The 83065-nt window shown below is 63.9% G+C and carries 87 protein-coding genes and 1 pseudogene (1 of these 88 only partly in view); 39 read left to right on the forward strand and 49 right to left on the reverse strand.

The genetic code is table 11. The annotated features are described in order from the left end of the window. Nucleotides 1-1427, forward strand: the 3' portion of a protein-coding gene (locus V8J55_RS17115) for a tryptophan halogenase family protein (RefSeq protein WP_336446789.1). 118 nt of this gene lie to the left of the window's left edge; 1427 of the gene's 1545 nt are visible here — the last part of the coding sequence; the start codon falls outside the window, past its left edge; its stop codon occupies nucleotides 1425-1427. 2 nt (nucleotides 1428-1429) lie between these two features. On the opposite strand, the gene V8J55_RS17120 is transcribed toward V8J55_RS17115, so the two are convergent. Beyond that, nucleotides 1430-2818, reverse strand: coding sequence for a cation:proton antiporter (locus V8J55_RS17120; RefSeq protein ID WP_336446894.1), 1389 nt, complete (start codon nucleotides 2816-2818; stop codon nucleotides 1430-1432). Nucleotides 2819-3067: 249 nt separating this feature from the next. On the opposite strand from V8J55_RS17120, the gene V8J55_RS17125 reads away from it, so the two are divergent. The 3 genes from V8J55_RS17125 (at nucleotide 3068) to V8J55_RS17135 (ending at nucleotide 4268) form a co-directional block, all read left to right on the forward strand. Beyond that, the gene (locus tag V8J55_RS17125; protein ID WP_336446790.1) at nucleotides 3068-3307 is read left to right on the forward strand and encodes a type II toxin-antitoxin system prevent-host-death family antitoxin; all 240 of its coding nucleotides are present in this window, start codon (nucleotides 3068-3070) and stop codon (nucleotides 3305-3307) included. After that, a complete protein-coding gene (locus V8J55_RS17130; protein ID WP_336446791.1) occupies nucleotides 3307-3801 on the forward strand; it encodes a PIN domain-containing protein in 495 nt (164 codons plus the stop codon). The genes V8J55_RS17125 and V8J55_RS17130 overlap by 1 nt, the downstream gene beginning before the upstream one ends. Nucleotides 3802-3929: 128 nt before the next feature. Further along, nucleotides 3930-4268, forward strand: coding sequence for a GFA family protein (locus tag V8J55_RS17135; protein WP_081940376.1), 339 nt, complete (start codon nucleotides 3930-3932; stop codon nucleotides 4266-4268). A gap of 275 nt (nucleotides 4269-4543) precedes the next feature. Here the strand turns inward: V8J55_RS17135 and V8J55_RS17140 are convergent, their stop codons facing one another. Both V8J55_RS17140 and V8J55_RS17145 read right to left on the reverse strand, forming a co-directional pair. Next, nucleotides 4544-4984 (reverse strand): hypothetical protein, encoded by a 441-nt coding sequence (locus V8J55_RS17140; RefSeq protein ID WP_336446792.1) that lies wholly within the window; start codon nucleotides 4982-4984, stop codon nucleotides 4544-4546. Between the two features lie 73 nt (nucleotides 4985-5057). Next, entirely contained in the window at nucleotides 5058-6464 is a 1407-nt protein-coding gene (locus tag V8J55_RS17145; protein WP_336446793.1) for a cytochrome P450, read from the reverse strand. 172 nt (nucleotides 6465-6636) lie between these two features. Between V8J55_RS17145 and V8J55_RS17150 the strand changes: the two genes are divergently transcribed. Continuing rightward, nucleotides 6637-7467, forward strand: a complete 831-nt coding sequence (locus V8J55_RS17150) for a hypothetical protein (protein ID WP_336446794.1) — start codon at nucleotides 6637-6639, stop codon at nucleotides 7465-7467. Here V8J55_RS17150 and V8J55_RS17155 read toward each other — a convergent pair. The 8 genes from V8J55_RS17155 to V8J55_RS17190 all read right to left on the reverse strand — a co-directional run bounded on the left by V8J55_RS17155 (nucleotide 7464) and on the right by V8J55_RS17190 (nucleotide 16781). After that, on the reverse strand, nucleotides 7464-8789 hold the full coding sequence (locus V8J55_RS17155) for a dicarboxylate/amino acid:cation symporter (RefSeq protein WP_336446795.1): 1326 nt from the start codon (nucleotides 8787-8789) through the stop codon (nucleotides 7464-7466). The two genes, V8J55_RS17150 and V8J55_RS17155, sit on opposite strands and share 4 nt — an antisense overlap. A 48-nt stretch (nucleotides 8790-8837) precedes the next feature. Continuing rightward, entirely contained in the window at nucleotides 8838-10190 is a 1353-nt protein-coding gene (locus tag V8J55_RS17160; RefSeq protein ID WP_137893570.1) for a dicarboxylate/amino acid:cation symporter, read from the reverse strand. 95 nt (nucleotides 10191-10285) lie between these two features. Continuing rightward, nucleotides 10286-12064, reverse strand: a complete 1779-nt coding sequence (locus tag V8J55_RS17165; protein ID WP_336446796.1) for an SLC13 family permease — start codon at nucleotides 12062-12064, stop codon at nucleotides 10286-10288. A gap of 7 nt (nucleotides 12065-12071) precedes the next feature. Continuing rightward, nucleotides 12072-13148: a chorismate synthase gene (gene aroC, locus V8J55_RS17170; RefSeq protein WP_336446797.1), complete on the reverse strand. Its 1077-nt coding sequence runs from the start codon at nucleotides 13146-13148 to the stop codon at nucleotides 12072-12074. A 4-nt stretch (nucleotides 13149-13152) separates the two neighbouring features. Continuing rightward, nucleotides 13153-13683, reverse strand: coding sequence for a GNAT family N-acetyltransferase (locus V8J55_RS17175; RefSeq protein ID WP_336446798.1), 531 nt, complete (start codon nucleotides 13681-13683; stop codon nucleotides 13153-13155). After that, on the reverse strand, nucleotides 13676-14503 hold the full coding sequence (gene fabI, locus V8J55_RS17180; protein WP_336446799.1) for an enoyl-ACP reductase FabI: 828 nt from the start codon (nucleotides 14501-14503) through the stop codon (nucleotides 13676-13678). The genes V8J55_RS17175 and fabI overlap by 8 nt, the downstream gene beginning before the upstream one ends. A gap of 274 nt (nucleotides 14504-14777) precedes the next feature. Then, the gene (locus V8J55_RS17185) at nucleotides 14778-15848 is read right to left on the reverse strand and encodes a YihY/virulence factor BrkB family protein (protein ID WP_336446800.1); all 1071 of its coding nucleotides are present in this window, start codon (nucleotides 15846-15848) and stop codon (nucleotides 14778-14780) included. Nucleotides 15849-15851: 3 nt separating this feature from the next. Then, entirely contained in the window at nucleotides 15852-16781 is a 930-nt protein-coding gene (locus V8J55_RS17190; protein WP_336446801.1) for a J domain-containing protein, read from the reverse strand. Between the two features lie 237 nt (nucleotides 16782-17018). Between V8J55_RS17190 and pdxH the strand changes: the two genes are divergently transcribed. Both pdxH and V8J55_RS17200 read left to right on the forward strand, forming a co-directional pair. After that, nucleotides 17019-17597: a pyridoxamine 5'-phosphate oxidase gene (gene pdxH / locus V8J55_RS17195; RefSeq protein ID WP_336446802.1), complete on the forward strand. Its 579-nt coding sequence runs from the start codon at nucleotides 17019-17021 to the stop codon at nucleotides 17595-17597. Beyond that, nucleotides 17594-18415, forward strand: coding sequence for a PhzF family phenazine biosynthesis protein (locus tag V8J55_RS17200; protein ID WP_037513196.1), 822 nt, complete (start codon nucleotides 17594-17596; stop codon nucleotides 18413-18415). The genes pdxH and V8J55_RS17200 overlap by 4 nt, the downstream gene beginning before the upstream one ends. Here the strand turns inward: V8J55_RS17200 and V8J55_RS17205 are convergent. Beyond that, nucleotides 18410-19567, reverse strand: a complete 1158-nt coding sequence (locus tag V8J55_RS17205; protein WP_336446803.1) for a serine hydrolase domain-containing protein — start codon at nucleotides 19565-19567, stop codon at nucleotides 18410-18412. The genes V8J55_RS17200 and V8J55_RS17205 overlap by 6 nt on opposite strands. A 139-nt stretch (nucleotides 19568-19706) precedes the next feature. Here V8J55_RS17205 and V8J55_RS17210 point away from each other — a divergent pair, with 139 nt between their 5' ends. Further along, nucleotides 19707-19997: a hypothetical protein gene (locus V8J55_RS17210; RefSeq protein WP_336446804.1), complete on the forward strand. Its 291-nt coding sequence runs from the start codon at nucleotides 19707-19709 to the stop codon at nucleotides 19995-19997. Here the strand turns inward: V8J55_RS17210 and V8J55_RS17215 are convergent. From V8J55_RS17215 to V8J55_RS17240, 6 genes are all read right to left on the reverse strand, one after another. Beyond that, a complete protein-coding gene (locus tag V8J55_RS17215; RefSeq protein ID WP_336446805.1) occupies nucleotides 19994-20239 on the reverse strand; it encodes a hypothetical protein in 246 nt (81 codons plus the stop codon). The genes V8J55_RS17210 and V8J55_RS17215 overlap by 4 nt on opposite strands. Before the next feature lie 2 nt (nucleotides 20240-20241). Next, nucleotides 20242-21018, reverse strand: coding sequence for an AraC family transcriptional regulator (locus tag V8J55_RS17220; RefSeq protein ID WP_336446806.1), 777 nt, complete (start codon nucleotides 21016-21018; stop codon nucleotides 20242-20244). A gap of 230 nt (nucleotides 21019-21248) precedes the next feature. Further along, nucleotides 21249-22172 (reverse strand): alpha/beta fold hydrolase, encoded by a 924-nt coding sequence (locus V8J55_RS17225; RefSeq protein WP_336446807.1) that lies wholly within the window; start codon nucleotides 22170-22172, stop codon nucleotides 21249-21251. Between the two features lie 272 nt (nucleotides 22173-22444). Further along, nucleotides 22445-23329 carry a pirin family protein gene (locus tag V8J55_RS17230; RefSeq protein WP_037513181.1) on the reverse strand — a complete coding sequence of 295 codons (885 nt, stop codon included), beginning with the start codon at nucleotides 23327-23329 and terminating at the stop codon, nucleotides 22445-22447. Next, entirely contained in the window at nucleotides 23329-23697 is a 369-nt protein-coding gene (locus tag V8J55_RS17235; protein WP_336446808.1) for a cupin domain-containing protein, read from the reverse strand. Before V8J55_RS17235 ends, V8J55_RS17230 begins: the two co-directional genes overlap by 1 nt. A gap of 2 nt (nucleotides 23698-23699) precedes the next feature. After that, nucleotides 23700-23978, reverse strand: coding sequence for a BolA family protein (locus tag V8J55_RS17240; protein WP_231732731.1), 279 nt, complete (start codon nucleotides 23976-23978; stop codon nucleotides 23700-23702). Nucleotides 23979-24144: 166 nt separating this feature from the next. Between V8J55_RS17240 and V8J55_RS17245 the strand changes: the two genes are divergently transcribed. The 4 genes from V8J55_RS17245 (at nucleotide 24145) to V8J55_RS17260 (ending at nucleotide 27374) form a co-directional block, all read left to right on the forward strand. After that, nucleotides 24145-24636 (forward strand): J domain-containing protein, encoded by a 492-nt coding sequence (locus V8J55_RS17245; protein WP_336446809.1) that lies wholly within the window; start codon nucleotides 24145-24147, stop codon nucleotides 24634-24636. Nucleotides 24637-24647: 11 nt separating this feature from the next. Then, nucleotides 24648-25085 (forward strand): ester cyclase, encoded by a 438-nt coding sequence (locus tag V8J55_RS17250; protein WP_336446810.1) that lies wholly within the window; start codon nucleotides 24648-24650, stop codon nucleotides 25083-25085. Nucleotides 25086-25188: 103 nt separating this feature from the next. Further along, complete coding sequence (gene cobS, locus V8J55_RS17255; protein WP_327455162.1) at nucleotides 25189-26178, forward strand: cobaltochelatase subunit CobS; 990 nt, start codon at nucleotides 25189-25191, stop codon at nucleotides 26176-26178. Then, nucleotides 26175-27374: an alpha/beta hydrolase gene (locus V8J55_RS17260; protein WP_336446811.1), complete on the forward strand. Its 1200-nt coding sequence runs from the start codon at nucleotides 26175-26177 to the stop codon at nucleotides 27372-27374. The genes cobS and V8J55_RS17260 overlap by 4 nt, the downstream gene beginning before the upstream one ends. A gap of 4 nt (nucleotides 27375-27378) precedes the next feature. Here the strand turns inward: V8J55_RS17260 and V8J55_RS17265 are convergent, their stop codons facing one another. Together V8J55_RS17265 and V8J55_RS17270 are read right to left on the reverse strand one after the other, a co-directional pair. Further along, nucleotides 27379-27510, reverse strand: a complete 132-nt coding sequence (locus V8J55_RS17265) for a hypothetical protein (RefSeq protein WP_336446812.1) — start codon at nucleotides 27508-27510, stop codon at nucleotides 27379-27381. Continuing rightward, a complete protein-coding gene (locus V8J55_RS17270) occupies nucleotides 27507-28700 on the reverse strand; it encodes an MFS transporter (protein WP_336446813.1) in 1194 nt (397 codons plus the stop codon). Before V8J55_RS17270 ends, V8J55_RS17265 begins: the two co-directional genes overlap by 4 nt. Before the next feature lie 215 nt (nucleotides 28701-28915). On the opposite strand from V8J55_RS17270, the gene cobT reads away from it, so the two are divergent. Then, entirely contained in the window at nucleotides 28916-30739 is a 1824-nt protein-coding gene (gene cobT, locus V8J55_RS17275; protein WP_336446814.1) for a cobaltochelatase subunit CobT, read from the forward strand. Here the strand turns inward: cobT and V8J55_RS17280 are convergent. After that, nucleotides 30736-31623, reverse strand: coding sequence for a LysR family transcriptional regulator (locus V8J55_RS17280; RefSeq protein ID WP_336446815.1), 888 nt, complete (start codon nucleotides 31621-31623; stop codon nucleotides 30736-30738). The genes cobT and V8J55_RS17280 overlap by 4 nt on opposite strands. A 95-nt stretch (nucleotides 31624-31718) precedes the next feature. Here V8J55_RS17280 and V8J55_RS17285 point away from each other — a divergent pair, with 95 nt between their 5' ends. Next, nucleotides 31719-32216 (forward strand): cupin domain-containing protein, encoded by a 498-nt coding sequence (locus tag V8J55_RS17285; RefSeq protein ID WP_336446816.1) that lies wholly within the window; start codon nucleotides 31719-31721, stop codon nucleotides 32214-32216. Nucleotides 32217-32249: 33 nt separating this feature from the next. Here V8J55_RS17285 and V8J55_RS17290 read toward each other — a convergent pair whose 3' ends face one another. The 3 genes from V8J55_RS17290 to V8J55_RS17300 all read right to left on the reverse strand — a co-directional run bounded on the left by V8J55_RS17290 (nucleotide 32250) and on the right by V8J55_RS17300 (nucleotide 34812). Continuing rightward, complete coding sequence (locus V8J55_RS17290; protein WP_336446817.1) at nucleotides 32250-32852, reverse strand: hypothetical protein; 603 nt, start codon at nucleotides 32850-32852, stop codon at nucleotides 32250-32252. A gap of 11 nt (nucleotides 32853-32863) precedes the next feature. Then, on the reverse strand, nucleotides 32864-33928 hold the full coding sequence (locus V8J55_RS17295; protein WP_336446818.1) for a M48 family metallopeptidase: 1065 nt from the start codon (nucleotides 33926-33928) through the stop codon (nucleotides 32864-32866). Nucleotides 33929-34059: 131 nt separating this feature from the next. Continuing rightward, a complete protein-coding gene (locus V8J55_RS17300) occupies nucleotides 34060-34812 on the reverse strand; it encodes a hypothetical protein (RefSeq protein WP_336446819.1) in 753 nt (250 codons plus the stop codon). 316 nt (nucleotides 34813-35128) lie between these two features. Here V8J55_RS17300 and V8J55_RS17305 point away from each other — a divergent pair, with 316 nt between their 5' ends. The 4 genes from V8J55_RS17305 (at nucleotide 35129) to V8J55_RS17320 (ending at nucleotide 40447) form a co-directional block, all read left to right on the forward strand. After that, complete coding sequence (locus V8J55_RS17305) at nucleotides 35129-36775, forward strand: acetolactate synthase large subunit (RefSeq protein ID WP_336446820.1); 1647 nt, start codon at nucleotides 35129-35131, stop codon at nucleotides 36773-36775. Nucleotides 36776-36934: 159 nt separating this feature from the next. After that, the gene (locus V8J55_RS17310) at nucleotides 36935-38368 is read left to right on the forward strand and encodes an aldehyde dehydrogenase family protein (protein ID WP_336446822.1); all 1434 of its coding nucleotides are present in this window, start codon (nucleotides 36935-36937) and stop codon (nucleotides 38366-38368) included. A 151-nt stretch (nucleotides 38369-38519) separates the two neighbouring features. After that, a complete protein-coding gene (locus tag V8J55_RS17315) occupies nucleotides 38520-39401 on the forward strand; it encodes a UDP-2,3-diacylglucosamine diphosphatase (protein ID WP_336446823.1) in 882 nt (293 codons plus the stop codon). Beyond that, on the forward strand, nucleotides 39398-40447 hold the full coding sequence (locus tag V8J55_RS17320; RefSeq protein WP_336446824.1) for a glycosyltransferase family 4 protein: 1050 nt from the start codon (nucleotides 39398-39400) through the stop codon (nucleotides 40445-40447). The genes V8J55_RS17315 and V8J55_RS17320 overlap by 4 nt, the downstream gene beginning before the upstream one ends. On the opposite strand, the gene V8J55_RS17325 is transcribed toward V8J55_RS17320, so the two are convergent. Continuing rightward, entirely contained in the window at nucleotides 40444-42894 is a 2451-nt protein-coding gene (locus V8J55_RS17325; protein ID WP_336446825.1) for a TonB-dependent receptor plug domain-containing protein, read from the reverse strand. The two genes, V8J55_RS17320 and V8J55_RS17325, sit on opposite strands and share 4 nt — an antisense overlap. Before the next feature lie 197 nt (nucleotides 42895-43091). On the opposite strand from V8J55_RS17325, the gene guaA reads away from it, so the two are divergent. Together guaA and V8J55_RS17335 are read left to right on the forward strand one after the other, a co-directional pair. Further along, a complete protein-coding gene (guaA, locus tag V8J55_RS17330) occupies nucleotides 43092-44678 on the forward strand; it encodes a glutamine-hydrolyzing GMP synthase (RefSeq protein ID WP_336446826.1) in 1587 nt (528 codons plus the stop codon). A 294-nt stretch (nucleotides 44679-44972) separates the two neighbouring features. Continuing rightward, nucleotides 44973-46229: a tyrosine-type recombinase/integrase gene (locus V8J55_RS17335; RefSeq protein WP_336446827.1), complete on the forward strand. Its 1257-nt coding sequence runs from the start codon at nucleotides 44973-44975 to the stop codon at nucleotides 46227-46229. Here the strand turns inward: V8J55_RS17335 and V8J55_RS17340 are convergent. From V8J55_RS17340 to V8J55_RS17350, 4 genes are all read right to left on the reverse strand, one after another. Next, complete coding sequence (locus V8J55_RS17340; RefSeq protein ID WP_336446828.1) at nucleotides 46219-46479, reverse strand: helix-turn-helix transcriptional regulator; 261 nt, start codon at nucleotides 46477-46479, stop codon at nucleotides 46219-46221. The genes V8J55_RS17335 and V8J55_RS17340 overlap by 11 nt on opposite strands. A gap of 93 nt (nucleotides 46480-46572) precedes the next feature. Beyond that, nucleotides 46573-46650 carry a DUF2274 domain-containing protein gene (locus V8J55_RS21700; protein ID WP_443030837.1) on the reverse strand — a complete coding sequence of 26 codons (78 nt, stop codon included), beginning with the start codon at nucleotides 46648-46650 and terminating at the stop codon, nucleotides 46573-46575. A 701-nt stretch (nucleotides 46651-47351) separates the two neighbouring features. Next, nucleotides 47352-47633 (reverse strand): I78 family peptidase inhibitor, encoded by a 282-nt coding sequence (locus V8J55_RS17345; protein ID WP_336446829.1) that lies wholly within the window; start codon nucleotides 47631-47633, stop codon nucleotides 47352-47354. Nucleotides 47634-47782: 149 nt separating this feature from the next. Beyond that, nucleotides 47783-48676: a LysR family transcriptional regulator gene (locus V8J55_RS17350; RefSeq protein WP_336446830.1), complete on the reverse strand. Its 894-nt coding sequence runs from the start codon at nucleotides 48674-48676 to the stop codon at nucleotides 47783-47785. Between the two features lie 99 nt (nucleotides 48677-48775). Between V8J55_RS17350 and V8J55_RS17355 the strand changes: the two genes are divergently transcribed. Next, nucleotides 48776-49249 (forward strand): SRPBCC family protein, encoded by a 474-nt coding sequence (locus tag V8J55_RS17355; RefSeq protein WP_336446831.1) that lies wholly within the window; start codon nucleotides 48776-48778, stop codon nucleotides 49247-49249. A gap of 39 nt (nucleotides 49250-49288) precedes the next feature. Continuing rightward, nucleotides 49289-50356, forward strand: a complete 1068-nt coding sequence (locus V8J55_RS17360) for an alkene reductase (protein ID WP_336446832.1) — start codon at nucleotides 49289-49291, stop codon at nucleotides 50354-50356. A 517-nt stretch (nucleotides 50357-50873) separates the two neighbouring features. On the opposite strand, the gene V8J55_RS17365 is transcribed toward V8J55_RS17360, so the two are convergent. The 5 genes from V8J55_RS17365 to V8J55_RS17385 are packed head-to-tail and all read right to left on the reverse strand — an operon-like array spanning nucleotide 50874 to nucleotide 56173. Beyond that, entirely contained in the window at nucleotides 50874-52436 is a 1563-nt protein-coding gene (locus tag V8J55_RS17365) for an acyl-CoA synthetase (RefSeq protein ID WP_336446833.1), read from the reverse strand. Further along, complete coding sequence (locus V8J55_RS17370; protein WP_336446834.1) at nucleotides 52433-53602, reverse strand: acetyl-CoA acetyltransferase; 1170 nt, start codon at nucleotides 53600-53602, stop codon at nucleotides 52433-52435. Before V8J55_RS17370 ends, V8J55_RS17365 begins: the two co-directional genes overlap by 4 nt. Beyond that, nucleotides 53599-55305, reverse strand: coding sequence for a D-lactate dehydrogenase (gene dld, locus V8J55_RS17375; RefSeq protein ID WP_336446835.1), 1707 nt, complete (start codon nucleotides 55303-55305; stop codon nucleotides 53599-53601). The genes V8J55_RS17370 and dld overlap by 4 nt, the downstream gene beginning before the upstream one ends. Beyond that, on the reverse strand, nucleotides 55296-55631 hold the full coding sequence (locus V8J55_RS17380; protein ID WP_336446836.1) for a PCC domain-containing protein: 336 nt from the start codon (nucleotides 55629-55631) through the stop codon (nucleotides 55296-55298). Before V8J55_RS17380 ends, dld begins: the two co-directional genes overlap by 10 nt. After that, nucleotides 55631-56173: a PPC domain-containing DNA-binding protein gene (locus tag V8J55_RS17385; protein ID WP_336446837.1), complete on the reverse strand. Its 543-nt coding sequence runs from the start codon at nucleotides 56171-56173 to the stop codon at nucleotides 55631-55633. The genes V8J55_RS17380 and V8J55_RS17385 overlap by 1 nt, the downstream gene beginning before the upstream one ends. 133 nt (nucleotides 56174-56306) lie before the next feature. On the opposite strand from V8J55_RS17385, the gene V8J55_RS17390 reads away from it, so the two are divergent. Beyond that, complete coding sequence (locus V8J55_RS17390) at nucleotides 56307-57092, forward strand: IclR family transcriptional regulator (RefSeq protein ID WP_336446838.1); 786 nt, start codon at nucleotides 56307-56309, stop codon at nucleotides 57090-57092. A 19-nt stretch (nucleotides 57093-57111) separates the two neighbouring features. Here V8J55_RS17390 and V8J55_RS17395 read toward each other — a convergent pair whose 3' ends face one another. Genes V8J55_RS17395 through V8J55_RS17410 form a run of 4 tightly spaced genes read right to left on the reverse strand, consistent with a single transcriptional unit; the run spans nucleotide 57112 to nucleotide 61878 of the window. Then, nucleotides 57112-57903, reverse strand: coding sequence for an SDR family NAD(P)-dependent oxidoreductase (locus V8J55_RS17395; protein WP_336446839.1), 792 nt, complete (start codon nucleotides 57901-57903; stop codon nucleotides 57112-57114). Continuing rightward, nucleotides 57896-58645, reverse strand: a complete 750-nt coding sequence (locus V8J55_RS17400) for an SDR family NAD(P)-dependent oxidoreductase (protein WP_336446840.1) — start codon at nucleotides 58643-58645, stop codon at nucleotides 57896-57898. The genes V8J55_RS17395 and V8J55_RS17400 overlap by 8 nt, the downstream gene beginning before the upstream one ends. An 8-nt stretch (nucleotides 58646-58653) precedes the next feature. After that, nucleotides 58654-59538 (reverse strand): alpha/beta fold hydrolase, encoded by an 885-nt coding sequence (locus V8J55_RS17405; RefSeq protein WP_336446841.1) that lies wholly within the window; start codon nucleotides 59536-59538, stop codon nucleotides 58654-58656. A 24-nt stretch (nucleotides 59539-59562) separates the two neighbouring features. Beyond that, nucleotides 59563-61878 carry a TonB-dependent receptor gene (locus tag V8J55_RS17410; protein WP_336446842.1) on the reverse strand — a complete coding sequence of 772 codons (2316 nt, stop codon included), beginning with the start codon at nucleotides 61876-61878 and terminating at the stop codon, nucleotides 59563-59565. A gap of 289 nt (nucleotides 61879-62167) precedes the next feature. Here V8J55_RS17410 and V8J55_RS17415 point away from each other — a divergent pair, with 289 nt between their 5' ends. Both V8J55_RS17415 and V8J55_RS17420 read left to right on the forward strand, forming a co-directional pair. Beyond that, nucleotides 62168-62635 carry a retropepsin-like aspartic protease family protein gene (locus V8J55_RS17415; protein ID WP_336446843.1) on the forward strand — a complete coding sequence of 156 codons (468 nt, stop codon included), beginning with the start codon at nucleotides 62168-62170 and terminating at the stop codon, nucleotides 62633-62635. Nucleotides 62636-62888: 253 nt separating this feature from the next. Continuing rightward, on the forward strand, nucleotides 62889-63065 hold the full coding sequence (locus V8J55_RS17420) for a hypothetical protein (RefSeq protein WP_336446844.1): 177 nt from the start codon (nucleotides 62889-62891) through the stop codon (nucleotides 63063-63065). 50 nt (nucleotides 63066-63115) lie between these two features. Here V8J55_RS17420 and V8J55_RS17425 read toward each other — a convergent pair whose 3' ends face one another. Together V8J55_RS17425 and V8J55_RS17430 are read right to left on the reverse strand one after the other, a co-directional pair. Then, nucleotides 63116-63562 carry a DUF1810 domain-containing protein gene (locus V8J55_RS17425; protein ID WP_336446845.1) on the reverse strand — a complete coding sequence of 149 codons (447 nt, stop codon included), beginning with the start codon at nucleotides 63560-63562 and terminating at the stop codon, nucleotides 63116-63118. Beyond that, nucleotides 63559-64176, reverse strand: coding sequence for an SOS response-associated peptidase (locus V8J55_RS17430; protein WP_336446846.1), 618 nt, complete (start codon nucleotides 64174-64176; stop codon nucleotides 63559-63561). The genes V8J55_RS17425 and V8J55_RS17430 overlap by 4 nt, the downstream gene beginning before the upstream one ends. Before the next feature lie 55 nt (nucleotides 64177-64231). Here V8J55_RS17430 and V8J55_RS17435 point away from each other — a divergent pair, with 55 nt between their 5' ends. Together V8J55_RS17435 and V8J55_RS17440 are read left to right on the forward strand one after the other, a co-directional pair. After that, nucleotides 64232-64744, forward strand: a complete 513-nt coding sequence (locus V8J55_RS17435) for an SOS response-associated peptidase family protein (protein WP_336446847.1) — start codon at nucleotides 64232-64234, stop codon at nucleotides 64742-64744. Further along, on the forward strand, nucleotides 64741-65322 hold the full coding sequence (locus tag V8J55_RS17440; protein WP_336446848.1) for an alpha-ketoglutarate-dependent dioxygenase AlkB: 582 nt from the start codon (nucleotides 64741-64743) through the stop codon (nucleotides 65320-65322). The genes V8J55_RS17435 and V8J55_RS17440 overlap by 4 nt, the downstream gene beginning before the upstream one ends. Nucleotides 65323-65359: 37 nt before the next feature. On the opposite strand, the gene V8J55_RS17445 is transcribed toward V8J55_RS17440, so the two are convergent. From V8J55_RS17445 to V8J55_RS17465, 5 genes are all read right to left on the reverse strand, one after another. Continuing rightward, complete coding sequence (locus V8J55_RS17445) at nucleotides 65360-65881, reverse strand: CinA family protein (RefSeq protein ID WP_336446849.1); 522 nt, start codon at nucleotides 65879-65881, stop codon at nucleotides 65360-65362. A 7-nt stretch (nucleotides 65882-65888) separates the two neighbouring features. Further along, nucleotides 65889-66383: a hemerythrin domain-containing protein gene (locus V8J55_RS17450; protein WP_336446850.1), complete on the reverse strand. Its 495-nt coding sequence runs from the start codon at nucleotides 66381-66383 to the stop codon at nucleotides 65889-65891. 136 nt (nucleotides 66384-66519) lie between these two features. After that, entirely contained in the window at nucleotides 66520-66759 is a 240-nt protein-coding gene (locus V8J55_RS17455; protein WP_336446851.1) for a hypothetical protein, read from the reverse strand. A gap of 30 nt (nucleotides 66760-66789) precedes the next feature. Continuing rightward, nucleotides 66790-67062 (reverse strand): hypothetical protein, encoded by a 273-nt coding sequence (locus V8J55_RS17460; RefSeq protein ID WP_336446852.1) that lies wholly within the window; start codon nucleotides 67060-67062, stop codon nucleotides 66790-66792. Beyond that, a complete protein-coding gene (locus tag V8J55_RS17465; RefSeq protein WP_336446853.1) occupies nucleotides 67062-67241 on the reverse strand; it encodes a DUF3606 domain-containing protein in 180 nt (59 codons plus the stop codon). Before V8J55_RS17465 ends, V8J55_RS17460 begins: the two co-directional genes overlap by 1 nt. 549 nt (nucleotides 67242-67790) lie before the next feature. Between V8J55_RS17465 and V8J55_RS17470 the strand changes: the two genes are divergently transcribed. From V8J55_RS17470 to V8J55_RS17480, 3 genes are read left to right on the forward strand one after another with little or no spacing between them, the layout of a single operon-like run. Further along, entirely contained in the window at nucleotides 67791-68180 is a 390-nt protein-coding gene (locus V8J55_RS17470) for a GNAT family N-acetyltransferase (RefSeq protein ID WP_336446895.1), read from the forward strand. Then, the gene (gene xth / locus V8J55_RS17475) at nucleotides 68177-68980 is read left to right on the forward strand and encodes an exodeoxyribonuclease III (protein ID WP_336446854.1); all 804 of its coding nucleotides are present in this window, start codon (nucleotides 68177-68179) and stop codon (nucleotides 68978-68980) included. Before V8J55_RS17470 ends, xth begins: the two co-directional genes overlap by 4 nt. Then, nucleotides 68977-69480, forward strand: a complete 504-nt coding sequence (locus V8J55_RS17480) for a cupin (RefSeq protein ID WP_336446855.1) — start codon at nucleotides 68977-68979, stop codon at nucleotides 69478-69480. Before xth ends, V8J55_RS17480 begins: the two co-directional genes overlap by 4 nt. On the opposite strand, the gene V8J55_RS17485 is transcribed toward V8J55_RS17480, so the two are convergent. The 3 genes from V8J55_RS17485 to V8J55_RS17495 all read right to left on the reverse strand — a co-directional run bounded on the left by V8J55_RS17485 (nucleotide 69412) and on the right by V8J55_RS17495 (nucleotide 72267). Next, on the reverse strand, nucleotides 69412-69687 hold the full coding sequence (locus V8J55_RS17485; protein ID WP_336446856.1) for a hypothetical protein: 276 nt from the start codon (nucleotides 69685-69687) through the stop codon (nucleotides 69412-69414). The two genes, V8J55_RS17480 and V8J55_RS17485, sit on opposite strands and share 69 nt — an antisense overlap. Nucleotides 69688-70271: 584 nt before the next feature. Next, nucleotides 70272-70883: a response regulator FixJ gene (gene fixJ, locus V8J55_RS17490; RefSeq protein ID WP_336446857.1), complete on the reverse strand. Its 612-nt coding sequence runs from the start codon at nucleotides 70881-70883 to the stop codon at nucleotides 70272-70274. Beyond that, nucleotides 70873-72267 carry a sensor histidine kinase gene (locus V8J55_RS17495; protein WP_336446858.1) on the reverse strand — a complete coding sequence of 465 codons (1395 nt, stop codon included), beginning with the start codon at nucleotides 72265-72267 and terminating at the stop codon, nucleotides 70873-70875. The genes fixJ and V8J55_RS17495 overlap by 11 nt, the downstream gene beginning before the upstream one ends. A 229-nt stretch (nucleotides 72268-72496) precedes the next feature. Here V8J55_RS17495 and V8J55_RS17500 point away from each other — a divergent pair, with 229 nt between their 5' ends. From V8J55_RS17500 to V8J55_RS17525, 6 genes are all read left to right on the forward strand, one after another. Further along, nucleotides 72497-73186 (forward strand): alternative oxidase, encoded by a 690-nt coding sequence (locus tag V8J55_RS17500; protein WP_336446859.1) that lies wholly within the window; start codon nucleotides 72497-72499, stop codon nucleotides 73184-73186. A 25-nt stretch (nucleotides 73187-73211) separates the two neighbouring features. Then, nucleotides 73212-73559, forward strand: a complete 348-nt coding sequence (locus V8J55_RS17505; protein WP_336446860.1) for a histidine kinase — start codon at nucleotides 73212-73214, stop codon at nucleotides 73557-73559. 64 nt (nucleotides 73560-73623) lie between these two features. Then, nucleotides 73624-74073 carry a globin domain-containing protein gene (locus V8J55_RS17510; RefSeq protein ID WP_336446861.1) on the forward strand — a complete coding sequence of 150 codons (450 nt, stop codon included), beginning with the start codon at nucleotides 73624-73626 and terminating at the stop codon, nucleotides 74071-74073. Between the two features lie 85 nt (nucleotides 74074-74158). Further along, the gene (locus V8J55_RS17515; RefSeq protein WP_336446862.1) at nucleotides 74159-74545 is read left to right on the forward strand and encodes a group III truncated hemoglobin; all 387 of its coding nucleotides are present in this window, start codon (nucleotides 74159-74161) and stop codon (nucleotides 74543-74545) included. Further along, nucleotides 74542-74853, forward strand: a complete 312-nt coding sequence (locus V8J55_RS17520) for a DUF1971 domain-containing protein (protein WP_336446863.1) — start codon at nucleotides 74542-74544, stop codon at nucleotides 74851-74853. The genes V8J55_RS17515 and V8J55_RS17520 overlap by 4 nt, the downstream gene beginning before the upstream one ends. A 165-nt stretch (nucleotides 74854-75018) precedes the next feature. Next, nucleotides 75019-76047 carry a LacI family DNA-binding transcriptional regulator gene (locus tag V8J55_RS17525; RefSeq protein ID WP_336446864.1) on the forward strand — a complete coding sequence of 343 codons (1029 nt, stop codon included), beginning with the start codon at nucleotides 75019-75021 and terminating at the stop codon, nucleotides 76045-76047. A gap of 118 nt (nucleotides 76048-76165) precedes the next feature. Here the strand turns inward: V8J55_RS17525 and V8J55_RS17530 are convergent, their stop codons facing one another. Beyond that, nucleotides 76166-79096, reverse strand: coding sequence for a TonB-dependent receptor (locus V8J55_RS17530; RefSeq protein WP_336446865.1), 2931 nt, complete (start codon nucleotides 79094-79096; stop codon nucleotides 76166-76168). Nucleotides 79097-79415: 319 nt separating this feature from the next. Between V8J55_RS17530 and V8J55_RS17535 the strand changes: the two genes are divergently transcribed. The 3 genes and pseudogenes from V8J55_RS17535 to V8J55_RS17545 form a co-directional block, all read left to right on the forward strand. Further along, nucleotides 79416-81956 (forward strand): glycoside hydrolase family 3 protein, encoded by a 2541-nt coding sequence (locus tag V8J55_RS17535; RefSeq protein WP_336446866.1) that lies wholly within the window; start codon nucleotides 79416-79418, stop codon nucleotides 81954-81956. A 384-nt stretch (nucleotides 81957-82340) separates the two neighbouring features. After that, nucleotides 82341-82820, forward strand: a complete 480-nt coding sequence (locus V8J55_RS17540) for an Hsp20 family protein (RefSeq protein WP_336446896.1) — start codon at nucleotides 82341-82343, stop codon at nucleotides 82818-82820. A gap of 74 nt (nucleotides 82821-82894) precedes the next feature. Then, a pseudogene (locus V8J55_RS17545) lies at nucleotides 82895-83065 on the forward strand (Hsp20/alpha crystallin family protein); the annotation flags it as partial.

Here is an 83065-nt window from a genome sequence, read left to right on the forward strand (position 1 = left end):
CGTCGGACGAGATCGGCAGCATCGGGGTCGGCGAAGGTGCCTTTCCGACGATCCGCAACACGCTGCAATTCATCGGCATCGACGAAAGCGCGTTCGTGCGCGCGACCTCGGCGACGTTCAAGCAGGGCATCCGCTTCGACGACTGGGTGCGCACGCCCGCCGAGGGCCGGTCGAGACATTATCTGCACCCGTTCGAGGCGCCCTATCATGGCGATGGGTACAGCCTCGTCTCCTATTGGCTGCTCCAGAATGAGGCGACGCGGCGGCCGTTCGCCGAGGCGATGACGATCCAGAACCGCGTCGCCGAGGCGCAGCGCGCGCCGAAGCGTCCCGGCGAGGGCGAGTTCACCGGCCCGCTGAACTATGCCTATCATTTCGACGCCGCACGGCTCGCCGAGGTGCTGTCGGCGGAGGCGCGTGCGATGGGGGTCGAGCATCTCCGCGGCACGCTGACCGGGGTCGGGCTCGATCCCGAAACCGGCGCGATCGACCATGTCGTGACGGCCGAGCATGGGACGCTGGCCGCCGACCTCTATATCGACTGTTCGGGTTTCCGCGCCGAGCTGATCGGCGGCGCGCTGCAATCGCCGTTCAAGGGTGTGCGCGACCAGCTGTTCACCGACCGCGCGCTCGCGTGCAAGCTGCCCTATGACCGCCCCGACGTTCCGATCGAAAGCTATACGATCGCGGCTGCGCACGAGGCGGGGTGGACGTGGGACATCGGGCTGGCCGGCGCGCGCGGCATCGGCTGCGTCTATTCGAGCGATCATTTGAGCGACGAGCGCGCCGCAGACATCCTCGCGGCCTATACCGGCGGGCGCAGCCATGACGTCAATGTCCGCTCGATCCCGTTCGAGGCGGGGTATCGCCCCGCGTCATGGATCAAGAATTGCGTCGCGGTGGGATTGTCGGGCGGCTTCCTCGAACCGCTCGAATCGACGGGGCTCGTGATGATCGAGACCGCGGCGGCGATGATTGCCGAGATGTTCCCGCTGGCCGGCCCGGTCGGCGCGCCCGCGCGGCGCTTCAACGAGCTGATGGCGGCGCGTTACGACAATACGATCAATTTCCTGAAGCTCCATTATTGCCTGAGCCAGCGCAAAGAAGCCTTCTGGCGCGACAATGGCGACCCGGCGTCGATCCCCGACCGTTTGCGGGAATTGCTCGAGGAATGGCGCTATCGCCCGCCGGGGCGCTTCGACTTCATCCTCGACCTCGAAAGCTTCGCCTTCTTTAATTACCAGTACATCCTCTATGGCATGGAATATCGCACCGACCTGTCGCCGGTGCGCGAGGAGTTTCCCGACACCGCCGCGGCCGAACGCATCTTTGCGCGGATCAAAAGCTTTGGCGACCGCGCCGCGAGCGAGCTGCCCGCGCACCGCGCGATGATCGACCAGATCAACGCGGGCGCGGTCACGGCCTGACCTCACGCGGGCTTGGCGGCCAGCCGTTCGGCAGGTTGCGGCTCGTCGGGGCCGTCGGTGCCGAGCTGGCCGAGTTCGCCCGTCTCGCGCGCCTTGCGGCCATAGACGAATTCGAACAGCGGTCCCGCCATCACCGTGGTGACGATCGCCATCAGCACCATCATCGAAAAGAGCGTCGGGCCGATGATGCCTTTCTGAAGCCCGATGTTGATGATGATCAGCTCCATCAGCCCGCGCGCATTCATCAGCGCGCCGATGCCGAGCGCGGTGCGATTGTCCTCGCCCGCGATCCGCGCGGCGAACCAGCACGCGCCGAACTTCGCCGCGATCGAGACGAGCAGGATGCCGAGCGCGAGCGCGAGCAAGGTCAGGCTGTTCACCGTGTCGAGCCGCGTGTTGAGCCCCGAGTAGGTGAAGAAGACCGGAACGAGCAGGATGGTGATCGGGCTGATCTTGCGCTTGATCTCTTCGGTCAGCTTGCCGCGCGGCATGCACACGCCGAGGATGAAGCCGCCGAACACCGCGTGGATGCCCGCGGCGTCCATGACGAAGGCGCAGAGCGCGAAGAGCATCAGGACGATCGACAGCATCGTGTCGCTCATCTCGCCGCGTTCCTCGACGATCCGGCCGAGCGGGACGAGCAATTTGCGCCCGATGAAGAACATGAAGAGCGCGAAGCTGAGCCCGCCGATAATCGCGATCAGCGCGACGCCGGGGCCGCCGCCGAAGGTCGCGAGCACGATCGCGAGCACGCACCACGACACCGCATCGTCGAACGCGCCGGCGGTGAGCGTGAGCGTGCCGAGCGCGGTGTTCGCGAGGCCGCGTTCGTTGATAATGCGCGCGAGCATCGGGAAAGCGGTGAGCGCGATGCACGCGCCCATGAACAAGGTCGCGCTGCCCTGGCTCAGCCCTTCGGTAAAGAGGCCGGGGACGTCGAGCAGGAAGGGCGTGATCAGCGCGGCGAACAGGAAGGGCGCGACGATGCCCGCCGCCGACACGCCCATCGCGCTCTTCGCCTTCGACTGGAAATGGTCGAGGCGGAGCGTGGTGCCGACGAGGAACATGTACAGGCCCACCCCGACCTGCGCACAAACATAGAGGATGCTCCGCGTTTCCTTGGGGAAGAGCGCCGCCTGAAATTCGGGGAAGAAGAGGCCGAACAGCGAGGGGCCGATGAGGACGCCGGCGATCATTTCGCCCACGACCTGCGGCTGCCCCAGGAATTTATTCGCCGCCCAGCCGACAGCGCGGCAGACGATCAGGATCACCGCGATCTGGAGGAAGAAGTGGATGCTGAAATCGGTCGGCGTATAGCTCGCCGCGGAATTGACCGCCGGGCCGTGCGCACCGAGCACATCGCCGACCGCGCGGAGCAGTTCATCGAACATATTGGATACCAATTTCCCTCTCCCACCGGTGGCGTCTGCGATCTGATTTACGTCGCTGTTCGCCGGTTTCCGGCATCAGGAGACATGAAAGCGGCGCAAGCGCAATGGCGAGTCCGCGATTGGGCGCGCCCGTGACTGCCGATTTCGCGGCCCTCGATCATTTTTGTTGCGGGGCGGTAACAGTGTAGTAATGTACCTACATGTGAACGATCACAATATGCCTTAATTTTGCATCGGCGAGGGATGGTGATGAAGCGCGTCACGAGCCGCGAACTCAATCAGGATGTTAGCCGTGCGAAGCGATTCGCGCTCGTCGAACCGGTGTTCGTCACCGACCGTGGACGGCCCACGCATGTCCTGATCAGCATCGACGCCTGGCGCCAGCTCAGCGGCGAGCGGGAGAATATGGTGCAGTTGCTCGCCGCCCCGCCCGGTGACATCGCGCTTGATCGCGCGCTCCTGCGCAAGGCGCTGGACGGGCGCGGCTGATGTTCCTGCTCGACGCCGAAATATTGTTCGACCTGCGCCACGCCCGCGCCGACGGCGACGGCGCAGGGTTGGCGGGATGGGCGCAGCGCACCTCGCGGCAATCGATGTTCCTGTCGGCGCTCTCGCTCGTCGAGCTGGAAAATGCGGCCGCGCTCGCGGCGAAGCAAAGCAAGGCGGCGGGCGCCGCATGGCGCGACTGGATCGACGGGCAAGTGCTGCCCGCGTTCGAGGGCCGCGTCCTGCCGGTCGATGTGACCATCGCGCGCCGCCGCGCCGCGCTGCCGCTCGAAAGCGACCGCGACGCGCTCCTCGCCGCGACCGCGCTCGAACATGGGCTGACCTTCGTCACCTATCGCGGCGCGGCGTTTCGCGGCGCGCGGCTGAAACTGCTCGACCCCAGCCGCATCGCCGCCGATGCGGGCGAGGACGGCGACTGGCGCGAAGCGACGCGCGCGCGGTCACCGTGGATCCGGAGCCTGTTTATCCGGGGGTGAGAAGGGCTAGCGTTCGCGCTGGGCGATCCAAGGGAATGGCAGTTTTCGACCGTTTTCGGTCATCGCTTTGAACTGGCGGGATTGTTAGAAGTAGGCGCTCAAGATGATTTGAGTTGGAAGGAGCGACGATGATCGAGCACCACGGCAGCTGCCATTGCGGGCGGGTTCACTTGGTACTGCGCGACGAGCCAACCGAAGTCAGCGAATGCAATTGCTCGATTTGTCGGCGTACCGCCGGACTGTGGCACTATTGCCCGCCGAAATCGGTCACGGTCGAGGGGGAAGGAGTAGCTTACCAGCAGGGTGATCGCGCACTCGACACGTGGCACTGCCAAGCCTGTGGCTGTACGACACACTGGACGCCAACTGATCCCAATTACCAGCGCATGGGAGTCAATCTCAGGATGTTCGAACCTGATTTGTGGCGCGATTTGCCGCGTCGTCTTGTTGATGGCGCGTCTTACTGAAAGGATTTGAGCCATGTCGCTCACGGTCTTGGGTGAAGGGCGCGGGTTCCGCGTCGTCTGGCTACTGGAGGAAATGGGGTTGGCTTGTCGGCTAAGACCGGTCGACCTTCACGCCGGAGCTGGGTGCCTGCAAAGAAAAGAAAGCATGGGTCGCCTCTTTGGCTGATCAATGATCTCCAAGCGCAACGCGCTCTAGCAGGCACGGCAGCTTTTCTGCTTCGTAGTGTAAAAGCGGACTGTCGGCACCCCACCCCAAAGTCGCCACTAGCTGACGCTCAGGCCGCCATCCGCACCGGCCATGGGTCGTCGTCGTTGGCGGGGGCCTTATTCGCGTCGAGCCGGATCGGACGGTTTCGCCGCGCCCGCGTACGTAGGCGTCTGAAGGGCGCCAGCATCGCCGCCATCCGGACGGCGACCCAAGCCCTCATCGACCGGATGCGCGCAAAGGTCGATAGCGCCCATGTCGCGATCATCGCGTCGACATAAGCGGTCATGTCCCATGCCAGCGCTATCGCTAGTTCGGCCGGCAGCACCGCGGCATAAGCCTGGATGGCGAACAGGCCGACGATAAGGAAGAGGATATGCTTGCGCTCGAGCCGCTCGACGAGGCGGATCGGCTCCTCCACCGTGGTGCGGTGCAGCCAGCGCGCAGCGTCGGTGTCGGGCGCGCGCAGCATCACGGTGATCAAACCCGCCAGAAACAATGCAAAAACCATGTTTGCCCCTCCCTCCCCGAAAGTCTGGAGATAGGTCGCGCCGCCGCGCAAACAAGCTGCGCGCGGAGTCAGGTTACAACGGGATAAAGCTCACCGTCAGCCCGTCCTTCGGCCGCGGGATCGGCAGCACCTGCCATTCGGGCGCATAGCCGTCGGCGACGGTGATCCGGTGCGTCGTGATGACGTGGTGGAAGAAGATTTTCGCCTGCATGTAGGCGAAGTGCAGCCCGAGGCACATATGCGCGCCGCCGCCGAACGGCACCCACGCATATTTGTGCCGCTCGCGCGCGACTTCGGGCGAAAAGCGCATCGGGTCGAACTTTGCGGGCTCGGGCCAATGCTCCTCCATCATATGCGTGAAGGCGGGGCTGACGCCGACCGAGGTGCCCGCGGGGATGCGGTAGCCGCCATATTCGAAATCCTTGAGCGCGCGGCGCGGGAAGCTCGGCACCGGGGGCACGAGGCGGAGCGCTTCCTTGAACGCCCATTCGGTCATTTCGAGCTGGCCGAGGCTGTTGTGCCCAACCCCCTCGCCCGCCGGCGCGACCGCGAGCATTTCCTCGCGCAATTTGTCCTGCCATTCGGGGTTGCGCGCGAGTTCCCAGACGAGCGTCGTGATCGAGCTGGTGATCGTGTCGTGCGCCGCCATCATCAGGAAGTTCATATGGTCGACGATCGCCTCGACCGACATATATTCGCCGTCGTCGTCGCGCGTGCGGCAGATCTGGCTGAACATGTCCTCGCCCGTGCCGTCGCGGCGTTCGGGCACCATCTTGCCGAAATAATCGACCAGATAGGCGCGCCCCTTGGCGCCGCGGCCCATCGCGGTGAACGGCAAGGGCACGCGCACGACGCCGATCGACGCCTGCACCATGTCGACGAACGCCTTGTTGACCTTGTCGGCCTCGGGACCCCAGGGAATGCCAAGGAAGCTGGTGGCGGCGAGGTCGAGCGTCAGTTCCTTGATCGCCGGATAGAATTTGAAGGTCTTGCCACTCCACTGCCCGATGCGGCCCTTGATCCCCTCGTTCAGCGAATCGGCGTAGTGGCGCATCGGTTCGGGTTTGAACGCGACCGACAGCACTTTGCGGTCGGCGCGATGCTTCTCGAAATCCATCAGCATCAGCCCGCGCGGGAAGAGCAGGTTGAGCACCGGCCCCCAGCCCTGTTCGGACGAGAAGATCTTCTCGCGGTCGAACATGACCAGCTCGTTCGCCTCGGGCCCGTGGAGCGCGACGCTGCGCCCGCCGAAGCTGTTGCTCCGATAGACGCGGCCATATTTCGCGACCATGCGGTCCGCGAAACCCGGATAATCGCGCAATTGGTCGAGCGTGGTCCCAAGCACGGGCAAACCGTCCTCGCCGGGGATATGGTCGAGCGTCGAGCCGGGGTTGCGCGGCAGCCAGTGCTGCGTGTCGGGGCCGAAGCGCTTTTCGGACCATTGGGTAGGCGCAGGCTGGATATTCGTCGGCGCGTTCATCGGTCGAATCCTCGTCCATTATCGTTGGCGCCATGGGTAACGAACTACTGACACTGATGCAAGTAAGGCGTCAGGCGGTGCCTTTCACCATTCACCGCAAATTCAACTCGACTCGCGCAATTTGCGAACCAAGGTGACGGGTCGCATCCGTTAGACCCTAAAGGACAAAGCCATGGCGAAGAGTTTGAAGCGCCCCCTCTCCATCGCGCTCGGCGCGTTCGCGACGACGATGCTCGGCGGTTGCTATTATGGCGACGTCTATGGCGCGAGCTATGCGTCGGGCGGCGATTGCTCGTCGCGCTATGGCGACGCCTATTATGATTATGACGGCTATGCCTATGACGATGGCTATGGTTACGACTGCTACGATCGCGCCGACTATGGCAGCGGTTTCGCGCAGATCGGCTTCGGCGGCGGCTGGTACGACGATTATTACTATCCCGGCTATGGCATGTGGATGTTCGACAATTACCGCAACCGCTACCCGCTGCGCGACCGCTATCTGAACTATTGGGGCGGGCGCCGCGCGTGGTGGAAGCATCATGGCGGGCGAAATGACTGGAAGCCGGGGCGCCCCGGCGGCTGGCATCGTGGCGACCGCGACGGGCGTCCGGGCGATGGCCGCCCAGGCCGGGCCGGCGGCTGGAACCGCGGCGACCGCGACCATGACGGCCCGCGCGGCACGCGGCCGGGACGCGGCGACGGCAACCCGGCGACGCCGCCCGCCGCCGGCAATTCCGGATATCCCGACCGAGCCCCCGGTCGCCCCGGCCGCCCCGGCGGCTGGAGCCGCCCCGATCGCGACCACGACGGCCCGCGCGGCACACGCCCGGGACGCGGTCCCGGTGCGGGCGCCATCCCGGGCAATCCCGGACGCCCCGACCGGCCGGCACCGATCGCGCGGCCAGCCCCTGGCCCGGCACCGGCCGTACAGACCCCGCCACCCCCGCGCGCGGCACCGCCGGCCGGGCGCACGCGCATGAACGACGAACGACCGGATTAAGCTTTCGAGCCGGCGGGCGCCGAATCCTTCACCCCCGCCGACACCACCGTCGCGGCGACAAGATCGCCGATGACGTTCAGCGTCGTGCGGCACATGTCGAGGAAGCGGTCGACCCCGAGGATCAGCCCGATGCCTTCGGGCGGCACCCCGACCGAGGCGAGGATCAGCGCGATCACGGGGAGCGACCCCGCAGGCACCCCCGCGGTGCCAATGCCGCCCAATATGCACACGAGCATCACGACGATCTGCTGCTGAAGCGTCAAGTCGATGCCGAAGAATTGCGCGAGGAAGATCACCGTCACGCCCTCGAACATCGCGGTGCCATTCTGGTTCGCGGTCGCGCCGATAGTGAGCACGAAGCGCGCGACCTTGTCGGGCAGGCGGAGCTGGTCGCGCGCGACGCGAAGCGCCGTCGGCAATGTCGCGTTCGAAGAGGCGGTCGCGAACGCCATCACGAACGCCTCCTGCGTCTGGTGGAAAAAGGCGACCGGTGATTTCCCCGCCAGCGTCTTCAGCAGGATAGGGAAGACGATGAACATCTGGAGCGCAAGCGCGAGCAGCACGACGCCGACATAGGCCGACAGGCGGATGATGAGGTCCCAGCCGAACTGCGCGGCGAGGTTGAACATGAAACAGAAGACCGCGATCGGCGCGAGCTGGATGACGAGCCCGATCAGCTTCATCACCACCTCGAACACCCCCTCGATCGCCGTCTTGAGCGCCTCGGTCTGCGGGGTGCGGACGAGCATCAGACCGATGCCGAAGAAGAGCGCGAAGAACATCACCGCGAGCACGTCATTCTGGCCCATCGCGGCGAACAGATTGTCGGGGACGATCGCGACAACCGCGTCCATCCCGGTCTTCGCCTCGCCCGCGCGGTCGGCGATGGCCTTGGCGCCCTCCGCCCCCTCGGCGATCAGCGAGCGCGCGAGCGCGGGATCGACACCCCCGCCGGGCTGGATCAGATTGACGACGGCAAGGCTGACGACGACAGCAATCGTCGACACCGCGATCGTATAGATAAGCGTGCGCACGCCGACCGATTTCAGCGCGCGCATCTCGCCCATTTCGGCGACCCCGACGATCAGCGCCGAGGCGAGCAGCGGGATGACGAGCATGAACAGCAGGCGCAGGAAGATCTGCCCCAGCGGGCCGGTCACATAGGTGGTGACCGTCCCGACCCACGCCGCGTCCGGCGCGCCATAATGGACCGCCAGTCCGATGAGGAGGCCGGCAAGGAAGCCGACGAGCATGCGCCAGCGCAGCCGCCGCGCACGGGCATCGTCGCGCTCCGCTCGGTCGATCGCCGCTGCTTCGGCCATGGCTCAGCTCCTTGCTCGCCCCGTGGGGAGCGGCCCGAAGCGCGCGGGTTACGCGTTATCGGCCGCCGGCTTGTTTTCACCCTCCGCTATGTCATCACGAAGATCGAGCCCGCGGGTTCCATGATGCGCTGTATGCGCCGGGGCATGCGGCCGTTCGAGATCGGCCGGTTCGGGCACTTCGAGCATGCCCTCCCACTTGGTGATCACGCTCGTCGCCACCGCGTTGCCGACGACATTGGTCGCGGTGCGGCCCATGTCGAGGAACTGGTCGATCGCGAAAATCAGTGCAACGCCCTCGACGGGCAGGTCGAACATCGCAAGCGTCGCGGTGATCACCACCAGGCTGGCGCGCGGCACTGCGGCGATCCCCTTCGACGACACCATCAAGGTGAGCAGGATCAGGATCTGCTGCGTGATCGAGAGCTCGATGCCATAAGCCTGCGCGATGAAGAGCGTCGCAAAGCTCGCATACATCATCGAGCCGTCGAGGTTGAAGCTGTAGCCGAGCGGCAGCACGAAGCCCGAGATGCGGCGCGGCACGCCGAACCGGTCGAGCTGTTCGAACAGCTTGGGCATCGCGGCCTCCGACGAGGCGGTCGAGAAAGCGATCAGCAGCGGCTGGCGGATATAGCGGATCAGCGAGAAGATCCGGCGGCCGAGGAAGATCGCGCCCGCGCCGAGCAGGAGAACCCACAGCACGACGAGCGAGAGGTAGAATTCGGTGACCAGCTCGGCATAAGTGCCGAGGATGCCGAGGCCATATTTCGCGACGACCCCCGCAAGCGCACCGAACACCGCGATCGGTGCGAGGCGCATCACATAGCCGGTGATCTGCAGCATCAGTTCGGCGAGCGCCTCGGCGCCGCGAACCAGCGGCTTGCCCTTGTCGCCGATGGCCGTCAGGCCAACGCCCGCGAACAGCGCAAAAACGAGAATCTGGAGGACGTTGTTGTCCGCCATCGCCTGGAAGATATTCTTCGGGAAGACATGCTCGATAAACTCGAACAGGTCGAGCTTCTTGACCTCACCCACCTCGGCGATCGAATGCGCCCCGACGGTGAGATTGAGCCCCGCGCCGGGCTCGAAGAAATTGACCATGATGAGGCCGAGGCTGATCGAAATCAGGCTCGCGAGGATGAACCAGGCGATCGCGCGGGTCCCGATGCGGCCGAGCGCCGAGCTGTCGCCCATATGCGCGATCCCCGCGACGAGCGTGCCGAGAATCAACGGCGCGACGACCAGCTTGATCAGGTTGAGGAAGATCGTCGAAAGCGTGCTGAAGCTGCGCAGCCAGTAAGTGAAGGCTTCGCTGTCGGCAGGGACATAGACCCGCACCAGATAGCCGGTGATGACCCCGAGGATCATACCGATCAGAATATAAAACGTCAGGCGATGCCCCATAAATTACTCCCTGTTCCGCCCTGGGCGGATCTTTATGCGAGCGGAGGTAACAGGGTGATGCGCCGCGGGCAATCGCTGCCGGGCCTATCGCGGCGTCAAGGCGTCCAGAAGGCGAGCGCGGCGCAGCCCGCAATACCCGTGAGGATATTGAGCGGGACGCCGATGCGCACGAAATCCATAAAGCGATAATCGCCCGCGGCATATACGAGCGTGTTTGTCTGGTAACCGACCGGGGTCGCGAAACAGGCCGATGCACCAAGCATCAGCGCGATCAGCAGCGGCTGCGGCGCGACGCCGGTCGCCTGGGCGATGCCGATCACCAGCGGCCCCATCAGCGCGGCGACCGCATTGTTGCTGAGCAGTTCGGACAGCAATAGCGCGGAGAAATAGACGATCGCGATCACCGCCCATTGGGGTGCGCCCGCCAGGATCGGGTCGAGCGCGCCGACCATCAGCGCGACCGATCCCGATTGTTCGAGCGCCGCACCGACCGCGAGCATCGCGAAGATCAGGATCAACACATCGCCGTCGATGCTGCCCCACGCCTCCGACGCGTCGATGCAGCGCGTCAGCAGCACGATGGCGACGCCGATGAAGGCGGCGATGCCGATCGACATCACGTCGGTCGCCGAGAGCAGCACCGCGCTGGCCATCACGAGGATCGCGATCCACGCGCGGCGGCGGCGGAAGGCGGTGACCGACGCCATCGCGAGCCCGATCAGATTGGGATTATCGCGCAGCTGCGCGATATTCGCCTCGTCGGCGTCGATCAGCAGGCGGTCGGCGGCGCGAATGCGGTTTTCGGACAGCGTCGGCCCCGGAAGGTGGCGAAAGCGGGTGACGCCGAGGATGCGGACGCGCTGCCGCTGGAGAAAGGGGATTTCGGCGAGCGGCCGGTCGATCGAGCGGTGGCTTGGCGAAACCGTCACCTCGACCACGGTGGATTCGCGCTCGGGGCTATCGCCGATACCGATCGCAAAGCGCCCCTCGCTGCGCAGCGTCATCAGCGCCGCGCCGTCGAGCCGCGCGACGATCCGATTGCCTGCCGCGAGCCGGTGGTGCTGGGCATCGCCGCCGGTGATCAGCCGCCCATTCGCGACGACGCCGACGATCTGCGCCGGCGCTATGCCAAGACTGGCGGCATCGAGCGCCATGTCGATGGCAGGATCGTCGTCCCGAAGGCCAAGTTCGGTGAGATACAGCTGCTCCGCCCCATCGGCCTTTTCAGCGATCCGCGGATAGTCCGACGGCAGGAAGCGCGCCATTACGAGCAGACCCACGACCCCCGCCGCCGCGACCGCGAGTCCATAAGGCGTGATGTCGAACAGACCGAAGGGTTCGAGCCCCGCCTGTTCGGCGATGCCCGACACGACGAGATTGGTCGAGGTGCCGATCAGGGTCAGGCAGCCGCCGAGCACCGCGATCACCGACAGCGGCATCAGCAATTTCTTGGGCGAGACCCCAAGCGCCTCGGCAAGCCGGAAACAGACGGGCATCATCACGACGACGAAGGGCGTGCTGTTGATGAAGCCCGAGACGAGCAGCCCGCCGCCGAACACTTCGAGCACAGCGAGGCGCGGGTGCCGTTTGGCGCGATCGACGACATAATTGCCGACCTTGTCGATCACCCCGGTGCGGATCAGCGCTCCCGAGAGGATGAACATCGCGCCGACGGTGAGCGGCGCACTGTTCGAGAAAACGCCATAGGCGCCCTTTTCGTCGAGCAGCCCGAGCGCGAGCATCGTGCCCGCGCCGGCGACCGCGACGACCGAGGGCGAGAAGCGTTCCCAGACAAAGGCCGCGAACATACCCGCGAGCACAAACAGACCGATAACCGCCTTTTGCTCCGCGATGAAAGCGGCGACGGTTTCCATCAGGCCATCAGCCGTTTTGTGCCCTGTGCAGCAGCTTGTGATCGGCGAGGACGAGCGCCATCATCGCCTCGACCACCGGCGCACCTCGGATGCCGACGCACGGATCGTGGCGGCCCTTGGTGACGATATCGGTCGCCTCGCCTGCCTTGTTCACGGTCGGAACGGGGGTCAGGATCGAGCTGGTCGGCTTGAACGCGACGCGCACGACGACGGGCTGGCCGGTCGAGATGCCGCCCGCGATGCCGCCGGCGTTGTTCGAGAGGAAATCGGGGCGGTTGCTGCCGTCGGTCGCAGGGCGCATCGGATCGGCATTTTCCTCACCGCGCAGGCGCGCCGCGTGAAAACCGGCGCCAATCTCGACGCCTTTCACCGCATTGATGCCCATCATCGCGGCGGCGAGGTCGCTGTCGAGCTTGGCGTAGATCGGCGCGCCCCAGCCGGCGGGAACGCCGCTGGCGGCGCATTCGATCACCGCGCCGAGCGAGCTGCCCGATTTGCGCGCGGCGTCCATCAGCCCCTCCCAGCGCTGCGCCGCGGCGGGGTCGGGACAGAAAAAGGGATTGCGGCCGATTTCTTCTAGGTCGAAGTTCGCGGGGTCGATCGCATCGCCGCCGATTTCGGCGACCCAGGCGTGGATCTGCACCTCGGGGATCACAAGCCGCGCGACGCCGCCCGCGGCGACGCGCGCCGCGGTTTCGCGCGCGCTCGACCGGCCGCCGCCGCGATAATCGCGGATGCCATACTTAGCGTCATACGCGTAATCGGCGTGGCCGGGGCGATACGCCTGCGCGATCTCGCCATAATCCTTCGATCGCTGGTCGACATTCTCGATCATCAGGCTGATCGGCGTGCCCGTGGTCTTGCCCTCGAAAGTGCCCGAGAGGATGCGCACCTGGTCGGGTTCCTGCCGCTGCGTCGTGTGGCGCGACTGGCCCGGGCGGCGCTTGTCGAGGAAAGGCTGGATGTCGGCTTCGGACAGCGAGAGACGCGGCGGGCAGCCGTCGACCACCGCACCGAGCGCCGGGCCGTGGCTTTCGCCCCAGGTCGTGAAGCGAAGAACGCGTCCGAAGCTGTTGAAACTCATCGCCCTATCCCATCCGGCCAAATGCGGGAGCATAATCCGCGCGTCCGCCTAGCGGCCAAGCCGCGTCCGAGTCCAGCATCATCGCCATGAAATGCGGCCCCGCAAAGGGCGACGCGAAGCGCGCGGCCAGCTCGGGCGAATAGCCAAAGCGCGGGTAATAGGATTCGTGCCCAAGGACGAAGCTGATCGCGACGCCCTGCTCGCGCAGCGCGTCGAGTCCGGCGCGGATCAGCGCATCGCCGATGCCCTGCCCTTGGCTGCCGGGTACGACCGACACGGGCGCAAGGCCCGCACCCGGAAGCGCGGCGCCGTCGGCCTCGACGTCCATCCGACTGAACAGCACATGCCCGACGATCGCGCCGCCCTGTTCGGCGACGAGCGACACCAGCGTGTCGCCGTCCGCATCGATCATCCGCACCAGTTCGGCCTCGCCCTGATGACCGAAGTCGGTCCCGGCAAAGGCAGCGCGGATAATCGTATCGACCGCATCGGCATCCGCCGCCGTCGCGGCGCGGATGCCGATTTCGTCAGACAAGCGAGATATCCGGGGCGTCTTCCTGCTTCATACCGACGGTGTGGTAACCCGCATCGACATGATGCGTTTCGCCGGTGACGCCCGATGAGAGGTCACTGAGCAGGTAAAGCGCCGAACCGCCGACATCGTCGATCGTGACGTTGCGGCGCAGCGGCGCGTTATGCTCGTTCCATTTGAGGATCAGACGGAAATCGCCGATGCCCGACGCGGCCAGCGTCTTGATCGGGCCGGCCGAAATCGCATTCACGCGCACGCCCTGCGGGCCATAATCGTTCGCGAGATATTTGACGCTGGTTTCGAGCGCCGACTTCGCAACGCCCATGACGTTGTAATGCGGGATCACCTTTTCAGCGCCATAATAGCTCAGCGTCAGCAGCGAGCCGCCGCCGTTGCCCGTTTCGGGGTCGAACGGCGTCATCATCGATGCCGCGCGCTTGGCGACCGCGGTGAAGCTGTAGACGCTGATGTTCATCGTCATCAGGAAGTCGTCGAGCGTCACATCTGCATAAAGACCGCGCAGCGCTTCCTTGTTGGTAAAGCCGATCGCATGGACGACGAAGTCGATCGTCGGCCAGCGCGACGAGAGCGTCGCGAACGCCGCGTCGAGATTGTCCATGTCGGACACGTCGCAATCGATCAGGAAATCGCAGCCGAGTTCGTCGGCGAGCGGCTTCACCCGCTTCAGCATCACGTCGCCCTGGTACGAGATCGCCAGCTCGGCGCCGTGCGCGTGCAGCGCCTTCGCGATACCCCAAGCAAGCGACTTGTCGTTCGCGAGGCCCATGATCAGCCCGCGTTTGCCCTTCATCAGACCCGTCATTTTTCTACTCCAGCCCTAGGCCCTAAATCTGTCCTTTGCGCCTTCGAGGCGCCCAAATGGCGAAGATATCGGAACAAGCGGGCTGCCGCAGGTAGTGGTTCTACCCGCAAAGCCCGCTTGTTCCGAGATCGATGCCATTTGGGCGTCCCTGCGGGATTTGACCGATTTTGTCCATTGTCGCGTCGGCAAGCTTTGGAATATTGATATATACCAGCACCTTGCCTCCTAACACTGAACAAAATCGCTTCAAACCTCGAAGGCGCAAAGGACAGATTTAGGGCCTTTCGGCTTCAATAATCACATCGTCGACGCGCCCAATAGCGTCGTGGCCCAAATCCTCAACCTCTACCAATGCGGCATTGAGTTCGGCGCCCATCACCATACCCAATCCGACGAGGTAGAAGAAGAAGAGCGCGACCATCACACCCGCGAGGCTACCGTAGGTTGCGTCATAGCTGAGCAGGCTGGCGAGCAAGGGAGGCAGCGCGAGCGTGACGCCGATCCACCACAGCGTCGTGAACAGCGCGCCCGGCCATTTGGGGAATTGTTTGCGCCGGTATTTCGACGGCGTAAGGCTATAAAAGAGCATGTAAATTGCAAGGAACAGGCCGAAGCCCGACACGCCGCGCGAGATCGCGACGACGCCGACCGACTGATATTGTTCGGGCAGCACGCGCGTCACGAACTGTTCGATCCCCACGATCAGCACCTGCATGCTGAACGACAGCAGCATCAGCACGACCGCGCCGGTGATGATGCCGATCGACAGCAGGCGATAGTGGAAAAAGCCCTTGGAAAAATGCGTGCCATAGGCGCGGCGGAGGATGTCGCGCACCGTTTCGATCAGGCTGCCGACGGTCCACAGCGCGACGAGCGCGCCGAGCCAGAGGAAAATGCCGGTACGCGCGGTCATCACTTCGCGGATCGGGCCCGACAGCGCCTTGGCGACCGTCGGCGGCATCGTCGAGAAAACCGCCTCGATCGCCGCTTCGCCGCCGACGCTGCCGCCAAAGATCGACAAGGCGGCGGCGAGCAGGATGAAGAAGGGGAAGAGCGCGATCAGCGCCAGATAAGCGAGGTTGCCCGCATGGATGAAGCCGTCGGTATAGGTGCCCACGACGACACGGCGCGCGATGCGATAGGCGCGTGTGCCCGGCCCTAATTGCTCGCGGCTGCGGTCGATGATCCCCTGCGCTCGCGCGCGCAGCTTGATGCGCTTGGCGCGTTCGGCACGCGCCTCGGGCGAATGCGGCGAATGGCCCTCGGCCAGAAATTCCTTGCCGACCTCGTCGGCGACCTCGCGCTCGAGCGCGGCGACGATCTTTTTCTCGCTGGCGTCAGCCACGCATCACACGCCGAGCTCCGCCCGCACGTCGCGCGGATCGGTCCATTCGGTGAGCAGCTTGATCAGCGCCGCATCGTCGGCGGGCAGGTCGACCATCAGCCGCACGAGCTGGTCGCCGCGGCCACCGCTTTTCTGGCTGAAGCCCTTGCCCTTGAGGCGCATCACCTTGCCCGACGACGAGCCCGCGGGGATCGACAGCATCACCGGGCCGTCGACGGTCGGCACCTTGATCTTCGCGCCCTTGACCGCCTCGTTCAGCGTCACCGGCAGGTCGAGGCGGATGTTCGCGCCCTCGCGTTCGTAAAAGGGATGATCCTTGACCGTGATCGTCACGATGCCGTCGCCGGTGCCGCCCGGCCCCGCCTGCCCCTTGCCGGCGAGCCGCATCTGCGTGCCGGTTTCGACCCCGGCGGGCAGTTTCAGGTCGATCGTCGCGCCGTCGGCGAGCGCGATGCGCTGCGGCGCCTGCGTCGCGGCATCGATGAAGCTGACCGACAGGCGATAGGCGACGTTGGCGCCCTTTTGCGGCGGTGCGCTGCGTCCGCCGAAACCCCCGAACGGCCCGCCACCCGAACCGCCGCCGCGGCCGAACAGCCCTTCGAAAATATCGCCGAAATCGGAACTCTCGTTGCCGAAGCCGCTGAAACCGCCGGGACCGGTGCGCTGATCGCCGCGGAAGCCGCCGCCGCCATAACCGAACGGCATCGCGGGGTTGCCCTCGCCGTCGATCTCGCCGCGGTCGAACTGCGCGCGCTTCGTCTTGTCCGACAAGATGTCATACGCCTTGGTGACGTCGGAGAATTTTTCCGACGCCTTCGGGTTGTCCTTGTTCTTGTCGGGGTGCAATTCCTTGGCGAGCTTGCGGTACGCGGACTTGATTTCCGCTTCGCTTGCACTCTTCGCAACGCCCAGGGTGGAATAGGGATCGGCCATATTTGCTCCTGTAGCCCGATAAGTGACTGGGCGTGAAGCCCGATTGCGCGTCGATGTGGTAATGTCCCGCACAAGGTCAAGTTCCCTCCCAACCCGCCGTCATCCCGGCGAAGGCCGGGATCTCACCGGCGCGTCAGAAGGCGGGGTCGAGATCCCGGCCTTCGCCGGGATGACGATTAATAGAGGGGCGGCGCGTTTTGCTCGACCACCACCTCGCGGCGCATTATGACCGCGCGGATGAGCGACGATCCCTTTGCCCTGTTCGACAGCTGGTTCGCCGAAGCGCGGACCAGCGAACCCAATGACGCCAATGCGATGGCGCTCGCGACGACGACGCCCGACGGGCGTCCGTCGCTGCGCATGGTCTTGCTCAAGGGGCATGGGCCGGACGGCTTTGTCTTCTATACCAATCTCGACAGCCGCAAAGGCGGCGAGCTGGCGGCGAACCCGCATGTCGCGCTGCTTTTTCACTGGAAATCGCTGCGCCGGCAGATTCGCATCGAAGGCGCGGTGACGCCCGTCGACGACAGCGTCGCCGACGCCTATTTCGCGACGCGCAGCCGCGACAGCCAGCTTGGCGCCTGGGCGAGTGACCAGTCGCGCCCGCTGGACAGCCGCGAGACGTTCGAGGCGCGCTTCGAAGAAATGCAGGCGCGGTTCGAGGGACAGGACGTGCCGCGCCCGCCGCGCTGGTCGGGCTGGCGCGTTAATCCTTCGGCGATCGAGTTCTGGCAGGATCGCGCCCACCGGCTGCACGAGCGCACCGCCTTCACCCGCACCGGCACCGGCTGGTCCACAGGATTGCTTTATCCATGAGCGCACCCCGCCGCCTGCCGATCACCCAGGTCGATGCCTTTGCCGACCGCCCCTTTACGGGCAATCCCGCCGCGGTGATGCCGCTCGAGGAATGGCTCGACGACGCGACGCTGCAGGCGATCGCGGCCGAGAATAATCTCGCCGAAACCGCCTTTCTGGTGCCCGACGAAAGCGACGAAGCCGATTATGAGCTGCGCTGGTTCACCCCGGGAGTAGAAGTTGCTTTGTGCGGCCACGCGACGCTCGCGAGCGGGCACGTCCTGCTCACCGCAGCGCAGTGGCGGAGCGACATGACGTTCCGCACGCGCAAGGCCGGCATCCTGCGCGTCGCGCGAAACGGCGAGGACGACGGTTACAAAATGGCGCTGCCCGCCTATACGCCGGCGCCGAAGGCGATGCCCGACATCGTCCGCGCGCTCGGCGGCGATCCGGTCGAAACGATGTGGCACGATGGCGGCTATGCGCTGATCGCTTACCGCGACGCGGCGAGTGTCCGCGCGCTGACCCCCGACCTGCGCGCGCTGAAAGAGGGCGGCGACATCCTCTATATCGCAACCGCGCCGGGCGCCGGCGATCCGTCGGGCGCCGACGTCGTCAGCCGCGCCTTCGCGCCCGGCGCCGGGATCGACGAGGACCCGGTGACGGGGTCGGCGCACAGCGTCCTCACCCCCTATTGGACAGTGCGGCTGGGACGCGACAGCTTCGCGGCCTATCAGGCGAGCGCACGCGGCGGGCATGTCGGCTGCCGCCTCGACGGCGACATGGTCGAACTGACCGGAACCTGCGTCACGACGCTGGTCGGGGATTTCCTGCTATAACGCTGCGGTGAGGTCGGCGAGATGCCGGCGCAGTGCGGGGAACTGATCGTCGCTGGTGACGCCGAGCCGGACGATCGTCAGCCGCTGCGACGGCGAGACGATGATATATTGCCCCTGATGCCCGATGCAGGCGAACAGGTCGTTCGGGCCGCGGTCGGGCCATAGCGCCGGGGCGACACCCGCCGGACGCCGGCGGTTGAGCCAGATATGTCCGCCATAGCCCGCGTCGTTCGCCGAGGGGGTCAGCATGAAGCGCATCCAGGTTTCGGGGAGCAAGCGCTGGCCGTTTACGACGCCATGGTTGCGCAGGAATTCACCGAACTTCGCATAGTCGCGCGCGGTCGCGTGCATGATCGACCCGCCAATCATCGTGCCCTTCGCATCATATTCGGGGGTCAGGCTGGTCATGCCGAGCGGTTCGACGAGCCGCCCGCCGATGAAGTCGCGCATCGCATCGCGCCGTGCGTCGGGGTTTTGCGACGGGGTCAGCGTGTCGGCGAGGATGTCCGACAGGATGACGCTGGTCGCCGAGCTGTAGTTGAACACCTCATCGGGCTGCGCCGCCGCGGGCTTGGCCTCGGCGAAGCCCGCCATGTCGCCCGCCCCGCCGCCGAAGAGCATCGCAACGGTATCGCCCTGCCACACCGGATCGCCATTTTCGACATGCTCGAGTCCCGAGGACATGTGGAGCAGGCTCCGCAGCGTGATCGCGCCGCGCGGATCGCCGCTGCGCTGCCACGCCTCCACCGGCGCCGGCCCGTCGAGCGACAATTGCCCGTCGGCGACGAGAAAGCCGGTGAGCACCGCGGTGATGCTTTTCGCCATCGACCAGCTGATCAGCTTCGATTCGGGGCCGAAGCCCGCGGCATAGCGTTCATAGATCGGCTCGCCGTCGCGCAGCACGAGCAGCGCGCGCGTCTGCCCAACATCGTCGGCATCGGCGAACAGCGCGTCGGCGCGCGCGCGGATCGCGGCGGGCAGCGCGGGCAGCGGCCGCGGCGTCTCGACAGCGGCGACGCCATCGAGCGACGCGCCGAATTTCGGCGCGGGCGATGCGGGTGCCATATTGCCCTGCCCCGCCGCCTGCGCCAGCGACCAGACGCCGAGCACCCCGAGGGCGGCACTTGCCAGCAGCCGTTTTTTCGTGATCATGGCTTTGGTGAATAACATTAATCCGACCGGGCCGACAACGGGCGAGACGCCGGCCCCTGTACCAGCCTCTGGGCCGCCGCCCGCTAATCCCCCGCATCCTGCGAAAAAACCGAGCCGCTCGGGCGGTTGCCTGCCCTGGGTGATCGGGCTTGCGGTGCTGCTCGCGATCTTCGCGATCTGGAAATTCCCGTCGTTCAAGGCGCAGGCCGAGCTGGGTTCGGCCTATGCCGCGCGCGTCGGCTGTTCGTGCCGCTATGTGCAGGGACGCAGCCTCGAAAGTTGCCAGAGCGATTTCGAACCCGGCATGGAGATGGTATCGCTGAGCGAAGACCCCGCGACCCGAACGGTAACGGGAAGCGTGCCGCTACTCGCCTCGCGCAGCGCGCGCTATGCGGGGGCCAGCGGCTGTTTGCTGCGGCCCGACAACTAACGCCGGAAGCGGCGCACCAATAGCGCCAGCGCCGCGGGCATGCCGAAGACGACCAGCGCGATCCCCGCCTCCTCGGCCCAGCCGTAACCGGCATGGAGCACGCCGACGAGCAGATTGCCGATCGCGACAAGCAACCACAGGATGAGGAACAGCCGCGTCGCCCACGCCGCATCCCGGATCGTCAGGCGCAGCAGGATCAGCAGGACGAGCCCGGCCAGCAGCATGATGGTCGTGTGCGACATCGCTATTCCTCCCCTTCATCCGGCAGAATATCCGACCGATGTCTGCGGCGCCACTCGCCCGGCGACATGCCGATCTTGCGGCGAAAGATCGCGCACAGATGCGCGTGGCTCGAAAAGCCGGTCGCGAAGGCGATCTCGGCGATCGTCAGCGGGCGGTTCATCAGGAACCAGCAGGCGTGGCGCAGCCGCTGGTGCAGCACATATTGTGCCGGGGTGCGGCCAGTCGCGCGCGCGAAATGGACGATCAGGCTGTTCACCGACATCCCCGCCGCGGCCGCCATGTCCTCGACCGTCAGCGACACTTCGAGCTGGGTCTGGATGAAGGCCATCAGATCGTTGATGCGCTGGGCGATGGCGGGCGATTCGGGACGCCCGGCCATGGACTGAAGCGTCTTGGCGAGGATCGTGACGAGCGGATCGGCGGCGGCGGCATCGTTCGCGAGCAAGGCCCGGACAAGCGCGGCCAGCGCAAGGTCGTGATGCGCCGCGAGCGCACGTGTATCGGGGGCGATTGTCAACCGCGCGGCGGGAATCTCGACCTCGATCGTACGAACCGCGCCGCCCTTTGCCGTGCCGCGATATGTCTGACCGGCGGGTATCAACCACATTTCGCCGGGCAACGGATCGCCAAGCGACGTCCGCTGATCGTCCAGCCATGTTTCGAGCCAATGATAGCTTCCCGCCTCGTACAGGATCAGCACATGGACATCGCGTTCGATCGTCCAGTTCGATGGGCCATCGATCCGGTCAACGATCGAGGCGACCCTGAGTCCACCCACTTCCATCGCATGAATATGGCAAGAATGGGAAAATGTGAAAGCCTGCCATATTACGCAATAATATGGTTAAATCGCCCTACCCAAAGTCCTCGGCCCTAGTCGCAGCCGAGATAAAAGAGGCGTGGGCCAGGCTAATACGCGTGCCCCAGACACGCATGAACAGACCCCCCCGACGGCGGGCGGCGCAATCGCCGCCCGCCACTTTTTCCTGAACGAAACGATGGTCTTGTTTATTTTAGGGCGAGGAATTCATCCATCGCCCGATTGACTGCATCGGGCGCCTCCCACGGCACGAAGTGGCCGCAGTCGGGCACCTGAACGATCGTCACATCGGGGACGAGCTCCTCCATCCCGTCAAGATTACATGGCGGCAACGCGACATCGTCGAGCGCCCAGATCACCAGCGTCGGGATGGTGAGTTTCGGGAAGGGTATCGCGGGCGGCTCGGCATAGGGTTCGTCCATCGCGGGCACGTTGATCGTCGAGCCGCGATACCAGTTGATCATCCCGCGGCAGGCGTCGCGATCCTCCCAGTCCTTCAGCAATCGGCCGATCTCGTCGGCGGGCTGCAACCCGCCGCTCGGCACGCGCCCGGCAAAAGCATGGGCGAGGATGCCCGCGATGCCATGTTCCTCGATGATCGTGTCGCTCGCGGGGTCGCGAAAGGTGCGGATATATTGGCTCGCCGCGCGCTGATCTTCGTTGGTCGCGAGCAGACGCTGGAAAATAGCGGGATGCGGTGCGTTGGCGATCACCGCACGGGTGACCCGCCCCGCCCACGCCGGATGGAGCCCGCCCGGCTGGCCGCCGAGCGCGACGCCCCACGCGATCGCCCCGCCCCAATCATGGCCGACGATCGTGAATTCACCGACGTCCAGCGCGTCGGCGAGCGCGAAGATATCGGCGATCAGCTTGTCGGGGGTATAGGATTCGGCGTCCTGCGGTTTCGACGAGCCGCGATAGCCGCGCTGGTCGGGCGCGATGCAGCGAAAGCGGCCCGCGAAATGCGGCAGCTGATGACGCCAGGTGCGGTGCGATTCGGGAAAGCCGTGGAGAAAGATGAGGACGGGCGCGTCGCGCGGCCCCATGTCGACGACGTCGAGCTCGACGCCGGTCGAAAGCTCCACGCGCTGTTGTTCGAAATCGCCGATCATCGACATCGCTCCTTTGGTTTCTTTTCGAAACCAATCTGGCGAGGATTGTTGCGGCTGGCAAGCTGCAACAAATGGTGGGACCGTCGGGCGAAGGAGACAGGGAAGCCCGGCATGTCCGCTATGGGGTGGAAAGCGGACGCCGCCCCTTACTCGTCATCCCCGCGAAAGCGGGGACCCAGAGCGTCCGTCGGCTGGCCCATCCCTGGGTTCCCGCTTTCGCGGGAATGACGAAGCATTAGAAGCGGGACGGCGCCTTCCGGTCGAAACCTGACCTAAGGATAGCTCACCGTCTTCGGCACTTCGGGAATCGGGATGAACTCCTCGCTGTCGCCGGGGACGAGCGGGAATTTGCGGTCCTTCCAGTCGTGCTTCGCCTGGTTGATGCGGTCGCGGCTGGAGCTTACGAAATTCCAGAAGACATGGCGCGGCGTCTTGAACGCCTCGCCGCCGAGCAGCATCACGCGCGCGTCACTTGTCGCGCGCAGCGTCATCGCCTGTCCGGGCTTGAGGATATAGAGGCTATAACGGTCGAGCGCTTCGCCATCGAGGCTCGCGTCGCCGAGCGCGACCAGTACCGCGCGCTCGTCGGCCTCGGCATCGATCGGGATCGTCGCGCCGGCGTTCATCAAGATGTCGGCATAGATCGTCGCGGCATGCTGGGTGATCGGTGAGGTCGCGCCCCACAGGCTGCCCATGATGACGCGCGCCGACACGCCATTGTCCTCGATCAGCGGCAGGTCGTCCTTTGCGACATGCTCGAACGCCGCATCGATCTCTTCCTTGCCGTCGGGCAAAGCGAGCCAGGTCTGCATTCCCGAAATCGCCGATCCGGTCGCGCGTTCGGGCGCAGGGGTGCGCTCCGAGTGGACGATGCCGCGGCCCGCGGTCATCAGGTTGCACGCGCCGGGGCGGATCGTCGCGAAGGTGCCGAGGCTGTCGCGATGGTCGATCGCGCCCTCGAACAGGTAAGTGACCGTCGCGAGGTTGATGTGCGGGTGCGGGCGCACGTCCATACCGCGGCCGATGTCGAAATGCGCCGGGCCGAACTGGTCGACGAAAATGAAGGGACCGACCATCGTCCGCGCCTTGTTCGGCAGCGTGCGGCGCACTTCAAAGGCGCCGAGGTCATGGGTCGAGGGGGTGATGATGTCGAACATCAATCGAGCCTTTCCAATGTTTTGAGCGTCTTTTCGGTTTCGACATTGCCGGTGTTGAGGGTCGTACCGGGTTCGAGCAGGACGACATGGCATTCGCCGTCCAGCGCCTCGGGACAATGTTCGACGCCGTGCGGGACGATGATGAACTCGCCGGGCTCGACGATCACGTCGCGGTCGCGAAACGCCATCTTCATCCGGCCGGCGACGACGAGGAACAATTCATCCTCGACCTCATGGTGATGCCAGTCGAACTTGCCGTCGAGCTTGACCAGCTTGACCTGAAAATCATTGATGTCGCCCGCGACGCGCGGGTTCCACGCGTCGGGAATTTTCGCGAAGGCGTCCGCTAGGTTCACCTTGTCCGGCATCATCATTCTCCCGGCGCGGTCGCCTTGATCGCGAGCGCGTGGACGCGCTGTCCCGGCAGGTCACCGAGCGCCTTGTTCACGGCGCGCTGGCGCGCGACGCGGTTCTGCCCGGCAAAGCCCGCCCATTCGATGCTCAGGCTGAAATGCGACTCACCGCTGCCGTCGTCGCCCATATGGCCGTGGTGGCTGGCACTGTCGTTGCTCAGGATGAAATTGGCGTCGGGAAAGGCTGCGCTGAGCAGACTTTCCATCTCTTGCTGTACGGGGCCTTTGCTGCTCATGGGGTTGACCATAAGCGCTTCGTCGCCAAATTATAAGACCTCCAACGCCTCTCGAAAGTCTGTTGTGCCTTCTTCTGCACGCCCTTCCCGTTTTCATGGCCGCGTCCCCCGCGAAGAGGCCTGCGCCGCGCCCGGATGCCGCGAACCCGGCGAGTTTCGCGCGCCGATGGCATGGACGCGCTCGCCCGACGGCCCGCCGCAATATCGCTGGCTGTGCCTCGACCATGTGCGCGAATTCAACGCGGGCTATAATTTCTTCGACGGCATGACCGCCGACCAGATCATGGAGGCGCAATCGCCGACCGCGGGCTGGGAGACCGAAAGCCGCACCTTCCGCCCCGCGGGCAGCGCCGACCTGCCGCCGCGCTGGGCCGATTTCAGGGACCCGATCGACGCGCTCGGCGCGCGCTTTCGCCAGCGGATGGACGAGGCGCGGCGCGAGGCGGCGAATCCCGGCCTGTCGCGCGAGGAGCATGCGGCGATGCAGTTGCTCGCGCTGCCCGCCGATGCCGACCGCGCGGCGCTGCGGCGGCGCTACAGCGAGCTGGTCCGCAAATATCATCCCGACCGCAATGGCGGCGATCGCAGTTTCGAAGCACGGCTGGGTGAGGTAGTCCGGGCGTATCAATTGCTGAGGAAGACCAAGGCTTTCGCATAGGGAGACGCACAATGACCGACCTCGACGAAGCACGGATCGAAGTGGTGCGCCGCCATATGGCGCTCGAGATCACGCACGATTGGGACGGCGTACTCGCGACCTTCGACCATCCGCGTTACGAATTGATGGGCCCCGGCACGATCTTCGACGGCGAAGCGGCGGTGCGATCCTATTTCGCGACGTCGCGCGAGCCCTTTCCCGATCAGGCGAACGAGGTCATCGCGATCGCCGCCGACGAAGGCACGAACACGGTGCTCGTCGAATTCTGGCTGACGGGCACGCATCTCGGTCCGCTGAAGCTCGGCCTGCGCACGATCGAGCCGACGGGCAAGGCGTTCCGTATCCGTATGGCGGCAAGCTTCGAATTCGCACCCGGCGGCGACAAGATCGTCTGCGAACGTCCCTATTACGACCAGTCGGCGGTGATGAAGGCGCTCGGCCTACTCTAGAATATCGCCACGAAAGGCGTTGCAAGCCGCAACCCATGGCGATACCGCGACGACGAAGCGCCGCCGCGCGGCGACTCTCCCCGTTTGCTTGCTGGACTTTGCCATGACCGATATCCCGAACAGCCTTCCCGATCACCACGGCTCGACGCTGCTTGCGGCGCCCGATACCGAGGTTGATGCGCGCGAGGTCTTCGGGGTCGATATCGACATGAAGGTGCCGGCATTCAGCGAAGCCGACGAGCGCGTCCCCGACCTCGATCCCGCCTATGTCTTCGACGGCGACACGACGCTCGCGATCCTCGCGGGCTTCAAATATAACCGCCGCGTGATGGTGCAGGGCTATCATGGCACCGGCAAGTCGACGCATATCGAACAGGTTGCGGCGCGGCTGAAATGGCCGTGCATCCGCGTCAACCTCGACGCGCATATCAGCCGTATCGATCTCGTCGGCCGCGATGCGATCGTGCTGCGCGACGGCCAACAGGTCACCGAATTCCGCGAAGGCCTGCTCCCCTGGGCGCTGCAGACGCCGACCGCGCTCGTCTTCGACGAATATGACGCCGGCCGTCCCGACGTGATGTTCGTGATCCAGCGCGTGCTCGAAACCGAGGGCAAGCTGACCCTGCTCGACCAGAATCGCGTGATCCGCCCGAACCCGCATTTTCGCCTCTTCTCGACCGCGAATACCGTCGGGCTCGGCGACACGAGCGGACTGTATCACGGGACGCAACAGATCAACCAGGGCCAGATGGACCGCTGGAACATCGTCGTCACGCTGAACTATCTGCCCGCGGCGACCGAAAGCGCGATCATCCTCGCCAAGGTGCCCGACACCGACGAGACGACCGTCGCGAATATGGTGAAGGTCGCCGACCTGACACGTCAGGGCTTCATCAACGGCGACATTTCGACCGTGATGTCGCCGCGCACGGTGATCAGCTGGGCGCAGAATACCGCGATCTTCAACAATATCGGCTTCGCCTTCCGTCTCTCCTTCCTCAACAAATGCGACGAGGCCGAACGGATGATCGTCGCCGAATATTATCAGCGCGTGTTCGGCGAGGATCTGCCCGAAAGCGTCGTCGGCAAGTGACGTCGGTGCGCCACCTGGCGGTGGCGTCCTGCGCCGCACTCGCGCTGTCGGGGTGCAGCATCGCGGCGGTCGACTATGGCAAGGTCCGGCATGCCGACTATGTCGCCGACCCGCGCTGCACCGCGCAGCCGGGCGCGGTGGTCGATGGCGAGGCCTTGCCCTATTTCTTCGCGACGAGCCGCTTGCCCGACTGCCGCACCCCCGATATCGAGCTGCTCCGCCACCGCGGCGACCATATGCGCTACGGCCGCTTCAACGCCCCGCGCGAGGTCGAGGTCGGCAAGAAGAAAAAGCTGCTCGCGCCGATCGCCTTCCAGACCTCGGCCGACTGGTGGCGCGCGCTGCAGGCCGAAACCGACCGCAAGCAGGGCCGCGTGCTGCTCTATGTTCACGGTTACCGCGAGAATTTCCCGACGACGTCGAAGGACGCGACGCAGATCGCGCGCATGACGGGCTTCGACGGCCCGATCATCGAATACAGCTGGCCGTCGCAGGGCAAGGTCCTGAGCTATGTCGTCGACGAGACGAACATGTACCACGACGTCCGCAATTTCCGGGACTTCCTGAAGTCGCTGGCCGAACAATCGTGGGTCAAGGAGATCGTGGTCGTCTCGCATTCGCTTGGCGCGCGGCTCGTCGTCCCCGCGATCTCTTATGTCGATCGCACGTCGAGCAGCGCGGACAGCAGCAATATCTCGAACGTCATCCTCGCCTCGCCCGACATCGACCGCGAGACGTTCGAGCGCGATATCGAGGAAGAGGTGCTGTCGGCACGGCGCGTCGCCAACAATCGCCGGATCACCGTCTATACGTCGCGCGCCGACAAGGCGCTTGCCGCGTCGCGCGCGATCCACGGCTATCCGCGGCTCGGCTCGCCCTATTGCTTCAACCCGTTCGAGGCGGCCGAGCTGAAGGCCAAGGGGCTGCCCGAGCGCTGCTATCCCGTGTCGCGCGCAGGCCTGACCGTGATCGACACCACCGACGTCTCACGCGGGTCGACGGGGCATAGCAATTTCCTGCGCAGCGCGGTCGTGTGCCGCGATTTCATCGACGTCGTCGCGAACAAGCGCACGCGGCCCGAGCGCGTCGCGACGATATGGGCGCATGTGTTCCGGCTGCTCCCCGACCCCGCGTTGCCGAAAGACGGCGACGACGCGATCTGTCACCGCACGCCCGAGGTCGAAGAGCCGCAGTAAGCGGCTAGAAGCCGCACATGATCGCGAAATTGGCGAGCCAGACGACCGGTCCCTCGCCGGTCCACAGCCACAGCCCGCCCGCCGCGATCAGGACGAAGAGCGCAAGCGCGATCCAGTCCTGCCGCGCGAGCTTCATGCCGGCTCCAGCCGTTTGACCGGCGCGTCGGCGATCGGCAGGTGGACGAGCCCGGCGAACAGCCCGAGCGCGATCGAGAAGCCCCACGCGATATTATAGCTGCCGGTGGCGTCGAAGATCAGCCCCGCCATCCACGCGCCGAAAAAGCTGCCGAGCTGGTGACTCAGAAACACGATGCCATAGAGCATCGAGAGGTAGCGGATGCCGAAGATGCGCCCGACGATGCCGCTGGTAAGCGGCACCGTGCCGAGCCACAGGAAGCCCATCGCGCCCGCAAAGACGAGCGCGCTCGCATGACTCAGGGGCAGGAAGAGGAAGAGCGCGATCACCGCCGAGCGCGCGGTATAGAGCGCCGACAGCACATATTTCTGGCGCATCAGGTCGCCCGCGCGGCCGAACACGTACGAACCGAGGATGTTGAACAACCCGACGAGTGCGAGCACCTGCGCACCGATCTCGATGCCGAGCCCCTTGTCGTCGAGATAGGCGGGCAGATGCGTCGCGATGAAGGCGATGTGGAAACCACAGACGAAGAAACCCGCATTGAGCAGCCAATAGCCGCGGTGAACGGCGGCCTCGCGCAGCGCTTCGCGCGCGGTCTGCTCCTCGGCCCGCAGCGTCCCGGGCGTGTCGGTACGACCCGCAACGCCGATTGCGAGCAGGCCGCACAGCGCGACGAGCCCCGCCATGATCCACAAAGTCTGGTGATAGCCGATGTCACCGAGCAGCATCGATGCCAGCGGCACGACGAGGAACTGGCCGAGCGAGCCGCCCGCGGTGACGATACCGAACGCGCTGCTGCGCTTTTCGGGGCTGACGACGCGGCCGACCGCGCCGAGCACGACGACGAAGGTCGTCGCCGACTGCGCCATGCCGATCAGCAGGCCGAAGCTGATGTGGAGCCCAATCGCGTCGGTCGCGAACGCCGCGCCGATCAGCCCGAGTGCATAGAGCAGCGCCCCGCCGAGCACGACGCGCCCCGCGCCATGCTTGTCGGCGAGCGCGCCGACGAAGGGCTGAACGAGACCGAAGAGCAGGTTCTGGAGCGCCATCGCGAGCCCGAAGTCGGATCGGCTGATCCCGATATCGACGCTCATCTGCGGCAGGAACAGGCCGAACGACTGGCGCACGCCCATCGCGAGCGTGACGATGAACGCCGCGCAGGCGATGACGACCCACGGGCGTTTCATGGGGGAGAGTGCGGGGGAGGACATAGGCCGCGGATGCTCCCCCGGCCGAGCGAGGTCAAGCGAGCATAGCTATGGCCGCGTTCATTCCCTCTTCGTCACCCCGGACTTGATCCGGGGTCCAAGGCTTCACCGGCGGAATGGACCCCGGATCAAGTCCGGGGTGACGATGAAAGGGATTTCCTTCGACACCCAAAGCTGGTTAGAGCCGACTCGAAATGTCCGCCCAATCTCCCCTCGACGATTTCAAGGCCGCGCTGTCGAGCGTCGCGCGCGCGGTGACGCGCGATGCCGAGGTCGAGGTCGGTTTCACCGCCGACGCACCCGCGCAGATCGGCAAGGCGATCAAGGTCCCGACGCCGTCGCGCACGCTGCCCGCCGATCAGGTCGCCGAGGCGCGGGGTTTTGCGGACAGCTATGCGCTGCGCATGAAGCACCATAGCGAGAAGCTGCACGCCGCGGCGCGCCCCGCCGATCCGATCGCCGCCGCCGCGTTCGATGCGATGGAGCGCGCGCGGATCGAAGCGCTCGGCGCGCGCCATATGAACGGCATGCGCAGCAACCTGTCGGCCAGCCTCGCGATGCGGATGCGCAGCGACCCGATCAGCCGCGCGCAAGGGCGCGAGGATGTGCCGATGTCGAGCGCGCTCGAGCTGATGCTGCGCGAGGCGCTGACCGGCGAGCAGGCGCCGCAGGGAACCGAGACCGGCCTGTCGCTGGTGCGCGAATGGATCACCAACGAGGCGGGCGGCGACCTCACCGCCTTGTCGATGCTGCTCGACGACCAGGCCGCCTTTGCCGAAACCGCGAAGCTCGCGCTCCGCCACCTCGACCTGATCCAGAGCGACGAGCCGCTCGAGGAAGGCGCCGAGGACGGCGGCGAGCAGGACGAAAGCGAAGCCGAGGAAAGCCAGGAAGAGCAGGAAAGCGAAGACGGCGGTGCCGGTGAAAGCCAAGTCGATGCGCGCGCCGAAATGGCGGGCGATCAGGCCGACGACGGCGACAGCGACCCAGACGCGCAAGAAATGGAAGCCGACGGCGAGCCCGAAATGGGCGGCGAAGGCGACGAGGGCATGTTGCCCGTGCGCCCCAACCGCCTGCCGAGCGACATCCCCGATTTCAACTATCTACGCTTCACCGAAAAGCATGACGAGATCATCCTCGCGACCGAGCTCTGCGACGCCGACGAACTGACGCGGCTGCGCGCCTATCTCGACCAGCAGATGACGCATCTGCAGGGCGCGGTGACCAAGCTTGCGAACCGCCTCCAGCGCCGCCTGATGGCGCAGCAGAACCGCGCGTGGGATTTCGACCAGGAGGAAGGCCAGCTCGACGCCGCGCGCCTCGCGCGCGTCATCGTCTCGCCCGGCCAGTCGCTGAGCTACAAGATCGAGCGCGATACCGACTTCCGCGACACGGTGGTGACCTTGCTGATCGACAATAGCGGATCGATGCGCGGGCGGCCGATCAGCATCGCCGCGATCAGCGCCGACATCCTCGCGCGCACGCTCGAACGCTGCGGTGTGAAGACCGAAATCCTCGGCTTCACGACGCGGACCTGGAAGGGCGGGCAGAGTCGCGAGGATTGGCTCGCCGCCGGACGCCCCGCGCATCCCGGCCGCCTCAATGATTTGCGCCACATCATCTACAAGCCCGCCGACGAGCCCTATCGCCGCGCGCGCAAGTCGCTCGGGCTGATGATGCGCGAAGGGCTGCTCAAAGAGAATATCGACGGCGAGGCGCTGACATGGGCGCACAGCCGCATCATTGGCCGCCCCGAAGAACGCAAGATATTGATGGTGATTTCGGACGGCGCGCCGGTCGACGACAGCACCTTGTCGGTGAACCACGGCGCCTATCTCGACCAGCATCTGCGCCAGGTGATCGACTGGATCGAGAACCGCTCGCCGGTCGAGCTCTGCGCGATCGGCATCGGGCACGATGTGACGCGCTATTACAGCCGCGCGGTGACGATCATGGACGCCGAGCAGCTGGGCGGCACGATGGTCGAACAGCTCGCGGGCCTGTTCGACATCGACTAGCTCGCTGCCCCGCCGGGGCCGGCGATATGACGCGTCAGGGCATCGGCCAGATGGTCAAAGACATGGTCGAAGCGACTTAGCGAACGCAGGTCGGGGTGCATGAGCAGCCACATCTCGACCTCGGGCGCGAAATCGGTGGGAAGCAGGCGCTCCAGCCCGCCCGACAGCGGCGCGTGGCAGACCCCGATCCCGCACCCCGCCCGAATCGCCGCGAGTTGCGCCATGTCGCTGTCGGACCGCAGCGCGAAGTCGTCGCGCGCGATGCGCTTCCCCGCGACGCGAAAAATATCGGTGTAAGCGAACGGGCGGTCGAACCCGATCAGCCGGTGCCCTCGCAGGTCTTCGGCCCGCTCCACCGCCCGCCGGCCGCGCATATAGGCGGGGTGCGCATAGAGGCCGAGCTCGAAGCCGCCGATCCGCGTCGCGACCAGCGCGTCCTGTCGCGGCGGTGCCATGCGCACCGCAATATCGGCGGCCCGGCGCATCACATCTTCGTCGCTGTTCGACACCGCGAGCTCGATGACGAGCCCCGGCCACCGGTCCATCATGGCGCGCACGATCGGCGGCAGAATCTCGGCCGCGGTCACTTCGCTTGCGGCGATCCGGATGCTTCCCTCCATGGCATCGCGGGCGCCCGACGCCGCCCGGGTCAGTGCCCCGGCGGCATCGGCCAGCGCCCGCGCATGCGGCATCAGCGCGAGCGCGGCGTCGGTCGGGGACAGCCCGTCGGGGGTGCGGAGGAAAAGGCTCTGGCCGAGCGCCGCTTCGAGCGTCCTGATATGACGGCCCATCGTCGGCTGGCTGATCCGCAACCGCCGGCCGGCGGCGGACAGCGACCCCGCCTCCATCACCGCGAGAAAGCTTCGGTAAAGCGACCAATCCACATCTCTGATCATTCATATATGAATGGCAGATATGGCGATTTATGCAATATCGTTGGCACCGGGGGCCGCCTAGGGCGAGCCATCAGGAGAAAATCATGCCCCCGAAATCGATCAATATCTTCACCCATGCGTGCGCCCCGCTTCCCGAACCGATCCGCGCGACCGGCCCCGCGGCCGAACGCTATGCCGTCGACGTCGCCATGGCGGGGGCGCTGCTCGGAATGGAGCGGCTCGGCTGCAACATCTTCGTTGTGCCGCCCGGCAAACGCGCCTTCCCCTTTCACAACCATCATGCGACCGAAGAGCTTTTCGTGATCCTCGAAGGCACCGGGTCGTTCCGGCAAGGGAAGGATTCCGTCCCGGTCGGGCCGGGAGACATGCTGGCCTGCCCCGCTGGCGGGGCCGACAGCGCGCACCAGATCGTCAACGACGGAACGCAGCCGCTGCGCTATCTGGCAATAAGCACCCGCCCCGAGCTCGACGTCATCGAATATCCCGACAGCGGCAAGACCCGGGTCATTGCCGGCGGCACGGGCTTCGACCTGCTGGTCGGCCGCGATGCCGCGACGCCGGGCTATTGGGACGGCGAATAGCGGTGAGGTTGTTCGACGTGGATTGAACGAGTGTCAGCTTATCTTGGCGGTTGCGACCAAAGCCCGATAATCTTCGATATTTCTGTCGAAGAAGTGAAGCTTGGGTGCATCGAAGGTCATCATGAAAAGCTTGCCATTTCGAAGCGCGGCTATTGCTTCACCCCGGCGCGTCAATTCGTCAGGGGTTACATATTCATATGTAAACTGGATTGCTGGCTCATTTAGGAACTTGGTCGGCTTCGAAGTTCCTACAGAAAAAACCGCGATGCCAAAATAGGCACGATAGGTTCCTTCGAGAAGCTCGGGGACGTCCGTCAGTAGACTATTCGATCGCAGCTTGGGCAATGGATCGTGTTTTTTGCTGCGTTCGCGCAACAACGGTTCGCCGGGAGCAATATCGGAATAGAAAGAAATATCATTGAGCCGCTCGCCATCCAGCGTCCACGTCTCGGCCTTTTTCCCCGGCCTCGCCGAAAGCTTGTTCCAGTCTCGGGGCGGCGTGATCGACAGCGTCGACTTCGCAACGGCCACGGTCTCGCCGCTCTTTATCAGATCATTTGCCGACAACACGGCAGGGGCGGTCAGGGCCGTGGCCGCTGAGATAAACAGCACGGGCTTCAACAATGATTTGAGCATTCCAAATTCTTTCATTGGGGTGCAACGAGCGAGCGGATCATGTCCGCATCGGGTGCACCGGGTTTGAGTTCCAGATAGCGGGAGAGCGAAGGGATCGCTTCGGCCTTTCGATCCATGCGCATCAGTGACAGTCCCATCCCGCGATAGGCGACGGGCAGATCGGCATTAAGTGCCAGCGCCTGACGATAGAAATCGACCGCATTGGGAAGGTCGCGCGGATTGGCCCGCAACCGATAGAGTTCGCCGCGCGCAAGCAGGAGCGGCGCCGTCCACTGTTCCGAGCCAAGGCGGGTAATCAGATATTCGGTCCCGGTGAAATCGTTGAGCTTGATCTGATCTTCGAGAAATTGATCGAGCCAGGGCGCCAGGGCCGCCTGATAGGCATTTCGCCCTTCATATTCGCCGCCCGGAACGCGGTTGGCCAAGGTGGAAAGATAATCTGCTCGCTCGAGGTTCGTGGGGTGTGACGCGAAAAAAGGCGTGCCGTCGTATCGCTTGCTCCGGGCCGCACGCCCGGTCAAAGTCGCGTCGGTCTCGTTCATCGCCGAACGCCAGACTTCCGCCGCCGCCGACGGCCGATATTGCGCGGCTGCCATATAGCCGAAACCCCGGAGATCCGCTTCTCTCTCTTGATCGCGATTGAACCGGGCGAGTGCCCCGTAAACCGAAACACGAAAATCGCCGTATGAGTGCCCGGCGCCGCTCCCATAGGTTACGGCGAGACTCCCGAGTACGGCTGTCCATGCCATGAGATCACTCGACGAGCGCCGGCGTCGAAAATCTTCGAGCGAATGCCGGAGTTCGAAATGGGCGAATTCATGACCAAGAATTGACGCAAGCTCGGCCTCGTTCCGCATACGCAGCAGCAAACCCGAGTAAATGCGCATCGTGCCGTTCGGGCTCATGCTCGCATTGAAGGCGGGCACACGCAGGATGTAGATGCGCACACCCTTACAGCGATCGTCGCCGACCGCGCGGCACAGGACCGACCGGACATAGCTGTTGAGCGCTTCGTCGCGGATGAGCACGCGCGAGTCCCGGGTGAGGCGTTCGCTTTCGTCGTCGACCATCCACATACCGCGCTCGTCGACGTTCTGCGGCTGGTAGGCGCCCGCATAGGGCGGCAGTCCGAAATCGCTTTCGGGGTTTGCGGCGGCAAGCGTCGACATGGCCGCGGCGGCGATTGCGAGCCGCATTGTCCGCCGCGTCATGCGACGGGCTCCGCTCCCACCGCGCTACCCGGAAATTCCTCAAGCAACTGGCGAATTCGCTTGTCGGCGCCTTCGGCTGTCCGAACGTCGCCGCCCATCTTTCCGTCGGCGTTCAGCCACAGCAATTCACCGGTCTTCAGATCGACTAGACCTGCATAGCCGCTGTGAACGCCCGACGAGACCCCGACGCCGCCGAGCATCGCAAAAGCCTGCAGAACTTTGCGGCCCGTGGATCCATATTGATCCTCGGTATAAATGAACAAACCATAGTCCGCATCGCTCGCGCCAGGAAGATTCGCGACTTGCGGGCCAAGCGTCCATTCGAACACGTCGTTCCGGTTATCGCGCTTTTTAGTGGGCAGCCGGTTTCCGACGAAAAACTGATAATTGATTACGGAATCCGATACGGCCGCAAAAAGCGCCATATGCTCGGCGATCAGCAAAGCTTGCTCGCCAACCGGATCGGGCGCTTCGATAACGCGGTTGCCAAGGCGATCCTGCAACTGCTTCAATGAAACGCCCATATGCTCACGGCTTTGCGCGGTCCAATCGGCGTTGGGTTCGAACATCCCGCCGGTCGATTGCGCTCCCACGCGAATTGTCGGCCGGAACAACAGGATGGTCTTGCCGCTCTTCGGCGGCAAAGTGAAACCTTGGCGAACGGCGGTGCGTTCTTGCGCCGTCGCCAAACCGGGTCCGGCGGACAAAAGCAACAATAGTGCCGCCGCAATAGTGCGCAAAAATTTCATGGCAATTCCCCCCTCGAGAGAGCAGGAAGCCCAATCGATGAAACGCGTCAAGCGGTTTTCCGGCATCGATACTATTTTTGCAATTGGCTACTTTTCGAAACCGCTCCGATTGCAAACGGCGGCCATTTTCGCGCTTGTGGGGCTTGAGGTCGCGTAGGGTGACAATGGCTTTTGCCCTCGTTACAACCGCTTCCCGGTGCAGCAGGGACTCGCGGCCTGACGACGAGAGCCACTGTATCAACATATGTGCTGAGGGGTCGCCGGCATGACTTGGGGCCGCATCGTCTTGGTGCGTGGCTGAGGGGGCGACTGACACATGAAAAAAGCATCCGACCTGTTCATCGAATGCCTGGAAGAAGAAGGCGTCGAATATATTTTCGGCGTTCCGGGCGAAGAGAATCTCGATTTCCTCGACAGCCTGTCGCGATCTAAGAAGATCAAGCTGATCCTGACCCGGCACGAACAGGGCGCGGGCTTCATGGCCGCAACTTACGGCCGTCATACCGGCAAGACCGGCGTCTGCCTCGCGACATTGGGGCCGGGCGCGACGAACTTCGTCACCGCCGCCGCTTATGCCCAGCTCGGCGGCATGCCGATGATGATGATCACCGGGCAAAAGCCGATCAAGAAATCGAAGCAGGGCCGCTTCCAGATCCTCGACGTCGTCGCGATGATGGGGCCAATCACCAAATATACGCACCAGATGGCGTCGTCGGACAATATCCCGAGCCGCGTGCGCGAAGCCTTTCGCCTTGCCGAAGAGGAAAAGCCCGGCGCGGTGCATATCGAATTGCCCGAGGATATCGCCGACGAGCATACCGACAGCCTGCCATTGAAGCGCAGCCACTCGCGGCGCCCGAACGCCGATGTGAAATCGATCCGCGAGGCGGTGAAGGCGCTCGAAAAGGCGACCTCGCCCGTGCTGGTCATCGGCGCCGGCGCGAACCGCACGATGACCGGCCGCATGTTGCTGCAATTCATCGAAAAGACCGGCATCCCCTTCCTGACCACACAGCTCGGCAAGGGCGTGATCGACGAGCGGCATCCGAAATTCCTCGGCTGCGCCGCGCTGTCATCGGGCGATTTCGTCCACCGTGCGGTCGAGGCGTCGGACTGCATCGTCAACCTCGGCCACGATGTGATCGAAAAGCCGCCCTTCTTCATGCAGCGCGGCGGCCCGACCGTCATCCATGTGTCGAGCAAGACCGCCGAGGTCGATCCGGTCTATTTCCCGAACATCGAGGTGATCGGCGATATCGCCAATGCGGTGTGGCAGATGAAGGAGGACATCGTCCCCAACGGCGGATGGAAATTCGATCATCTGCTCGCCTATCGCAAGGCCGAGGTCGACCATACGACGCCGCTGGCGAAGGACGAGCGCTTCCCGATCTTTCCGCCGCATCTGGTGCAGTCGATCCGCGACGCGATGCCCGACGACGGGATCATCTGCCTCGACAATGGCGTGTATAAGATCTGGTTCGCGCGGGGTTACACCGCGTGCAAGCCGAACACCGTGCTGCTCGACAATGCGCTCGCGACGATGGGCGCCGGCCTGCCGTCGGCGATGATGTCGGCGATGGTCTATCCGGGGCGCAAGGTCATGGCGATCTGCGGCGACGGCGGCTTTATGATGAACAGCCAGGAGATGGAGACCGCGGTGCGCCTGGGGCTCAACATCACCGTTCTGATATTGAACGACAACAGCTATGGCATGATCCGCTGGAAACAGGCGAACATGGGCTTCAAGGATTGGGGGCTGACCTATGGCAACCCCGATTTCGTCAAATATGCCGAAAGCTATGGCGCGCATGGGCACCGGGTCGAGAGCGCGGCGCATTTGAAGGAACTGCTCGCGCATACGCTGAGCACGCCCGGTGTGCATTTGATCGATTGTCCGGTCGACTATTCGGAGAATGACCAGATTTTGAACAACGACATCAAGAGGTTGTCGAAGGAATTGTAAAACCAGCTCCCCTCCCGCATGCGGGAGGGGCAGCGAGACTTGCGAGCTCGCTCGCTAGTCGCAGCGGGGTGGGCTACTTCACCGCCGCTGGCCCACCCGCGTTCAGAGTCACGTGCCTCTGAACGCCCCCTCCCGCCAGCGGGAGGATGGAGAAGCTGAATGAAACTCAAGACCGTCTACCCGCTCTACCTCAACAACAAGGCGGTGCAGCCGAACACCGACCTCGAGGTGATCGACAAGTTCACCGGCGAGGTCGCGTTCCGCACCGCGCTTGCGACCCCCGACATCATCGACGAGGCGATCGCCGGCGCGGTGCGCGCCGCCGAGCCGATGGCGCGGCTGGCGAGTTTCGAGAAACGCGATGTGCTGACGCATTGCGTCGGGCGGTTCCAGGAGCGCTTCGACGAATTGGCCTATGCGCTGTGCGTCGAGGCGGGGAAGCCGATCGCCGACAGCGAGGGCGAGGTCACGCGCCTGATCGACACCTTCCGCATCGCCGCCGAGGAAGCGACGCGCAATTATGGCGAGGTCCAGCCGCTCGACATTTCGGCGCGCGCCAAGGGCTATATGGGGATGTGGAAGCGGGTGCCGATCGGGCCGTGCAGTTTCATCTCGCCGTTCAACTTCCCGCTCAACCTCGCCGCGCACAAGATCGCGCCGGCGATCGCCATCGGCTGCCCGTTCGTGATGAAGCCCGCGTCGCTGACGCCGCTTGGCGCGATCATCATGGGCGAGGTCCTCGCCGAGTGCGACATATTGCCCGAGGGCGCGTTCAGCATCCTACCCGCGACGCGCTCCGGCGCCGACCTGTTCACCACCGATGAGCGGCTGAAATTGCTCAGCTTCACGGGCTCGCCGGGTGTCGGCTGGGATTTGAAGGCAAAGGCGGGCAAGAAGAAGGTCGTGCTCGAACTTGGCGGCAATGCGGCGGTGATCGTCGACAAGGACGCCGACCTCGACCATGCGCTCGCACGGATCATCTTCGGTGGATATTATCAGTCGGGGCAAAGCTGCATCCATGTGCAGCGCGTGATCATTCACGAGGATATCTACGACAGATTCCGCGACATGCTCAGCGCGAAGGTCAAGACGCTGAAATCGGGCGATCCGAAACTGCGCGATACCTTCATCGGCCCGATGATCTCGGTGAAGGAAGCGCAGCGGTTGAAAGGCTGGATCGACGATGCGGTCGCCGCGGGCGCGACGCTGCTCGCGGGCGGCGGGTGCGAGGGCAATATGCTGGAGGCCGCACTGCTCGAAAATGTGCCGACCGATACCGACGTCGTGCGCGAGGAAGCCTTTGGTCCCGTCGTCATCCTGTCGAAATTCACCGACTGGGAAGCCGCGCTCGCCGAGGTGAACGACAGCAAGTTCGGGCTGCAGGCCGGGCTGTTCACGCGCGACATCCACAAGGTGCTCGATGCGTGGGATCATCTCGACGTCGGCGGCATCGTCGTCAACGACGTATCCTCCTACCGCGTCGACAATATGCCCTATGGCGGGGTGAAGGACAGCGGATTGGGGCGCGAGGGTGTGCGCTTTGCCATGGAAGATATGAGCGAAATCAGGAATTTGGTGATCCGACGAACCTGATTGGATCATGGCTAACCCGATATGTGTCAAATAGGCAACGTCACCAAAACGCCTTCAAACTTTCTTCAAACTGTCGCGAGTTTGAGTCGCACGCTGTAACATTTCGCGTGTCTACGCCGGGGGCAGCTAGAGGCTGCTTCCGGAGTGCGACATGGCATCGATTTCCACCCTGCCGATCCCCGCCCGTTTCCCCGATCCCTTCACCACCGATCCGCATATCCCCGAGCGCGTGATCGGCGAACGGCGGAGCTATCGCACGGTGTGGGTCAGCGACATTCACCTCGGCACGCGCGGCTGCAACGCCGCGATGCTGATCGATTTCTTCGACCATGTCGATTGCGAGACGCTCTACCTCGTCGGCGACATCATCGACGGCTGGCGGCTCAAGAAGCGGCATTTCTGGCCGCCCGAACATAATGACGTCGTCTGGCGGGTGCTCAAGCGCGCGAAGCGCGGCACGCGCGTCGTCTATGTTCCCGGCAACCATGACGAGATGGTGAAGCCGTTCGACGGCTTCGATTTCGGCGGGGTCGAGATTCGCCGCGAGGCGATCCACGAAACCGCCGACGGCCGCAAATTGCTCGTCGTCCATGGCGACGAATTCGACGCGGTGATGCTGGCGCACCGCTGGCTCGCCTTCGTCGGCGACGCCGCCTACACCGCGCTGATGAAGTGCAATGTGGTCGTGAACCGCATCCGCAGCGCCTTCGGCCTGCCCTATTGGTCGCTGTCGATGGTCGCCAAGCACAAGGTCAAGAACGCGGTCCAGTTCATCGGCCGCTATGAGGAAGTCGTCGCGCACGCCGCGCGCTCGCGCGGGGTCGATGGCGTGGTGTGCGGTCATATCCACAGCGCCGAGATGCGCGAGATCGAGGGCACCGAATATTATAACGACGGCGACTGGGTCGAAGGCTGCACCGCGCTCGTCGAACATCACGACGGCACGATGGAAATCCTGCACTGGGCCGAAGAGGTCGCGAGCCGCACCGCGCCGACGCCGCTGAAACTGCCCGCTCCGGCGCGCGCTGCATGAGGATCCTGATCGTCACCGACGCCTGGGAGCCGCAGGTCAACGGCGTCGTCCGCACGCTGCAGGCGACGATCGGCGAACTGCGCAAGGCGGGGCATGAGGTCGGGGTCGTTTCGCCCGACCTGTTCCGCTCCTTTCCCTGCCCCTCCTATCCCGAAATCCGGCTCGCGCTGGCGGGCCGGCGCAAGGTTGCGCGGCATATTCGCGCCTTCGTTCCGCAGGCGATCCATATTTCGACCGAAGGGCCGCTGGGCATGGCGGCGCGGCGCTGGTGCCTGACGAATGGATTCCCCTTCACCACCGCCTATCACACGCGCTTTCCCGAATATGTCGCGGCGCGGCTGCCGGTCTCGCCGGCGTTCGTGTGGCGTTTCATCCGCTGGTTCCACCGTCCGGCGCGGCACATCATGGTCGCGACGCGGAGCCTGGCGCGCGAACTCGCCGACCAGAGCCTCGGACAGACGATGATGTGGGAGCGCGGGGTCGATCACGAGCTGTTCCGTCCCGATCGCGCACCGCACCCGGCCTATGCAGCGCTCGCGCGCCCGATCCAGCTTTATGTCGGGCGCGTCGCGGTCGAGAAGAATATCGGCGCCTTCCTCGCGGCCGACCGGCCGGGCACCAAAGTCGTCGTCGGCGAAGGCCCCGCGCTCGCCGAGTTGAAGGCGCAGCATCCGGGCGCCTTGTTCCTCGGCAAGCTGGGTGGCGAAGCGCTGGCATCGGCCTATTCGGGCGCCGACGTTTTCGTCTTTCCCAGCCGCACCGACACCTTCGGGCTCGTCATCATCGAGGCGATGAGCTGCGGAACCCCGGTGGCCGCCTATCCGGTGCCGGGCCCGGGCGACATCGTGACGGGCGGCGCGGGCGCGCTCGACGAGGATCTCGGCCGCGCGATCGACATGGCGCTCGCATGCGACCGCGCCGACGCCGAAGCGCTGGGCGCGCGGTACAGCTGGGCAAGCTGCACCGCACAATTCGCGAAGGCGCTGACCTTCGTGCCCTCCGAACCGCCGCGCGACGCCATCGCCGGTACGCGGGTCGCGGCCTAGAAGGTCTTGCGCCACTCCAGCTCGATATAGCGGCCCAAGGGGTCGATATAGCCCGGCTGGTAGTTGAGCGGCACGCGGCCGTTCGCGTCGGTGATCTTGCGCTGCGCATCGAAGATATTGTCGACCGCAAGACGCAGGCGCGATCCCTTGAGGAACGGCAGCTTCTCGGTGAGCTTTGGCTTCTGACCCAGATCGACGAAGAAGCGCAGGTTGAAGGTGGCAAGGTCGCCGAATTTCAGGTCGCCCGCGGTACCGCCAGTCACCGTGCTGCCGCTGTCATATTTGGCGCTGAGCCGCACGCCCATGCCCTTGTTGAACAGCCCGCCGTCGAGTTCGAACAGGTGGCGGTTGCTGCCGCCGCTGCTGCCGGTCGCCGACCCGTTCAATAGGTCGAGTTCGGGCACGCCCGGGCGGATCAGCACTTTGTCGGTCAGCTTGATCGTGTGGTAGAGCGACACCTGCCAGCGCCCGCCCTGCGGCCCGCCGAACATGCCGCCGGGACCGCCGCGGCCACCCATGCGCGGGCCACCGCCGCCGCCACGCCGACGCCCCTCACCGGCGCCCGGTCCACCACCCTCGCGAGCGCCCGCGCCTTCGGGACGTGCGCCAACGGGACCACCCGCGCCGCGGCCGCGCTGCTCCTGCTGGCCGAAACTCTTGCCGAAATTGAGTCCCCAGCGGATCTGCGAATTTTCGGACCGGTCGAAATTGACCGGCCGCTGGTCGAGCGCGAGCAAAACGCCGTTCGCGTCGCGCGTGACACGGTCGGGAAAGGCGGCCTCGATTTCGGGGGTCAGCAACGGAAAGCTGTTCGCCGTGTCATAGCTTTTGTTGCTGTTGTAATTGACCGAGACGTTCAGCCCTTCGAGCATCGGCGGCGACCAGTTGAGCCCGAGCTTCAAATCGCGGCGTTGTTCGGCGAGCAGGAAGGGGTTGCCGCCCGTCGTCGTCGTGATCTGCACCGTCTGACCGGTCGCGAAGTCGTAATAGGTGACCGCAGGCGTCACCAGCGGCGCGGCGCCGAGCTGCTGGATGCCGGGCGCGGCCTCGTCCTGGTTGAAGCTCGCGATCAGCGAGAGATTGTCGGTCACACCCCAATTGACGTTCGCGCCCCAGCTTTTGAGCGCGTCGAAGTCGCTGGGATTCTGCACCTGCCCGCTCAGCGTCAGCGAGACGCGGCCGATATTGCCGACCTCATATTCGGGATCGAGCAGCGGCACGGTCAGCGAGCCGAACACGCCCGGCAGGTCGCGCGCGAGGTCGGTCGTCGTGATGCCATTGGCATTGTCCGACCGGCTGTCGAAACGCAGCCCCGAATAGCTGCCTGTCATCGACAGGCGGATCGGCCCCGCCCAGCCGTCGGTCACCGTGCCCGACAGATTGGCGTTGCCGCCGAACGTCTGCTGGCTGCTTTCGAACCGATCGCGGGTTCCGCTGATGCGGTCGGTGAAGGTCAGTTGATCGGCGTCGGCATAATTGCTCGACAGCGACCAGCGCCAGTCGCCGAGCATGCCGTTGACGCTCGCGGTGGTGGTGAGGTTGCGTGCGCGGCTATCGCGTTCGAGCGGGTCGTCGATGCCGCCGACGCCGGGGCCGAGCAGCGACAGGCTGTCGGTCTGGTCGAACCGCACATTGATCGACGCGTCGGTCGTCTTGTTCAGGCTGCGCTGGATCGTCGCGTCGATCGAATATTCGTCCGAGGCACCGAGCAGGCTGCGCGCCGGGGCCTCGGCCGCTTGCGCCGGATCGTCATAATCGAGGTTCCGCTCGCTTTCGAGCAGCATCGATTTATGTTCCCAGCCGGCGTTGACGTTGAGGCGTCCGTTTTCGCCGATCGCGAGGAAGCTCGGCTGGATCTCGCTCTGGAAACGCCCGCCCTGCGTCGGAATGCCGCCCTCGCCTTCGACCGCGATCTGGCGGAAATTGGGCTTGAGCACCATGTTGACGACGCGCTCGTCGGCCGAATAGCCATATTGCAGCGCGACTTCCTCGGGGAAGACCTCGACTTTGGCGATCGCTTCGGGGGGCAGGTTGCGCACTTCGCCGAAGCCGCCGATGCGGCGGCCGTTGACGAGAATGATCGGCCGCCCGCCGCCGCGTCCACGGCCCGAGCGCGTCTGCGGCGCGAGCGCGTCGAGCAGTTCGGAAACGTTCGACACGCCATAGCTCGCGATCGCCGCTTCATCGAGTTCGGTCTCGGCCTTGATGTCGGTGTCGAGCTGGCCGGCGAGGCGCGGCGCGGTGACGACGATCTCGTCCTCGCTGTAGTCGTCATATGCATCCTCGACCGTCTCTTGCGCGGCGGGCGCGGCTTCGCCCGGCTGCTCGGCGACCGCGGCGGCGGCCGGCGGGCCGATCGGCGCCTCGGCCATCGCGGGCAGCGCGAACGAGGCGCCTGCGGCGAGCAGGGCGGCGCGTGCGGAAATGGTCAGGCGGATGTTATTCATGGGGAGAGCCTTTGTTTCTTTTCTGTCTTTGTTTTTTCTTTGCATGACGGGGCTTAACGCCTCCTGACGCCGCCCTTTGCTTGCGGTTCATCTATGTCGCGCAATTGTCGCAACAATGTGTCGATGCCCATGCCTGTTCGATAGGCCGTCTATATCGACCGCTGGACAGCATGGGCCTTCGCCCTTATCGGCCACCCATGCCGACTCCAGACTCCTCCGCACCGCCCGAATCCATCCTGATCGTCGATTTCGGCAGCCAGGTGACCCAGCTCATCGCCCGCCGCGTCCGCGAAGCCGGCGTGTATAGCGAGATCGTCCCGTTCAGCGCCGCCGAGGCCGCGCTCGAACGAATGAAGCCGAAGGGCGTGATCCTGTCGGGCTCGCCCGCCTCGGTCCCCGCGGCCGGCAGCCCGCGCGCGCCGCAATCGATCTTCGACAGCGGCCTCCCCATTCTTGGCATTTGCTACGGCCAGCAGGTGATGAGCCAGCAGCTTGGCGGCCAGGTCGAACCGGGCGGCGCCGATGGCGAACGCGACGGCGAATTCGGGCGCGCCTTCCTGACCGTCACCGAGCCCTGCGTGCTGTTCGACGGCCTGTGGGAAGTGGGCGAGCGCCATCAGGTGTGGATGAGCCACGGCGACCGCGTCACCCAATTCGCCCCGGGCTTCCGCATCGTCGCGATCAGCGACGGCGCCCCCTTTGCACTCATCGCCGACGACGAGCGCCGCTATTACGGCACGCAGTTCCACCCCGAGGTCGTCCACACGCCCGACGGCGCCAAGCTGATCGCGAACTTCGTCCGCCACGTCTGCGGCTGCAGCGGCGAATGGACGATGGCCGAATTCCGCGCGACCAAGATCGCCGAAATCCGCGCGCAGGTCGGCGACCAGCGCGTGCTGTGCGGCCTGTCGGGCGGGGTCGACAGCGCGGTCGCTGCGGTGCTGATCCACGAAGCGATCGGCGAGCAGCTGACCTGCGTCTTCGTCGACCACGGCCTGCTGCGCATGAACGAGCGCGAACAGGTCGAGCGCCTGTTCCGCGACCATTACAACATTCCGCTCGTCGTGGTGGACGCCGAGGAACGCTTCATGGCGGGCCTCGCGGGCGTCACCGACCCGGAAAAGAAGCGCAAGTTCATCGGCGCCGAGTTTATCAACGTGTTCGAGGAAGAAGCGAAGAAGATCGGCGGCGCCGATTTCCTGGCTCAAGGCACGCTTTATCCCGACGTCATCGAAAGCGTCAGCTTTACCGGCGGCCCGAGCGTCACGATCAAGAGCCACCACAATGTCGGCGGCCTTCCCGAGCGCATGAACATGAAGCTCGTCGAGCCGCTGCGCGAATTGTTCAAGGACGAAGTCCGCCTGCTCGGCAAAGAACTGGGTCTTCCCGACATCTTCGTCGGCCGCCACCCCTTCCCCGGCCCCGGCCTCGCGATCCGCATTCCCGGCGAAGTGTCGAAGGAACGTTGCGACATCCTCCGCAAGGCCGATGCGGTCTATCTCGAGGAAATCCGCAACGCGGGGCTCTATGACGCGATCTGGCAGGCGTTTGCCGTGTTGCTGCCCGTCAAGACCGTCGGCGTGATGGGGGACGGACGCACTTACGACCATGTCTGCGCGCTGCGCGCGGTGACCTCGACCGACGGCATGACGGCGGACATCTACCCGTTCGACGCGAGCTTCCTCAGCCGCTGCGCGACGCGCATCATCAACGAGGTCCAGGGCATCAACCGCGTGGTGTACGACTATACGTCGAAACCGCCGGGCACGATCGAGTGGGAATGATTCGGGGCACCAAAATGCCCCGGATTTCCATCGAACTTCAAATTCCAACTATTTGATAAAATTTATTTTTCCTGTCGATGGCATTTGGTGGCTATCGGTGGGTAGTCTTCCCGTTTGACGGCGCCATTGACGGCGTCGGCCGCTCTTGCCTCTCTCAAAAATCGCCGATACCGTCAGGGACACAACAGCCCCTGACGGTCTTTTTTGTTCGCTAACAATTGGAAAAGCAGTGCTTTTTCGAACGGGAGAACTGCGTTTTCGGGCTGACGGTGTTTTACGACTGGAGGCCTTGCGATGCTCACCGATTCCGAGCTCAAACATCTGAAACCCAAAGAGAAACCTTACAAGGTGACAGACCGGGACGGCATGTACGTTCTCGTCAGTTGTGGGGGCACCATCTCCTTCCGCCTCGACTACCGATTGAACGGGCGTCGAGAGACCGTCAACTTCGGCCGATATGCTCCGTCAGGCCTCTCGCTGGCGCTGGCACGCGAGCGATGCATCGACGCGAAGCGACTGATTGAAAGGGGCCAGTCTCCTGCTTTGGAGAAGCAACGGGCAAAGCGTCGGATCAAAGAAGCTAAGAGCTTTGGCCAGTTCGGCGAGAAGTGGCTCGCGTCCGCACCAATGGCGGATAGCACGCGAGCCATGCGACGCTCGATCTTCGAACGAGAAATGTTGCCCTTCTGGAAGAACCGCCTCCTGACGGAGATCACTCCCGGAGATTTGCGCGACCATTGCCTCAGGATCGTGGATCGGGGGGCGCCAGCGACTGCCATCCATGTGCGCGACATTCTGAAGCAGATCTATGGGTTCGCGAACCTTCACGGCGAGAAAGTCGCCAACCCCGCCGATGAGGTTGGCCCGGCTTCGATTGCCACCTTCGTGCCGAAGGATCGCTCGCTTTCGCCTTCCGAGATCCGGGTCCTGTTCAAGGTCATCGAAAAGGTGCCGACCTTGCCGACGATTCGGCTCGGTATGAAATTCTTCCTACTATCGATGGTGAGGAAGAGCGAACTCCAGGACGCAGTCTGGGACGAGGTCGACTTCGAGAATGCGGTCTGGTCGATACCTGCAGAGCGCATGAAGCGATCGCGGGCGCACAACGTCTATCTCTCCACCCAGATGCTCGACATCCTCATCGCCCTCAAAACCTGCGCCGGAAGCTCAAGATATCTGCTCCCGTCGCGTTATGATGCAGACGCGCCCATGTCGCGAGCGACGTTCAACCGCGTCACCTATTCGGTCGTCGAGCAGGCGAAGAAAGATGGACTGCCTCTCGCTGCGTTCACCGTGCACGATCTTCGCCGAACCGGTTCGACACTTCTCAACGAATTGGGGTTCAACAGCGACTGGGTTGAAAAGTGTCTTGCCCATGAGGACGGACGCTCGTCGCGGGGCGTCTATAACAAGGCAGAATATGAGCAGCAGCGCCGCCACATGATGCAGGAATGGTCAAATACCGTGGAAGCCTGGATCGACGGACGACGCTATGCGCCCACCGTTCTCCCACCGACCGCGCCGCTTCTCGAGCTCGACCCTAGCCTTTGACCGGACGGGCGCGGCGTTCGCGCACATCGGCATGTTGGCCTCGGACAATCGGCCGCGCCCGCCTGTCAGCCAACCAGGCCTCGACCTCGGCGAGATTCCAAACCACTGTCCTCGGCGACAAAGCGTAGCGACGCGGGAACTCGCCGCGCCGCTCCATTTCAAAGATCGTGCTGTCCGCGAGCGGGACCATCTCTTTCAGCTGGTGACGCCTGATCGTGCGCGTGTAGTCAGGCGGATCGCCCTTGGACATAGATCATTCTCCAACGCAGAGAACTTGAAACTGGCACTCTACAATGCACCGCACCGACGGCCGGCGGACATCGCACAGATGGGCGCGTCGCGGCTATTTCCGGCGTGTCCGAACGAAGCTTCGGTCGCTCTCCAGAAACATTTCGAGCATGTAAGGTACGAGGTCGGATATCCGCGCACGAAGTTGTGATTTCTCTGGCGTTCAATCCGTCGCAGTCGACGGTGAATTTTTGGTTGCCCCGAACATCCGACACTGTCGACTTTAGCGTGGCCAGCGCGCGCGCCGCATAATGGTCGTCTTCGCCGAACGCCCAGTAAATCTTCCGGTCAGCCAACCGCTCACACGACTTCTGCCTGTTCGACCAGCTTCGGTCTCCATCAGGACCGAGGTAGTGATACTGGACTGACACGCTGACTCCGATTGGCTGGAGGCGGCGCCCGCGAGTGCCATCCCATCTGCTGGAATATTGGAGCTGGACCACGTCGCGCTGGCATAGCCCCTCGACCGAGCCGGCGTATGGTTTAGTTGCTATCGCGGTTGGGGAAGATGGCCCGGTCAGTATCGAGTTCAGATCGTCAAGCACCGACTCTCGTCTGCGCGTCTCCGACATCTTCTCGCGTTCGGGATGCACCGGAGCAATGCGCGTGGCGGCATGGATAGCGCCGGGAATAGCAATTGCCGTGACCATGAGCCCAAGACACAGCGTCCGCATAAGGCCTCCTTACCCAATCCATTACGGGACATGAGGCAAAGCTCTTAAAAAACAACTGCTCGAGGTCTGGCCGTGACGTCTAGGCAGCGTGTGGCCGGTAGCCGACTGTCGGCTCTCCGCGGGCAATCTGGCAAAGCGGACCTTTCTACTTCACGCACTACTAACCACAAACAGCTTGCACCACCTTACCAGCGGGATTGATCGCGAGCGTGATACGATTCTCCCGGAGATCGTGCGTAACCGGGTCACCGGGTGTGATACGTCTGGTTAGTTTCGCGCCAGTGCGCTGTTTAATTTGCGCGTCATCCGGCGCCGCGTGGCCCACGAGCATCGCCGCCACATCCGAACGGCAAAGGCTCGTCGCGGGCGTGTCCTGCACCGTTGTCGAGCACGCTGTAAGTAGTCCGGCAAAGGCAAAAACAGCTATCTTGGTATTGAACATTTCGCCAGCTCCTGAGCCAATGAACGGGTAACGCCCCTACTCGTCTGTCGCGGCGCCGGGTCAGCAAAATGCTTGACCATATACACCGTCAGGCTTCTCTCCCCGCAATCGGCTACCTTTAGGCGTCACCCGTCGAACCCAAATGAGGTTCATCTCTCGACATATGCAGCGAGTTCGTCTGGCGTTCCTTTCGGGAAAGCCTCTTTAAGATGATCTAGAAACGCCGAGACGCGGGCGCTCAGCAACCGGCGCGTCGGGTAAAGCGTCCAGAGCGCGATATCGGGTCCTTCCACATCGCCCCAATGGACCATCGTCCCGGCAGACAGGTCATGACTGACGAGGGATATGGGCAGACGTGCCGCGCCCGCTCCTGCCCGGACCGCGTCGCGCACCATGACGAGCGACGACAGGCTCAGGACCGGGCTGACCGCGATCTCCGCTTGTCCCGTCGGGGTCGCCATAGTCCAGCTGACGTCCGGGCCTGCCGGTCCGCGCACGACCACCGGGACTGCGGACCCACTTTGCGGCCGCGGCAGGTCGGGACTCGCCACGACCACGAGGCGATCATGCAGGAAGATGCGTCCGACAAGGCTATCATCAGGCTTCGGGTTGACGCGGATCACTAGGTCATAGGCTTCCTCGATCATGTCGACCGGCCGGTCCTCGGTCGTGATCTCGAGCCGAACCTCCGGATATTTGAGCGCAAAGCCGGCCGCCAGTTTTCCCATCGCGATTTGCGAGAACAGCAGAGGCGAACTGATCCGCAACCGGCCACGCGGACTGTGTCCCCCCGAGGCGATGGCGGTGGCCGTCTCATCGAGCTCGGTCAGCAGTTGCCCCGTTCGCTCGAAAAGCGCCCTTCCCTCCTCCGTCAGTTTCAACGCGCGCGCGCCGCGCTCGAACAAGCGCAGGTCGAGGCTCGCCTCCAATTCCGACACGCGGCGGGACAGTGTCGCCTTGGGGCGTCCCGCAGCTCGGGCGGCTTTTCCAAAGCCGCCATGGCGAGCGACAAGGTTGAAGTCGGCGAGCGCGAGAAGGTCCATAAGTGTTCCATCAGTGAGACTGTCCGTCCAGATATAGTGGCTAGTGGCACGAATGTGGATCGCTAATTTGAGGCATCCACTCAGACAAGGAGCACCCAGATGATCTACTCGACCGCCACCGTACCGGTAAATCCGCAAGGCGAAACCAGGCTCACCCGCGAGCAGGTCTGGAAGGGCCTCGAACTCAAGGCGCGCGACGCGCGCCTGTTCCTTCCCCCGGGCCTCTGCACTCGCTGCGACGTCACGGAGGAAAGCCCGACGCACTTCGTCCGTGATGCGACGATTGCCGGCGCTGACCTCCGCGAAATCATCACGCTTGAGCCGCAGCACAAAGTCACCTTCTTCCAGGCGACCGGCCCGCGTGAAGGCGCGATCATCAATGAACTGTTCGAGGATGGCGCCGGCGAGCTGCAGCTGAAATTCTACTGCTATCTCGGGCTGCGCGACAAGGAACCGGGCGGCACCGAGGAACGGGCCGAGCAAGCGCAGTTCGACAGCGACGCAGGCTACAAGGCTGCCCTCCTGTCCACACTCAAGCGCACCCGCGAAATGCTCGCCGCGGGCGAGCTCTGATCCTCCGCCCCTCACCATATAGAAACAAGGAGAATTCCCATGACCGACATCTGGTCCCCCATAAAGCTTGGCACCCTGCAACTGCCGCATCGCCTCGCCATGGCGCCGATGACGCGCAGTCGCGCCAAAGCCGACGGCACGCCCGGCGACCTCGCCCCCGAATATTACGCCCAGCGCGCGACGATGGGCTTGCTCATCACCGAAGGCACCCAGCCTTCCGAGGATGGGCAAGGCTATATGAACACGCCGGGCATCTACACCGATGCGCATGTCGCCGGTTGGCACCAGGTGACCGACGCCGTTCACAAGGCCGATGGCCGGATCTTCGTCCAGCTCATGCATGTCGGCCGCAGGTCGCATCCGGACAATACCGCGCGTCATCGCCAGCCGGTCGCCCCCTCGGCGATCGCCCCTGGAGAGCAGATGTTCACGCCGCAAGGCATGCAGACAGTGCCTGAGCCACGCGCGCTCACGACCGCCGAAGTCCGGCAGACCATCGCCGACTTCGCGCATGGTGCAGCCCGCGCGATCGAGGCGGGCGCAGACGGCGTCGAGGTACACGGCGCGAACGGCTATCTGGTGCATCAGTTCCTCGCGCCGAATGCGAATGAGCGTAGCGATGAATATGGCGGCTCGCTCGAGAACCGCGCGCGGTTCGCGATCGAGGTCGTGCGGGCGATCGTCGCTGAGATCGGGCCTGACAAGACGGCGATCAGGCTGTCCCCCGGGCTGCCGACAGGCGGCATCGTCGAAGGGAACGAAAACGACGATCTCTACCGCTATCTGGCCGCGGAGTTCGGCAAGATCGGCATTGCCTATCTTCACGTCCTCCATATCGGCAATGAGGCCCTGCTCGCCGACATGCGCAAGGCGTTCGGCGGCGTCTTGATCGTCAACCGCCCGGGCCGTTCGCGCGAGCAGGTCGGGTCCGATGTAGCAGCCGGTGTCGCCGACATCGAAGCGCTGGGCTCGATGGCACTCGCCAATCCGGATCTCATTGCGCGCCTAAAAACGAACGCACCGCTGAATGAACCACGGGTTCCGCTGTTCTATGCCGGCGGTGGCGCTGAAGGCTACACTGACTACCCCGCTCTGCAGCAGGTCTGACGTTTCGTCGGAGCAGGAAGGCAGCATCCCTGCCGCCTCCTGCTCCGCCGGCGACCTGACCTCAACCGTCGGGTCGAGATCACATTGTCAGGAAACTCATCATGTCAGCCAATACCAATCGTCACAGCGCCTCACCGCTCGCGATCGCGGTCACGCGCGAAGCCGTGATCCCGCATGCCATGCAGCAGGACGTCTTCGATTTCGTGGCCGCCTAGGATGTGCTGTCAAAGATCCTGGGCCGCTACGGGCTAGTGCCCGCTGGTCGCGTTCGCCTCCGAGGTCCCAGGTCCGTGGGATCAGCCGGGTTTTCACCGGATCGTTCATCTCTCTGATGGCAGCATATTGACCGAGGATCTGACGCACCGGGATCGGCCTTCCACTTTTGCATACCAGGTCAGCAATCCTAGAGTTGCCTTGAAGCATCTCATGACCGAGACGCGCGGCCAATTCTGGCCGGTAGTTGACTCTCCGCTTTTCGCGACGCGTCGGGAAAACCGGACATCCCGAGTACCAGATCCTAGACCCCGTCCCCTTGCTCCTTCGCGAGCAACAGTTTGAGGTTCGCCTTGGTCACCTTTCCATAGGCCGAGCGAGGCAGTTCCGACCAAAAACGCACCTGCCGCGGAAGCTTGTAGGTCGCGATACGATCGCGGAGCCAGGACAATAGAGTCGATGCATCGAGGTATTGCTCGGGGGAAAGCACGCAAATCGCTACCCCGATCTCGCCCCACACTGGATCGGGCACACCAACGACGGCTGCCTCGGCGATTGCAGGATGAGCCCTGATCGCTTCCTCAATCTCGAGCGGATGAATATTCGATCCTCCCGAGATATACATGTCTGACGCGCGTCCCGTGATGAACAGGTCGCCGTCCTTGTCGAGATGTCCGAGATCACCGGTGCGGAACCAACCATCGCGAAAGGCGGCGGCATTCGCTTCCGGATTGTCGTGGTAGCCCGCGAAGACCGCAGGACCGCAAACACAAATTTCTCCCGTTTCGCCAGCTGGCAGCGACCGGCCCGCATCATCCTGGATCGACACCTGCATCCCCGTTCGCTCGCGCCCGCAGGTGCCGAGTTTGACGTCCGGCCCGTCGTCGGCGCAATGATCGCGGGAAGGAAGCACCGTTATCGCGCCAGTGACTTCGCCGAGCCCGAAATATTGGACAAGGACCGGACCCAGGCGTTCGAGTGCGAGCTTCTGGTCGGCCCGGTACATGGGCGCCCCCGCATAAATGACGTGACGAAGCGAGCTATGGTCTGCCGACAACGAGGCGGGATGCTCGACAAGCAGCTTGAGGATCGTCGGCACCGTGAACATGTTGGTGACCCGCCAGCGCTCGACGAGCGCCCAGACGTCGGCTGGATCGAAGCTGTAGCCCGCCGGAATGATCGTTTTGGCGGCGCGCGCGATCTGGGTCAGCAAATGAACGCCCGCGCCATGCGTCAGCGGCGCCACGACCAGCGATGCATCGTCCTCGGTGGTACCCGGCAGGAGGTCGCATAGATGGTTGACGATGACGAATGCCAGCTGGCCGTGGGTAAGGACAGCCGCCTTCGGCTTTCCGGTCGTGCCCGACGTGTAGAAGAACCAGCAGGGATCGTGATAGCGAACGGCGAGATCTTCGATCCGCGTTCCCTCGTGACGCGCGAGGCGCTCCTCATAATCGTCGAGGTCGTCCGATCCGATGAATATCGTCCTCTCGATCCCTGCAGCGGCGGCGTGATCCCGAAAAATGCTTTCGCAGATCATTGCGGCCGCGCCGCTCGATCGCGCGAGAGCCGCGACATCCTTCGGCGTCTGCCGGAAATTGGTCGGCACCCATATCGCGCCGATACGGAAACAGGCGAACATCGTTTCGATGAGCTGATTATTGTTGCGCGACTGGACGAGCACGCGGTCGCCGGCGCCGATGCCGACCTCAGCCAGCATCGCGGCTGCGGCATCGACGCGCCGATCGACATTCGCCCAGGTCCAGCTCTGGTCGCCCCAGACAATCGCAATGCGGTCGGGGTAGCGCCGCGCCGCCTGCCGGAGGAAATGGGCGATATTCATCACCCGATCGGAGGCGGGCGTCATGACCTGCGCTCCAGGACCGACACATAGTTGGTGACCGCGGCGCCCCCCATGTTGAACACGCCCGCGATACTGGCGCCGGGAACCTGCATGGCTTCGGCCTCGCCCGTCAACTGGATGCAAGCCATGACATGCTGCGATACGCCGGTGGCGCCGATCGGGTGTCCGCGAGACTTCAGCCCACCCGACGGATTGACGGGAAGCCTCCCATCGCGGGCGGTCGTTCCATCGCGTACCACGCGATATCCTTCGCCGGGCGCCGCGAGCCCCATGGCTTCATATTCGATAAGCTCGGCGACGGTGAAGCAGTCATGGGTCTCGACAAGATCGAGATCGCCGAGGCCGAGCGCAGCGTCGGACAGCGCCGTCGTCCAGGCGCGGCGCGCGCCCTCGAACGCGTGGGGATCGCGCCGCGAGAGCGGAAAATGATCGTTAACATGCGCTCGAGCGCGGAATCCGATCGCGCGCGCGAGTCCCGCCGCCGCGTCGGCAGAGGCGACGACGAGCGCCGCCGCGCCATCCGAGATGAGCGAGCAGTCGGTGCGGCGAAGCGGCGGCGCGACATAGGGATTGCGCTCGGAAACCAGATTGCAGAATTCGAAGCCGAGATCCTTGCGCATTTGGGCATAAGGATTGCCGACGCCATTGGCATGGTTCTTGGCGGCGATCATCGCCAGTTCCTCGCTCCGATCGTCATAGCGCTCGAAATAGCCCGCCGCGATTTTGCCGAATACACCGGCAAAGCCGCCCTCGATCGCTGCTTCTTCGGGCCGGTAGCAGGCGGACAGCAGAATATCGCCGACCTCGGCGGTCGGCGTCGCCGTCATTTTCTCGGCGCCGAGGACGAGCGCGATCCGGCCTCGTCCGCTGGCAATGAAGTCGAGGGCGCCATAAAGCGCAGCCGAACCCGTTGCGCAGGCATTCTCCAAGCGCGTCGCCGGGACATGGGCCAGTTCGGGAACCGCGAGCGATGCGAGCGCGGCCTCGAAACCCTGGCGCGCGAAGCCCGCATTGAAGACGCCGGTATAGATGGCGTCGACCGCGTGCGGCGGCACGCCGGCGTGATCGAGCGCGCTCGCCGACACGCGCGCGAGCAGATGCTCGACGTCCGGCTCCTCGAGCCGGCCGAAGGGCGTATGGGCCCAGCCGACGATGACGGGTTCGATCATGCATTTTCTCCTGAGAGCGGGGCGTCGCGCCAGTCGGCGCCGACGGCGGTCAATCCGATGCCGGGATTGAAACGGTTGGTTGGATCGAGATTTCGATAGAAGGCTTCGAGCGCGGGTTTCGCGCGATATTGACGCCCGACATTATGCTCGGCGGGATATTCGGCGCCGCGAGTTTCGAAGCCTGCGAGGAGCGACGCCTTGACCGTGGCCGGATCGAAACCCCGCGCCACCAGATAGTCGAGATGAAAGACGTGGCAGAAGAAATGCCCGTAGGCGAGGCGCGCCGCGACCGATCCGTGCGGGGGCGCCTCGTCGGAGCCATCCCAGGTCCGGGCGCTGCGCGGCAACGCCACGTCGAGCGAGACGAGACCCGCAAACCTCGCAGAGTCAATGGCGAGCCGACGCACCGCCGCGCTCGCGACCACGAAGCGGTGCAGCATCGCCTTCGCCGCCTCGGCGGGCGAACATTCGAACATGGCCCCCTCATGCGCCGCAAAAGCCTTCTCGATCGCCGATCGGGTCCCTGTCACCCCATCGGCTTCGACCCGGAGGATGAGGTGGTGTTCGAAGCGGTCGCGCCACAGGCGAAGCCGGCGCGGCAGGTGCGGCGGGAGAAGTCTGCCGAGCCGGTAGAGGATCCGGTCAGACAGCGCGTCAACACCGAGACGGCCGCCCAGCGCATCGACCGCAGCCTTGGCCGCATAGAGCGCAGGGAGCCGTTTCGTCCCGAGAGCGCGGATCGCGTAGAAAATGTCGCGGCCGTAGCGATCGGCGGTATCGAAGGCCTCGCGGTGGATATATTCGGCCAGTATCGGCAGCGCATCCGGCGCTGCAAGCATCGTACGGCGCAGATCGGTCAGCATCGCAGGATCGTTGGTGCCGACATAGAAGGTGGCGACACCCCGCGAACGCGCAAAGGTGTCGGTGCGGACAGCGAACACGGCTATCCGTCCAGCGCTTCCCGATGCCTCGTGCAAGCATCGCGGATCGGCGTTGAAGCGGGCCGGTCCCTGCTCGTCGATCGCGCGAACGCGCGCTTCATATCCGGTGTCCGAGGCGCGCGCCGTGGAATAGGCCGTGACGAAATCACCGCGTTCGAGGCGGTCCAGCATCTCGAGCGGTTCGCTGCCGAGGTCGACGCCGAGCCGGTTGACCAGCGAAAGCCGGCCTTCCTGATTCAGCCGCGCGTAGAGCGCCATCTCGGTATAGGCAGGTCCGCGGCGGATCAGAGCCCCCCCGGAATTGTTGCAGATGCCGCCCACCACCGAAGCGCCGAAGCAGGTCGAACCGATCACCGAGTGCGGCTCGCGATCGTGCGGAGCGAGACGGGCCTCGAGCTCGGAGAGGCTGGTGCCCCCGATCGAGATCGCCTGCCGGGCGTCGTCGAGCAGATGGATCCCGCGAATGCGCGCCGTGCTGATGATCACCACGGGCCGATCGATCCGCGCGTCGGGCGTCGAGCCACCAGTAAGACCGGTGTTCGCCGCCTGGACGATGATCGCGACATTCGCGCGAACCAGCAAGAGGAGCAGGCGCCACATCTGGGCCAGCGTCGCAGGCCGCGCCACCGCAAGAACATCACTCGCGGGGGTACGAAAGCCGCGGCGATAGCGCAGCGTGTCGTGATCGCGGGTGAGAAGGTGGCGGCGACCGACGACGGCACAAAGGTCGATCAGCAGGCTTCGGCTGGCGGTCACCCGCATTCTTCCAGTACGATCTCGAACGTCACGCCGACGGCATTCATGCCGCGAACGAAGCTGCCATGTTCGGCGCGCGTGTCGGGACGGCAGACATAGCCTGTCAACGTCGAGCCGCCCGCCGCCGCAATCTCGCCAGACAAGCCGGCGACCTCGAGGCCGGGCCCCGAGATCTTCACAAGCTTGCCGTCCCGTTCGAGTACGGCTTCTACGAGACTCCCGACCGCGCCACGGATGCGGGCACCGGCCATGTCAGCGTCGCGAACCGCGGCTTCAAGCGCTTCGGTTACGTCCTGATTGGGCTGCAGCTTGAGAATGATCATGCGGTGCATCATGCCGGCTCCGGATGGAAGATGATGAAGTTCGTCTCGTCGTCATGCCGGCGCGCGAACCGCGCGCCGTTCAACAGCGTCAAGTCGAGCATCATGCCCCCGGGACCGGCGATCGCCTTGCCGGCGATCAGGTGTCCGCCAACGGTCTGAAGCGAAGCGTCACAGAACACGGCATGACAATGTGTCGTTCGGCGCCCGTCCTCGTCGACGCCGACAATCCCCGCCCCGCCGACGACCCGAGCAGGCGCGGTGATTTCGAATGGGCCGTGAAATGTCATCGGGGTGTCGCTGCCGCGACCGCCCGTCATCAACGTCAACGACGCGAGCGTTCCCGACAGGAGCGTGAAGGTTCCGCCGAGCGCGCCTTCCGCGTCCAGCAAGGCATGGATCGCAGTGAAGATATCCTCCCCCTCGGCGAGATCGATCGACCGTCGGGTCGCGTCTGGAACCGCTGTCCACACCATGCGTGCCGCGTTGGGCGCACCGGGGTGCTCGACGACCAGCATGGGGCCCGCCATCGATCCCGTCGCGGTGGATATCATCATCTCTCCCTTCATCTTGTGGAGGAAATGCTAGGCGAGCGGGCTGCCGGCATGAATTCGCTTGCGCAGCGCGACCGGCATGTTGAACATATATTCAAACCTGAAGATCAATTATTGAACCGGGAGCGCAGAGATGGAAGGCGGATCGAAGACGATCGACCGGGTGGGCTCCATACTTCGCGCGTTCGAGAATGGTCCCGAGGGGGGCATGACGTCGCGCGAGGTCGCCGAGGCGACGACGTTCGACAAGGCGACGGCGTACCGCGCCCTCGTGTCCATGGCCCGCATCGGGCTGGTCGATCACGATCCCAAGAGCCGCAAGTACCGGCTTGGCGCCTATCTCTTCAGCCTCGGTGCGATCGCCGCGCGCCGTTTCTCGCTGCTGTCGCACGCCCGCGAGGTTATCGCCATGCTCGCGCGCGAGACCGGCGACACGGTATTCCTCTCTGTCCGCAACAAATATGACTCGGTCTGCATCGACTGCGCGATCGGAAGCTATCCGATCCGGGCGCAGACACTGTCTGTCGGCGAGAGCGTCCCGCTCGGCGTCAGCACCGCGGGCGTCGCGATGCTGTCGACAATGAGCGAGGAAGAGGTAAGGCATGCGATCCAGTATAATGCCGTCGCCATTTCGCGCTTCCGGACCGTCAAGCCCGACCAGATCTATGAGCATGTCAACCGGGCGCGCGAGCTCGGATATTCGCTTTATACCGGACAGATCATCGCCGGCATGGCGGGGCTCGGGCGCCCGATCCGCGACGTGCATGGGCGCGGTCTCGCGGTTATCAGCGTCACCGCCCTGATCGACCGGATGGGCGAGGGCCGGGTCAAGATGATCGACGGCCTGCTCAGCGAAGCCATTGCGGAGATCGAACAGCGCGCGCTTCTGATCGGGAACCGCCTCGAGACCTTTGCGTGATGCCGAAATTCGGCTCCGTTCAGGCCCGGCGCGACAATCCGCCGTCGACCACGAGCAGATGGCCGTTGATATAGCGGGCTTCCTCGGACGCGAGGAACACCGCAGCATGCGCGACGTCCCAGACATTGCCCTGCGAACCTGTCGGACTGCGGCGGTCGCGCGCCGCGACATCGTCCGCCGAGGCGAGGCTGCGACCCATTTCGGTGTCGAGCAGACCGGGTAGGATCGCGTTGGCACGAACGCCCCGCGCGGCATATTCGAGCGCGACGGAGACGGTGAGCTGGTCGAGTGCGGCCTTGGACGTATTGTAGATGGGGTAATTGATCCCGGTGTGACGGATCGAGGCGATACTCGATACGTTCACGATCGACCCTCGCGAGCGCAGCAGATGCTCCATCGCGATCCGCATCGTGGTCGCTGCGCCGATGCAATTGACCGCAAGGCCATGCGCCCAGTCGGTTGCGGAAAAGGACGTGAACTCGCCGGTCATCGGCACGCCGACATTATTGTGGAGGATATCGATCGATCCGAGAGCGCCCGATACCTCGGCAATCGCGTGCGCCACCGACGCTTCGTCGAGGATATTCGCGGTAATCGCGAGCGCACCGTCGATACGATCGGCGGTACGCTGGGCATTTTCCCGCCGCGCGTCGACGATGGCGACGCGAGCGCCAGCTGCGGCATAGGCAAGCGCCGCCGCCTGCCCGACCCCGGTTCCAACCTCGCCGCCGCCGCCGCCGAAGACGATCGCGCGCTTGCCGGCAAGCCGATCGCTTTGTCGCAAACAGGGAAAATTTCCGGCGTCAGCCATGCGCGCTGGCCGGCAGACCGGCAATCGTGAAACCGCCATCGACGCACAGCGTCTGCCCCGTCATGTAGCCCGACTTTGTTCCGTCCAGGAGGAACAGGATGACACTGGCCACTTCCGGCGGCAGCCCGTAGCGCCGCATCGGCACAAGCGAGGTCCATTGCCCTCGAACCGCATCTCCGTGAACCCGTGTCGCCAGCGGGGTCTCGATCGGTCCGGGAGCGACCGCGTTGACCCGGATCGCATGGTCGGCCCATTCCGCCGCCAGCACGCGGGTCAATGCATCGAGACCACCTTTCGAGGCGCCATAGGCGGCGCGCCCTGCGTTGCCGCGAATTCCCGATACCGAGGTGATATTGACGATCGATCCGCCGGCGCCGGCGGCCATTTGCCGGGCCGCCTCGCGTGCCACAACGAAATTTCCGACAAGATTGACCTCCAGTAGCTGGCGAAACGCCGACGCATCGGTGTCCATCGCCGAGAGATTGCGCCCCGTTCCGGCTGAATTGACGACGCCGCCGATCGGCCCGAGCGCCGCGATGCCGCGATCGATGACAGCCGCAACTTCCAGCTCGTCCGTCACATCGAGTAGCTCGCAGTGAAGGTGCGGCTCGCCTCGCGCACGCAGCATGGCAAGGGCACCTCCATCACGGTCCGCCGCGACGACCTTGTGGCCGCCCGCAAGGAGCGTCTCGACCGTCGCGAGACCAATTCCCGACGCGGCACCGGTGACCAACGTCGCCAATTCGAGCGTCATCGGCCGTCGCTCTCATTCAGGAAATCGCGGATGACATCGCTGAAAACTTCGGGCGCCTCGAGGAAAGGGAAATGCGCGCCTCCCTCGGCCTCCGAAAATTCACGATAGCACGCGCCCGCGATCCGGCTCTGGATGAAACGCTGCGAGCGGGGCGGAACATGACTGACCGTGCCTCCCGTCACCAGCGTCGGCCGATCAATGCGCGCCAGGGTATCGCGCCAGTCGTTGGTGCTGTGGCTGAGGAGAAGTCCGGCGGCGACCGAGCTCGGCGTCCTGCCATTCTCCGCCAGGATCCAGTCAAAGAGTTCGGGCGAAATGCCCGGCGTCACCATGCTGCGCACGAAGCCTGCGCGGCTCTCCTCGCCTGCCGGCGAGCGCAAGGCGGCGCACAGGTCGCCGAGACTGCCGGGGGTGAACAAAGCACCGCAATCGGCCACTTCGTCCTCGTCCATGTCCGGCATGGCGAGAAGCATCGACGGCTGATCGACGAAAATGAACTTGTCGACCAGCGCGGTGCCGAAGAGATCGACATAGGCCCATAGGACCGACGCACCCATGGACCAGCCGAGAAGGCTGAAGCGCGCTAGGCCGAGCTGGCCGACAAGTTCTTCGATATCCTTCGCAAGGCGCGCCATGCGGAGCCCCTTCCCCGGATCCGGTGACAGGCCGTGCCCGCGAACATCGGGCACGATCACGGTGAAGGCATCCGAGAGGCTATCCAGCTGATGCTGGAACATCGCTCCCGATTGCGACCAGCCATGAACCATGACGAGCGCCGGCCCCGTCCCTTTCGTCCGATAGGCAATCCTTGCCCCATCCGACAGGGTGATCCAGCCTGCTGGTTCGGATGGCAGGGGCGGCCCCTGGCGAGCGCTCGTCATATCTGTTCCCTCCCGGCGCGCGGCTTAGAAATTCACGGTGATTTCGGCACCGAATTCGCGCGGACGGCCATAATAGGCTTCGTACATCGAGAAGGTACTCGCGATATCGAGCCCCGAGACGATGTACTTCTTGTCGAACAGGTTGGTCGCGAACACGGCAAAGGTGACCTTCTCATTCGGGAGCGTGTAGGCGATCCGGCCGTTCACTACCGCATACCCCGGCTGCGCGATCGCCTCGACATTGTTCGGATCCTTGTAGGTTTTCGAACGGTAGGACACGTCGGCGCGGAGGTAGAGATCGCCTCCGCCGATGTCGGCATGCTGCTCGATCGATCCGTTGAGCGAGATCTTCGCCGTCTCGGGAAGCTTCGCGCTGAGCGGGAAGGATACGCCGGGATCGAGTTGGCGATATTCGCCATCGAGGTAGCTGAGCCCTCCCGCAACGCGCGTCCCGCTATCCAGCCGGATCGTGAGTTCGGCCTCGATACCGCGGATGCGTGCCGACCCGGCATTCTGGACGACCGGCTGCGGCGCCCCGCTGCTGTCCGCCTGGACGGATGTCAGCTGGAGGTTCGAATAATCACTCTGGAAAGCGTCGATATTGAAAGTGGCCCGGCGGTCGAAGAGGTTGGTCTTGAGTCCGATTTCATAGGCCTTGAGGCGCTCGGGCAGATAACGCTTCAGCGACTGCTGACTAAACAGGCGCGGCGTCCAGCCGCCGGTCTTGAAGCCGTCCGAATAGGAGGCATAGACCATGACGTCGTCGCTGATGTCGTAAGCCAGCGAAGCCATCGGCGTGAAGACATTGTCGGTGGATTTGCACTCGATGAAGACGCCCGTCACATCGACGCCCGGACAGGTATATTCGCGCGGCTGTTCGAGGAAGAACCAGCGATTGCGGAAGTTCCGCTTTTCCTTGCTGTACCGTCCGCCGACCGTGAGATGCAGCTCGGGCGTGATGTCGAACGTTCCCTGACCGAAGATCGCATAGCTGTCGCCCTTCAACCGCCCGAGCGAACGGGCGTTGAAGTCGATCGGGATCGAGGTGTTGATCAGGCCGTCCCAGAGCTTAGCGATGATCCGGTTCTCGAGATCCTGATGCATGTAATAGAGACCCGCGGTCCATTTGAACCGGTCGCCGAACGAGGAGCCGTTGAACTGGATTTCCTGAGAGAATTGACCGTTGTCGTCATAGCTCGTGGTCTCGACCAGCGCGTAGGGCGAACTGTCGCCGTCGCGCCCGGCAAAGCCCTTGACGCCGCGATAGGCGGTGATGGACTTGATCGAGATATCGGGCGTCACTTCGAAGGTCGCGACCCCGGCGACGCCCCAGACGTCATAATGGTCGGCATTTGGCCCGGTTGCGCCGACGGCACCCGGCGCCGTGGCCCAGCGCCCGTCGAACTGCGAGTTCGCCGGCAGGCCAAGTTGCGCATTGATCGTCGGATAATATTCGGCGTTGAGCGCATCGACCAGCGGGCTCGCGCCCGCCGCATAACCGATGTTGCCGCCATAACCCATATGCTGGCGGATGCGGGTATAGTCCGCCGAGAGCGTGATATCGACGCCGCCCGATGGCGCCCAGCGCAGCACGCCGCGCACGGCGTCCTGGTTGATATTGCCCTGCCCCTCGCCGTCCTGGTCGAGATAGCGTTTCTGAAGATCGTCGGTATTGCGGCTCGAAGCCGAGATGCGCAACGCAAGCGTATTCCCCAAGGGAATATTGGCGCTTCCCGCGATATCGAGGCGCTTGTACGAGCCGCCCGTGATCGAGAGCTTGCCCGAGAAATCCTCGAAATCGGGCTTGACCGTCGTGATGCGGATCGCGCCGCCGATCGTGTTCTTGCCGTAAAGCGTTCCCTGGGGTCCGCGAAGAACTTCGACCGACTGGGTGTCACCGAGCGAATTGAGGGCTCCGCTCGAGCTCGCGACATAAACATCGTCGACATAGAGCCCGACGCCGGGTTCGTTCGGCATCAGAAAGTCGTTCTGTCCGACGCCGCGAATGAATATCTGCGCCGTCGTTCCGCCGCCATCGGGCCGGCCGTTATTGATTTCGACGCCCGGAACAAATTTCGAGAAGTCCTTGAGGTCGCCCGCGCCCTGTGCCGCGAGCGTATCGCCGCTCACCGCCGTGATCGAGATGGGAACATCCTGCAGATTTTCGGCGCGGCGCCGCGCGGTGACCACGATTTCTCCGTCGGCGGAACTCGCCTCCATGGTCCCGTCCCGCACTTCCTCGGCCGGCGCATTTCCGGCCTCCTGCGCTTGCGCGATGGTACTCGCTGCAATCAGCCCTGCGCCGCATACGCCCACGGCGAGAATCGCCTTGATCGACATAATCCCTCTCCCTCCAATCGGCACTTCTGCGCCGTTACGTCATATCTAGAAAGCGGATCTCCCGATGCGGAGGGAGCAAAGGCGATTGCACCGAAAATGGTTCAAATAATGAAATAGCAATATCAAATTTTGATCGGGGCCGAGCGGCGCAGGGCGCTCGGGCCTCTGATTCTCGTGAGATGGCTCAACGGCGGCGCTGATCCTCGTCATTCTGTTCAAGATTCCATATGTCGGCCGCGTCTTTCGGGCGCTCTTCTCCTTCGCGTTGCTCGCCTTCGGCATCTTCCTCGTGCTCCAGCAGGCGCCCTTCGATCCCAATCTGTCGCGCATCACCGCGAGCCTCGGTCTCGACAAACAGGAGGTGGTCGGCGACGAAGTCCGCATCCCGATGGGACGAGACGGGCATTTCTGGGCGAAGGTTAAGCTCAACGGCACCGAGACGCGCATGCTCGTCGACAGCGGCGCGACAGTCACCGCCTTGTCCGAGGCCACCGCCGACGCCGCGGGCGTCAAGGCCGACGCGACGCTTGTGCCCTTGCTCATGAAGACGGCGAACGGCACTGTCCGCGCCGATGCCGGGACGGTCGAGCGGCTGACGATCGGCGGTATCGCCGCGCGAAAGCTGAAGGTCGTGATCTCGCCCGGCCTCGGCGACACCGACGTGCTCGGCATGAACTTCCTGTCCGAGCTCGAATCTTGGCGGGTCGAAGGCCGCACGTTGATCCTCACGCCCGAGGGCGAGACGAAAGCGGTTTGACGCCAAGCGGATCGAAAGGGGGCATTCGCGCGCCGCGGCGACATGTCGCGGGATCGGTGCGGGGATCGGCGCGGCGCGCGATTGGCATAGCACATGGCACCGGCAGACCAGACGATCTCCGCATGACCCGTGCGGCCGAGGAACCCCGGCAAACCGCAAAAGTTGCGCGCCGAACTGAAGATAAACCGTGAGGGATAAAGGCAACTTCAGTGCTGCCCAGCCGTTAATCCGAAACACTTCAATGGAGGTTCCAATGAGCGTTAAAGGTCAGATCAAGGAAGCTGCCGGCTATGTGAAGGAAGAAGCCTTCGAGAACGGCGACAGCCCCGAATCCAAGCGCAAGGCGCAGGAAGGCCGCGACCTTCGCAACGAAGGGCGCATCGAGGATGGCAAGCCGCCGAAGTCGGGTACGCCCGGCACCGAAAAGTAATCACCCCTACCTCATCCTGGCAACTCGGGTCCGCTTCGGCGGACCCTTTTTCATTCCGGCGCGGTCGCTTCCCTCGCTGCGCCGAGTCGCTTTAATGTCCGTTCGTCGCGCACGGCGCCGAACCAGCGCGTCAGCGCGGCGGTGAACAGCGGCCGCTCGCCGACCGCCTCGAACAGGGTCAGAGACGAACGCAGCTTCATCGCATCGACTTCGCCGAACACGGCCACCGGATCGCTCGCCGTCAGATCCTGCAGGGCCTCGACGCATTCGAGATAGCGAGCGCCGAGGGCGGGGTGCGCGAGGTAGGCGCGTGCTTCGTCGAGACCGGCAATGGCGTAGCGCTGGGCCATCGCGCTGCGTCCGAGCCCGGTGAGCTGCGGGAATATATACCACATCCAATGCGAGCGCTTGGCGCCGCGCCGAATTTCGTCGAGCGCGCGCGGCCAGACCTGCGCCTGCGCATCAACGAAACGGCCGGGGTCAAAATCGTCCGTCATAGTGCCAGCGCGCCCTGTGCCGGGCGTTTGCCGAAGACCTGCGTCGGCTTGAGGCTTCCCTCGGGTAGCCATTTGAGGACATCGGCGGCGGGAACGCGCGGGTCGAGCCAGGCCGCCCATTGATCGCGGGCGAGCGGAATGATCTGGCGATGATGATAGGGCGCGATGTCGGGACCGGCGTCCATCGTGAGCAGGGTAAAGGCTTCACCGTCCTCATATTCGCGCCAGATGCCGGCCATGCAGAACCAGCGATGATCCTTCATCGTGAAGAGCCACTTATCGAGACGCTTCTGGGCCTTGTCGGCGGGATCGGTGAATTCATAGAAGCCGTCGCACAGGACCAGACAGCGATGCGACGAGAAATCGCGCCCTTCCGAACGAAAGTTATAGACCGGTTTTCCCTTTGGCCCGGGCCAACTCCACCGCCGGTTGACGAGCTCGCCGCGCAATACCCCCTCGCTGCTCCGCACGATCGGTGCCATATCCGTGATGCGAACATCCTCGCGCGCCGGGACGTTCGGCGCGCCCTCGGGCATGTCGATCTTGATTTTCAGATCATCGAAATCTTCGGCAATCGAGGCGATGTCGACTTCCAGCCGGTAATCATTGCACATTCGCTTGGCGCCCCTCGCTCTTGCGACTCATCTTTGTTCCCATTATGTTCCATCCATGTCCATCGCGCCAACGCCTTTTGATCCCGATGCCCCCGACGGCGGCGTGACAGCGCTTGTGCGCCGCAATCCGGACAATATGGCCGAAGTCGAAATGGTCAAAGCGGTCTGGGGTTCCGATCCGCGCTTCTCGGACGGGGTCAATTACCGCTTCGTGCGCACCGAAGGCCGCGCCTTCCCGAACCGCCGCTGCCTGATTCCGGCATCGGAGTTCCGCATGGGCACCGGCGATCATAGATACCGGGTGACGCTCGACAGCGGCAATTTCTTCTATCTCGCCGCCGTCTGGGATCCGCCGCTCGCCGACTGGCCGCTCTCGTACCGCATCCTCACGATCCCGGCGGGCGCCGATGTGATACCCTATCAGTCGCGCCACGGGGTCATCGTCGAGCGCCGCAATGTGATGCACTGGCTCGACGGCACGCTGCCGAACGACGAGCTGTTCGCAGAGCCGCCGCGGCACAGCTTGTTTGTCGAACCGCTGCGGGCGCAAGCCTCGCTCGCGCTGTGACGCGCAGCGCCGCTGCGCGGGCGCCGCAGCCAGACCTCTTCGGTCCGGCCCTGCTTCCCGGCCTCGCCTATCGCGACGATGTCATCACCCCCGCCGAAGAGACCCAGCTGATCGCACGCATCGAGGCGGCAGAGCTGACGCCCTTCCAGTTCCAGCAGTGGGAAGGAAAAAGACTGACGCGATCGTTCGGCTGGACTTATGATTTCCAGACCGGCCGCTTCGCCCCCGGCGAAGCTATACCCGAATGGCTCGACACCATTCGCGACCGCGCCGCCCGATTTGCAGGGATCGATCCGGCCGCGCTCGAGCAGGCTCTCGTCATTCACTATGGGATCGGCGCAGGGATCGGCTGGCACAAGGACCGGCCGGTGTTCGAACATGTCGTCGGCGTCTCGCTCGGCGCACCTGCGACGATGCGCTTCCGCCGGCGATGCGAGAGCAAGTTCGAGCGTGCCACCGCCGAACTCCTTCCTCGCTCGATCTATCATATGCAGGGCGAGGTCCGCGACGATTGGGAATATAGCATCGCCGCGATGGACGTCCCACGCTGGTCGATAACCTTTCGCAGCCTGCGCTGAGGATGGCCAGGCCGCATCGAGACGCGACCCCAAGCCATCATGCCGAAGCCAAAGCAGGCGCGGCGCGTTCAGCCTCGACCGCCTCGATCATCATCGAAAGCGCCGCTACTATGGCGTGATCGAGCACGGCTTCACGTCCGATGTCGCCGAAATGACATTCTTGTCCGCAGCGCCGACCATCACGCGCGTGGCAGGCGAGATAGACCAGCCCAACTTCTTCCTCTTCCTCCTGCGGGCCGCAAAAGCCGGTCAGCGAAATGGCGAAATCGGCGTGACTGTTCGCGAGCGCGCCAGCGGCCATGGCCTCGGCGACCTCGCGGTTGACCGCATCGCAGCGCTCTGCGTCCGAGCGGTCAACGCCCAGTTGCTCGCATTTGGCATCGATCGAATAGACGACGAAGCCGCGCTCGAGATGCGAACCCAGGTCGACGTCTCGCGCCATAAGGGCGGCCAGTTGGCCGCCCGTACAGCTTTCGGCGGTCGCCCAGCGAAGCGCGCTCCCGCGGAGTGCCTCCGCCAGGCGGCGCACATGCATCGCGATGCCGCGCTGCGCCGACATGTCAGCGTTACATCGTGGTTGTTTCGGCGGGCGGCAGCCCAGCGGTTTCGGCCTGCGCCTTCAGCTCTTCCTTGCGGGCGAGCATCTTCTCGCCGAGCGCATCAAGATCGACGTCGGCGGCACGCGCTTGCTGGAACATGTTGTCGTGCTGCTTCTCTTCTTCCTTCACATGATGCTCGATCTCTTCCTTCAGCACGGTGACCTTGGAATCGAAAAATTCGTCATCGGGGCTCGATGCGACGATCTCGTTGATCAGAATCTTCGCGCCGTCATGCTCGACATAGGCTTCCTTGAGCAGGTCGTCGTCGATCTTGCCCTTGAGCGCCGGGTAGAAGACCTCTTCCTCGATCTGCGCATGGATTTTGAGTTCGGTGCAGATCTGGTCGGCAAGCTTGCCCTTGGCGCTGCTGCCGTTCGCCTTGTCGAACTCGGCAAACAATTTCTCGACGGTGCGATGATCGGCCGCGAGAATATGGGTCGCGTCGGTGTCGATCGGTTTCATCTCAGTCTCCTCATGTTGCTCTCCCCGCCGACAGGAAGGCAACGGTGGAGACAGGTGAAAGTTGCGGCCCCGATCAGCGCGCGCCACCCATTGATCGATCCGCCGCCGCGCCGGGAAGCAGCGCAAAACCGGGCGGTCAGCGTCCGCCGGCGCCTTCGCGGCCGGCGCGCGTGTCCTGTTCCTCGCCCACGCGCGTACCGCTTTCGGGATTATAGTTTGCCGGGATGCTGCCGCCGCTGTCGGGATCGCGCTTCGGATCGCGATCGAACGTATCGCTCGGGCGCCGCGCCGAGCCCTTCGGCTGGTTTTCGGTCGGTATGTTGGGATTGCGGGTTTTCTCGGTCGGCACGTCGCGGACTTTGCGATCGTCGGTCATGATACCTCCTTCTGCGGCAGCTGCCGCCGTTCATGCATCCGAGATCGTCTCGTCCTCGATCGCGGCGTGGATCATCCGGTCCCAGATATCGGCATCGCCGACCGCGAGCATGGCCGCGCTCGGCTCGCGCAACGTCCGCAGCACGGCGAGCGCGGCGGCGCTATATTCCGGCCAGAGCGCGTCGACCGCGTCGCCCGCCGAGGCCATGTCGCCTTCGGCATTCTTGCTGAGAGCATGGCCCGCGAGCGCGCGCGACACGCGTTCGACAGGCGACGTGAGCGCCCGATCGAGCTCCTGGGCCATCACTTGGCCTTCAGATAGTCGCGGACCTTGTCGGCACTGTTGCCGACGGCATCGACTGCTTCGCGCAGTTCGGCCTCGCTGACGCCAAGGCTGGCCGACCAGTCGCGCACTTCATAATCTTCGCTGAGGCTGATCCGATCGCGATCGGGCGAGCCCACGCTTTTCTTGTCGTCTGCCATGGCAACCTCCTTATGTCCTTCACGACCAACGTCCGCTGACCGCGCGAGTTGCACCGGGAGCGATCGCGGAACGAAAGGCTGGAAATCGCGTCTATTCGGCATGGCCGACCCGACCGTCACCGCGCTTCGCGAAGCCGCAAGTCACCGCGGCTTCCGTCTTGTCGCGTCACGCAAGCGCACGCCCGGAACCGGCGACTATGGCAAGTTCGGGCTGACCGACGGCAAGGGCAAGCCCCTGCTCGGCGTCGGTGACAACGGGCTTACCGCGAGCGCAAGTGAGATCGAGGACTATCTGCGCGGCGGCGAACTCGCGACCTGGAAAAAATCGGCGGCGGTCGCGCCCAATGCGCCGCGCGAAGCCAAACGCGCCGCGAGCCAGAAGGCGCCGGAACCGACGCCGCGTCCTGCCTCAGCCAAAGCCGGGTCTGGGCCAGACAAGAAGCCTCCCGACAAGCCAGCTCGCGCCCCGAGCAAAGGGGCCGCTCCGAAGAAGAGCAGCGAACCCCGCTGCTTCGCATTCGCAAGGCCACCCCGTCGGACACCGCCGCGATCACCAAACTCCTCACTAGCCCGAGCCGGGCGGCGAAGCAGGCCGCCGCGATCGCGGAGCGCATCATGCAGTTCGGCAAGCCGGGCAACGGCCTGTTGGTCGCGGAGCGGGACAAGCCGATTGCATGCCTCGCCTGGACCTTGACCCCCGCCCTCCATCGCCCCCTTTCCGGCCGCATCGCGACGATCATCGTCGACGAGAAGCACCGCCGCGAGGGTGTCGGCCGCGCGCTGATCGAGGCTGCGGCCGCGCTCATGGCCAAGGCCGGATGCGAAAGCGTCGAAGCGATGAGCGACATCGACATCCGCAGCGCGCATGGCTTCTTCCGCAAACTGGGCTTCGCGGAAACCAGCTACCGCTTCGCCAGATCGATCGCGGCAGCACGATGAAGATCGCGACCTATAATGTGAACGGGATCGGCGGCCGCTTACCCGTGTTGCTCAAATGGCTGGCGCTGGCCAAGCCCGACATCGTCGTCTTACAGGAATTAAAAGCGCCGCAAGAGGCGTTTCCCGAGACCGCGATTGAGGCCGCCGGCTATCAGTCGATCTGGCACGGCCAGAGCCGCTGGAACGGCGTCGCGCTGCTAAGCCGTGTCGGCGAGATCCACGAGACGCGTCGCGGCCTGCCCGGCGATCCGAGTGACGAACAGAGCCGCTATATCGAAGCGGCGGTCGACGGCGTGCTGATCGCCGGCCTATATCTTCCCAACGGCAATCCCCGTCCCGGACCCAAGTTCGCTTACAAGATGGCGTGGATGGCGCGCCTTCACGCCCATCTCGCAACGCTCGTCGATCTCAAAGCGCCGGTCGTCGTGCTCGGCGACTTCAACGTCATTCCGACCGACGAGGATGTTTATAAGCCCGAGCGCTGGAAGAATGACGCGCTCTTCGCGCCCGAGGCCAAGGCCGCCTATCAACATCTGCTCGACCAAGGCTGGACCGATGCAATCCGTCACCTTCACCCAAAGGAGACGATCTACACCTTCTGGCATTATTGGCGGAATTCGTTCGAGCGCAACGCCGGCATCCGCATCGATCATTTGCTTCTGAACAAGGCTGCCAAGAAACGGTTGAAGGCCGCCCAAGTCGACCTGCGCCCGCGAGGCTGGGAAAAGACGAGCGACCATACGCCGGTCTGGATCGAGCTTGGCGAACCCGCGAAACGGAAGCCAAAGGCGCCATCATGATCGAACCCGAGACCTTCATTCTCTACGAAAAAGGCTGGTGCCCGAACAACGCGCGCCTGCCCGTCCTCCTATATCGCGGCGCGGTCAAAGCTGAAGGCAAGACGGCCGCCGAACGCTTCGAGCAGCTCTTCGCCGACCATGGCTGGCCCCCGCAGTGGCGCGACACGATCTTCGATTATCATCATTATCATTCGACAGCGCACGAGGCGCTGGGCGTTTTCGCGGGCTTCGCGACGCTGATGCTCGGCGGACCCGGAGGCCGCATGGTCGAAGTCCAGGCTGGCGACGCGCTCGTCCTGCCGGTCGGCACCGGCCATTGCCGCATCGCGGCGAGCGAGGATTTTGAGGTCGTCGGCGCCTATCCGCGGAGGATGGAGTGGCACATTTGCACCGAGGCACCCGGCCCTGAGGCTCGCACGCGCATGCGAAACCTACCCGCGCCCCGCAGCGATCCCGTCACCGGTCGTCCCGGCTTTTTCGAAGCGCCGACCAACGACTGAGGCGACACCGCATGGCGGCACCATCCACAGGTGGGGCGCCTTCGCCGACATTTCGGCGAGCAAGTTGCCGCCATCCCACAGTTCGATGTCCGCGTCGCCGCTGCGTCCGTCGGCGAGATAGCGCGCGTGGTCGCGATCGTCGGCGTCGAGCTCGACGCGCTCGGGCGCGGCGCCGGGCGATTTGATCAAGAGATAGAAGCGGGCCATGCTCCTTGTCAGTTGCGACCGGGGCTGCCCCGCCGCGATTGGACCCGCGAACCTTGCGGCAGCGAGATTGATATTATGTAAAATCGGCCCCGCATTCAACCCGGTGCACCCGTCCACATCGCAGGTGGACGCAAGAAACAAAAAAGGTTCACCCCCGGCAAAGACCGCAGGAACAAAGGCGGGGGCATAGGCGTTTCACTAACCTGTCCAGACGAAAGGATGGTCAGATTTAAGTCCTGTCTTCGGACGGATATTAGGTAAGCCCCTCCGCAGAGATGCGGTGGGGCTTACCGCATTCGGCCTCCCCAATATCAATGTCGCCGGCTCGGAGAGCCCGAACAAACGCACTCTTGGCAGGCCCGCAGCCGGACGGCGTGCGATGCGCGCCAGTGCCTAGCGAGCCGAGTGCGCCGCGCGGCCCACCATCAGCGCGACCCCTGGCCGAACCTGCCGAGGCCATAGTGCGCCCATCAGATGCTGCGCTCAATTGCTAATCGTGGCCGAAAGCTGTCGCTTTGCGTCAGTAATAGCTCGAAAGCGGCCGCCGCCCATTTCTGAGCTTGGCCCCGACTTCTGACGCCTCGTCATCCAAGCTGCGCAATCGTTGCCATGCGAACCAGGTCCGACAGGGTCTTGGCGTGCATTTTCATCATCGCATTTGCGCGATAGACTTCGACGGTTCGCGCACTGATTCCCAAGTCGTAAGCGATCGCCTTGTTGGCCTTGCCCTCCACGAGCGCCTCCATCACTTCCCGCTCGCGAGCAGACAATGACGCGATCCGTTCCGTTAATTGCTGCTTCTGCGCCCGCCCGTCAGCGGTGCCCGACAGATCGCTGATCGCTTTACGGATCGCCGACATAATCAGTTCGTCGTCGAACGGCTTTTCGATGAAGTCGGCGGCGCCCGCTTTCATCGCTTGGATCGCAAGCGGCACGTCAGCGTGTCCGGTCATCACAATTACCGGAATCTCCCCGCCACGCCCCCGAAGCGTCGCCAGCAGTTCGATGCCGTTGGTCCCCGGCATGCGGACGTCGGTGACGAGGCATGCGCCATCGAGGGGAGGCGAAGCCGCGAGGAAGGCGTCGGCCGACGCGAAACCGCGAACGCGAAGACCCGCACAATCGAGCAGGAACTCCAGCGATCCGCGTGCGCTGTCGTCGTCATCGATGATGTAGACGATGGGATCACTCGCCACCTTCCAGCTCCTTCCTGTTCACAGTCTGCAGCGTAAAGCTGAAACGCGCGCCGACTGGCTCTGCCCCTTCGGCCCAAATCCTGCCGCCGTGCGCCTCGATGATCGTACGCGAAATCGACAGACCCACGCCCATACCGGTGCGCTTGGTCGTGATGAAGGGCTGAAACAGCCGATCCGCGATTTCGGGATCGATGCCCGGCCCATTGTCGGTCACGCTGACCTTCGCCACGTCCCCGTCCGGTTCAATGCGGACTTCAAGTTCTCTGGACGGACCGTCGAACGCAGCCAGCGAATCCACGCCATTGCGCACGAGATTAAGCACCACCTGCTGGACCTGAACCCGGTCGACAAGCACGAGATCGACGGCGGGATCGAATGCAAAATGGACGCGAATGCCGTGCTCCTTTGCGCCAACAAGCGCGAGGGCGCTTGCCTCTTCGACGAGCTTCGGCAGGCTTTCGACGCTGCGCTCGGTCTCCCCACGCGCAACGAAGTCGCGCAGACGCCGAATGATGTCACCGGCGCGGAGGGCCTCGACCGACGCGCGCTCGACCGCTTCGGCAACGCGCTCGTGCGGGACGACGTCGCGCTCAAGCAGCATCCGGCTGCCTTTCAGGTAATTGGTGATCGCGGAGAGGGGCTGATTGATCTCGTGCGCGAGCGCGGAGGCCATTTCGCCGAGGCTGGTGAACCGCGACACGTGCACAAGTTCATTTTGCAGTTCCTGCAGCCGCGCCTCGGCCTCCTGGCGTTCGGTCAGGTCGCGAATGAATCCGGTGAAATGGCGCTCGCCGGCAGCATGCATCTCTCCGACGGCGAGTTCCATCGGGAAGGTCGAGCCATCGCGGCGCTGGCCGACGACCACCCGCCCGTTGCCGATAATGCGCTTTTCCCCGGTCCGGTAATAGCGGGCGAGATAATCATCGTGCCCGCTGCGATAGGGTTCGGGCATGAGCATGCTCACATTGCGGCCGATCACGTCGCGGGCGGCCCAGCCGAACATGCGCTCGGCGGCGGAACTGAAATCGCGGATCAGTCCCTTCTCGTCGATCACGACCATGGCATCGGGAACCGTTTCGAGGATCGAGCGCAGGTGCGCCTCGCGCCGCGCGAGGCGCGAGGCGGCGGCTTCGGTCTCGATGCGGGCGTGCTGGAACCATTCGCCTCCGGTCGCGATCGCGAGCGCTATGACCACGAAGGCACCGGCGGCAATGAGACTGCCGTTTTCAATCGGCCCGGCCTGCGCATCGCACCACAGCCCCGCCGCCGCGCCAGTGAAGGCGGCGAGCGTGCCGGCGCGAACACCCGACAAAGCCCCCGCGACTACCACGCCCGGTACGAAGAAGATGAATGTGGCCCTTGCGCCGAGCGCCTCGGCGAACATCAGGCGAACGCCAATGCCGGCGGCGATGAAGAGCAGCGCAATGCCGAAGGCAGCCGGCGCCGAGAGGCGCGGCAGGAAGCGGCTCGCGAAGGAAGCGCGCGGCACCTCCGGTAAATCCCCTAGGGGAGGTGCGGTAGGGACATCATCCAAATTTCCGCGCTCCCAAGTTCATTCTAACCAGTCTCCATCGACGGCAAACTGAAGAGGCCGTCCAAACGGAGACCCCGCCATGACCGCACCTTTCATCGATCTTAGCGTTCACCACAAGCCCGCTGGCCTGTCCGACCGTGTCGCCTTCGGCTTTACCAAGGCGCTTCGTTGGAGCGCCGACACCTTCTTTGCCGAACGTTATGGTCACCGTGCCGTCGTGCTCGAAACCGTCGCTGCAGTGCCCGGCATGGTCGGTGCGACGATCAATCACCTCGCCTGCCTGCGCCGGATGTGCGACGATAAAGGCTGGATCAAGACGCTGATGGACGAAGCCGAAAATGAACGCATGCATCTCATGACGTTCATCGAAATCTCGAAGCCGACCTGGTTTGAGCGCGCGGTAATTATCGGCGTTCAATGGATCTTCTATATCTGCTTCTTCGCGCTCTACCTGGTGAGCTCCAAGACTGCGCACCGCGTCGTCGGCTATTTCGAGGAAGAGGCGGTGATCAGCTATACCCACTATCTCGCCGAGATCGACGAGGGCCGCAGCGCTAACGTCCCGGCACCCGAGATCGCCAAAAGCTACTGGGGTCTGCCCGCGGATGCAACGCTCCGCGACGTTGTTCTCGTCGTCCGCGCCGACGAAGCGCATCATCGCGACGTCAATCATGGCTTCGCCAACGAACTTGCGGGCTTGCCCGTGGGTCCCGTCGCCGAATGTCCGCCGCACGTCACGCTCGAGCCGAACTGGAAGCGGGCTGCCTGACGATAACGAGAACAGGAGAATGCGCATGGATCGCCCCGTCGTCATCGTCGCAAGCGACCCGGCGCTCCTGTCCTCGCTCCGTTTCGCCCTGTCGGTCGAGGGGTTCGACGTACGCGAAGCCGATGACATCGCTCATCCCGGGGCAAGTCTCGTCGTCGATCAGGACCGGGTGGGCGGTGGTCTGGCCCTTGTTGCCGCCCTGCGCGCTGCGGGCAACTCCGCTCCGGTCATTCTTCTCGTGACACATCCCGACCGGAACCTTCGAACGCGCGCAAAGCTGCTCGGCGTCGAGCTTCTCGAGAAACCCCTGCAACGCGACGACCTCAGCCGGCTTCTCGCGACCTCGCCCGATCCGCTCGCGCGGGCAGAGTGACCGAACTTAGGCGATTGGCGCGAGCGCAGTCTGGGCAATAATCTACAATCCAAAGGAACCAAGCATGCGCACCGCCTCAGCCCACGCCATGGAGATCGTTAAGGCGACGGCTCCCGCCCTCGAGAAACACGGTCTCGCTATTACGACGGCCATGTACGCACGGCTCTTCGAAAATGCCGAGGTCGAGGCCATGTTCGACCGCGCCGCCCAAAACAGCGGCGAGCAACCGCGTCGCCTCGCGGGCGCAATATTGGCCTACGCGCGCAACATCGATAAGCTGGCCAACCTCGGGCCGGCCGTAACCCGCATGGTTCAGCGCCACGTCGAGACCGGCGTTCGGCCCGAGCATTACCCCTATGTTGCCGACGCCTTGCTCCCAGCAATCCGCGATGTCCTGGGCGCGGAAATTGCGACCGACGAGGTTCTCGCAGCCTGGGCGGAGGCCTATTGGATGCTGGCCGACATCCTCATTTCTGCAGAGGCACAAGCCTATGAGAAAGCGGCGGTGGCGTGAAGAACTGTAACAGGCGACCGGCGCCAATCCCCTCGCCTGTCTTGCCGATGGCCAACCCGACAAACAAAGTGAGAAAACAGCCAAAATGACCGAGGCCATCCTCTCCGAGCAGGATCTCGCGCGCCTGATTCCGGCTTTCTACGCCCGGGTTCGAGGCGATGAGATTCTCGGTCCGATCTTCAACAAGGCCATCCATGACTGGCCACATCATCTCGAGAAACTGCAGGCCTTCTGGTCCTCGATCATGCTCACCAGCGGACGCTACAAGGGGCAGCCGATGGTCGCACATGTGCGCCATGCCGACGACATGACCGCCAGCAATTTCGAGCGTTGGCTCACGCTTTGGCGCCAGACGACGGAAGAGTTGCTGGACGCCGACACGGCGGCGGCGATGCAGACGAAGGCTGACCGGATTGCTGAAAGCCTCCAGCTCGGCATACAATTTTATCGCGACAGGAACCCGGTATCATGATCACCCCACTGCCCGTAGGCCTGACCGTTTATAAGCGGACGCCCACCTTTACCGAGGCGAGCGTTCCGCGCGGGTTGCTGGCCGATCATTCCGCGAAAGAAGGCGTGTGGGGCCTGATCCGGGTCGAAGAAGGCAGCTTGCGCTATGTCGTGACCGATCCCCGCCGGGATTTTGCCGAGCATATTCTGGCGCCCGGCGGCGAGCCTGGAGTGGTGGAGCCCACGATAGCCCATCGAGTGGAGCCGCTCGGCGCGGTGCACTTCTATGTCGAGTTTCTCCGCGCGCGCGCCGAAATCGACCAGGCGTAGGGTTTAATCTGGCCGATTGCGGTCAGACAGCTTGTAGATCTGAGATCGTGAAAGCGGACATTTCCGGATGCATGCATCCACACCGACCAGCCCATCAAGTCGGGCCTCCGCGAGGCAGTAGCGTACAATTGACAACGAAGGACAATTTCGCCACGACCCGAAGGCATGGCTCACGGAGAAAAACGCTCGACAAGCATTGACGTCGCCAAGCTGGCTCAAGTGTCACCTAAAAGCGTATCGCGCGTCTTCAATAATGAACCGCATATTTCGCCCGCGTTGCGTAGAAAGGTGCTCCGCGCCGCCAAAGAGCTTAACTACCACCCTAATGTTCTCGCGCAGGGCCTAGTCCGGAGACAATCATACCTCATCGGTTTGATCTATGAAAAGCCGAGTCCAAGCTATGTGGTCGAATTGCAGCGGGGCGCGCTCGAGAGATTGCATGGCGGACGCTATCGTCTGATCGTGCTGCCCGTGGAATCGGTAATGGACCGTCCGCTCGAAGTGGTCAGCCTCGTGCGCTCCGCAGCATTGGACGGCGTCATCCTCGCACCGCCGGCGTCGGACCATCCCGACATTCTCGATGGACTTTTGGATGCGCGCATTCCCTTCGCCCGGATCGCGCCCCAGTCCAAGCTTGATGTCGGCCTGTCGACGGCAATGGACGATGTTGCAGCCGCGCGCGAGATCGCCGAGCATGTCATCGGGCTTGGGCACCGGACGATCGCGATCATCCTAGGCGATCCGGTCCACGCCGCCAGTGCCCAGCGCCTGATCGGCTATCATCAGGCTTTCGACGCCAACGGCCTGCCGCCGCTTCCCGATCTGGTCGAAACCGGCGATTTCAGTTTTGAATCGGGATATGAAGCGACCAAGCGCCTCCTGTCACGCAAGCTGCGGCCGACCGCCATATTGGCACAGAATGACGATATGGCGGTTGGCGCCATGTCGGCGGCACGCGAATTGGGATTCGATGTTCCCGCCGATCTGACCGTCGTCGGGTTCGACGATTCCGAAATCGCCCGCGTCGTGTGGCCGCGTCTCACGACGATCCGCCAACCGGTCATGGAAATGGCCAAGACCGCGACTGACATGCTGCTGCGCGAACTGGCGGGCGATGATCCCGGCGGAATGGTCATCCATGCGCATCAATTCGTCGATCGGCTGACCGCCGCGCCGCCGCCGGCTCTATCATAGCCTACACCGCTTGATTGAGGTCGCGTTCGACGGACCTCGGCGCAACTTGCATATCGGAGAAAAAGGACAGCGGCCCTTCACGAGAAGAGCCGCCGCCATGTTTCAGCGGGCGCCGAAATCAGAAGTTGAATTTTACCCCGCCGTAAATCCGCCGCGAGCCCGATTCATAGCGGAAGGGCAGTTCTGGGAATTGCAGGTAGGTGCTGGCATTTGCCTTGGTGATGTTGATCGCCTCCGCAAAAACTTCGAAATTGTCGGTGATTTTGTAACTGATCTGGCCATCGAGCTGGCCATAGGATTTTTGGTAGATCCCCAGATTGCGCGTCGTAGCCCCGTCGGCGAACCCGAAATTCCCGAGATATTGCTTCGAGCGCCAGCTGTACGAAGCCCGCGCGGCAAAGCCATATTTCTCGAAATATATCTGGCCGTTCGCTGAATGCTTCGACACGCCCGGCAAAGGCAGCTTGTTGCTGAAATCGGTGCTGAAGTCGGTGCTGGTGTCCGAAAAGGTGTAGTTGGCGGTAAAGCCCAGACCGAAATCGAGGGCATATTGCGCCGCAAGTTCAAACCCTTTCACCCGGCCGCCCGATCCGTTCGCGGGCTGCGACACGGGCCCCAACCTGCCGCCGCCTTGGTCATTCACAAAAACGGCAACGGTTTCGTTGACGATGAAGCTGTCGACTTCCTTCCAGAATAGGCCGGCGGACAAAAGTCCTTGGTTGCCGAAATAATGCTCGAAGCCGAGGTCGAATTGATAGGCGCGGAACGGATCGAGCTCGGCGTTGCCGCGGCTTCCGTTGGTGAATTTGAACAGATCGTCGGCCGGGTCGCGTGTAAATTGGGTCGCAAAGCCCTGCCCCAGTGAAACAAGCGGCTGGCGGGCCACGACACGCGCTGCCGAAAACCGGACTTTATCGCCTTCGCTCAGGTTGAAGACCGCATTCACGCTGGGTAGGAAGTCCGTGTAGCGGCGAACGGTTCGGACCGTGGTGAAGTCGCGCAGCACGCCGTTCCAGCTGTCGGTTCCCCAATAGCTGGGATCCGCACTGGCCGGCTGGTTCTGATCGATCGTCAGGCTGGTGTTGACGATGCGAAGCCCGACGTTGACATGATAGGGATCGTCGAGCCCACCCAGGTCGGCCATCACATATCCCGACTTAGTCTCCTCCTTGACCCGATAAGTCTGCAAGGGATCGGCAAAAAAAGTGAACGGCGTGTCCGGGTAGAGCGATTGAATCCACTGCAGGGCATTGGTCATCTGCGACCGGTCAGCGACCAAGACCGTGTCGCCCGCAACATGGCCGCCGCCCGCGAAGTTCTTGATCGCCTCGACGCGCTCGGGGTTACTGGTCAGAGTCTGGTAGGGCGTGATCAATGCCGGCGAATTGCCGAAACGGGTACATCCGGCAAAGGCCGCCGGCTTGTTCGCCTCGGGCAGGTCGCAGATTTTGTAGCCGATCGCCCCATCTTGGAAATAACCATAGGGCGTCCAATTATAGGAGTAGCCCGGGACGCGCTCCGCGGCAGGGATCGCCGTCGCATCGAGTTCACCCTTGCCGCGATAGTCGGCGAGATAGCGGCCCGATGTGAAATCGACGGTGCGCTGACCATAACGAAAGCCTGCACTCAACGTGATCGTGTTCGTGTCGCTGTCGTCGACGTCATAGCCAAAGTCGGCGCGGATCGAATGCCCCTTGATGTCGGACCGGTCGCCAAAGGCCCAATGCGATTTGAAGAAGCCATAGGCCGGATTGCTGAACAGGTCCTGCGGGCTGCCCGGTGCGATGCCAAAGCTCGGAAAATCACCGTTCTTATAGGTGAAATCGAAGGTCGGCGGCGCCGCCGGATTGGGTATGAACCCCGGCTGCGGCCCCGACGTTCCCGGACCGCGGACGCCATATTCGGTGTAGCGCACGTCATTGTTCGCGACTTCGCGGCCCATCTTCGACGATGAATAGTCGGCCATGATCGATGCACGGAAGTTGGTGTCATTGTCCCAGTCGATCCCGAACTGGAGATTGTCCGATTTGATCTTCGAAACGTCGACGAACGAAATGGCCTCAGCCGATTGCGCGCGCACGGTTCCGTCGGTCAGGACGCCGTTCTCGTTGATGTTGTAGCTTCCCACCAAGCCCTGCGATTCGCCCTGCCCAAACGGAAATTTGACCGAAGCCTCGCGCGTGTCGATCTTCAGGTCCGAATGGAAATATTGCGCGCTGACCTCAAGCTCGTCGGTGGGCCTGAAGTTCACCCCGAGCGACGCGCCCCAACGCCGGCGATACTGGTCGCGGTCGGTGATATAGCGATATTCGGGTGCATAATAGTTGGTCGGGACGGTCGCGGTGTCGCGGCGCCCCCCGGCAAAGGCCCAGTTGCCGCGATTGTCACCGCCCAAAGCGTTGACGTGCGTGTTGGTCTGCTCATAGCTGAACGACGCGATGATCCCGAGACGATCGTCGAAATTGTAGCCCAGAACCGCCGCACCCGCAGGCTTCCATCCGCCGATCTCGCTGCCCTTGCTCATCTTGAAGTTGCCGGCGACCGTCAGGCCGTCCTGTAAATCGAGCGGATTGCGGGTTTTCAAATTAACGATGCCGCCGAGACCGCCTTCGAGCAGAGAGGCATTGGGCGACTTGAAAACCTCGATGCCGCCGATCAGCTCTGACGGCACGCCTTCGAGACTGTCGTTGCGGTTATAATTTCCCTCGCCAACCTTGTAGACTTCGAGTCCGCTGACAAAGAGCTCGCCGTTCAGCAATGTCACATTCTGCTCAAGGCCGCGGATCCGGACCTTTGAACCCTGTCCATTCTCGCGATCGATCTGGATGCCGGGAAGGCGTTGCAGGGACTCGGCAACATTCTGGTCGGGGAATTTCCCGATATCCTCTGCCGTCACCGATTCGATGATCAGGTTGGAATCGCGCTTTGCGTTCAAAGCATTCTCAAGCGATGCGCGAAAACCGGTGACGACGATTTCGCTTTCCGTACCTTCGCCGGCGACCTGTTCGGACTGCGCAAATGCAGGCGAAGCGGCGAATCCCAGTGCCAAGACCGAAGTCGCAGCAAACAGCATCCCCCGGTGGCTTAAAGTCCCGCTGATCATTTCCATCCCTCCCAAACCGCATCTTGGCGTGCGGACAGTGAACGTCTTTTCACACGGGGCGGAAGCGACTCAGCGAGACCCGACAAGCAGACTCGCGGGCCGCATAACCCTGCGCCCCATTTTTGTTGCATAGTCTTGTCAACGTTGTCAAATGATGTTTGGAAATTGCCGCCATATGGACGATTATCCAATCTATTCCTGTCAAGGTTGACAGATACATTGGACCGCAAAATGGCAAGAGCCGCGACGCACGGGAGAGGATTTTATGCCATTTAGAACAATGCTATATACTGCCGCGCTTTCGCTAGCCGCTGCCTCGACCCCGCAAGCGCTGGCGTCGCAGAACGACGCCACTTCCGTAAAACCGTCGGGCGCGGTCGATACCGGGCGATGGCCAGAAGTCGCCTATCCGCGGATCGTTACGGCCGACGGCGAAGCCCATGTCCAGGCGCTGCTGGCCAGAATGTCGGTGGAACAGAAGGTCGGGCAAATTATCCAGGCCGATATCGGCAGCGTGACGCCCGAAGATGTGCGTAAATTTCATCTGGGTTCGGTGCTCAATGGGGGAAACTCGGGGCCAGGCGGCAATGACCTTGCTCCCGCGCGCGACTGGCTCGCCTTGGCCGACGCCTTTTACGCGGCATCGATGGATCACGCGCCCGGCGCGCCGGCGATTCCGGTCATGTGGGGCACCGATGCCGTGCATGGGCATAGCAATATCGTCGGCGCCACTCTGTTTCCTCACAATGTCGGGCTGGGCGCCGCGCGCGATCCCGGGTTGATCGAGCGCATCGGCCGCATAACTGCGATAGAAATTCGCGTGACGGGTCAGGAATGGACCTTTGCGCCGACGGTCACCGTCCCGCAGGATTATCGCTGGGGACGCGCCTATGAAGGATATTCATCGGACCCCGCACTCGTCGCCTCCTACGTCGGAAGCATGATCCGCGGGTTGCAAGGACCGCCATCGACCACGCCCATTCTTACGGGACCGCATGTTGCCGCAAGCACCAAGCATTTCCTTGCCGACGGCGCCACCGTGGACGGCAAGGATCAGGGCGACGCGACCGTTTCGGAGCTCGAATTACGCCTCGTTCACGGAGCGCCCTATATTCCCGCAATGGAAAATGGCGTGGCCACCGTCATGACCAGCTTCTCGAGCTGGCAAGGCGTGAAGATTGCCGGAAACAAGGGGCTGGTCACCGACATATTGAAAGAACGGATGAACTTCGGCGGCTTTGTCGTCACCGACTGGAACGCGCACGGGCAGGTTGCGGGCTGCAGCAACGCCAGCTGTCCCGTTGCCGCCAACGCCGGGATCGACATGTTCATGGCTCCCGACAGCTGGCGCGCCCTTTACGCAAGCACGCTGGCCCAAGTGAAGGATGGCACGATTCCGATGGAACGGCTCGACGACGCCGTGGCGCGCATCTTGCGCGTCAAGCAGCGCCTGGGCCTGTTCGAGGCGGGCAAGCCATCCGCGCGCGCCTATTCGGGCCGCTACGACCTGCTCGGCGCACCAGAGCATCGGGCTGTGGCACGCGAAGCGGTTCGCAAGTCGCTCGTCCTTCTCAAAAACACCGGCGTGCTACCTCTCAAGCCGCAGGCGCATATCCTCGTCGCGGGCGACGGCGCCGACGACATCGCCCGCCAGTCAGGCGGCTGGACCTTGAGCTGGCAGGGCACGGGGCTGGACAACAGTGATTTTCCGGGGGCAACCTCGATATGGCACGGCATCGAGCAATATGTCGCGGCAACCGGGGGCAGCGCCGAACTCGCGCCCGACGGCAAATTCAAACGACGCCCCGATGCGGCGATCGTCATTTTGGGCGAAACGCCCTATGCCGAATTCCAGGGCGATATCCCGTCGCTCCAGCTGCGCCCCGATTTGCGCCGCCCGTTCGCGACGATGCGCAAGCTGAAGGCGGCGGGGATTCCGGTGGTCGCGGTCATGATCACCGGGCGGCCGCTATTTATCAACGAGGCGCTGAACGAGGCCGATGCCTTTGTTACCGCCTGGCTCCCGGGATCCGAAGGCGCCGGCGTCGCCGACCTGCTGTTCGCTGGCAAGGATGGCGCGACGACCTTCGACTTCCAGGGACGCCTGCCGACGGCTTGGCCGGCGACGGCAAAACATGGAGGGCCAACGCTGTTTCCCTTTGGCTACGGTCTGACCTACGCCGATGGCCCGCAGCCATGGAAAGCCCTTTCGCAAGACAGCCAGGTCGCCGGCGACGGTAGCGGCGCGGGTGTCTACTTCGACAAAGGCCTGGCAACGGCATCGTGGTCGCTAAACGTGTCGCAAGCCGATGGCGGCGATCCGTTGCGCGTGACGACGGTTCCCGCCACCGGTCTGTCGGGACGCGCGACGATCAACGCGGCCGATCACACCGTTCAGGAAGGCGCGCGGCAGTTTGTCATCGCTGCTGGCCCTGACGGAGCCGCGGTCGAGATCATGGCGCAAAACGCCGTCGACCTGTCGCGAGAGACCAACGGCGACGTCATGCTACTTGCAACCGTGCGCCTCGATGCGCCGCCCTCGGCGCCGGTTTTCATGTCGGTTCGCTGCGACGGCTCGGATTGCGGTCGTCCGCTTGTTTTCCCCGAATTTGCGGCACTCGTGCCCGGCCAGTGGCGCGTGTTGGGGGTGCCGCTGAAATGCTTCGCGGCGACCGGCGCTGATATGACGCGCATCACCGCGCCATTTCGTGTCGACACCCGTGGCAGCCTGAATATTAGCCTGTCACGGATCGCCTTAGGCAGCGGCGCGGAAGCCGACGTCGTCGCGAAATGCGCCTTGGACTGACCATATTTTGCCAATGATCCCAATCCTTTCGGTTGCCACGTGCCGCGCCCGCTCACGGAGGTAGATAATCAATGCGAGCGTAACAACGGACAACATCCCGGCGCATATCGATCTCCCGCGACAGCGTAATAGTCTGGCGCCGGATCTGGCCGTTTGCAGTCAGGCAGCTTTTTGGTACCAATCGCATATGGCGGCGATCCGCCGCTCGCGCGTCAATCCGCCTGAGCCGAGTCCGATCGCAGAAAAAATCTCTTGAAAGTGATTTTCGGCTTCCTAGCTTTTTATTGCCGGGTGCCGAGACCGGGCCCGGTGGGTCAAATGAGAGCGCCGGCTCTCTCCGGCGTTTCTCACGCCCAAATTGCTCAACTTTGGAGGATTTGGAAAATGAGAAGCAGTTTTGATTTTGCGCCCTATCGGCGCTCCACGGTCGGCTTCGACCGCCTGTTCGATCTCCTCGAGACCGATTTGCGCGGCGACGGCGGCGAAGGCTATCCGCCTTTCGATCTTTCGCGGCAGGGCGAGGACAGTTACCGCATTACGCTTGCGGTCGCCGGCTTCCGCCCCGGGGATATCGAGGTGGTCGCCCAGCAGAACCAACTCATCATCAGCGGCAAGCGCGGCGAGGACAAGGACGAGGGGCAGTATCTGCACCGCGGCATTGCGGCCCGCGCCTTCGAACGGCGCTTCCAGCTTGCCGACTATGTCGAAGTCGCCTCCGCCGACTTCGATAATGGTTTGCTGAAAATCGATCTGCGGCGGGTCGTCCCCGAGGCAATGAAGCCGCGCAAGATCGAGATCGGCGGCAGTTCCCCTGCCAATGATCGCTTGGACGCCCCGAAGAAGAAAGACCTCGAGGCGGCCTGATCGGGGCACCGGCTCGCCGCCCGCAGCGGCGGCGAGCCATGCTGAAACTCTCCAGCCAGAAAGGAGATGCTATCATGGCTATTCGTGATCTGATCCCCTGGAGCCGACAGGAGAACCGGCTCCCCGTTCCGGTCAGCGCCGAGCGCGATCGGGGCGATCATCCGCTTCTGTCGCTTCACCGCGACGTCAATCGCCTGTTCGACGATCTCTTCCGCGGGTTCGGTATGTCGTCGTTCGGCGGCCTC

This window comes from Sphingopyxis sp. CCNWLW2 (genome assembly GCF_037095755.1).
Lineage (GTDB): Bacteria > Pseudomonadota > Alphaproteobacteria > Sphingomonadales > Sphingomonadaceae > Sphingopyxis.

Excerpts from the sequence above, each read along its gene's own strand:
- V8J55_RS17120 (WP_336446894.1), bottom strand. The coding sequence starts at position 2,818 with ATGTTCGATGAACTGCTCCGCGCGGTCGGCGATGTGCTCGGTGCGCAC.
- V8J55_RS17125 (WP_336446790.1), top strand. The coding sequence starts at position 3,068 with ATGAAGCGCGTCACGAGCCGCGAACTCAATCAGGATGTTAGCCGTGCG.
- V8J55_RS17130 (WP_336446791.1), top strand. The coding sequence starts at position 3,307 with ATGTTCCTGCTCGACGCCGAAATATTGTTCGACCTGCGCCACGCCCGC.
- V8J55_RS17135 (WP_081940376.1), top strand. The coding sequence starts at position 3,930 with ATGATCGAGCACCACGGCAGCTGCCATTGCGGGCGGGTTCACTTGGTA.
- V8J55_RS17140 (WP_336446792.1), bottom strand. The coding sequence starts at position 4,984 with ATGGTTTTTGCATTGTTTCTGGCGGGTTTGATCACCGTGATGCTGCGC.
- V8J55_RS17145 (WP_336446793.1), bottom strand. The coding sequence starts at position 6,464 with ATGAACGCGCCGACGAATATCCAGCCTGCGCCTACCCAATGGTCCGAA.
- V8J55_RS17150 (WP_336446794.1), top strand. The coding sequence starts at position 6,637 with ATGGCGAAGAGTTTGAAGCGCCCCCTCTCCATCGCGCTCGGCGCGTTC.
- V8J55_RS17155 (WP_336446795.1), bottom strand. The coding sequence starts at position 8,789 with ATGGCCGAAGCAGCGGCGATCGACCGAGCGGAGCGCGACGATGCCCGT.
- V8J55_RS17160 (WP_137893570.1), bottom strand. The coding sequence starts at position 10,190 with ATGGGGCATCGCCTGACGTTTTATATTCTGATCGGTATGATCCTCGGG.
- V8J55_RS17165 (WP_336446796.1), bottom strand. The coding sequence starts at position 12,064 with ATGGAAACCGTCGCCGCTTTCATCGCGGAGCAAAAGGCGGTTATCGGT.
- aroC (WP_336446797.1), bottom strand. The coding sequence starts at position 13,148 with ATGAGTTTCAACAGCTTCGGACGCGTTCTTCGCTTCACGACCTGGGGC.
- fabI (WP_336446799.1), bottom strand. The coding sequence starts at position 14,503 with ATGACGGGTCTGATGAAGGGCAAACGCGGGCTGATCATGGGCCTCGCG.
- V8J55_RS17190 (WP_336446801.1), bottom strand. The coding sequence starts at position 16,781 with ATGGCCGATCCCTATTCCACCCTGGGCGTTGCGAAGAGTGCAAGCGAA.
- pdxH (WP_336446802.1), top strand. The coding sequence starts at position 17,019 with ATGAGCGACGATCCCTTTGCCCTGTTCGACAGCTGGTTCGCCGAAGCG.
- V8J55_RS17200 (WP_037513196.1), top strand. The coding sequence starts at position 17,594 with ATGAGCGCACCCCGCCGCCTGCCGATCACCCAGGTCGATGCCTTTGCC.
- V8J55_RS17205 (WP_336446803.1), bottom strand. The coding sequence starts at position 19,567 with ATGATCACGAAAAAACGGCTGCTGGCAAGTGCCGCCCTCGGGGTGCTC.
- V8J55_RS17215 (WP_336446805.1), bottom strand. The coding sequence starts at position 20,239 with ATGTCGCACACGACCATCATGCTGCTGGCCGGGCTCGTCCTGCTGATC.
- V8J55_RS17225 (WP_336446807.1), bottom strand. The coding sequence starts at position 22,172 with ATGATCGGCGATTTCGAACAACAGCGCGTGGAGCTTTCGACCGGCGTC.
- V8J55_RS17230 (WP_037513181.1), bottom strand. The coding sequence starts at position 23,329 with ATGTTCGACATCATCACCCCCTCGACCCATGACCTCGGCGCCTTTGAA.
- V8J55_RS17235 (WP_336446808.1), bottom strand. The coding sequence starts at position 23,697 with ATGCCGGACAAGGTGAACCTAGCGGACGCCTTCGCGAAAATTCCCGAC.
- V8J55_RS17240 (WP_231732731.1), bottom strand. The coding sequence starts at position 23,978 with ATGAGCAGCAAAGGCCCCGTACAGCAAGAGATGGAAAGTCTGCTCAGC.
- V8J55_RS17245 (WP_336446809.1), top strand. The coding sequence starts at position 24,145 with ATGGCATGGACGCGCTCGCCCGACGGCCCGCCGCAATATCGCTGGCTG.
- V8J55_RS17250 (WP_336446810.1), top strand. The coding sequence starts at position 24,648 with ATGACCGACCTCGACGAAGCACGGATCGAAGTGGTGCGCCGCCATATG.
- cobS (WP_327455162.1), top strand. The coding sequence starts at position 25,189 with ATGACCGATATCCCGAACAGCCTTCCCGATCACCACGGCTCGACGCTG.
- V8J55_RS17265 (WP_336446812.1), bottom strand. The coding sequence starts at position 27,510 with ATGAAGCTCGCGCGGCAGGACTGGATCGCGCTTGCGCTCTTCGTCCTG.
- V8J55_RS17270 (WP_336446813.1), bottom strand. The coding sequence starts at position 28,700 with ATGAAACGCCCGTGGGTCGTCATCGCCTGCGCGGCGTTCATCGTCACG.
- cobT (WP_336446814.1), top strand. The coding sequence starts at position 28,916 with ATGTCCGCCCAATCTCCCCTCGACGATTTCAAGGCCGCGCTGTCGAGC.
- V8J55_RS17285 (WP_336446816.1), top strand. The coding sequence starts at position 31,719 with ATGCCCCCGAAATCGATCAATATCTTCACCCATGCGTGCGCCCCGCTT.
- V8J55_RS17290 (WP_336446817.1), bottom strand. The coding sequence starts at position 32,852 with ATGCTCAAATCATTGTTGAAGCCCGTGCTGTTTATCTCAGCGGCCACG.
- V8J55_RS17295 (WP_336446818.1), bottom strand. The coding sequence starts at position 33,928 with ATGTGGATGGTCGACGACGAAAGCGAACGCCTCACCCGGGACTCGCGC.
- V8J55_RS17300 (WP_336446819.1), bottom strand. The coding sequence starts at position 34,812 with ATGAAATTTTTGCGCACTATTGCGGCGGCACTATTGTTGCTTTTGTCC.
- V8J55_RS17305 (WP_336446820.1), top strand. The coding sequence starts at position 35,129 with ATGAAAAAAGCATCCGACCTGTTCATCGAATGCCTGGAAGAAGAAGGC.
- V8J55_RS17310 (WP_336446822.1), top strand. The coding sequence starts at position 36,935 with ATGAAACTCAAGACCGTCTACCCGCTCTACCTCAACAACAAGGCGGTG.
- V8J55_RS17315 (WP_336446823.1), top strand. The coding sequence starts at position 38,520 with ATGGCATCGATTTCCACCCTGCCGATCCCCGCCCGTTTCCCCGATCCC.
- V8J55_RS17320 (WP_336446824.1), top strand. The coding sequence starts at position 39,398 with ATGAGGATCCTGATCGTCACCGACGCCTGGGAGCCGCAGGTCAACGGC.
- V8J55_RS17325 (WP_336446825.1), bottom strand. The coding sequence starts at position 42,894 with ATGAATAACATCCGCCTGACCATTTCCGCACGCGCCGCCCTGCTCGCC.
- guaA (WP_336446826.1), top strand. The coding sequence starts at position 43,092 with ATGCCGACTCCAGACTCCTCCGCACCGCCCGAATCCATCCTGATCGTC.
- V8J55_RS17335 (WP_336446827.1), top strand. The coding sequence starts at position 44,973 with ATGCTCACCGATTCCGAGCTCAAACATCTGAAACCCAAAGAGAAACCT.
- V8J55_RS17340 (WP_336446828.1), bottom strand. The coding sequence starts at position 46,479 with ATGTCCAAGGGCGATCCGCCTGACTACACGCGCACGATCAGGCGTCAC.
- V8J55_RS17345 (WP_336446829.1), bottom strand. The coding sequence starts at position 47,633 with ATGTTCAATACCAAGATAGCTGTTTTTGCCTTTGCCGGACTACTTACA.
- V8J55_RS17350 (WP_336446830.1), bottom strand. The coding sequence starts at position 48,676 with ATGGACCTTCTCGCGCTCGCCGACTTCAACCTTGTCGCTCGCCATGGC.
- V8J55_RS17355 (WP_336446831.1), top strand. The coding sequence starts at position 48,776 with ATGATCTACTCGACCGCCACCGTACCGGTAAATCCGCAAGGCGAAACC.
- V8J55_RS17360 (WP_336446832.1), top strand. The coding sequence starts at position 49,289 with ATGACCGACATCTGGTCCCCCATAAAGCTTGGCACCCTGCAACTGCCG.
- V8J55_RS17365 (WP_336446833.1), bottom strand. The coding sequence starts at position 52,436 with ATGACGCCCGCCTCCGATCGGGTGATGAATATCGCCCATTTCCTCCGG.
- V8J55_RS17370 (WP_336446834.1), bottom strand. The coding sequence starts at position 53,602 with ATGATCGAACCCGTCATCGTCGGCTGGGCCCATACGCCCTTCGGCCGG.
- dld (WP_336446835.1), bottom strand. The coding sequence starts at position 55,305 with ATGCGGGTGACCGCCAGCCGAAGCCTGCTGATCGACCTTTGTGCCGTC.
- V8J55_RS17380 (WP_336446836.1), bottom strand. The coding sequence starts at position 55,631 with ATGCACCGCATGATCATTCTCAAGCTGCAGCCCAATCAGGACGTAACC.
- V8J55_RS17385 (WP_336446837.1), bottom strand. The coding sequence starts at position 56,173 with ATGATATCCACCGCGACGGGATCGATGGCGGGCCCCATGCTGGTCGTC.
- V8J55_RS17390 (WP_336446838.1), top strand. The coding sequence starts at position 56,307 with ATGGAAGGCGGATCGAAGACGATCGACCGGGTGGGCTCCATACTTCGC.
- V8J55_RS17395 (WP_336446839.1), bottom strand. The coding sequence starts at position 57,903 with ATGGCTGACGCCGGAAATTTTCCCTGTTTGCGACAAAGCGATCGGCTT.
- V8J55_RS17405 (WP_336446841.1), bottom strand. The coding sequence starts at position 59,538 with ATGACGAGCGCTCGCCAGGGGCCGCCCCTGCCATCCGAACCAGCAGGC.
- V8J55_RS17410 (WP_336446842.1), bottom strand. The coding sequence starts at position 61,878 with ATGTCGATCAAGGCGATTCTCGCCGTGGGCGTATGCGGCGCAGGGCTG.
- V8J55_RS17420 (WP_336446844.1), top strand. The coding sequence starts at position 62,889 with ATGAGCGTTAAAGGTCAGATCAAGGAAGCTGCCGGCTATGTGAAGGAA.
- V8J55_RS17425 (WP_336446845.1), bottom strand. The coding sequence starts at position 63,562 with ATGACGGACGATTTTGACCCCGGCCGTTTCGTTGATGCGCAGGCGCAG.
- V8J55_RS17430 (WP_336446846.1), bottom strand. The coding sequence starts at position 64,176 with ATGTGCAATGATTACCGGCTGGAAGTCGACATCGCCTCGATTGCCGAA.
- V8J55_RS17435 (WP_336446847.1), top strand. The coding sequence starts at position 64,232 with ATGTCCATCGCGCCAACGCCTTTTGATCCCGATGCCCCCGACGGCGGC.
- V8J55_RS17445 (WP_336446849.1), bottom strand. The coding sequence starts at position 65,881 with ATGTCGGCGCAGCGCGGCATCGCGATGCATGTGCGCCGCCTGGCGGAG.
- V8J55_RS17450 (WP_336446850.1), bottom strand. The coding sequence starts at position 66,383 with ATGAAACCGATCGACACCGACGCGACCCATATTCTCGCGGCCGATCAT.
- V8J55_RS17455 (WP_336446851.1), bottom strand. The coding sequence starts at position 66,759 with ATGACCGACGATCGCAAAGTCCGCGACGTGCCGACCGAGAAAACCCGC.
- V8J55_RS17460 (WP_336446852.1), bottom strand. The coding sequence starts at position 67,062 with ATGGCCCAGGAGCTCGATCGGGCGCTCACGTCGCCTGTCGAACGCGTG.
- V8J55_RS17465 (WP_336446853.1), bottom strand. The coding sequence starts at position 67,241 with ATGGCAGACGACAAGAAAAGCGTGGGCTCGCCCGATCGCGATCGGATC.
- xth (WP_336446854.1), top strand. The coding sequence starts at position 68,177 with ATGAAGATCGCGACCTATAATGTGAACGGGATCGGCGGCCGCTTACCC.
- V8J55_RS17480 (WP_336446855.1), top strand. The coding sequence starts at position 68,977 with ATGATCGAACCCGAGACCTTCATTCTCTACGAAAAAGGCTGGTGCCCG.
- V8J55_RS17485 (WP_336446856.1), bottom strand. The coding sequence starts at position 69,687 with ATGGCCCGCTTCTATCTCTTGATCAAATCGCCCGGCGCCGCGCCCGAG.
- V8J55_RS17495 (WP_336446858.1), bottom strand. The coding sequence starts at position 72,267 with ATGTTCGCCGAGGCGCTCGGCGCAAGGGCCACATTCATCTTCTTCGTA.
- V8J55_RS17500 (WP_336446859.1), top strand. The coding sequence starts at position 72,497 with ATGACCGCACCTTTCATCGATCTTAGCGTTCACCACAAGCCCGCTGGC.
- V8J55_RS17505 (WP_336446860.1), top strand. The coding sequence starts at position 73,212 with ATGGATCGCCCCGTCGTCATCGTCGCAAGCGACCCGGCGCTCCTGTCC.
- V8J55_RS17510 (WP_336446861.1), top strand. The coding sequence starts at position 73,624 with ATGCGCACCGCCTCAGCCCACGCCATGGAGATCGTTAAGGCGACGGCT.
- V8J55_RS17515 (WP_336446862.1), top strand. The coding sequence starts at position 74,159 with ATGACCGAGGCCATCCTCTCCGAGCAGGATCTCGCGCGCCTGATTCCG.
- V8J55_RS17520 (WP_336446863.1), top strand. The coding sequence starts at position 74,542 with ATGATCACCCCACTGCCCGTAGGCCTGACCGTTTATAAGCGGACGCCC.
- V8J55_RS17525 (WP_336446864.1), top strand. The coding sequence starts at position 75,019 with ATGGCTCACGGAGAAAAACGCTCGACAAGCATTGACGTCGCCAAGCTG.
- V8J55_RS17535 (WP_336446866.1), top strand. The coding sequence starts at position 79,416 with ATGCCATTTAGAACAATGCTATATACTGCCGCGCTTTCGCTAGCCGCT.
- V8J55_RS17540 (WP_336446896.1), top strand. The coding sequence starts at position 82,341 with ATGAGAAGCAGTTTTGATTTTGCGCCCTATCGGCGCTCCACGGTCGGC.